Origin of the sequence: Pseudomonas sp. C9 (assembly GCF_002000165.1) — a bacterium.
GTDB lineage: Bacteria > Pseudomonadota > Gammaproteobacteria > Pseudomonadales > Pseudomonadaceae > Aquipseudomonas.
Window position 1 is genome coordinate 2,694,601 of sequence record NZ_MPAK01000001.1, and the last position, 112,104, is coordinate 2,806,704.

The window sequence follows — 112,104 nt, forward strand, 5'->3', positions numbered from 1 at the left end:
GTAGAAATACCTTTGTCTTGGAAGTTTAACTATGAAATACATTTTTGCTTTTCTGGTGTTTTCTCCTTTGGCTAGCGCCGCCACTGTAGATGTTTGTGATGCGTCTGGGGGGGCGAAGCACTTTATTTCACAATGGTCCGAAGACGGGGATTCGATCGACACGTTATCGAGGCTGAGTGGCGATAAATTTTCAGTTCAAGAAGGAGAAGTAGTTTACAACGGTGATCTCAACGGCGATGGCATAAAAGATTTTATCTTTACTTCCTATGGTAGTGAGGGCTCTAGCAAAGATAAAACATACGGCTTTCTAATTCAGTGTAAAGGTTATTTGAAGTTTGTGGGTGGCGACTATTTTGCTAAGGTAGAGGTGTTAGACAAATCTCCTGAAACTATTAGTGGTTTCAAAGATATACAAGTTTACTCCTATCAGAGAGATGGTGATGGGAATGTTCGTTATAAGGGAAAAGATGCTTTAACCACTCCCCATAAGTGGAGCTTTAATCCGGAATCGAAAAAGTATGAGGGTGAGTCCGAGTAAGATAGTTGAGAAGTGGGGTGGGTTTAATTATTAGGTGGTTTCGCCGTCGATAAATAAGTCTGTCCCATTTCAGCAAAAACATATTATACGGACAATACGCCTAAATAGTTGGAACTATAGAGAACGTGATGGATTTGTTTGTGGCTACAGCCAGCCTTGCTTATTTGTAAATGGTTCGTGAACTTTTCAGTTGATTAAATAGGGTGGATTTGGTCGTTTGATTTGTCCTGTTTTCTTCTATGTTTAAATGGAATTAGCTATCTATGATTAAAAATATAATTTTCTTGGCATGTTCAGCGTTTTTTGTATCCAGCGTCGCTACCGTTCAAGCAGAACCGTTTTATTCCGCGAAGATATTACAAGCCGACTATTCTGCGGTTCCTAACCTGAGACTTCTAATTAGAATTCAAGATGTAGAAACGGGAAGTAATGAGCCTAACGGCTCTACTCGATTGGACTGTATGCGTGCTAACAAGTCAGCTGCTCAGCCTGGGCCAAACCCTTGCTTTTCTTTCGAACTGGATGAGGGAAATGGAAATGTCAGTGTTCTAAAGCAGACTCTGCTAAACGATCCACAGCGGGGAAGCGACCCAATTTATATTGAGTTGCTTTACAAGACGGATCAGACAAAAAATCAATATGGGTGGTTTGATAATAAAACGGTCAAACTAAGAGTTGATGATAATAATGGATTGAATAACTGGGATGCAGATCTACCCCAAAGTTTACCTCAGGTCAAAATAGTGCAAGAGAGCGAAATTTATCAGTTGGTTTTGGCGGATGCGGATGCGCTGCTTAATTCGGCTTACCATGATAAGGCTAATCGTTTAAGTGACGAAAAAAGAACCGCGTTTCGTGAGGTTCAACGAGCCTGGATGAAACTCCGGGATCTCGAGTGCGTAAAGTCTATATATGGTGAGCAATCTGCTAGTTGCTTGATTCGTCTGACCCTAGATCGTGCCAGGCAAATCGCGGTTGCTCCGCCATCAAAGTAGCTGAAATAAACTTAAAAACAGTATGTTCCATAATCAAGGATTGAAGAAAGTGAAACGCATTGTTTTAGGATTAAACAGCGTGCTAATCGCGTTAGTGCTACTGCCGGTTTCAGCCGCATTAGCCCAAGACGACTGCAGTGAAATCAGATCTAGCTCGCAGGTTGCCCCCTGTTCCGAGGCTGCAAAGAATTCCGCCGATTCTCAGCTGAATACGAGTTATCACCAACTGATGGCAAGGCTTGAATCTCAATATTCAGTTAATCCGAAATTAGGGGCGGAGTATTCGACGCAGGTAAAGGAATCCCAGCGTGCGTGGATCAAATTACGGGATACGAATTGCACCGTAGAGGCGTTCCAGATTGATTCAGGCAAGCCTGCTCATGTGGCGGTTGTGAACAATTGCATTGCAAAAATGAGTCGGGAGCGTTCGGCTTATTTGGACGGGATTGCGCCTGAGACTGTGGGCCGTTCAGGCGGTGGGGGCGGGGGAAGTGCTTCGTGTCCATCCTCGGACTTCGCGCAGTTTCTGCCAGCATTTTCCGCCAATGCCGAGTCCCAGAAGCGCCTAACCGCACTGGCGGTGAAAATATTGGTGTTGAAACGTACCTCAGATCCAGGTCGATTTGAACCGCAAATCACTGCGGAAACAGGCTCCAGTTTGGCGTTTCCGTTGATGGCCGCGATGGAAGGCACAACTGAAGGGGTTGAGATCGAAACAGTCGATGACACTCACATGAACGTTGTGGATAAACGGGCCGGTAACAGCAACATCAAGATTTTTAACTTTGCTAAAAAGTCGTGCTGGTCGCTGGTGGGGATTGAGGATTGGTCGATCAGCGAGAAGGAGCTTGTCGCATCCGGTAGACCCGGAATGAGCCGTGTCGAGAACGTCTGTTATCAACGTGCTGAGGGCTTGGGTGGGTTAGGGTTTCTTGAGCAATACCGCCTCACTAAGGAGTTGATTGAAGCGTCCTTGGAAAACTATGTTTGTGCTGCCGAGTCGGGTGATCCACAGGCGAGTTTGTCGGCGGCAAGATTGAGTCTTTCGCAGATGGCTCCTCAGCTAGAAACCAGCAAGGTTGAGGCGTTGTTTAAAGCGGCAGCGACGACGCTGCCGGACGGGGCGCTGGGTTATGCCACGTATTACTGTAACGGTAACTCCACCGACTATGACGGCCCTTGCTTGCATCCCGAGCAGGCGGAAAGAGAAGTTTTTCGTGCGGTTTCCATGGGCTCCACAGATGCGATGAATTATCTGGGTTTTTCTTTTGAGAGTGGTCAGTTGGGAACGACAGATATGTCCCGGGCGTTGGCCTGTTATCAGCTGTCAGCCGACAAAGGTAGCCCGCAGGGTAGCGACGGTGTGAAGCGCTTGGTTTCGCAAGGCTCAGACATAAAGGCCAGCCACTGCCTGTGAATTTCGCTGTGCAGATATAAACGTTGAAGAAGGGGGGCGCGAAGCCCCCGTTCTCTATTCGCGAAGTTGCTACACCTTCGTCCGAGGCACCGCCGGATTCGGCGTATCAATATGATCCAGCGCTCGCTCCACCAACAACCGAACCCCATCCGACATTCTGCTGATCGCCAGTGCTACGGAGCGCAGCGTGCCTTCCACATCGTCGGCCAGGTTGGCGGCGATGGCGCTGATGGACAGCAGGTCTTCCGAGGCGTTGGCCAGGAGGGCTTCGGTGTCGATGTCGGGGGAGACGGTGAAGAGGTTGCCTTTGCGCGGCTTGGGCTTCTCGCTGGGCGGCGGGGCGAAATGGTGGTTGAGGGCGCGTTCGGCGGCTTCGTGGAGTTTCTTCGAATCGAGAGATTCGTAGGGGGATGTGTCTTCGTGTTCTGGTGGATTTGGTGTTGGCTTGATCATTGATGTAGCTCCTGGAATTAAGAGACTGACACCGTTTCGCTTTGCACTTCGAAAGTGGTGGCAGCTGTGCGTTGGTGTGCAAGACCGATCCAGGAACCGGCAGACCCGAAGGTCTCCGACGCACAGCTGCCATAACGATCCGCGAGCATAGGAAAACGCTCGACGAATAGCCATAAGCAATTGCGCACCTGGATTCGGACTTGCACGTCCGTATCACCGATTTTGCGGCGACCAACAAAGACTATCGGCCGAGCGCAACGCTGCCTAGTTCACGAACACCCCCGCGTGTTGAAGGAAACGTCCGATAGCGTCGAGCGTAGAAACACCAAATCTTCCACGCTTTTAAACACACACGTTTCGTCAATGACTTGGTAGTCATCAGCGTCAAAAAGCGCGTCATCTTCTTCTAACGTATCGCGATGCTGTCGTTATCGTCTGAAGCCGCTACACTGCGCCGGCCGTTCACTTTTCTCATGAGGCTGTGCGCATGAAATTTCGTTTTCTTCTGTGGATGCTGGGTTTGTTGATGGGTAAGGCCAGCCGGACTAATCCTGCGTTTCAGCAGCAGTTGGGTGACAAGGAACTGGTGTTTCAGCTACAGACCCAGGACGGGAAGGTGGCGCGGCATTTCTTTGTGAAGGACCAGCGGATTACCAGCAAATCGGGTGTGTATGCCGAGCCGGCGTTTGCGATTGCGTTTAAAGATGCGGCGTATGGCTTTGCCACGATGCAGGCGAAGAACAAGCAGTTGGCGTTTATGACGGGGATTCAGGACAAGTCGATTCAGATCAAGGGCAACCCGGCGTTGGTGATGTGGTTTCAGGGGCTGACCAAGTATTTGAAGCCTAGGAAGGCTAAAGCCAAGGCGAAGGCTTGAGTGTTGGGTTGGGGCTGTGACGCAGAGCGTCACGGGATGCGTTACCACGCAGAGCGTGGGAACGATCAAGAGTTGAGTGTTTGACCCTGTGGTGATTCAGTTGGATCGGCGGGGGATTCATCGCGGGCAAGCCCGCTCCCACAGGGATCACCTCAATCCTGTGGGAGCGGGCTTGCCCGCGATGCTTTTAGGCCTGGCTGAATTGCGAAGCCAGTTCGCGCAGCAGGACTTCGGCTTCAAGCACTTTGGTGACCACGTCATTAGCCTTGTCGCGGCTCAGGCCGACGCGTTCGAGCAGGGCGTCGGGGATGTCTTCATCCGGGCCGGAGCCGATGCCGCGACCGCGCAGCAGGCGCACGGCCAGGCAGACGAGGTTCGGGTATTCGGCGTAGTCGCCGTCGTAGTGCGGGTCGTGTTGGAAGCGCAGGGCGGTGGCGAGTTCTTCGGGCATGTCCCAGTAGCGCATCAGCCATGAGCCGATCTGTTCGCGGCTGATGCCCAGCAGGTGTTGCTCGACATAGCTGTGGCACAGGTGCTGGTTGACTTCCAAGTGGCGGCAGATCAGCGAGAAGTGCGGCGGGAAGACGTGGGCCAGCAGCAAGTAGCCGAAGTTATGCAGCAGGCCGGCGAGGTAGGTCAGGCCGGCTTCCGGGCGCTGGGCGCGCGGCATGGCGCGGGTCAGGCCTTCGATGACGGCGGCGGTGTAGATTGACTGCTGCCAGTACGGCGTGGCGTGTTGCGGGTGGTCTTTGGGCAGGCTCAGGGTTTTGCCCAGGGCCAGGCCCAGTGCGAGGTTGATCACCAGGTCGAAACCCAGGACCCGCACGATCGCATCTTCCACCGAACGAATCTTGCCCGGCGAGGCGTAGTACGGCGACGCGGCCCAGCTGACGACTTGTGCCGCCAGCGCCGGGTCGGTTTCGACGACGCCGGTGATGTCGTCGATGGTGGCGTTGGGGTCGACGCGCAGCTTGATGATTTTCTGCGCGGTCTCGGCCAGCGGCGGAATCTCGATGGTCTCTTCCAGGCGTTGCTGGATGCGTCGTGCGGTGAACACTTGAACGGCCTGGGTGATTTCCTTGCGGTCATCGTCGGGGCGGTCGAGGTTGGGGCGGATGCTGGTCAGGTTCTCGCCGAAGTTGGCGGCGCTGGCCTTGGTCAGCATGGTCTTGAAATCTTCGCTGGTGATTTCCAGCAGCAGGCCCGGCTCGCCCGAGTTGATCAGCAACTTCGGTTCGCGCAGCAGGCTTTCTTCGTACAGGCACGGCGAACTGGTCAGCGCCGGCAGACCGGGCAGCAGGCTGAGGCTGTGTTTGCCGAGCATCTTCACCAGGCGTTCGGTGGGCACGGCAGTGAGGCGGCGGCCGGTCAGTTCGGCGAGGCGATTGAGGTCCAGCAATTGGCTTTGCGGGAACAGCACCATCAGCGCGCCAACGGCGTCATCCAGCAACACGGCTTGTACTTTGCGCGAGGCGTTCAGGCCGTGGTGGTCCAGCACTTCTTCGTAGGCAATCCCCAATTTGCCCAGCAGCAACCGAATAACAGACGGAGCGTGCAGGGGTTCTGGGGCGAGGGCAGCTTCAGTCATGGTCTGTATCCGTATTCAAACAATCGCAGGAGTATAACCAGCTTGTTTAAAAGCATCGTCCACAAACTGCGACGGTGCTCACACTTGGCCGTATTGCTGCCCATGGCGCAACCAGCGGTCGAGCAGCGGGCTGACGTGGTCCGGCCAGCGCTCCAGCAATGCCTGGGCGGCGTCGCGCACGGCGGGCAATAGATCGGCGTCGCGCATCAGGTCGGCGACCTTGAATTGCAGCAGGCCGGTCTGGCGCGTGCCGAGCATTTCGCCGGGGCCGCGCAGTTCGAGGTCTTTTTCGGCGATGACAAAACCGTCGTTGGTTTCACGCATGATACCGAGGCGCTGACGACCGATTTGCGACAGCGGCGGATGGTAGAGCAGCACGCAATGGCTGGCGGCGCTGCCTCGACCGACACGGCCGCGCAATTGGTGCAATTGCGCGAGGCCGAGGCGCTCGGGGTTTTCGATGATCATCAGGCTGGCGTTCGGGACGTCGACGCCGACTTCGATCACGGTGGTGGCGACCAGCAGTTGCAGGTTGCCGGCCTTGAATTCGGCCATCACGGCGGCTTTTTCCACCGGCTTCATGCGGCCGTGGATCAGCCCGACCTTCAACTCGCCGAGGGCGGCGGTGAGGTCTTCGTAAGTGGTTTCGGCGGCCTGACAGGTCAGCTCTTCCGATTCTTCAATCAGCGTGCACACCCAATAGGCCTGGCGCCCTTCAGCGCAGGCACCGCGCACCCGTTCGATGACTTCAACGCGCCGGGTGTCGGTGATCAACACGGTGTTGACCGGCGTTCGACCGGGCGGCAGTTCGTCGAGGATCGAGGTGTCGAGGTCGGCGTAGGCACTCATGGCCAGCGTCCGAGGAATCGGCGTGGCGGTCATGATCAGCTGATGTGGACACATGCGCCCACCGACACCTTTCTGCCGCAACGCCAGACGCTGCTGCACGCCGAAGCGGTGCTGTTCGTCGATGATCACCAGCGCGAGGTTCTTGAACTGCACTTCGTCCTGGAACAGCGCGTGGGTACCGACCACCATCGGCGTGCCGCTGGCGATCTGTTCCAGCGCGGCGACGCGGTTCTTGCCCTTGAGCTTGCCGGCCAGCCACGCGACTTCAATGCCCAGCGGTTCGAGCCAGCGCTTGAAGGTGATGAAGTGCTGCTCGGCGAGGATTTCGGTGGGTGCCATCAATGCGACTTGATAACCGGCTTCCAACGCCTGAAGCGCGGCGAGGGCGGCGACCACGGTTTTGCCCGCGCCGACGTCGCCCTGAATCAGGCGCAGCATCGGTTCGTGCTGGCTCAGGTCGTAAGCGATTTCGTTGCCGACTCGTTGCTGTGCGCCGGTGGGTGCGAAACCCAGATTGGCCAGGTACTTGGCCGGCAGCGTCGTGGCTTTCGGCATGGCGGGTGCGCGCAGGGAGCGCATGCTCTCGCGCAACCGTTGCTGGGACAGTTGATGGGTCAGCAGTTCTTCGAAGGCCAGACGGTGCTGCGCCCAGTGATGACCGAGGGCGAGTTCGTCGACGTCGGCATCGGCGGGCGGGTGATGCAGGTAGCGGATTGCGTCGGCCAGCGGCGCGAGTTGATAGTCCCGCGCCAGTTCGGTTGGCAGCCAGTCGGGCAGGCTGGTCGGGCCGAGCATTGTCAGGGTTTGCATGCACAGTTGGCGCAAACGCTGTTGGGTCAGGCCTTCGGTGAGCGGATACACCGGGGTCAGGGTTTCATCCACCGGCGGCGGTTCGTCGCCGGTAATGGCGCGGTATTCCGGGTGGTAGATTTCCAGTCCCGAAGCGCCGGGCCGGGCTTCGCCGTAGCAGCGAATCCGCGTGCCGCGTTTGAGGCCTTCTTTCTGTGCGTTGCTGAAATGGTAGAAGCGCAGGCTGAGCCCGCCGGTGCCGTCCTGCAGGCGTACAACGAGACTGCGGCGACGGCCCATGACCACGTCGGCGCCGCTGACGGTGCCTTCGATCACGGCGTCTTGCCCCGGTCGCAAATGGCCGATCGGGACCACACGGGTGCGGTCCTGATAGCGCAGGGGCAGGTGAAACAGCACGTCCTGAAGATTCTCCAGGCCGACCTTGGCCAGCTTCTCGGCCATGGCCTCGCCGACACCCTTGAGTGCCGTCACCGACACTTGCGACAACTCGGTCATGACAGCAACTTACGCCGCCACCACCGGCACGGACGGCTTGGCCACCGAGCACAGGCGAATGGAGTCAGCGAGGATTTCAATCGCCTTCGGACGCGGGAAGCTGGCGCGCCAGGCGATGGCCACGGTGCGGAACGGCACCGGCGGCGTCAGTGGGCGCACTTCGATCACGCCGGGGGCGTAGTGATGGCTATCGACGGCCGACAGCGGCAGGATCGAGATGCCGAGGCCGGACGCGACCATGTGGCGGATGGTTTCCAGAGAGCTGGATTCCACCGTGGTGTGCTTGGCGCCGTCGTTGCCTTTGGTCAGGGTCGGGCAGGCTTCCAGTACCTGATCGCGGAAGCAGTGGCCTTCGCCGAGCAGCAGCAAGCTCTTGTCGTTGAGCAGGCTGGCGTCGATGGAGTCTTTTTGTGTCCACGGGTGCTGGGCCGGCATCAGGACGTAGAACGGTTCGTCGTAGAGCGGCAGGGTCAGCACGTCGGCTTCGTTGAACGGCAGGGCGATGATGATCGCGTCGAGCTCGCCGTTGCGCAGTTTGTCGCGCAGCACGTGGGTGAAGTTTTCTTCGATGTACAACGGCATCTGCGGGGCGACCCGGTGCAGTTGCGGAATCAGGTGCGGGAACAGGTACGGGCCGACGGTGTAGATGGCGCCGACTTTCAGCGGGGCGGTCAGCTGATTCTTGCCGGCCTGGGCCAGTTCGCGGATGCCTTGGGCCTGTTCCAGGACTTTTTGCGCCTGGGCCACGATGCCTTCGCCGACCGGGGTCAGGCGCACGGCGCTCTTGCTGCGCTCGAAAATCAGCACACCGAGTTCGTCTTCAAGCTTTTTCACGCCCACCGACAGGGTCGGCTGACTGACGTGGCAACGCTCGGCCGCGTGGCCGAAATGCTGCTCTTGGGCGAGGGTAACGATGTAGCGTAATTCTGTGAGAGTCATAGCAAGCGTCCATGAAGTTGCGCGCCAAGCATAACGGCTGCAATCGATAGACGCACGTTATCAGAGTGAGTGTGTTGAGTGACACCGGGTAATGCAGGTTTGCCGCTGGCAGATACGCAAAAGGCACCTTTCGGGTGCCTCTATGCTGAGATCGCGGATCTTTGAAGTAAGGATGACCCTGTGGGAGCGGGCTTGCCCGCGATGAGGCCATCACATCCAACATCGTTGTTGACTGTTACATCGCTATCGCGGGCAAGCCCGCTCCCACAGTGTTTTGTATTACATCTTAACGTCGGCGTTTTTCCAGCGAGTACAGGAACGGTGCCGTGATTTCGATGGTGCCGTTGGTGAGCATGTCGGCCGGTGGCTTGGGCAGCGGTTGGGCGCGGCGGATCATTTCCAGGGTCGCCCGGTCCAGATCGGCAGTACCGGAGCGACCCACCAGTTCGAACGACAACACGTTGCCTTCACCATCCACGACGAAGCGCAGACGGTTGGTGCCTTCCTTGCCCCGCTGCTGCGCACTGGCCGGGTACTTTTTGTACTTGCCCAGGTGAGCAAGCAAAGTGCCTTCCCAGCTGGCTTTGGCAGCCTGCTGTGCGGGCGATGGACCCGGTGCCGGTTGTGCGGATTTCTCGGTCGGTGCCTGGGTCGGCTGCGCGTCGCTCGGTTTTTCCTCGGACGGTTTTTCCTTCGGCGGCTCCGGCTTTTTCTCCACAGGCTTGGGCGGTTGCGGCTTGGGCTTGGGTTTGACCGGCTTGGGCACGGCAATCTCGGCCTTCGGCGCTTCAGCGAGCTTCGGGATCGGCAGCTCTTCCACCGGGGCCGGTGGCTGTGGCGGTGTGACGACCTTGGGCGGTGCAGGCGGTGGCGGTGCCGGGACCGGTGCCAACTCGACCAGCATTGCCTGCGGCGGCAATTGGATCGGCGGGCGCGACGTCCAGTTCAGCGCCAGCGCGATGGCCAGTGCGTGAACGCCCAGCACCACGGCCAGGCTACCGCTGTAACGCGTCAGCTTATGGCGCGTCGTGGTCATTTCTTGACTGCCGACTCAAGCCCGACCAGGCCTACCTTCAGGTAACCGGCTGAACGCAGGTTGTCCATCACGCTCATCAGGTCGCCGTAATCCACGCCTTTATCGGCCTGGAAGAAGATCGTCGTGTCTTTCTTGCCCTTGGTCTTGGCGTCGAGTGTGGCGCCGAGTGCCTCGGCCTTCACTTCGTTTTCGCCGAGGAACAGGCGCTGGTCAGCCTTGACGCTCAGGAATACCGGCTTCTCCGGCCGTGGCGCCGGCTTGGCGGTGGAGGCGGGCAGGTCAACCTTGATGTCCACGGTGGCCAGCGGTGCTGCCACCATGAAGATGATCAACAGCACCAGCATCACGTCGATAAACGGCGTGACGTTGATTTCGTGGTTCTCGGCCAGATCGTCGTCTGCGCCTTCTTTCAAATGCAAGCCCATGGCTGATTACCCTACTTTGACCATGTGCGGTTGCGTGGAACGCTCGGTGGTCGGCAGGTGATCGAGGTCGCGGCTGACCAGCAGCAGGACTTCAGCCGAGGCATCGGACACTTGGGCCTTGTAACCGGCGATGGAGCGGGCGAAGACGTTGTAGATGACAACGGCCGGGATCGCGGCAACCAGGCCCAGCGCGGTCGCCAGCAGGGCTTCGGCGATGCCGGGAGCCACAACAGCGAGGTTGGTGGTCTGGGTTTTGGCGATGCCGATGAAGCTGTTCATGATGCCCCACACGGTACCGAACAGACCCACGAACGGCGCGGTGGAACCGATGGTGGCGAGGACGCCGGTGCCGCTGCTCATGTTGCGACCGCAGGCGGCCACCAGGCGCTCGAGACGGAAGGCAACGCGTTCCTTGATGCCTTCTTTCTCGCGGCTGTTGACCGACAGGCGCATTTCTTCCAGGGCGTCGTGGACCAGCAGGTTGGCGAGGGTGCCTTCCTTGGTCGCCGAAGCGCTGGCTTCTCTGAGCGTGGTGGCTTTTTTCAGGTGGACGATTTCGGTGCGCAGACGACGCTTGGCGCCCATCAGCTCCAGGCCCTTGGCGATCCAGATCGTCCAGGTGATGATCGAGGCAATGGCCAGGCCGATCATCACGATTTTTACGATGATGTCGGCGTTCTGGTACATGCCCCATGGCGACAGGTCGTGGGCCATGCCCAGGGTGTTGTCGGCTTCGAGCACTTCAGGAACGTCTGCTGCATCGACAGCTTGAACCGGATCGGTCGCGGCAGGAGTGGCGGCCGGGGCTGCGTGATCGGCTGGCGCGGGGGCTACGGCGGCGGCCGGAGTGGCTGGCGCTTGTGCATCAGCGAAGGCGGCGGTCGGCGCCAGCATCACGCTCAGCAACAGAGCGGCCACTGCACTCCAGGCGCGAGGGCGTTTGGTTGGCGAAGCGGGGAATTGATTGCGTGTCATGCTGGCCGGACCTGAGAGAATAAAGACGGTGAGTGTTCTTCCAGGCCTCGAGGGGCCGAGAACAAAAGTGGCGTGCATTATTGCAAGTAATTCTTGTTAACAAAAGTAATAGAGTCTCTTTTTTTCCTGCATTGCTAGCCGCTCGTCCTGTACCGGCGGTAGTCTGTGGCTTTCCGATGGGAGTTTTCTGATGTCCGCACCCTCTGTTCTGATCGCCGGTTGCGGTGATGTCGGCAGCCGCTTGGCCACCCAACTGCTGGTTTCGGGGTGGGAGGTTCACGGCTTGCGGCGTGATGTCTCGCGCTTGCCCGAGGGTGTGATTGGCGTGGCCGGCGACTTGTTCAACAAGGATTGCCCCGCGACCTGGCCAATCGGTGCGGTGGATTACCTGGTGTATTGCGCGGCTGCGACCGATCACGATGAAGCCGGTTACCGCGCCGCTTATGTCCAGGGTTTGAAGCATGTGCTGGAGTGGCTGGACGACTATGGGCAGGCACCTAAACGCCTGTTGTTCGTATCCAGCAGCAGTGTGTACGGCCAGCAGCAAGGTGAATGGATCGATGAGACTTCGCCAGCTGCAGCGGTCGGCTATTCCGGGCAGGTGATGCTTGAAGCCGAGCAAGTGGCCCTGAACAGTGGCATCCCGGCCAGTATCGTGCGCTTGACCGGCATCTACGGCCCGGGCCGTGAATGGTTGCTGACTCAGGTTCGCCGCGGTTATCGCGTGGTGACCGAGCCGCCGTTGTACGCCAACCGCATCCATGCCGACGACGCAGCCGGGCTGCTGGCGTGTCTGCTTGAAGCGGACCACCGCGGCGTGGCGCTGGATGATGTGTACATCGGCGTCGACGATGCGCCGGCAGCGCTGGCGGATGTGGTGGGCTGGTTGCGCGAATATCTGGGTGTGACCGAATGGGCAGAAGACGCCAGCGTGCGCCGCACCGGCAGCAAGCGTTGCAGCAACGCCCGGGCGAAGACGTTGGGCTGGACGCCGAAGTATCCGAGTTATCGCGAGGGTTATGCCGCGATCCTTGAGGGCCAGGGCTAACGCCACATACAACTGTGGGAGCGGGCTTGCCCGCGATGGCGGCGTAACAGTCAACCTGGATGTTGAATGTTATGACCTCATCGCGGGCAAGCCCGCTCCCACAGGGTTATCTTTTGGCTTCAGATCCGGGTTACTGCTTTTCCAGCACCCACTTGCGATCACCCGGCGTGAACGAAGGCATCTCGTCCGCCTGTGCCGCGTTCATCGTCTGGAAAATCTCCAGTTCGTCACCCTTGCGAGCGAAGATCCAGGTATTGCCCTGACCGTTCAACTGCAACCAGATATTGTCGTTGCCGCCGCTCATCGACGCGCAATCACCGGCCAGGCACAGGGCATAGCGGTCTGCGCCGGGCAGGCCGGCAACCTGGCCGTCCGCCTGGAATTGCACGGTATTGCCTTCGCCGGGGCCGCTGACGATTTTCCAGCTGCCGCCCATGTAGGCCGAGTACAGCGAACGTTCGAAGCTCGCGCCAATCGGTGCGCCCTCCGGAACCTGAATCTGCGCGCGGTCGAAGACTTGCGCAGGCTCATTGTCACTGGCGATCTGGCTCAGTCGCTTGCCGTCACGCTTCAGCTCGCTGGCGGAGCTGCCATAAAAGTCGACTTTCCAGGCGCCGGACTGTTCGCCCAGCAGCTTGCCTTCGACATTTTCAAATCCGTTGGTGTAGCGGGCCTGTCCGGCCTTGGTGTTGATGTCCCATTCCAGGTTCGGGCCATAGGCCTGGAGCGCTTCACGCAGGGGGCCGCCTTTGGCTGCAGCGTCGATCGCCACCTGATTGATCCAGGTGCCGCTGACGTCACGGTCGGCAGGGTTGCTGGCACAACCGCCCAAGAGTAGGGCGACCAGCGAGAGAGCTAGCGCTTGGCGCATGGTGGAATCCTTTCAAAACAAGATCGGCGCAGCCTTTTGGGGCTGCGCCGTGCGTATTACTCGATGACCAGAATGGCGTCCATCTCAACCTGCGAACCCTTTGGCAGGGCAGCCACGCCGATGGCGGCGCGGGCAGGGTAAGGCTGGTCAAAGTACTTGCCCATGATCTCGTTGACCTTGGCGAAGTGGCTCAGGTCGGTGAGGAAGATGTTCAGTTTGACGATGTCCTTGAACGAACCGCCAGCCGCTTCGGCCACGGCCTTGAGGTTCTCGAACACCTGGACGGTCTGGGCTTCGAAGCCTTCAACCAGTTCCATGGTTTTTGGGTCCAGAGGAATTTGACCCGACATGTAAACAGTGTTGCCAGCCTTGATCGCCTGGGAGTAAGTACCGATGGCGGCCGGGGCCTTGTCGCTGGTGATAACAGTCTTGGTCATGAATGACTCCTTGTAATAGTGGGCTTTACGCACGCATGCGGGTGATGCGAATCACACCGGTCAAGGCACGCAGTTTCTTGATCACGCGAGCCAGGTGCACACGGTCGTGCACGCTGACCACCAGTTGGACCACGCTGATACGACCGTCGCGTTCGTCCATGCTGATTTTTTCTATGTTGCCGTCGGCCGCATTGACGCTGCTGGCCAGCAGCGCGATCAGGCCGCGCTGGTGTTCCAGTTCGACGCGCAACTCGACGTTGAATTCGCCGGTGACATCCTTGGCCCACGAGAGCTGGATGCATTTTTCCGGGTTGTGGCGGATTTCGCTGATGTTGCGGCAGTTGTCCAGGTGCACGACCATGCCTTTGCCCGCTGACAGGTGACCGACAATCGGGTCGCCCGGGATCGGTGTGCAGCACTTGGCGTAGCTGAGTACCAGACCTTCGGTGCCGCGAATCGCCAGCGGGCCTTCCGGGCTTGGCAGCTGCTCGCCTTCGCCAAGCAGGCGGCGGGCGACCACATAAGCCATGCGATTGCCCAGGCCGATGTCTTCGAGCAGGTCTTCGATCAGTTCCAGGCGGTACTCGGCAAGCATCGCCGTGACGCGCTCGGGATGGATTTTTTCCAGCGAACTGTCGAAGCCGTTCAGCACCTTGTTCAGCAGGCGTTCGCCGAGGCTGATGGATTCGGAGCGGCGTTGCAGTTTCAGCGCATGGCGGATGTGCGTACGCGCCTTGCCGGTGACCACAAAGTTGAGCCAGGCCGGGTTCGGACGTGCGCCGGGGGCGCTGACGATCTCGACCGTGGAGCCGCTTTGCAGCGGTTCGGACAGCGGTGCGAGACGACGATTGATCCGACAGGCGATGCAGCTGTTGCCCACGTCGGTATGCACCGCGTAAGCGAAGTCGACCGCCGTGGAGCCTTTGGGCAGCTCCATGATCCGGCCTTTGGGCGTGAACACGTAGACCTCGTCCGGGAACAGGTCGATCTTCACGCTTTCGATGAATTCCAGCGAGTTGCCGGCGCGTTGCTGCATTTCGAGCACGCCTTTGACCCACTGGCGGGCGCGGGCATGCGTGCCTTTTGGCTGTTCGTCGCCGCTGGATTTGTACAGCCAATGGGCGGCGATGCCGTTGTTGGCCATCTCTTCCATTTCACGGGTGCGGATCTGGATCTCGATCGGTACACCGTGCATGCCGAACAGCGTGGTGTGCAGCGACTGGTAGCCGTTGGCCTTGGGGATTGCGATGTAATCCTTGAAGCGCCCCGGCAACGGTTTGTACAAATTATGCACAGCACCCAACACGCGGTAGCAGGTGTCGACCTTGTCGACGATGATCCGGAACGCGTAGACGTCCATGATCTCGTTGAAGGCCCGACGCTTGCCGCGCATTTTCTTGTAGATGCCGTAGAGGTGTTTCTGGCGACCGCTGACCTCGCCCTGAATGCCGTCGATGGCCAGGCAGTGGCTGAGGGACTCTTCGATCTTGTTGACGATTTCCTTGCGGTTGCCCCGGGCGCGTTTGACGGCCTGGTTGATCCGCGCGGAACGCATCGGGTGCATGGCCTTGAAGCCGAGGTCTTCGAACTCTATGCGGATGGCGTGCATGCCCAGCCGGTTGGCGATGGGCGCATAGATTTCCAGGGTTTCCTTGGCGATCCGCCGGCGCTTTTCGCCGGACAGCACTTCCAGGGTCCGCATGTTGTGCAGGCGGTCGGCCAGTTTGACCAGGATCACGCGAATATCGCGCGCCATGGCCATCGCCATTTTCTGGAAGTTTTCGGCCTGGGCTTCGGCTTTGGTCTCGAAGTTCATCTGGGTCAGTTTGCTGACCCCGTCGACCAGTTCGGCCACGGTTTCGCCGAACTGCGCTTGCAGCGCTTCCTTGGCAATACCGGTGTCTTCGATCACGTCATGCAGCATTGCGGCCATCAAGCTCTGATGGTCCATGTGCATGTCGGCAAGAATATTCGCCACTGCAAGAGGATGCGTGACGTACGCCTCACCGCTACGGCGGCGTTGACCGTCGTGGGCTTGTTCGGCGTAGAAGTACGCTCGGCGGACCAGGTTGACCTGGTCCTTGCCGAGATAGGTCGATAAGCGATCGGCGAGGGCGTCTATGCTCGGCATGATAATTCCTGCCGTTCGCTGTGACCCCGCGCCGTGCTACGTCGACCAGGCATGGCTTAGACGGCCTCGTTGGACTCGTCCTCGAACGCTGCGAACAGCGGTTCGTCTTCGACGATTTCAGCGTTGGCGATGAACTCGTAGCTCATCAGGCCTTCCGCGATTTCGCGCAGGGCTACAACGGTAGGCTTGTCGTTTTCCCACTGAACCAGGGGCTCTTTGCCGCCGGTGGCCAGTTGACGGGCACGCTTGGTAGAGAGCATGACCAGCTCAAAGCGGTTTTCCACGTGTTCTAGGCAGTCTTCAACGGTTACGCGGGCCATGGTATTCCTCGGAGCGAATGCAATATGCGCGCTGCCCGGTTGGGCGAGCGGACTCAACAGTTTAAAAAATCACCAGCGATTAGGGAAGCGCTGATTTTTTGACCAGACCCTTCAACGCGCTGCAAGTACCAATGTAAAGCCCTTGCAGCAGTTTTGGGAAGAGCTGATTAGCCGAGCAATTCGGCCAAAAGTTTTCCGTTACGCTGCTGCTGACGCTTCTGATGCAGCTGATTGGCACGGAAAATCGCCTTCAGATCATGCAGTGCGTGAGCGAAATCGTCGTTGATGATCAGGTAGTCGTAGTCGACATAGTGGCTCATCTCGCTGACGGCTTCGCGCATCCGGCCGTCTATGATCTCGTCACTGTCTTGGCCACGGTTGGTCAGGCGCTGATGCAAGGCTTGAAGCGACGGCGGCAGAATGAAGATCGAACGCGCCTGAGGCATCAGCTTGCGCACCTGCTCGGCACCTTGCCAGTCGATTTCCAGAATCAGGTCGTGGCCTGCGTCCAGGGTCTGTTGCAGGTGGCTTTGCGAGGTGCCATAGAGGTTGCCGAACACTTCGGCGCGCTCCAGGAAGTCCCCGTGCTCGATCATCTTCACGAACTCTTCGCGCGTGACGAAGTTGTAGTTCACGCCATTCACTTCACCGGGACGCATGGCGCGGGTGGTGTGGGAGACCGAGACGCGGATCTCTTGATCATCGTCGGTCAGGGCCTTGACCAGACTGCTCTTGCCCGCGCCCGAAGGCGCGGAAATGATGTACAGGGTGCCGGTGCTGTGGGTCATGTCGGGGTTGCCTTACTCAATATTCTGCACTTGTTCACGCATCTGCTCGATCAACACTTTGAGGTTGACCGCAGCCTGGGTGCTGCGCGGGTCGAAGGCTTTGGAGCCCAGTGTGTTGGCTTCGCGGTTGAGTTCCTGCATCAGGAAGTCCAGGCGCCGTCCAGCAGCGCCACCGGATTTGAGGACCCGGCGAACTTCGATGATGTGAGTGCTCAGGCGATCCAGTTCTTCGGCCACATCGCTCTTTTGCGCGAGCAGGACCATTTCCTGCTCCAGTCGCTGCGGGTCCAGATCGGCCTTCATGTCGGCGAAGCGGTCGAGGACTTTCTGGCGCTGTGTGGCAAGCATCTGCGGGACCAGTTCGCGCAGGGTGACGACGTCTTCTTCAATGGCGGTCAGGCGATCGTTGATCAGCCGTGCCAACTCCGCGCCTTCGCGTTCGCGGCCGGCCTTGAGTTCTTTCAGGCCTTCGTTGAACAGCGCCAGCGCTTCGGCATTCAGGGCTTGCGGGTCGGTGGCGTCGCCTACCAGCACGCCTGGCCAGGCCAGCACTTCCAGCGGGTTGAGCGGCGCAGGATTTTTGATCAGGCTGGCAATCGTCTCGGCGGCGGCGACCAGTTGTGCGGCGCGCTCGCGGTCCACTTGCAGGGGTTTGTCGGTGTTTTCTTCGGTGAAGCGCAGGGTGCATTCAAGCTTGCCCCGGGAGATTCCCTGGCGCAGGGCTTCGCGGACCGCACCTTCGAGGTCGCGAAACGACTCCGGCAGGCGCAAGTGCGGCTCCAGGTAGCGGCTGTTGACCGAGCGCAGTTCCCAGCTCAGGGTGCCTTGGGTGCCGGCTTTTTCAACGCGGGCGAAGGCGGTCATGCTGTGCACCATGGAGGTACCTCGCAAGTCGGGTCAATGCGTTACCAAGGGTGTCGCAGACCCGATATCTGTGAATTAAAGCCGACAGGCAGCAAAGGCGCAGGATTGTAGCGCAGTGGGGCGGATGCGCCCAAACACACGCTGTGACAAAAGGCGGCAGGCCGTCGGTAAAGCGCTGTTCAGGGCCTTCGGTCGTCGGCCAAATTTTTTAGAAGTGCCCAGTCGTGGCCGACGGCTCTATAATGCTCCGCAGTTTTCCGTCCCCGTACAGGTATTCCCTATGAAACGTCCAAGTGGTCGCGTTGCCGATCAGCTCCGCTCGATCCGCATTACCCGCAACTACACCAAACACGCCGAGGGTTCTGTACTGGTCGAGTTCGGTGACACCAAAGTCATCTGCACCGTCAGCGTCGAAAACGGCGTGCCGCGTTTCCTCAAAGGTCAGGGCCAAGGCTGGTTGACCGCCGAGTACGGCATGCTGCCGCGCGCCACCGGCGAGCGTAACCAGCGTGAAGCGAGCCGTGGCAAGCAAGGCGGCCGTACCCTGGAAATCCAGCGTTTGATCGGTCGTTCCCTGCGCGCGGCGCTGGACATGTCCAAGCTGGGCGATGTGACCCTGTATGTCGACTGCGACGTGATCCAGGCTGACGGCGGCACCCGTACCGCGTCCATCACCGGTGCCATGGTTGCGCTGGTCGATGCCTTGAAAGTGATCAAGAAGCGCGGCGGCCTGAAAGGCGGCGACCCGCTCAAGCAAATGATCGCTGCCGTTTCGGTGGGTATGTATCAGGGCGAACCAGTGCTCGACCTCGACTACCTGGAAGACTCGGCTGCCGAGACCGACCTCAACGTGGTGATGACCAGTACTGGCGGTTTCATCGAAGTTCAGGGCACTGCCGAAGGCGCACCGTTCCAGCCTGAAGAGCTGAACGCTATGCTGGAACTGGCGAAGAAAGGCATGAACGAGATCTTCGAACTGCAGAAGGCTGCACTGGCCGACTGATTGGACCCGCACCAGACAAGGAGGACGGTATGAGTGACGAGCAACAGCTGCTTCCCACGCCGAGCAAAGAAGTTCGGCAGTGGGCAATGTTTTGTCACTTGTCCGCCTTGCTGGGGATCTGGATTCCGTTCGGCACGCTGATCGGCCCGCTGATTCTCTGGCAGATGAAACGTGAGATGGACCCCTTCGTCGATGCGCAGGGCAAGGAGGCGCTGAACTTTCAGATCACCGTCGCCATTGCCTCCACTATCTGCTTCCTGTTGATGGTGGTGATCGTGGGGTTCTTCCTGTTCGGTCTGGTGGCGATTGGCGCGTTGGTGCTGACGATTATTGCGGGCGTGAAGGCCAACGAAGGTTTTCCTTATCGCTATCCGTTCACCTGGCGGTTGATCAAGTAACGAGCTGGCATCCCCGTTGGAAGTTGCAGCAAACAACGCTTTAAAACAAATGCCCTGACTTGTCGGGGCATTTGTATTTTTGTAATTCAATTAACTTATCCAGTCTGTACCGTCGGTGATATCGGCGATCACCAGAGGCCACAAGTATTTACCCACTATCGCTCTTACATCTTTAGTCACAACTGCAGTGCCTCAACACTGGCTATGTCCTTGGCAATGGGACTTGGCGATTGATAAAGTTGCCCCAAGTAATATTCCTCCAGAAATATTTCGATATATTCAGGCCATCGAAGGTCCTTGAATTTAAATGCAATCAGTGTTGAGAACTTCAGCCGATTCAAGAGGCGTGCTCAGGTAAAAAGTTCGCCTCTGAATATATAGCCAAGAATAATCCCAATGATTCAGCTCGATTTTTATGGAACGCTTGTGGCTGCCTCCTTAGTGCTTTTGCTGGGGCGCGGTCTTGTTACACGTGTTGGTTTTCTGCGCAATTACAATATCCCCGAGCCAGTAGCCGGCGGTCTCGTGGTTGCCCTGGTTCTCCTGGTATTGCGAACTCTGGAGATTGAAGTCCGCTTCGATACTTCACTGCAAACTCCCTTGATGCTGGCGTTTTTCGCCACCATCGGCTTGAGTGCAGACTTCGCCAGCCTGAAGAAGGGAGGTCGCGTCGTGGGGATATTCCTACTGGCGGTCACCGGACTTCTGGTGGTGCAGAACGCCATGGGCATCGGCCTCGCCAAAATGCTGGGGCTCGATCCGTTGATGGGGCTGCTGACGGGCTCGATCACCTTGGCGGGCGGCCACGGTACGGGCGCAGCATGGGGGGCGGTATTCAGGGAGAGATACGGTTTGGCTTCCGCCTCTGAGCTGGCGATTGCTTCTGCGACGTTTGGTCTGGTGCTGGGTGGCTTGATTGGTGGCCCGGTTGCGCGCCTGCTGATCAAGCGTGTTCAGGTGCCCGGCTGCAACAACCAGGAAGCACCGCGGTTGCCAAAAGGTTTTGAACAGCCGAACAAAGAGCGTTCGATTACGCCATTTTCGTTTATCGAGACCCTCGCTCTGATCGCGGTCAGTCTATTGGCCGGCAATCTGCTGAATGGCGTACTGCAAGGGACTGCCTTTGAGTTGCCGACGTTTGTGTGCGTCTTGTTCGTGGGGGTGGTTTTACGCAACGGGCTTTCAGCGCTTGGCTTGTATCAGGTGTTTGAGCGTGAAGTCTCGGTGTTGGGGAATGTCAGCCTGTCGCTGTTTCTGGCGATCGCCCTGATGTCGCTCAAGCTGTGGGATCTGGCCTCTCTGGCCTTGCCGTTCTTCATCATCCTGGCGGTGCAAACGTTGGTCATGGCGCTGTTCGCGATTTTCGTGACATTCAGGGTTATGGGCAGTAACTACGATGCGGCAGTGCTGGCGGCGGGGCACTGTGGTTTTGGGCTGGGTGCCACGCCTACTGCCATCGCTAACATGCAAGCGGTGACACAACGCTACGGACCTTCGCAGATAGCGTTTCTGGTAGTGCCAATGGTGGGGGCTTTCTTCATCGACATCATTAATGTGATCGTGATCAAGTTGTACCTTGCGCTGCCGTTCTTTGTCGCTGTTTGAGGTGTGAGCCACATTCAGCGAGCGTTCCCCCCCTTTGACTGGCGCATAAAAAATGCCCGTATCTTGCGATACGGGCATTTTTTTTTCGGTCGACAGCGACACGGCGCTTAGATGGTTAGCGTCCAGTCGTAGTCCACGATCAGCGGTGCATGCTGCGAGAACCGTGGCTGACGTGGCAGACGTGCGCTGCGAACAAAGCGGCGCAGACCCGGGGTCAGCAACTGGTAGTCGAAACGCCAGCCCAGGTTGAGCATCTCAGCCTGTTCGTTATCTGGCCACCAGCTGTACTGGTCGCCTTCACGGCTGACTTCGCGCAGGGCATCAACATAACCCATATTGCCGACAATCTCGTCCATCCAGGCACGCTCAGGTGCCAGGAAGCCCGGGGATTGCTGGCTGTCGCGCCAGTTCTTGATATCCAGCTTTTGTTGCGCCACGTACAGCGAGCCACAGTAAATGTACTCGCGACGTTTGCGCCGCTGTTTATCCAGATAACGGGCGAAATCGTCCATTAGCTTGAACTTCTGGTTCAAGTCTTCATCGCCGTTCTGCCCCGAAGGGAGCAGCAAGGTCGCGATGCTGACCTTGTCGAAATCGGCTTGCAGGTAACGCCCGTAGCGGTCGGCCGTCTCGAAGCCGAGACCGCTGATGACTGCCTTCGGTTGCAACCGCGAATACAAAGCCACGCCACCTTGGGCGGGGACTTCGGCATCGCAGGCATAAAGGAAGTAGCCATCCAGTTGGAAGGCTGGATCGTCCAGTTCAAAGGCGGAGGCGCGGGTGTCCTGCAGGCAGATGACGTCGGCATTCTGTGCTTGCAGCCAACTGAGCAAACCACGCTCGACTGCAGCCTGAATACCATTGACGTTCACACTGATGATCCGCATAAATGGCCCCAAAAATCGCGTGCGTGTATGATACACGGCGTCAACCTAATTAGCTAAATCCGTGGTATTTGGGGTTTTTTGCATGCAAGCGTATCAGCGCGATTTCATTCGTTTTGCCATCGATCGCGGCGTTTTGCGCTTCGGTGAGTTCACCCTGAAGTCCGGGCGTACCAGTCCTTACTTCTTCAATGCCGGCCTGTTCAACTCGGGTTCGGCACTTGCACAGCTGGGTCGCTTCTACGCGGCAGCCATCGTCGAGAGCGGCATTTCGTTCGACGTGCTGTTTGGCCCGGCCTACAAAGGCATCCCGTTGGCGGCGACCACTGCGGTGGCACTGGCTGAACATCATGACCGTGATCTGCCATGGTGCTTCAATCGCAAAGAAGCCAAGGCCCACGGCGAAGGCGGTAGCCTGGTCGGTGCACCGCTGACCGGCGATGTGTTGATCATCGATGACGTGATCACTGCAGGGACCGCGATTCGTGAGGTGATGCAGATCATCGCTTCCCAGGACGGCGCCAAGGCCAAGGGCGTGCTGATCGCCCTGAACCGTCAGGAGCGTGGCAACGGCGAGTTGTCGGCAATCCAGGAAGTCGAGCGTGACTTCGGTATCCCTGTCATCAGCATTGTGTCGTTGAACCAGGTGCTGGAATTCCTGGCAGACGATCCGCAGCTCAAGCAGCATTTGCCTGCCGTAGAAGCCTACCGCGCCCAATTCGGCGTCTAGCACTGACCTGTAGGAGCAAGGCTTGCCCGCGATTGATACGCCGTGGTGTCTCTGATGCACCGCGTTATCGTTCATCGCGGGCAAGCCTTGCTCCTACAGGGATCGCAGGCAAAAAAAGACCCCGCTCAGCCAGGCTGAGCGGGGTCTTTTTGTATTCGCAATCGCTTAAGGGCGCTTGCGATTGCTGATCAAGGTGCCCACGCCGGTATCGGTGAAGATTTCCAGCAGGATCGCGTTAGGCACGCGACCATCGATGATCAGCGAGCTGCCCACGCCGCCTTGCACCGCTTCCAGCGCGCAACGGATTTTCGGCAGCATGCCGCCGTAGATGGTGCCGTCGGCGATCAGATCGTCGACCTGTTGGGTGGTCAGGCCGGTCAGGACCGTCCCCGATTTGTCCATCAGGCCAGCGATGTTGGTCAGCAGCATCAGCTTTTCAGCTTTCAGTGCTTCGGCAACTTTACCGGCCACCAGGTCAGCGTTGATGTTGTACGACTCACCGTTGGCGCCGACGCCAATCGGCGCGATCACCGGGATGAAGTCACCTTTGACCAGCAGGTTCAGCAGGTCAGTGTTGATGCCGACCACTTCGCCGACGTGGCCGATGTCGATGATTTCCGGCTGGGTCATCTCTGGGGTCTGGCGGGTGACGGTGAGCTTCTTCGCACGAATCAGCTCGGCGTCTTTACCGGTCAGGCCGATGGCGCTGCCGCCGTGACGGTTGATCAGGTTGACGATGTCCTTGTTGACCTGGCCGCCCAACACCATTTCCACCACGTCCATGGTCGCGGCGTCGGTGACGCGCATGCCATCGACAAAGTGGCTTTCGATCGACAGGCGCTTGAGCAGGTCGCCGATTTGCGGGCCGCCACCGTGAACCACCACCGGGTTGATACCCACGGCTTTCATCAACACGATGTCGCGGGCGAAGCCGGTTTTCAGCTCCTCGCTTTCCATCGCGTTACCGCCGTATTTGATCACCAGTGTCTTGCCGACATAGCGGCGAATATAAGGCAGCGCTTCGGACAGGACCTTGGCGGTGTTGGCGGCGGCTTCGCGTTCGAGGGTCATTCAGGGCTCCGGGTGAATCAGAACGGTAGTTGGAGATCAGGTGCAACACGCTTCAACTGGACATGGAAGACGTCCTTGATGCGCTGCAATTCAGCCTCGTCATCGGCCTCGAAGCGCAGCACCAGCACCGGTGTGGTGTTGGATGCGCGCACCAGGCCCCAGCCTTTGGCGTAGTCGACTCGCACGCCGTCGATGGTGGTCAGGTCAGCGCCTTCGCCCCACGTCGCATCGTGCAATGCATCAATGATGCTGAATTTGCTCTCTTCGGTCACATGGATATTGATTTCCGGCGTAGAAATATCGTTCGGGAAGGTCGCAAACAGCTCTTCGGCCGATGATTTTTCCTTGCTGAGGATCTCCAGCAACCGCGCGGCGCTGTAAATGCCGTCGTCGAAACCGAACCAGCGCTCCTTGAAGAAGATGTGCCCGCTCATTTCGCCGGCCAGCAGTGCGCCGGATTGTTTCATTTTCTTTTTGATCAACGAATGACCGGTCTTCCACATTAGCGGCCGACCACCGTATTCCTTGATCAGCGGAACCAGGCGGCGGGTGCATTTGACGTCGAAGATGATTTCCGCGTCCGGGTTGCGCGCTACAACGTCGCGGGCGAACAGCATCAGCAGGCGGTCCGGGTAGACGATGCTGCCGGTGTTGGTCACCACGCCAACGCGGTCGCCATCGCCGTCGAAGGCCAGGCCCAGGTCGGCGTTGGTTTCCTTGACCTTGGCGATCAGGTCCACGAGGTTTTCAGGCTTGCCCGGGTCCGGGTGGTGGTTGGGGAAGTTGCCGTCGACTTCGCAGAACAGCGGGATGACTTCGCAGTTCAGCGCTTCGATCAGTTGCGGGGCGATCACGCCGGCCGCGCCGTTGCCGCAGTCCACGACGACTTTCAGGCGGCGGGCCAGTTTGATGTCCTGGACGATTTCGGTGTTATAGCGGTCGAGGATGTCGACCTTGGTGACGCTGCCTTTGCCGCTGCTCAGGTTGTTGGTCTTGAGGCGGTCGTGCAGGGCCTGGATCTGTTCGTTGGCCAGTGTATCGCCGGCGATGACGATCTTGAAGCCGTTGTAGTTCGACGGGTTGTGGCTGCCGGTCAACATCACGCCGGACTTGCCCGCCAGCACGTTGGCGGCGTAATACAGCGCCGGCGTTGGTACCAGGCCAACGTCGCTGACCTGGCAGCCGGCGTCGACCAACCCCTTGATCAGTTGCTCGACCAGTTCCGGGCCAGACAGGCGGCCGTCACGGCCAACCGAAACATTGGGTTCGTCCTGAGCCAGGCTTTGGGCGCCGATGGCACGGCCGAGCCAGTAGGCCGTTTCAGCATTCAGAAATTCCGGGACGGTGCCGCGGATATCGTAGGCGCGGAAAATGCTGTCGGGGAACTTGGGGGCGATGTGGGCTGGGCTGTTCATCTGTGGAAATGCTCCATCTCGAAAGTGGCTGGACAGACCGGCGAATCATTCGTCGGCAGGCTCAAACTGAAGGGTATGACGGTGTTTTCCACAGAGAGTTCGTGGTGCGAAAAGGCCATGCCAGTGATGTCAGCGGTGATTTGGCCGGCCAATGCCTTGATTTTCAGCGGTAAACCTTCCAGATGAATGTTCAACTTTCAGAGCAAATGGGGCGAGGGAGCAAGTCCCTCACCATCCTGTTGCCTGTTTTTTGATCAGTGGCTACCGGAGTGACCGAAACCGCCCGTGCCGCGCTGGGTTTCGACGAATTCTTCGACCATCTCGAAATGCGCTTGCACCACAGGTACCAGAACCAGCTGGGCCAGACGCTCGCCAATGACCATGGTGAAATCGGTCTGGCCACGGTTCCAGCAGGACACCATCAATGGGCCTTGGTAATCGGAGTCGATCAAGCCGACCAGGTTGCCCAGCACGATGCCGTGCTTATGGCCCAGGCCAGAGCGCGGCAGGATCAGTGCCGCCAGGCCCGGGTCGCCGATGTAAACCGACAGGCCGGTCGGGATCAGCACGGTTTCACCCGGCTTGATCACGATGTCTTTTTCCAGCATGGCGCGCAGGTCGAGGCCGGCGGAGCCTGGGGTGGCGTATTGCGGCAGCGGGAATTCAGTACCGATGCGAGGGTCGAGGATCTTGGCTTGCAAAGCGTGCATGTAAATTAAACCTGGTTCAGACGTTCGGCGATAAAAGTGATCAGCTGGCGAGCAATCTTGCTCTTGCTGGTCTGGGCGAAAAGTGTGGCGTGAAGCTCACGGTCGATCACGCTGCAGGCGTTTTCTTCGCTGTTGAAGCCAATGCTCGGGTTGGCGACGTCGTTGGCGACGATCAAATCGAGGTTTTTGTCTTTCAACTTGCGGGCAGCGTAATCGAGCAGGTGTTCGGTCTCGGCGGCAAAACCGACACTGAACGGGCGGTCGGGGCGTGTGGCGATGGTGGCCAGGATGTCCGGGTTGCGCACCATTTGTAGCAACAAGCCGTCGCCGTTCGTAGGGTCTTTCTTGAGTTTCTGTGGGGCGACCACTTCCGGACGGTAGTCCGCGACCGCTGCCGAGGCGATGAACAGGTCGCAAGGGATCGCGGCTTCGCACGCGGCGAGCATGTCGCGGGCACTGACTACGTCAATGCGCGTAACGCGATCCGGCGTTGGCAGGTGCACCGGGCCGGTGATCAAGGTCACGCGGGCGCCGGCTTCCACCGCGGCTTCGGCCAGGGCGAAACCCATTTTTCCGGAGCTGTGGTTGGTGATGTAGCGCACCGGGTCGATGTTTTCCTGGGTCGGGCCGGCGGTGATCAGTACGTGCTTGCCAGTCAGCGCCTGGCGCTGGAAACAGTCCGCCGCGCACTGCGCGAGGTCGGTGGCTTCGAGCATACGGCCCAGGCCAACGTCGCCACAGGCCTGGCTGCCGGAGGCCGGACCGAAGGTTTTGATGTCGCGGCTTTCGAGGATTTGCAGGTTGGCCTGGGTCGCCGGATCGCGCCACATGGCCTGGTTCATCGCCGGGGCAACGGCGACCACGGCGTCGGTGGCCAGCACCAGCGTGGTCAACAGGTCGTTGGCGATGCCTTGGGCCAGGCGCGCGATCAGGTCGGCGGTCGCCGGGGCGATCAGCACCAGGTCTGCCCATTTGGCCAGCTCGATGTGGCCCATCGCCGCTTCGGCTGCCGGGTCCAGCAGGTCCAGGTGCACAGGGTGCCCGGACAGGGCCTGCATGGTCAGCGGGGTGATGAACTCGGCACCGCCACGGGTCATGACCACGCGCACTTCGGCGCCCTGGTCCATCAGGCGGCGAACCAGGTCGGCGCTCTTGTAGGCAGCGATGCCGCCGCCGACGCCCAGAACGATGCGTTTCCGATACAGCCGCTGCATAGGTCTGCCTTTCATTTCGTTGATGACAGCAGGGCGATACCCCCTCCCCAGGAGTGAAATCGCCCGCAAAAAAGATGGGCTACGATATCACAGCGACCGCAATGGAACAGCGGCGCCCACAGACAGGGAAGGTGCTATGAGTATTCGTGATTGGCCGGCGGCGGAGCGGCCGCGGGAGAGGTTGTTGGAGTTGGGCTCGGCAAGTCTTTCGGACGCAGAGTTGCTGGCGATTTTTTTACGCACTGGCGTTTCAGGTAAAAGCGCGGTGGATCTGGCGCGACACCTGCTGAATCAGTTTGGCAGCCTGCGCTCATTGCTTGAGGCCGATCAGGTCGCCTTCAGCAGGCAATTGGGGCTCGGGCCAGCGAAATTCGCTCAGTTGCAAGCAGCGCAGGAGATGGGCCGGAGGCATTTGGCCGAGCGCGCACGTCAAAAGTCAGCGTTGGAGAACCCGCAGGCCGTTCGGGATTACCTGAAATCGATGCTGCGCCACGAGCCTCACGAGGTATTTGGCTGTCTGTTTCTGGATTCCAAGCATCAAGTGCTGACCTTTGAGGTGCTGTTTCGCGGCTCCATCGACAGCACCAGCGTCTACCCGAGGCAAGTGGTTAAGCGCGCGTTGGCCCACAACGCCGCAGCGTTGATCCTGTGCCACAACCATCCGTCGGGCAATCCTGATCCGAGTCAGGCAGATCGGCTGCTGACCAAGCGCCTGCAAGAGGCATTGGATTTGATTGACGTGCGGGTGCTCGACCATTTCATCATCGGTGACGGCGAGCCGTTGTCGATGGCTGAGTACGGCTGGATGTAGCGGGGTCGACGAACACAAAACCCCTGTGGGAGCGAGCTTGCTCGCGATAGCGTCGTGTCAGTCAACCCATTCAGTCACTGAAAGGACGCCATCGCGAGCAAGCTCGCTCCCACAGGTTTTGTGTCGGGGTGGGCTACTTGAGGTTGACCTTCGAGTAATCCTGGCGGCCAAACGGACTAACGGAGTAACCCTCGACATCCTTGCGTGTCAGCGCGAAAGCCGTCGGGTGTGCCAGCGGCAACCACAGCGCCTGTTGCTGAATCTGCGCCTGCGCCTGTTCGTAGAGCTTGGTGCGCACGCCTTGCTCGCCGGTGGTCTTGCCGGCGCTGATCAGCTTGTCCAGATCCTGATTGCAGTAGCGCGCGAAGTTGGTACCCGACTTGACCGCCGCGCAGGAAAACTGCGGCGTGAGGAAGTTATCCGGGTCGCCGTTGTCGCCAGCCCAGCCCATGAACAGCAGGTCGTGCTCGCCGGCCTTGGCGCGGCGGATCAGTTCGCCCCATTCGATCACGCGGATTTCGGCCTGAATGCCGATTTCCGCCAGGTCGGATTGCAGCAATTGCGCGCCGAGGCTGGGATTGGGGTTCAGCAAGCTGCCGGAAGGACGGGTCCAGATGGTGGTCTGGAAGCCGTCCTTGAGCCCGGCCTTGGCCATCAACGCCTTGGCCTTTGCAACGTCGTGCGGGTAACCCGGCAGGGCTTTGGCGTAGCTCCAGGTGTTCGGCGGGTAGGGGCCGTTGGCGGGCTCGGCGGTGTCCTCGAACACGGCTTTGATGTAGTTGGCCTTATCGAAGGCGAGGTTGATTGCCTGGCGCACTTCCGGCTTGTCCAGCGGTGGATGCTGGCTGTTGATGCCAACGAACGCGGTCATGAAGGCGTCAGTCTTTTCGACTTTAAGCGTCGGCTCTTTCAGCGCGGCCTGTACGTCCAGAGGTTTGGGTGACAGGGCGATCTGGCATTCGTTGCGCCGCAATTTCTGCAGGCGTACGTTGGCGTCCGGGGTGATTGCGAAGACCAGAGGGTCCACCGAAGGCTTGCCGCGGAAGTAATCCGGGTTGGCCTTGTAGCGAATCGAGGCGTCTTTCTGGAAGCGCGTGAAAACGAATGGGCCGGTGCCGATGGGCTGGCTGTTGAGCTTCTCGGCAGCGCCGGCCTTCATCAGCTTGTCGGCATACTCGGCGGAATAGATCGAGGCGAACCCCATGCTCAATGTGGCGAGGAACGTCGAATCCGGGTGGTCGAGGGTGAATCGTACGGTCAGTGGGTCCAGCGCGTCGATTTTCTTGATCAGTGCCGGCAACTGCATCGATTGCGCGTGGGGGAAGCCACTCTGGGCGACTTTATGCCACGGATTGGCCGGGTCGAGCATGCGCTCGAAGCTGAAGATTACGTCTTCAGCGGTCAGTTCGCGCGTCGGGCTGAAGTATTCAGTAGTGTGGAATTTCACGTCCGGACGCAGTTTGAACACGTACGTCAGGCCGTCGGGCGTAACTTCCCAGCTGTCCGCCAGGCTGGCGACCACTTTGCCGCTGGCCGTGTCGAAGTCCACCAGGCGGTTCATCAGCACGTCGGCCGAGGCGTTGGTGGTGGTCAGTGAGTTGTATTGCACCACGTCGAACCCTTCGGGGCTGGCCTCGGTGCAGACGCTAAGCGCCGCGGCATGGGCCAGTGGGCTCAGCAGGAGAGGGGCGAGCAACAACGGTAGGGCAGCGAGGCGCATGGTCGGATTCCTTTACAGATCGAAGGCCCATCTGCAAGTGCAGTCTGGAAAAGGCTTACCCTAGTGGGCTCTTTTGCAAATGACTATCCCCTTTTTCATTTTAAGGGGAGTATGTGCGATTGTTTTCAGTGCGCACCGGCTGAGAAGAACCCTGGATTGGCCGGTTGGCCGATTCTCTGCGACGAGCGGTCTTTGGCGACGATAGCCTTTATCCAAGGCGCTCGTGGCCCGAAAAACCGGGTTTTTATTTAGTCTGTGCACACGGAATGTTGTTGCTCTTCAGTCTTTCTGGTATAAAGCAGCGCTCTTTTCTAGGGGCCCGGTTCCTTCACTGTAGGTGTAGCCGGTAAGACCTCTAAAGAAACGCGGCGCCTGGCGCCAAATGACTGAGAGATTAAGCGGCCAACCCATGCCGGGTTGGGCATGTGGTTTTAGAGGGCTGAGGCATGTCGAGAGTATGTCAAGTTACCGGTAAGGGTCCGGTGACTGGGAATAACATTTCCCACGCAAACAACAAAACCCGTCGTCGTTTCCTGCCGAACCTGCAGCATCACCGCTTCTGGGTTGAAGAAGAGAAACGTTTCGTGCGTCTGCGCGTATCTGCCAAAGGCATGCGTATTATCGACAAGCGTGGCATCACTGTCGTGCTGGCCGAAATCCGCAAAGCCGGCAAGATCTAAGGGAGCTAATCATGCGTGAATTGATTCGTTTGATTTCGAGCGCCGGTACTGGTCACTTCTACACTACCGACAAGAACAAGCGTACTACCCCGGACAAAATCGAGATCAAGAAATTTGATCCGGTTGTTCGCAAGCACGTGATCTACAAAGAAGGCAAAATCAAGTAATTGATTTTTCTCTCTTACGAAAAAGGCCCGTATCGCGAGATACGGGCCTTTTTTGTTGTCTTTGGAATGGCGGTCAGCCGCAGATGAGTTCCAGGATCTCGTCGCGGTCATTGACCAGGACCCTCACGCGATCTGGTTTAGGCAAGAGGTTGAACATATCCTCAGACCTTTCCAGTCGATGCTTTTGCACACCAGCAGCCAAGCGAATAGCGTCCAGCGTTTCAGAGGTGGCCACTTGGCCGATAGCGAATTGTGCGGAGTTGATGTTGCATTGATCAGGCATGACGCATCCTTGCTTGTTAAGCGTTGAGACGCTCGAGAGCCAAGAGCCGGCGACACACCCTGTGTCGCCACTGGCTTTGACGTTGAATGGCTCGGCGCTGTCCAGAAGCATCGCTCAGGAGGACTGACCGTGTCCTATCTGTATAGTGACCGTCTGTTTCAACTCAAGCCTTCTGTTCAAACGCCACGTAGATCTTGCGGCAAGGCTCCAGCACTTCCCAGGTGCCTTTGAATCCGGCAGGGATCACGAAGCGGTCACCTGCGCGCAGGGTTTTGCTGTTACCGTCGCTGTCACGCAGCACCGAGACACCCTGCACGATTTCGCAGTATTCGTGTTCGGTGAAGTTCACGGTCCACTGGCCGACGGCACCTTCCCAAACGCCAGCATTCAACTGTCCGCAAGGGCTGTTGTAATGGTTGTATACCACTTGTTCCGGGTCGCCCTTGAGGACTTTAACCGGGTCCGGCCGATAGCGCTCGGGCGCGGTCGTGGCCTGGCTGAAGTCGACGACATCCTGGATATTCATTGTTGTAATTTCCCGTGATTGCCTGAAAAGCCCAAAGTCTATGTTTATTAAAATGAACATCGCAAGGCCGTTTGACGGCCTTATGTCAAATATATTGAAACTTCACCTGCCGCTGGTTTAGGGTGGGGGTTGCCTTGGGCCGAAAAGCAGGCTGGCCGGGCAGAATTCCTGACAGCGCCCGCGAAGACCGCGCAGCGTTCGTATTCAATAAGAGGAGGACACTCGAATGACCACCCTGACTCGTGCCGATTGGGAACAACGGGCTCGCGATCTGAAGATCGAAGGCCGCGCTTACATCAATGGTGAATACACCGACGCCGTCTCCAGCGAGACCTTCGAGTGCATCAGCCCGGTCGATGGCCGTCTGCTGGGCAAGATTGCCAGCTGTGACGCCGCCGACGCCCAGCGCGCGGTTGAAAACGCCCGCGCCACTTTCAATTCCGGTGTCTGGTCGCGCCTGGCGCCGACCAAACGCAAAGCCACCATGATCCGTTTCGCCGGCCTGTTGAAGCAGAATGCTGAAGAGCTGGCGCTGCTTGAAACCCTGGACATGGGCAAGCCAATCAGCGATTCCCTGTACATCGACGTTCCCGGCGCGGCGCAAGCCCTGAGCTGGAGCGGCGAAGCCATCGACAAGATCTACGACGAAGTCGCCGCCACCCCGCACGATCAGCTCGGCCTGGTGACGCGCGAGCCGGTTGGCGTTGTTGGCGCCATCGTGCCGTGGAACTTCCCGCTGATGATGGCGTGCTGGAAACTCGGCCCGGCGCTGTCGACCGGTAACTCGGTCATCCTCAAGCCGTCGGAAAAATCGCCGCTGACCGCCATTCGTATCGCTGCGCTGGCCGTTGAAGCCGGTATCCCGAAAGGCGTACTGAACGTGCTGCCAGGTTACGGTCACACCGTCGGCAAGGCCCTGGCCCTGCATAACGATGTCGACACACTGGTGTTCACCGGTTCGACCAAAATCGCCAAGCAACTGCTGATCTACTCGGGCGAGTCGAATATGAAGCGCGTCTGGCTCGAAGCCGGCGGCAAGAGCCCGAACATCGTGTTCGCCGATGCACCGAACCTGCAGGAAGCGGCCGAAGCCGCTGCCGGCGCAATCGCCTTCAACCAGGGCGAAGTCTGCACCGCCGGTTCGCGCCTGCTGGTGGAGCGTTCGATCAAGGATAAATTCCTGCCACTGGTGATCGAGGCCCTGAAAACCTGGAAGCCAGGCAACCCGCTGGACCCGGCGACCAACGTCGGCGCGCTGGTTGATACCCAGCAGATGAACACTGTGTTGTCCTACATTGAGTCGGGTCATGCCGACGGCGCCAAACTGGTGGCCGGTGGCAAGCGCACGCTTCAGGAGACGGGCGGCACTTACGTTGAGCCGACCATTTTCGACGGTGTGAGCAACGCGATGAAAATCGCCCAGGAAGAAATCTTTGGCCCGGTGTTGTCGGTCATCGCTTTCGATACCGCCGAAGAAGCCATTGCGATCGCCAACGACACGCCATACGGCCTCGCCGCTGCGGTGTGGACCAAGGACATCTCCAAGGCTCACCTCACGGCCCGCGCACTGCGCGCCGGTAGTGTTTGGGTTAACCAGTACGACGGCGGCGACATGACCGCTCCGTTCGGTGGCTTCAAGCAGTCGGGTAACGGCCGCGACAAGTCGCTGCACGCGTTCGACAAGTACACCGAGCTGAAGGCGACCTGGATCAAGTTGTAATCAGTAGCGGGCCCCGAGACCGGGGCCCGGCACAACGAAGATCCCCTGTGGGAGCGAGCTTGCTCGCGATAGCGGTCTGACAGTCGACGTCATTGTTGAATGTGAAACCGCTATCGCGAGCAAGCTCGCTCCCACAGTGTTTTGTGGTGTACATAAAAGTATCCACAGGAGCGTGGAACATGCGTTGGGCGACTTATTTCGCCGTGTTGGCGTCTGTCTTGAGTGTCGGCCTGGCCTTGGGCGTCAGCATGCCGCTGGTGTCGTTTCGCCTGGAAAGCTGGGGCTACGACTCATTCGCCATCGGCGTGATGGCGGCGATGCCGGCCATTGGCGTGTTGCTGGGGGCGAAAGTCTCCAGCCACCTGGCCGCGCGTCTGGGCACGGCCAATCTGATGCGTCTGTGCCTGTGGGCCGGGGCGTTGTCCATCGGTTTGCTGGCGCTGTTGCCGAGCTATCCGATCTGGCTGGTGTTGCGGCTGATGATCGGAGTCATTCTGACGCTGGTCTTTATTCTCGGTGAAAGCTGGATCAACCAACTCGTGGTGGAAGAGTGGCGCGGGCGGCTGGTTGCGCTGTATGGCTGCAGCTATGCCCTGAGCCAGCTTGCCGGGCCTGTGCTGCTGGGTGTTCTGGGCACTGAACACGATTACGGATTCTGGGTCGGTGTTGGCTTGCTGACAGCGGCACCGTTCCTGTTGTTGGGTCGCGGCGGCGCGCCCAGCAGCGAAGCGAGTGGCGTGACGTTCGGCGATTTGTGGGTTTTCTGTCGTGGCCTGCCGGCGATTGCCTGGGCGGTGTCGTTGTTCGCCGCGTTCGAGGCGATGATCCTGACGTTGTTGCCGGTGTACTGCCTGCGTCAAGGTTTCACCACGGAGATTGCACTGGCGATGGTCAGTACCGTGGTGGTCGGTGATGCGTTGTTGCAGCTGCCGATTGGCGCGCTGGCGGATCGATTGTCCCGACGCACGCTGTTCACGGGCTGCGCCGTGGTCTTGCTGCTGTCGAGCCTGGCGATTCCGTTGTTGATCGACACGCTGCTGATCTGGCCGTTGTGGGTGTTGTTCGGCGCCAGTGCGGGCGGCTTGTTCACCTTGTCACTGATCCTGATCGGCGAGCGTTATCGCGACGATGCGCTGGTGCGCGCCAATGCCCATATCGCGCAGCTGTGGGGGATCGGTTGCCTGGTCGGGCCATTGGCGGCGGGTGCCGGCAGCCAGTGGATCAGTGGGCATGCGTTGCCGTTGCTGATGGCGGCCGGGGCATTCGGCTTGGTGATTCTGCTGATGCGCCAGGGTGCGTTTGGCACCGTGGCCGAACCTGCCTGACATCGCTCCTATAGAGATTTTTATCGCCTGTTAGAGCATCCGCTCCAGGCCGACGGTGGTGCTCATCCATGCGTTGAACCGCCGCCACCAGCTCCCCGGTTCTTTGGTCAGGGTGTGCAACTGGCCGTCATCTTCGGTGACCCAGACCACCCGGTCATCCTCCAGTTTCGCCTCATAGCTCAACGGTGGCGCCATGCCCTGCATTGCCAAATCGCGCACATGCGCGGCCAGCTCGGGACTGTCCACCAACACGCCGACTTCGGTGTTCCACAGCACCGAGCGCGGATCGAAATTGAACGAGCCGACGAAGGATTTCTGTTGGTCGAAGACGATGGCCTTGCTGTGCAGGCTGGAGTCGGAGCCCGAGTAAGTCGGGCGTCCGAAAAAGTGTGGCCCACTGCCGCTGCCTCCGCCCGCACCCGGCTGGCGGCGCAGCTCGAACAACTTCACGCCGTGTTCCAGTAATGCCTTGCGATAGGGCGCATACCCGCCATGCACGGCCGGCACGTCCGTGGCTTCCAGTGAGTTGGTCAGCAAGCTCACGGACACACCGGCATCGGCGCGACCGGTCAGGTACACCAGGCCTGGCTGGCCGGGCACGAAGTAAGCCGAGAGCATGATCAGCTCTTTGCTGACGCTCTTCATTTCAGGTGCCAGTTGCGTCGTCAGCAACAGTTGCGGATCTGGGTCGCCGTCGGCCAGCACCTTGCTCGGTGCGTCCCATAACGCCTGATTCCAGGCCCAGATCAGCTCTCGGCGCCAGATGTCCAGGCGCGGGTGCGTCTTGAAGGTCATCAATTGCTGATACAGCGCATGGTTCTGTTTGCGCGATTCATCCAGCGACTCCTCCAGGCGGGTCCGGGTGTTTTGCAGGTCCTTGGCCGTCGGTTTGCTGGACAGGAATTGCTCGATCGGCTTGCTCAGCGCGCTGTTCCAGTACTGATCGAAACTGTGTCCCAGCTGTTCGGCCACCGGGCCGACGCTGAGCATGTCGATGTCGGTGAAATTCATGTTGGGCTCGGCATCGAAGTACTCGTCGCCCAGATTGCGCCCACCCACGATCGCCATGCTGTTGTCCGCCAGCCACAGTTTGTTGTGCATGCGCCGATGTTGCAGCGACAGGTTGAACAGGCGGCCCACGGTTCGCGTCACGCCGGAGCTGCGCCCCAAATGCAACGGGTTGAACACGCGGATCTGGATTTTCGGGTGCGCCGCGAGGGTCGCGATGATTTGATCCTGGCCGTCGCTGGTGGTGTCGTCGAGCAGAATGCGCACCCGTACGCCACGGTCGGCAGCCTTGAGCAGTTCTTCTACCAGCATTCGCGTGCTGATGCCGTCATGCACGATGTAGTACTGCAAATCGAGGCTGCTTTGTGCGTTGCGGATCAGTTCGGCGCGGGCGGTGAAGGCCTCGGTGCTGTCGGACAGCAGGCGGAAGCCCGAGCGACCCTGATAAGGCGCGGCCTGCGCCTGGACCGAGCGGCCGAACGCCGAGTCGCTGGCGGGCAGCGCCTGACTGGCCTGACGCTGAACGTCAACGCTGGCGCAGCCGCTGAGGAACGAGGCGAAGAGCAGAACAGCGAGCAGGTTTTGTCTGACTCTCACGTAGGATCGTTCCGATTGGCGGCAGGTATCGGCATATGGACGCTGGTTTCCCGAGAAAAGTCAGTCAGTGATGCTGTCAGTTTCGGCTAACAGTTTGATCGCCAAGGCACCGACCTTGCGCACCGCTTCTTCGATCTGCGGTGTTGGCTTGGCAGCGTAGTTCATGCGCAGGCAGTTGCGGTACTTGCCCGAGGCAGAAAAGATGCTGCCCACGGCAATCTGTACGCCTTGATCGTGCAACGCACGATTCAGTTTCAGGGTGTCGAAGCTTTCCGGCAGCTCGACCCACAGCATGAAGCTGCCCTGCGGGCGACTGGCGCGGGTACCGGCCGGGAAGTAGCGCGTGACCCAGTCGATCATTACGTCGCGATTACGCTGGTATTGCGTGCGCATCCGCCGCAAATGCGGCTCGAAGTGCCCGGCCTTGAGAAACTCGGCAATCGCAATCTGCGGTTGTGGTGCGGTAGAGCCAGTGCTGATGTATTTCATGTGCAGCACCCGTTCCAGGTAACGGCCGGGCGCGACCCAGCCGATGCGCAATCCAGGCGCCAGGGTCTTGGAAAACGAACTGCACAGCAGGACGCGACCGTCCTCGTCGAAGGACTTGATCGTGCGTGGGCGCGGGTAGGTGTAGGCCAGTTCGCCATACACATCGTCCTCGATAATCGCCACGTCAAAACGCTGTGCCAGCGTCAACAACGCGCGTTTGCGCGACTCGGGCATGATGTAGCCCAGCGGGTTGTTGCAGTTGGGGGTCAACTGTATGACTTTGATCGGCCACTGTTCCAGGGCCAGTTCCAGCGCATCGAGGCTGATGCCGGTGAGTGGGTCGGTGGGAATCTCCAGGGCTTTCATGCCCAGCCCCTTCAGGGTCTGCATGGCGCCGTGAAAGCTCGGCGAGTCCACCGCCACAATGTCCCCCGGCTCGCAGATGGCCCGAATGCTGGTGGACAGCGCTTCATGGCAGCCGGTCGTGATCACCAGTTCGCTGGCGCTCAACTGGCAACCGGAGTCGAGCATCAGGCGTGCAATCTGTTCACGCAGTTCGAGGGTGCCGTGGATGTTGTCGTAATACAGACCGGGCATGTCTTGTCGGCGGCTGATACGCGCGAGGTTGCGCAGCAGCGGTTTCATGGTCGGGGTGGTGATGTCCGGCATGCCGCGACCCAGTTGCACCACGTCTTTGCGTGGCACCGCGCGGATCAGCTCCAGCACCTGGTCCCATTGCGAAATATCCACCGGTCGCTGGGCCGGGCGCCCGATGGCCGGCAGCTCCGGCAGTTCACGACCCACCGGCACGAAGTAGCCCGACTTGGGTTTCGGCGTCGCCAGGCCACTGTCTTCCAGGACGCGATAGGCCTGCTGCACGGTGCTCAGGCTGACGCCATGTTCGACACTCAACGCCCGCACCGAGGGCAGCCGGTCACCGGGGCGATAGAAACCCTGTTCGATACGCGTGCCGAGCAATTCGGCGAGGTTGACGTAAAGGGTCATGGTGCAGTCTCGGTGTGAGTGATTCGGTTAACCAATACAGATCGGGCAAAAAACTGGGATTCAGACGCTGAAACGTAAAATCTGTATGGAATTAATACTTGTGTGTTGAATCTGTAATGCTTTTCGTCGTCCACGCATCATGAAAGCTCTGGCTACCCAAGTAAACAGGAGCAATCAAAATGAACGGCTTGAGCGATGTGCGGCTGACGTTACACAGTCAGGAACTGGCGAGAGGGCAGGAACACGGTACGCGTGAAGCGCTGTTGCGCAACGCACCGTCCGGCCTGGGTCGCTGGGGTCTGTTCTGGCATCGTCTGCACACGCGCAAGGCGTTGCTGGCGCTGACGCCGGAGCAGCTCAGGGATGTGGGGCTGTCTCCGGAGCAGGCGCGGGAGGAGGGGCTCAAGCCTTTCTGGCGGATCTGATCTGTGGTGTTCTTTCGGGCCTCATCGCGGGCAAGCCCGGCTCCTACAGTTTTGTGTCGTGCGCAGATTAACTAGGAGCCGGGCTTGCCCGCGATGGCGTCTGTGCTGGCACCGAAGATCCCTCAGGCCAACTCTTTAAGCCGATGCCAAAGCATCCCCAACGCCAACAACGGTGAACGCAAATGTTTGCCGCCAGGGAAGGTGATGTGCGGCACCTTGGCAAACAGATCGAACCCGCCGCTGTGCTGGCCACAGATCGCCTCGGCCAGCAACTGGCCGGCCAGATGCGTGGCATTTACCCCATGACCGGAATAGGCCTGGGCGTAATACACGTTGGGCTGGTCTTTAAGTCGGCCGATCTGCGGCAGCCGGTTGGCGCCGATGCCGATCATCCCGCCCCATTGATAGTCGATTTTCACCGCGCCCAGTTGCGGGAAGACGTCCAGCATCTTCGGTCGCATGTACGCCGCGATGTCTTTCGGATCACGGCCTGAATAGTGACAGGCGCCCCCAAACAGCAAGCGTCGGTCTGCCGAGAGGCGATAGTAATCGAGCGCCACCCGCTGATCGCAGACCGCCATGTTCTGCGGCAGCAGGGCGTGCGCCTGTTCTTTGCTCAAGGGTTCGGTGGCAATGATGTAGCTGCCGGCCGGCAGGACCTTGCCGCTGAGTTCAGGGTTGAGTTGGTTGAGGTAGGCGTTGCAGCCCAGCACCAGAGTCTTGGCGCGGACCGAGCCCTGGGCCGTGTGGACTTTGATTTCGGGGCCGTAATCGATGCGAGAGACCGCCGATTGTTCAAACAACAGCGCCCCCAATTGCTGGGCGGCGGCCGCTTCGCCCAGTGCCAGGTTCAGTGGGTGCAAATGTCCTGAGCCCATGTCGATCAGGCCTCCAACGTAACGGTCGGAGCCCACCACCGTGTGCATTTCATTGGCTTGCAGCAGGCGGGTTTCATAACGGTAACCGAGGCCGCGCAGCTCTTCGGCGTCTTCGGCGAAGCCTTCGAGGTCGCGTGGCTTGTTGGCCAGGTCGCAGTAACCCCAGGTCAGGTCGCAAGGGATCTGAAAGCGTTCGACACGCTGGCGGACGATTTCCACCGCCTCAAGGCCCATGAGTTTCATCTGACGCACGCCGTCCGCACCGATCACGTTGGCGAACTGGTCCAGGCCATGGCCGACACCGCGAATCAACTGCCCGCCATTGCGTCCGCTGGCACCCCAGCCAATCTTGTGGGCTTCAAGCAGGATGACACTCAAGCCACGCTCCGCCAGTTCAAGCGCCGTGTTCAGCCCGGAAAACCCGCCGCCGACCACGCACACATCCGCTACCAGGTCACCGCTGAGCGCCGGATAGTCAGGCTGCGGCAGGCTGCTGGCGGCGTAATAAGAGGCGGTGTGCTGGTGGCCTGGGGCAGATTGCTGAGCACCGGCATTCATGGGCGTATTCCCGATTCTGGCGTTTGGAAAATTTGACGGAGCATAAGCCGGACCTTCGGATGCGGGCAACATTGGTCGGCTGCTGCTGTATGGATCGGCGCCTTTGCTTCAGAATCGCGCTCTATTTCGCTTTTGGTCACCGCTTCAATGAGCTGCAACAGTCAGAAAATACGCACGCTGCGCCAGCAGATTCCGTCGTTCGAGTGTGTGCCCGGCTGCCATGACTGCTGTGGGCCGGTGACGACCTCGCCGGAAGAAATGTCCCGCCTGCCGCGCAAGACCCGCGCCGAGCAGGATGCGGCGATGGATGAACTCAATTGCGTTCACTTGGGGCCCAGCGGCTGCACGGTCTATGACGAGCGACCGCTGATCTGCCGGTTGTTCGGCACCACCAAGACGCTGCCATGCCCGAATGGGCGGGCGCCGGTGGAACTGATTCATCCACGGGTGGAGAAGCAGATCCATGAGTACATGGCGTCTACCCGGCAGGTGTTGGTCTAGATTGATCGTTCCCACGCTCTGCGTGGGAATGCCTCTTCGGACGCTCTGCGTTCGGCTTTGGATGGGACGCAGAGCATCCCGGGCTGCATTCCCACGCGGAGCATGGGAACGATCAGTGGAGGCTCAATCCGGAATCGGCAGGCTCAAGCTCTCTTTCACCTCTTCCATCACGATGTAGCTCTTGGATTCGCGAACATGCGGCAGCTTGAGCAGGATATCGCCCAGCAGTTTGCGGTACGAGGCCATCTCGGAAATCCGCGCCTTCACCAGATAGTCGAAATCCCCTGACACCAGGTGGCATTCCAGTACATGGGGCAATTTCAGCACTGCACGTCGGAACTCTTCGAAAGTATCGCCGGATTTGTAGTCGAGACTGATCTCGACGAACACCAGGAGACTACCCTTCAGGTGTTGCGGATTGAGCCGGGCGTTGTAGCCCATGATGATCCCTTCGCGCTCCAGACGCCGGACCCGCTCCGTACAGGGCGTGGTCGAGAGCCCGACCTTTTCCCCCAGCTCCGTGAAGGAGATACGTCCGTCCGCTTGCAGGATCCGCAAGATGTTGCGATCGATCTTGTCCAGCTCCCGTTTGGTCTGGGTGTTGGTACGCATAGGGGATGCGCCTCCGTGAAAAGGGTTTTTGCCGAGAATTGTCGCCAAATATAGCTGCTTATATAGTGAAAAACACTGGCAAATCTTTTTTACACTGCGCTCATCACTGTTTGAATACAACACACGTCAGCGGTCAGCCGCGATGAGGGATATGAAAATGCGCGTTATGGTCTTGGGTAGCGGCGTCATCGGTACCGCCAGTGCTTACTATCTGGCTCGTGCCGGGTTTGAAGTGGTGGTGGTGGACCGTCAGCCGGCCGCTGCCATGGAGACCAGTTTCGCCAACGCCGGCCAGGTTTCGCCGGGTTATGCCTCGCCGTGGGCGGCGCCGGGTGTGCCGCTCAAAGCCATCAAATGGCTGTTGCAGCGCCACGCACCGCTGGCGATCAAGGCCACTGCCGACATCGATCAGTACCTGTGGATGGCGCAGATGCTGCGCAACTGCACCGCTAGCCGTTACGCGGTGAACAAGGAGCGCATGGTCCGCCTGTCCGAGTACAGCCGCGACTGCCTCGACGAATTGCGCGCCGAAACCGGTATCGCCTACGAAGGCCGTAGCCTGGGCACGACGCAACTGTTCCGCACCCAGGCTCAACTGGATGGCGCCGCCAAAGACATCGCGGTGCTGAAAGAGTCCGGCGTACCGTTCGAACTGCTCGACCGCGCCGGCATTGCCCGCGTTGAGCCGGCGCTGGCCAGCGTCACCGACATCCTCGCCGGTGCCCTGCGCCTGCCGAACGACCAGACGGGCGACTGCCAGATTTTCACCACCCGCCTGGCCGAAATGGCTGTGAAACTGGGTGTGGAATTCCGCTTCGGCCAGGACATCCAGAAACTCGACTACGCCGGTGATCGCATCAACGGCGTGTGGATCGACGGCAAGCTGGAAACCGCTGACCGCTACGTATTGGCACTCGGCAGCTACTCGCCGCAATTGCTCAAGCCGCTGGGGATCAAGGCGCCGGTGTACCCGCTCAAGGGTTACTCGCTGACCGTGCCGATCACCAACCCGGCGATGGCCCCGACCTCGACCATTCTCGACGAGACCTACAAGGTCGCGATCACCCGTTTCGACAACCGCATCCGCGTCGGCGGCATGGCGGAGATCGCCGGTTTTGACCTGTCGCTGAACCCGCGCCGCCGCGAAACCCTGGAGATGATCGTCAACGACCTTTATCCTCAGGGCGGCGATCTGGCCCAGGCGAGTTTCTGGACCGGCCTGCGTCCGACTACCCCGGATGGCACGCCGATCGTTGGCGCGACACCGTTCAAGAACCTGTTCCTGAACACCGGTCACGGCACACTCGGCTGGACCATGGCCTGTGGCTCCGGCCGCTTGCTGGCCGACCTGATGGCCAAGAAAACGCCGCAGATCAGCGCCGAAGGCCTCGATATTTCCCGTTATGGCAGCAAACCCCAGGAGTCCGCAAAACATGGCAATCCAGCGCCAGCTCACCAATGAGCGCATGAGTCAGATCGTCAGCCACAACGGCACCGTGTATCTGGCGGGGCAGGTCGGCGATGACTTCAACGCCGGGATAGAACAGCAGACCCGCGACGTCCTCGGCAATATCGAGCGTTTGCTGGATCTGGCCGGGACTGACAAGCAGCATCTGCTGTCGGCGACGATCTACCTGAACGACATCGAGGCGCACTTTGCCGGGATGAACTCGGTGTGGGACCAGTGGCTGCCCAAAGGCGCCGCACCGGCCCGGGCCACCGTCGAAGCGAAGATGGCCAAGCCGAGCATCCTGGTTGAGATCTCCATCGTCGCCGCGTTGCCGTAACCTTTTACAAGATCCCTCTGCCGGTGCTGTTGGCGGTTCACGCCGCCAGCCAGCGCCGGTTTTTTTATTCTACGACCGCCTAGAAGTCTGCCGCCATGCGCCCAGCCCGTGCCCTGATCGACCTTCAAGCCCTGCGTCACAACTTCCGTATCGCCCGTGAAATCACCGGGGCCAAAGCCCTCGCGGTGATCAAGGCCGATGCCTACGGTCATGGTGCGGTGCGTTGCGCCCAAGCGCTGGAAGCCGAAGCTGACGGTTTTGCCGTGGCCTGCATCGAAGAAGCGTTGGAGCTGCGCGCGGCGGGTATTCGGGCGCCGGTGTTGCTGCTGGAAGGATTCTTCGAAGCCGATGAGTTGGCGCTGATCGTCGAGCATGATTTCTGGTGCGTGGTGCATTCGCTATGGCAACTCGAAGCCATCGAAAAAGCCACACTGAGCAAGCCGATCACGGTCTGGCTCAAGCTCGATTCGGGCATGCACCGCGTCGGCCTGCATCCAAAGGATTATCAGGACGCCTATCAACGGCTGCTGGCCAGCGGCAAGGTCGCGAAAGTCGTGCTGATGAGTCACTTCGCCCGGGCCGATGAGCTGCACGAACAGGCCAGTGCCGAGCAGGTCGCGGTGTTTGAAGCCGCGCGTAAAGGCTTGTCGGCGGAAGTCAGCCTGCGCAATTCGCCGGCGGTGCTGGGCTGGCCGCAGATCCCGAGTGACTGGGTTCGCCCCGGCATCATGATGTACGGCGCGACGCCGTTCGAAGAAGCCAACACCGTGGCGGCGCGCCTGCAACCGGTGATGACCCTGGAATCCAAAGTGATTTGCGTGCGTGAACTGCCCGCCGGCGAGCCGATCGGTTACGGCGCCAAATTCATTACACCCAAGCCGATGCGCGTCGGCGTGGTCGCCATGGGTTATGCCGATGGTTATCCGCGTCATGCTCCGACCGGTACGCCGGTGCTGGTGGCCGGGCAGCGCAGCCAGTTGATCGGCCGCGTATCGATGGACATGCTCTGCATCGACCTGACCGATGTACCGCAAGCCGGCCTCGGTTCGACCGTCGAGTTGTGGGGCAAAAATATCCTCGCCAGCGACGTGGCGGCGGCCGCGGACACGATTCCTTATCAGATCTTCTGCAACCTGCGCCGGGTGCCACTGCTCTATTCCGAGGGCTGACACCCAGCGGTCCACACCGGAAGTCGCCTCGCCCCACAGGATTCAGGTCCAAGTGTTGTAAATACTGAACGCTGTCGCCATGATAACGCTCAATATTCCTACAACCTGAATCCCTGGAGGCGCAAGCATTGGACGTCGGTGAACGACTGCAATCCATCCGTAAGCTCAAAGGCCTTTCGCAGCGTGAGCTCGCCAAGCGCGCGGGTGTCACCAACAGCACGATTTCGATGATCGAGAAGAACAGCGTCAGCCCCTCGATCAGTTCGCTGCGCAAAGTACTGGGCGGGATTCCCATGTCCATGGTCGAGTTCTTTTCTGAAGAAATCCTGCAGGAAAAACCGACGCAGATCGTCTACAAAGCCAACGAACTGATCGATATTTCCGATGGCGCAGTGACCATGAAACTGGTCGGCCGTGCTCATCCGAGCCGGGCCATCGCCTTTCTGAATGAAATCTACCCGCCAGGCGCCGATACCGGTGACGAGATGCTCACCCATGAGGGCGAGGAGACCGGCATTTTGGTGGAGGGTCGGCTGGAACTGGTGGTCGGGCTTGAAACTTTTGTGCTCGAAGCCGGCGATAGCTACTACTTTGAGAGTACCAAGCCGCATCGTTTCCGAAATCCGTTCGATGCGCCGGCGCGACTAATCAGCGCAGCGACACCGGCGAATTTCTAAGTAAAGAAGGCGCCCTGCCAGTCAGGCCGAGGCACCCAGGCAGTTTTTCCGCTGCAGCATAAGACCCCTTCGACTTTGGGGTTGTTTCAGTGTGGCGGGCTTACCGCTATACTTGCGCCCGCCTGCGAACCGTGGCCGTAGGCGTGACTAGCCACCATTGAGGGTGAACGCGTGAATCTAATTATGAAAATGCTGGCTGTACCAGCAACCGTATTGGCCCTTTGGGCTGTCAGCGCTCAAGCTGCGACGAACGACGATATTGCCAAACGCCTTGAGCCAGTCGGCCAGGTTTGCGTTCAGGGCAAAGAGTGCAAGGGGATGGAAGTTGCTGCCTCTGCTGGCGGTGGTGGCGGTGCCAAAACCCCGGACGAAGTGATTGCTAAACATTGCAACGCTTGCCACGGCACTGGCCTGTTGGGCGCACCGAAAATCGGTGACGCCGCAGCGTGGGGCGAGCGTGCCAAGAAGGAAGGCGGTGTTGACGGCCTGCTCGCAAAGGCGATCTCCGGTCTCAATGCAATGCCGCCAAAAGGCACCTGCGCCGATTGCGCGGACGCCGAGCTCAAAGGCGCCATCCAGAAGATGTCCGGCCTGAAATAAGCCAGCGTTTTCAGCGAAAAAGCCGCTTTCGAGCGGTTTTTTTGTGCCTGCGATTTGTGCCTGAGACTGTTCAATGCAGCAAAGACCCGGCAAGCTCGGTCCAACCCGAATCACGGAATGTAAGGGAGGATCAGATGGTTCAGCTGTGTTCAATCGAACAGGCCGTGGATGACGTGTTGGCACGGTTGCCGGCGCACATTCACATGGGCTTGCCCCTTGGCCTGGGTAAACCCAACCACTTCGTCAACGCGCTGTACCAGCGCATTGCGCAACTGCCGCAGCGGCGGCTGACGATCTACACCGCGCTGTGCCTGGGCCGTCCGGCATTGGGCGATGGTTTGCAGAAGCGCTTCCTCGAACCCTTCATCGAACAGGTATTCGGCGACTATCCGGAGCTGGATTTTCTGCAGGGTCTGCACAAAGACAACCTGCCGCCGAACATCCACATCCAGCAGTTCTTCATGCAGCCCGGCAGCCTGCTGCACAGCGCGTCAGCCCAGCAGGACTACGTCAGCAGCAACTACAGCCACGCCGCACGGGACATCAACGCTGCCGGTTTGAACCTGGTCGCGCAATTGGTGGCGAGCCACAGCGATCATCCCGATCGCCTGAGCCTGAGTTGCAACCCGGACATCACCCTCGACCTGTTCCCGATGATCGCCAGACGCCGGGCGGCGGGGGAAACGATTCTGCTGGTGGGCCAGGTACACAACGACTTGCCCTATATGCCAGGCGACGCGGAGGTGGGCATCGACACCTTTGACCTGCTGATCGACAAGAAAGACAGCACCACGCTGTTTTCCACGCCGAACATGCCGGTGGGCTTTCAGGATCACTTCATCGGCCTGCACGCCAGCACCCTGGTGCGCGACGGTGGCACGCTGCAGATCGGTATCGGCGCCATGGGCGATGCTCTAACGGCGGCGTTGCTGGCGCGTCAGGCCGACAATGACGGTTACAAGGCTTTGCTGGCAGACGTGAATCTGAGCCAGTGGGCGCAGTTGATCGAGCGCGAAGGCGGCCTCGAACCTTTCGCCAAAGGCCTGTACGGTTGCAGCGAAATGTTCGTCAACGGCTTGCTGGTGCTCGCGGATGCCGGGATTGTGCGGCGCAAGGTCTATCCCGACGTCCTCACCCAGCAGCAGGCGAATGCCGGCACTCTGGACGAGGCCGCGCAAACCGACGGCATTTCGATTCACGGCGGGTTTTTCCTGGGACCACGCAGTTTCTATGAGCGCTTGCGGGAATTGCCGCAGAGCAAGCGCGTTGAATTCAACATGACCCGCATCAGCTACATCAATGAGCTTTACGGTCAGGAAGAACTCAAGCGCCTGCAGCGCCTGGATGCGCGCTTCATCAACACGGTGTTCACCATGACCCTGCTCGGTGCCGGCGTGGCCGATCAGCTCGAAGACGGACGAGTGCTGAGCGGTGTGGGTGGGCAATACAACTTCGTTGCCCAGGGCCATGCACTGGAAGGCGCACGTTCGGTGCTGTTGCTGCGCAGTTGGCGTGAGGCGGGCGGTGAGGTCAGTTCGAACATCGTCTGGCAGTACGGCCACTGCACGATCCCACGGCATCTGCGCGATATCGTGGTCACCGAATACGGCATCGCCGACTTGCGCGGCAAAAACGATGCGGCGGTGATCGAGGCGTTGCTCAATATCAGCGATTCGCGGTTTCAGTCGGGGCTGATCCAGCAGGCGCAGAGCGTTGGCAAGCTGCCCAAGGACTTCCGTATCGCCCCACGCTTCGCCGACAACAGCCCAGAGCGTTTACAGGCGATTCAGGCGCAGCATCCGAACCTGTTTCCGGAATATCCGCTGGGCTGCGATTTCACTGAGGTGGAGCGCGACGTGTTGCGGGCGCTGAACTGGCTGAAGAGCAAGTTCAAACTGACGGAGATTCTGGAACTGGGCAAAGCTGCACTGGATGCGCCTGAGGCTTCGGTGTTTCCAGAGCATCTGGAGCGGATGCAACTGACCAACCCTGATGGGTTGAAGGAAGACCTGTTCCAGCGCCTGCTACTCACCGGCCTGAAAGCCACCGCTATTTAAACGGCTAGTGGAGATCAAATGTGGGAGCGGGCTTGCTCGCGAATGCGGTGTAACAGTCAAAGTTGATGTCGACTGACACACCGCCTTCGCGAGCAAGCCCGCTCCCACACTAGTTTTGTGGTGTAGCTTTAGTCGATGAAGGTCACGACGCCGCCGGCCAGCGATTGCACGCGAGCCAGGGATTCCACGCGATAACCCTGTGCATCCAGTTCGGCACGACCACCCTGGAACGACTTCTCGATCACGATACCCAGGCCCGCCACGGTGGCGCCGGCCTGTTTGATGATCGAGATCAGTGCCTGCGATGCCTTACCGTTGGCCAAAAAGTCATCGATGATCAGCACGCGGTCGCTGCTGGTCAGGTGGCGCGGGGAAATCGCCACGGTGCTTTCGGTCTTCTTGGTGAACGAGTAAACGGTCGCCGACAGCAGGTTTTCAGTCAGGGTCAGGGACTGCTGCTTGCGGGCGAAGATCACCGGCACGCCGAGGTTCAGGCCGGTCATGATCGCCGGGGCGATGCCCGAGGCTTCGATGGTGACGATCTTGGTGATGCCCGAGTCCTTGAACAGAGCGGCGAATTCGTCGCCGATCAGCTTCATCAGGGCCGGGTCGATCTGGTGGTTCAAAAAGGCGTCTACCTTCAGGACCTGATCGGAAAGCACGATGCCTTGTTCGCGAATTTTCTGGTGCAGTGCTTCCATGAAGCGTTCCTCTACTGGCGCCATGTGCGCCGAGCTTGTCAAAAAGTGTTCGGTTAAAAATGCTTTGATTAAAAAGTGCTCAATTCTAGCGCTTTAACATCGCGCGTATATCCGCCAATGCGGTATTTCCGCGAACGGCTTTGACTTCAACCGGTGTGTCGTCGTTGCCTTCCCACGCCAGATCGTCCGGCGGCAGCTCATCAAGGAAGCGGCTCGGCGCGCAGTCGATGATTTCGCCGTACTGCTTGCGCTTGGCGGCGAAGGTGAAGGCCAGGGTCTGGCGCGCGCGGGTAATCCCGACGTAGGCCAGGCGGCGCTCTTCTTCGATGGTGTCGGCTTCGATGCTGGAGCGGTGCGGGAGGATTTCCTCTTCCATGCCCATGATGAACACGTAAGGGAATTCCAGGCCTTTGGACGCGTGCAAGGTCATCATTTGCACACCTTCGGCGCCGTCTTCCTCTTCCTGCTGGCGTTCGAGCATGTCGCGCAGGACGAGTTTGCCGATGGCGTCTTCGACGGTCATCTCGCCTTCTTCGTCTTTCTCCAAGGTGTTTTTCAACGCCTCGATCAGGAACCAGACGTTGCCCATGCGGTAATCGGCGGCCTTGTCACTGGAGCTGTTGGTGCGCAGCCAGTTCTCGTAGTCGATGTCCATGACCATGCTGCGCAATGCCGAAATCGGGTCTTCGCCGGCGCACTGCTCGCGCACCTTGTCCATGAAGCGCTTGAAGCGCGACAGGCGATCGGTGAAGCGCGTGTCCAGATGCTCACCCAGACCGATCTCATCGGTGGCGGCGTACATCGAGATTTTGCGTTCAGTAGCGTAGTTGCCGAGCTTTTCCAGGGTGGTCGAACCGATCTCCCGACGTGGGACGTTGATCACCCGCAGGAAGGCGTTGTCGTCGTCCGGGTTCACGATCAGGCGGAAGTAGGCCATCAGGTCTTTCACTTCCTGACGCCCGAAAAAGCTGTTGCCGCCGGAGAGGCGATACGGAATCTGGTGGTGTTGCAGCTTCAGCTCGATCAGCTTGGCCTGGTAGTTGCCGCGATACAGGATCGCGAAATCGCTGTACGGGCGGTCTGTGCGCAAATGCAGGGTCAGCAGTTCCACCGCCACGCGCTCGGCTTCGGCGTCTTCGTTGCGGCAGCGGATCACGCGGATTTCGTCGCCGTGGCCCATCTCGCTCCACAGCTGTTTTTCGAACTCGTGCGGGTTGTTCGAAATCAGCACGTTGGCGCAACGCAGGATGCGGCTGGTGGAGCGGTAGTTTTGCTCCAGCATCACCACTTTCAGGGACGGATAGTCGTCCTTGAGCAGCATCAGGTTTTCCGGGCGGGCGCCGCGCCAAGCGTAAATCGACTGGTCGTCGTCGCCGACCACGGTGAACTGGTTGCGCGTGCCGATCAGCAATTTCACCAGCAAATACTGGCTGGCGTTGGTGTCCTGGTATTCGTCGACCAGCAGGTAGCGGACTTTGTTCTGCCACTTTTCGAGGATGTCGGCGTGTTCCTGGAACAGCTTTACCGGCAGCAGGATCAGGTCGTCGAAGTCCACCGCGTTGAACGCCTTGAGCGTGCGCTGATAGTGGGTGTAGACGATGGCGGCGGTCTGCTCCTTGGGGTTGCGCGCGTTTTCCAGGGCTTCGGCGGGCAGGATCAGGTCGTTTTTCCACGAGCCGATCATGTTCTTGATCTCGTCGACGCCGTCGTCGCCCGCGTATTCCTTCTGCATGATGTCGGTCATCAAGGCTTTGACGTCAGTTTCGTCAAAGATCGAGAAGCCCGGTTTGTAACCCAGGCGCACGTGTTCCTTGCGGATGATGTTCAGGCCCAGATTGTGGAAGGTGCACACGGTCAGGCCACGGCCTTCGCCACCCTTGAGCAATGTGCCGACCCGTTCCTTCATCTCGCGCGCGGCCTTGTTGGTAAAGGTCATGGCGACGATGTACTGGGCACGGATGCCGCAGTTCTGGATCAGGTGCGCAATTTTGCGGGTGATCACGCTGGTCTTGCCGGAGCCTGCACCGGCGAGCACCAAAAGAGGGCCGCCGACGTAGCTCACGGCTTCTTGCTGCCGGGGATTGAGTCGGGACATACAGAATTCAGGGAGTCGTTTGTGAAATGGGCCGGCATTTTAACAGGCTCAGCGAATTGTGCTGCTCTGTCCGACTTGTGACGTAACACGCTTTCTCTAATTGCCGGTTTTGTTACTTTCAAGCAGGATGCGCGGTGAATGTGCGGCTAATGTTCTTATTCCGGGCGCAAAACGCGTTTGATAACCGATGTCATTTGGTCATTGGTTACCCGCGCGGCATAATGCCCGCCGCCTACATCTTTGCAGAGTCTAGGGAGCTAGCTTGTCTACGCCTGTCGAACCCTTGCGTTTGCTGTTACTGGCCGAAGAGCCAGCGTGGGCAGCGTTGTTGCGCGAGTGTCTGGCTCCGATGGGGAGCTCGGCCGTGCTCATCAGCGCGCCGAGCTGGGAGTCGGTCAGCAGTTTGTTCGATGACAACCGTAACGCGGTGTTGTTGACTGTTCCTGCACTTCAGCCGCTACCGGGTCGTTGCAGCTTGCCAACGGTGTTGTTGCTCGAGCACGAGCCAGTGACGACGCCCGACAGCGTGAGTGACTGGCTGGTGCGTGACCTGCTCGATGCCGGCATGCTGCGCCGTTGCCTGCGGCATGTGCGCGAGCGTGGCTTGCTGGAAAACACCTTGCAGCGTCTGGCCGAGCAAGACCCGTTGACCGGCATCGCCAATCGCCAGGGTTTTCAGACCCTGCTGGCAGCGCGCCTCGCAGAAAACGACGGCCGGGGCCTGGCCCTCGGTCACCTGGACCTCGACAACTTCCGTCACGCCAACGATGCCCTCGGCCACCAGGCCGGCGACCGATTGATTCTGCAAGTGGTCGCTCGGCTCAAAAGCCAACTTGAGGCCGGCGACCAACTGGCGCGCCTGGGCAGTGACGAATTCGCCCTGCTGATCGACACCCGCCGTGCGCCTCAGCGCGCCGAATGGATGGCCGAGCGCATCACCGAAGCACTGGCAGAACCTTACTGGGTCGACGGCGAAAGCCTGTTGATCGGGTCCAGCCTGGGCATTGCCCACGCCCGGGTCCAGGCCGGCGCCGACCCGCTGATGTGGCACGCGCACATCGCCATGCAGCAAGCCAAGAGCACGCAAGGCTGCACCTTTCACATCTTCAACGAACGCATCAACCGCAACGCCCGCAGCATGGCCGATCTCGAAAGCGAGTTGCGCCGGGCTTTGCGGCGTGACGAGCTCGAACTGCACTACCAACCCCGCCTGAACCTGGATGACGGCCAGATCGTCGGCCTTGAAGCCCTGGTGCGCTGGCGACACGCCGAGCGCGGTTTGTTGCCACCGAGCGAATTCGTACCGCTGGCCGAGCAAAGCGGTTTGATCGTGCCGCTTGGTTACTGGGTGATTTCCCGGGCCCTGCGCGACATGCAGGCCTTGCGCGAGCAGGGGCTGCCGGCGTTGCACATGGCGATCAACCTGTCGTTCCGGCAGTTTCAGGACAGCCAATTGCTGTCCACGTTGAGCCGGTTGATTGCCGAGCGTGGTGTCGAAGCGCAGTGGCTTGAATTCGAACTGACGGAAACCGCGGTGATGCGTCGCAGCGATCTGGTCAAGCAAACCATGGACGCCCTCGGGCGGCTGGGCGTGCGCTTCTCGCTGGATGACTTCGGCACCGGGTTCTCGTCCTTCGTGCACCTCAACAGCCTGCCGATCGCGTTGCTGAAGGTCGACAAGAGCTTTGTCGGCGGCATGGAAGAGCGTGAGGAGAATCGCAAACTGGTCCACGCGATGATCAACCTGGCGCACAACCTCAATCTCGAGGTGGTTGCCGAAGGGGTGGAAACACCGGAACAGCTGGATCTGTTGCGCGGTTTTGGCTGCGATCAGGTGCAGGGCTACCTGATCAGCAAGCCGCTGCCGTTGGCGGAGCTGGTTGAGTATTTGACGTCAGCCAGCGATCAGCAGCCAGTGCTGGAAGTCGTGAACTAGCGAGGATCCTGTAGGAGCAAGGCTTGCCCGCGATGCAGGCGACACGGTCTTGCAGGCACACCGCGTTATCGTTCCTCGCGGGCAAGCCATGCTCCTACAGGGATCTCAGTCTGGCTGAGGGATTTCGAAACGCTGGTGTGACGACGGCTCCTGCCGAATCATCCGCTTCATCTTCCACTCGAACGCCAGCGTCAGACTCACCGCCGCAAACGCCAGCCCCAGCGCCAGCCCCCACCAGACGCCCGTCGGCCCCCAGTGCACATGGAAGGCCATCCACCACGCGGCGGGTGCGCCAATCAGCCAGTAACAGCCCAACCCGACCAGGAATGTGGTCTTGGCGTCCTTGAGCCCGCGTATGCAGCCCATGGCGATGGTCTGTGTGCCGTCGAACAGCTCAAACCAGGCCGCCACCGCCAGCAGGCTCACAGCCAGGTTGATAACGTCGCGAAAGGCCGGGTCGTTCTGGTCCAGGAACAGGCCGACCAACTGGTTCGGCAGGAACCAGAAGACCATGGCGAAACCGAGCATCGCAGCCGCGCCGAAAGCAATCCCGACCCGGCCCGCCAGCCGCGCATCCAGTAACTGCCCGGCGCCGTAGTGTTGGCCGATGCGCATGGTGATCGCGTAGGAAATCCCGGCCGGAATCATGAACGCGACCGACACGATCTGCAGGGCGATCTGGTGCGCCGCCAACTGCGTGCTGCCCATGGTGCCCATGCACAGCGCGGCGAACGCAAACAGCCCGACCTCCACCGCATATGTGCCGCCAATCGGCAGGCCGAGGCGCCACAGCTCCTTCAAATACCGACGGTTAGGTCGCGACAGGCCCTGGCGCAAGGGGTAGGCGTCATACGCCGGGTGCCGGCGGATGTGCACCGCCAGCGCCACGGCCATCAGGTTGGCAACAATCGCTGTCACCAGCCCGATACCCATCAGCCCGAGTTTCGGCAGGCCGAACATGCCGGTGATCAAGGCGTAGTTGAGCAGGAAGTTCGCCACCGTACCGCCGAGGCTGATCACCATGACCGGCGTCGCCCGGCCAATGGCGCTGGTGAAACCGCGCAGGGCCATGAAGCTCAGGTAACCGGGCAGGGCGAACGGCAGGATCAGCAGAAACCGCCCGGCCGCGTGGACGTTGGACTCGGTCTGGCCAAACAGCAACAGCACAGGCTTGAGATTCCACAGCAGCAGCCCGGCCACCAGTGCCATCAACCACGCCAGCCACATTCCGGCCTGGGTCAGCCGCGCAGCGCCGATGATGTCGCCTGCGCCCTGACGAATCGCCACCAGGGTGCCGACGGCGGCAATCACGCCGATGCAGAAAATCGACACGAACGAATAGCTCGCTGCCCCCAGACTGCCACCGGCCAATGCCTCGGGACTCAGGCGCGCCATCATCAAGGTGTCGGTGAGGACCATCAGCATGTGCGCCAACTGCGAGGCAATCAGCGGCCCCGCCAGCCGCAGGATGGCCCCGAGTTCAATACGCGCTGGATGCTTCATGGTCATCACGCTCGATTATCAAAGTGAACTGGAAAGGGTCGATTCTCGGCGCTTCAAGGGGTTTGCACAAAGGGATAAAAAGGATGGGTAGCATGAGTCAAACTCATGCGATGGAGATTCTGCTAGGGTAAGCGGATTGCGCTATAGGAGCTTTCCGCATGTCTCGTCGTCTTCCTCCCTTATATGCCTTGCGCGCATTTGAAGCGGCGGCTCGGCATAGCTCGTTTACTCGCGCCGCCGAAGAATTGTCGATCACCCAGAGTGCCGTCAGCCGACACATTCGTACACTCGAAGAGCATTTTGCCTGTCGGCTGTTTCACCGTAGTGGACGCAACCTGCAGTTGACCGAGTCGGCACGGCTGATTTTGCCGGGCATTCGTGACGGTTTCTCCGCCCTGGAACGCGCTTGCAATACCTTGCGCGCCGAAGACGACATCCTGCGCATGAAAGCCCCTTCGACATTGACCATGCGCTGGCTGCTGGCGCGGCTCAGCCGCTTTCGGCACCTGCAGCCGGGCAATGAAGTGCAACTGACCAGTGCCTGGATGGACATCGACTCGGTGGACTTCAATCAGGAACCGTTCGACTGCGCCGTGATCCTCAGCAACGGGCATTTCCCGCCGGACTGGGAAGCGACGCTGCTGTTCCCGGAGGAGCTGATTCCCGTGGGCGCGCCGAATCTTCTGAACGATCAGCCGTGGGACGTTGCACGCCTGGCCAGCACCGAACTGCTGCACCCGACGCCGGATCGTCGCGACTGGCGCAGTTGGCTGGACCGCATGGGCCTGACCGATCAGGTCTCGCTCAAGGGCGGGCAGGTGTTCGACACATTGGAGCTGGGCATGATTGCCGCCGCCCGGGGCTACGGCGTGTCCATGGGGGATTTGTTGATGGTGGCGGAGGATGTCGCGCAGGGGCGTTTGAGTTTGCCGTGGCCGACCGCCGTTGCCAGCGGTGAGAATTATTACCTTGTCTGGCCGAAAACCCGCCCCGGAGGTGATCGTTTGCGCCGGCTCAGCGATTTTCTGTTGGGTGAAGTCCGGGCGATGGAATTACCGGATGTGCAGCGTTTGAGCTGAATCGATAGAGCTGGCGTGATAGAGGCCTTGCGCCATATCCCGGCTATTTACTCAAGTATTCAGAATCGCCGCCGAAAATCTGCAAATGGAACCTTCGTGCAGGTCCAGCGCTGTTCCCATTATTAGAAAAATTTTGCTGAGTGTGCAGCCCGATCAAACAGGGGGCAGGGCGCTCGGCCAGGAGTTGTCATGTCTCAACCCCGTGCCCGGATTGCCTCACAGCTTGGCCTTGCGCTTGCCGTGATACTGGCGATTGTCATCACTGGCAGTACCGTGTTCGCCCTGCGTTCGCTGGACACTGCCAACCTCGCGACCCGCGAAGAGCACCTGGCCAGTGAAGCCCGGTTACTGGCCGATCAGTTGAGTACCTTCCACGGTACTTTGCGCGAAAGCACCCAGCGTCTGAGCGGCCTGTTCGAGAAGCGCTTCAGCTCCGGCCTGAGCCTGCACCCGGATGAGCCGGTGACGGTGGCCGGTGTGCAGACCCCGGGGCTGCACCTGGGCAGCGAAGTGTTGAACAACAACTTCAAGGAAGTCGACGAGTTCAAGCAAATGACCGCCGGTGTGGCCACGTTGTTCGTGCGCAGTGGCGAAGACTTCATTCGGGTCAGCACCTCCCTGACCAAACAGGACGGCAACCGCGCCATCGGCACGCTGCTTGACCACGCCCATCCGGCGTATGCGCGTTTGATGTCGGGGCAGAGCTACGTGGGACGCGCCCTGCTTTTCGAACGTTCCTACATGACGCAATACACCCCCGTACGCGACAGCAGCGGCAAGGTGATTGCCGTGCTGTTCGTAGGGTTCGATTACACCGACGCGCAGAACGCCCAGTTCGCCAACCTCAAGCGCTTCCGTATCGGCCAGACCGGTTCGCTGGCGTTGCTGGATGAACAAAACAAATGGTTGGTGCCGCCGGCGGGCGTGCAGGCACTGGATCAAGCAGTTGCGGCCATCGTCGACCTGGCGAAAACACCGGGCAAGGGTGATTTCTGGGGCGACAAATCGGAAGACTTCTACAGCGTAGCCGTGCCGTTCGACGGCGGACCATGGTCGGTGGTGGCGAACATGCCCAAAGCCGAAATCAGTGCCGTGACCTGGAGTGTCGGCATTCAATTGGCCATCGGCAGTCTGCTGGCGATGCTGATCGCGGTCAGTTCAGCCGTCTGGCTGTTGCGCAGCAAGCTCGCGCCGCTGGGCGATCTGGTGCGCCAGGCCGAAGCCTTGGGCGCCGGTGATTTGAGCGTGCGCCTGAACGTGTCGAGCAACGATGAGATCGGTCAACTGGCCCGCGCGTTCAACCAGATGAGCCAGGCCCTGTCGACCATGGTCGAGCACATCCGCAAAGCCTCGCAGGAGGTCAACAGCCGCGCCCAGGCATTGTCCGGCCTGTCCGGTGGCGCCTATGAAGGGATGGAGCAACAGTCCGGCGAAATCACCAGCATGGCCGGCGCCGTGGAAGAGTTCAGCGCCACGTCCCTGAACATTGCCGACAACATGGGCAACACTCAGCGTCTGGCCCAGGAAAACGCACAACAAACCCAGATCGGTCGTACGTCGATGGGTGAAGCGTCCTCGTCGCTGGAGCAAATCGCCAGCGCACTGAACAGCACCGCGACGGTGATCAACACCCTCGGTCAGCGCTCACAAGAAATCGGCGGCATCGTCGGGGTGATCACCTCGATTGCCGAACAGACCAACCTGCTGGCACTGAACGCCGCCATCGAAGCGGCCCGTGCCGGTGAACAGGGCCGTGGTTTTGCGGTGGTTGCCGATGAGGTGCGCAACCTGGCTTCGCGTACTCGTCAGGCCACTGACGAAATTTCCGGGATGATCAGCAGCATCCAGCAGGAAACCGGCAACGCCATCAGCACCATGGAGCAGGGCAATGTGTTGATGCAGGAAGGTTTGTCGCGTAACGCCAACGTGGCTTCGGCCTTGGCGCGAATCGACGAGCAGAGCCGTTCGGCCGGTCAGCAGTTTGCGGCGATTACCACCGCGACCCAGGAGCAAAGCAGCACCGCAACGTTGCTGAGTAGCAACCTGCAAAGCATTGCGCTGGCCAACAGTGAGCAGCGCGAAGTGGTGTCCAACCTGGCGGTGACGGCCAAGGAGCTGGAGAAGCTCGCGGCGGACTTGCGCCAAGAGGTTGACCGGTTTCGTTGAGGCGTCTCTGAAATAGCTTTCGCGAGCAGGCTCACTCCTACAGGGTTATGTGTCGATCACATATCCAGTGTGGGAGCGAGCTTGCTCGCGATGGGGTCACCTCAATTCAGGATCTATTCCCGGCTAGTCGCACTTGGCATTGCTCGATACTTCCTTGCTTGCCTGTTTCAACTGATTGGCCAATTCAGACGCATTGGTGCTGTTGTAAACCCGGCCACCGGTGTTTTCGGCGATGCAGCGCGACGGGCCACCGGCGCCGATTTTCACTACGTTGACCCGTAGTCGCGGTTGTTCCTTGGCGATTCGGCGCGACACGGCGCAGGCGTCTTTCTGGCAGCCGTCTTCACCGTCGACGAACATCACGATCACGGCATCGTTATTGCGCCCGTCAACGGTGCTGGCCGCGTAGGCCAGGCTGTCAGCCAGCGGTGTACCGTCGTTGGGAACCAGGCCTCGAATCCCGTTGATCAGCCGCGGGCGATCGCCAAATCTGAACACGCCCTGGTCCGGTGTTCTTTCACAACCGGCGAAGGTGATCAGGCGCGTGTCGATCTTCGGGTCCAGCCCGTTGATCATGCCGGCCAACGAGTCCTTGGCGACGTCCATGCGGCTCGGCTTGGCGAAGATCTGTTGGGTGCGGTTCACGTCCAGGTACTTGTTCAGCTCATTGCCGAAGAACCAGTCTTCGTCGGCTTTCACGGACTTGATGTTCAAATCCATCGAGCCTGAGGTGTCGAGCACCACCACGAATTGCGGGATCTTGGCGTCAGGCGCTTTTTTGCGGCAGGCGAAGTTATCCAGCGTCGGGGCCGGAGGTGGCGGCGGTGGCGGTGGTGGTGGCGGCGGCGCGGGCACTACCGGTTTTGGTGGTGGGACCGGCTTGGGTGGTGGCACCGGTTCTGGCGCGGGTTCTGGTTCTGGAGCAGGCTCCGGTTCCACAACAGGCTCGGGAACAGGCTCGACCGGTTTTTCCACCGGCGTTACCACTGGCGCAACAGGCGCTACCGGCGGAGCCACGACGACCGGTTCACGGTGCAGGAACCACCAGAGCCACAGCGCCAGAAGCAGCAACAGCAGCGCGAGCAGGGCTGCCGCAATCCACCAGCCACGCCGTGACGGCGGTACGATCGGCGCCACCGGAACAACCGGCGGTACGATCGGTTTTGGCGGGCGCTGGTTCCAGCGCACCACCAACGGCTCACCGTTGAGGCTGTAGAGTTTGTCCAGCTCAGGCGTGCCGAGCAGGCTGCGCAGGTCATCTGCTACCGTGGGCTGACCGCGTTTTTGCAGTTCGTCCGCCAGCTGTCCCAAGGACGTCTGACGCACTTCATAGGTTTCCAGCAAACGTCGTTGCGCGTCCTCGTTGAGGTCGGCGTAGGGCGTGGGTTGCCCACCCAGTTCGGTCCACCATTCCAGCACGTCACCACTGCCCATTCGCGGGATGGCGAAGAGACTGGCGACGGTCGGCGGAAAGTGTTTCTGGATGAGGGCGACTTTGGCTTGCAGCGCACTCATCCCCTCCGGTGTGGCTTGCGCATCCCTGATGACCCGCTGCATGACGACGATTCCTGAAAAAGTGCAGGCATCCAGGAGATGCCTGCGGGGTGAACATTACTCTTCGTAACCGAGGCTGAATTGCAGCTGATTGACCTTCTTCTGCAACGCCTTCAGTTGTTCCTGCTTGGCCGCCAGCGATGCTGGAGTGGCTTTGGTCGTTGGCGCCGCTTGCGAGGCCTTGAGTTGCTGCTCGATGCTGGCAATCTGCTTCTGCACACTGCTTTCGTTGCCACGCCGAGCCTTGAGCGAGCTTAGCAACTGACTCAAAGACTGATTCAGCGCTGCCTGGGATTTCTGCTGGCTCGCCAGATCGGCTTTAGTGCTCAGTTGCTGGGCCTGAATGTCCGCGTACACCTGATGGAACATTGCGTTTTGCTGGCGGGACTCGCTCAGGGCCAGCTCCTTCTGCTTGACCTGATCGCTGTAACCACCGGAGTAGTCGCAGTTCATCTTGGTCAGCATGCTGCTGTCGCGATTGGTCGAATCGCATTCGCCGGGCTTCGTCGCGCAACCGCTCAGGGCCAGGACGGCGGTAAGGACCGCCAGCTGTCGTAGTGTCATGTGCTTAGCCCAGGGTGATCGCGGAGCGTTGGCTGTACAGACCGTCGACTTCCTTCTGCAGGGCCGTGACTTTCTGGTTCATTTTCGCAATGTTCATGTCCACTTGCTTGATCTCGGCACCTTGTGCGCCTTGTGCGCGTTCGGCATCGGCTACTTTGGTGTACTCGGTGACTTTGGTGCGCATGTTGCCGAGGTCTTTACGCAGGCGGGCGATGTTCGAATCGATTTCGGCGATTTGCGTCTGGGCCTTGGTCTTGTCGACTTTCTTGTTGGCGATGTCTTTTTTGATCTGGGCGATGCGCGCCTCGTCATCGTTGATCACTTGCTGAGCGGTCGCAGTACGGGCGATCACGTTCTGGGTGTCTTGTTCGACGTCGCTGTTCATCTTCGCCAAGCGGGTGGTGGTATCGGCGTATTCGCTGCGACGCTGATCCAGATAGTAGTTCGCGCCCATGGCCACGCCACACGCGGTAATGCCGGCAGCGATGGCGCACACGGCTTTGTTGCTGCTGTTGGACAGCGCGCAGGTGAGGATGCCGACACCGGCGCCGACCGCGCAGGCCTGGTAGCCGGATTTGCTGAAAAACTCTGCATCTTGGCCTTGGGTCAGGCGCGGGTCGGTGCCGCCGCCGCTTTCGCCGAGCATGGAGCTGCCGGTGTTGGCGCAACCGGTCAGCAGCAGGCTGCCGGTCAGTACGAAAGCAATCTGTAGCTTGAAGCGAGTCCAAAGGCTGCGCGACATGGTGAAACTCCTAGATGACGGTGTTGACATGTTGTTATTGAGTGACGGTTTTGCAGCTGGTCAGCCAGGCCTCAGTGTCGATCTTCTGCTTTTGCAGGAACGCCTTCTGATTGGCCCAGTGGGTGCGCAAGTACGGTTTGAGGTCTTGCAGCTGTTTGTTGCGGGTGATGATTTCTTCCATCACCGGAACCTGTTTTTCAAGCAGTGGCTGGCCGTACAAGGTCGCCGATTCCACCAGGCTGCTGGCGTAGTAACGGCTGAGTTTGTGCAGGCGATCCTTCTGCTCCTCGAGCTTGCCTTTGCGCATGTCGCAGCTCGCGTCCTTTTCCGCGGCTTCGCAATTGAGCTTGTAGTTCTTTTGCAGGAAGTCCACGTACTGGCCGTCGTCGAGCATCTTGGTGCACAGGAACGCGCCCAGGTTCAGGCTGGCGCGGATCGCCTGGTCGCGGGTTTCTTCCTGTTGCTGGTTGCTGGCGCGCAACTGGTTTTCCAGGGCCTGGAGCTTTTCCTTGAGGGCTTTGTCTTCGACGCCCGAGGCCAGGCTGTTCAAGGATTGAACGGTGCCTTTGTCGGCAGACTCGGTTTCTTTGCTGCCGGTGCCAAGTTTCTTCCAGCTGTTTTCAATGCTGGCGACGCGCTCGCGGGAGGTCAGGGTCGGCGAGACCAATACCAGTCGCAGGCCGGTGGTTTTGTTTTTCACCTGGCCTTCGGCATTGTAATACGGCTCTTCCTTGCGCAACGCAGTACGCAGGTCGGCTTGCGCTGTCAGGTAGTTGCCGCCACGGACCACGTAGCCGCCTGCCTGACCGTGCTGGCGGTCGAGTTTGTTCAGGCGAAACGGTTCGAACATCATTTCGTCGACGTTGCCGAGCATGTCATGCAGGCCCAGCGGATTGGGCTTTTGCAGGCCAGACAATTGCAGCTTGCCGTTGGACGATTGCGCCCCGGCGAACCACTCGTAGGCGTTGATCCCTTCGGGCATCGGGTAGTGCGTGTCGCGGAATTCAGCGGCGCCGACTTCCAGCCCGCCGCGTGCGGCGAACTCCCACTCGACTTCAGTCGGCAGGCGCAAGAAGCCCATCGCCCCGTCTTCCTTGGGCAACTTGTCGGCGGCGTTCTTGCGCAGCCACAGGTTGTATTTGTCGGCGGCTTCGATGGCTTGCACCCAGCTCACCGCCACTTGCGGCAAGCGCATCTTGGTCGCAGCCGTCGGGCAGGTTTCTTCGGTCAGTGCGGCGTATTGCAACTGACTCATCTCGTACTTGGCCATCAGGTAATAGCGGGACTTGTCGTTCTTGGCACCGGTAAAACTGCCGGCGATGAACGTCGGCCGCGTCTGTTCGACGTAGCCATATTCCGCGCCGTCCTGACCGATGTTGATCGGGTAGTCATCGAGCGGCCCTGCCACCGGAATGAACACCTTGCGAAAGACCATCGAGCCTTCGCAGGGCATCGGCAGCACCACGTCGGCGGCGTCCGGCATCGGGTTGTAATACTTCTCTTCCCAGCCCGCAGCCGAGGCGTCGAGCAAATAGCCAAGGCCCAGTGGCAATAGCAAGCCAAAACGTTTATAGCTCACGCAGACTCTCCGCAGGTTGGATGTTGATGGCTCGCAGGGCGCCAATCACGGCCACCAGCGCAGCGACCAGAAAGGTCAGGAGCAGGGCGCCAAGGCCATGCCAGACCGTAATGTGGCACACGAACGTGCCGGTGGCCTGGCTGCTGCCGAGCAAATAGTCGAACAGATGACTGCCAACGGCATAGAAGCCCAGCCCGCCCACGTAACCGGCCAGGCTCAGCAGCAACGCTTGCAGGACCACGAAACCACCGACGGCCCTGCGTTTGAAACCCAGCAGGCGCAGCACCGCGAGACTTTTGCGCTTGCGGTCGATGTTGGCCAGGAACGCGCCGACCATCGACGCTACGCAGCCGATCAGCGCCGCCATGGCGATAACCCCGAAAATCAGCCCCAGCACATGGTTGATGGCTTTGACGTTGTCGATGTCGGCCAGTCGGCTCGACGTTTCGATGTGTTGTTCGTTGAGCCAGCGCTCCAGTGGCGCCACTTGATCGATGTCGCGCGCATACACCCGGGCACGGGCATACAGCGGTTGCAGGTTGTCCAGAGGCTTGCCGGTGGCAACGCCGAACGCACTGACCTCATAGCCATCGCGAAAGCGCTCCAGGTTCAACAGCAACGGCGGGGCGACAAACCCGGCGGCGCGACCGAAACGTGCACCGTCGAGCACGGCGAGCACCGTCAGTGTTATCTCGCCGCGTTCATTGACACCTTCCAGGCGGCGCAGCGCCCGCAGTTGCACACTGTCGCCGACCTTGGCCTGCAAGCGTTGCGCGGCGCTGGCGCTGAGGATCACTTGATTGCCGACCGGGTTGAGCGACGCGAGGTTCAGTTGCGGGTCGCCCGGTTCGGTGGCAATGATTTCCGCACCTTCGACAAAGCGTTGCATGCCCATCAGCAAATCAGCCTGGGTATTGAGCGAGCGCGTCTGGCCGAGGGCAAAGCCGGTCTCGGGGAGCTGGCGCAAACGCTCGATCCAGGCGCTGTCGTAGTTGCCGTTGCTGAGCATCTTCACTTCAAGGTTGCGCGGGTCGCGCAGCAGTTCGTCCTGCAACTGGCTGACCACCCCGTGCTTGAGACCAAACAGCAGCAACAGCGGCGCGATCACCGCCACCAGGGAGGCGGCGATGCACAGCGAGACCTTGCGGTCGTGCCAGAGGTCTTGCAGCGCCAATGAGCCCAACAGGCGCACTTGATTAATCCATGGGTTCAAACAGTGTCTCTCCCTGACGGCTGACAGCACCCAGTCGCGGCAAGCCGAAAGACTTCAGCAAGGCCCAATCATGGGACACCACCAGTGCACTCAAGCCCATGTTCGACACCAGGCTCAGCAGCAACTCGAACAAACGCCGGGCGCTGTGGGGGTCGAGCGCGGCGGTCGGTTCGTCGGCCAGCAGCAGCACCGGTTCATGGGCAATGGCCCGAACGCAGGCAACGCGCTGGCGTTCGCCGATCGACAATGCCTGCGGTTGTTTATCCAGCAACCCGCTCAGGCGCAACACGTCAACAGCGTGGTCGATGTGCTCGCTCTTCGCCGACATCCCGAGCAAACGGCGCGGCAGGCTGATGTTGTCACGCACGCTGAGGAACGGCAGCAAGCCGCCGCTCTGCAAAATGAATCCCAAATGCCGTGAACGCACCGCCGCCAAGGCGGGCTGGTCGTCGCTGGCGAGCAGTTGAGCGATGTCTTGAGCCGGTGCCGCTGACGTCGGGCCCAGACGAAAGCGCTCGAGTTCGACAGGCGCGAGCAACAGGCCGATGGCTTCGAGCAATGTACTTTTGCCGCTGCCACTCTCGCCGGTGATGGCGAGGATTTCTCCGGCGCCAACCTGCAAGTGCGGCAGGCGCACGTGGTGGGCCAGCGCGCCGTCACCACGACGCACCAGCAGGTTCTTGATATCGAGCATGGGTGTCTCGTTAAGGCATCATTTCCAGTGGCACCGGGTACACGTTGTCCCGCGCGTCGCTGTCCTTGGCTAGAGCTACCCAGCGGTCAACATCCGCGTTGTAACGCTGGTAATGCCGCAGTTTGGTATTGAGCGTGCGGATGAATTTCTCCTGGGCCAGACCGTCCCAGCTCTTCCAGGTCTCTTCATCCAGGTTCAACACTTCACTCTGATAGGGCAGGTCTTCGAGGTACTCGCCGAGCACACCCATGTCCGCCAGTTTGGCTTTGCTGTTCTGCTTGAGCTGATTGGGATCGGCGCCCATGGTCGCCGCCACCGAGCGCAGGCGCTCGAACATTTCCGTCGGCGAAATCAGGCCTTCGTTGGCCGCATCGAGGATCTGCTTCATCACGTCGCTCAAGTCGCTGAGCTGAGACTTGGTCAGCAGCACCCGCACATCGGTGGTCGGGATGTTCTGCTTGATCAGGTCGCGGTCGGTGATCCACGCCTTGAACACCGGCGGAGCCTTGCTGTTGGTCTTCTCGCCGAGATAGGCCAGTTGCATGGCATGGCCGATCAGCGCCGCGTCTTCGAGCATTTTCTTCTCGGCCGGGTCCTGCTTGGCGTTCGCCGCGCTGCCGATGGCGTCTTCGCCCATGTAGGCGGCTTTCACCTGCGTCGTGATCGCGGCGGCCAGTGCGTCAACCTTGCGACCGAACTCCTGCACATCGCCGGCATTTACCGGGTAGTACAGCGAGGTGTTGGTGCCAGGGTAAGTCGACAGGTCCCGGTACTGCGCTTCGGCCTTGGCGTGGTCCTTGGCCCCGGCCGGGGTTTTCAAGTGCAGCGTATAGATAGCTACACCCGGATTGGCGGCCTCGATACGCACCTGCGCTGCGCTCAACCCGGTCTTCGACAGTTTGTCGTCGCCCTCGATGGCGCCCGCATCGGTGATCAACACCACGTAGCGCGCACCGAACTGGCTCCAGTCGACCTTGTCGATGCTCTCCATGACGCCGGCAAATGAGTCCTCATCGAAGCTGCTGCTCGATACGTTGGCCTGTTTGAGGTCGGCGATCTTGGCGAAAAAGTCGGCGCTGTCTTTCACCTTGGTAGGGTCGGCGTACATTTTGGTGGTGTATTCCAGCCCCGGCACCGCTTGGGTGTTGGAACGGAAAGCCACCATGCCGAACTTGACCTGCTTGCCGAGATTCTGCGCTTCGATTTTCTGATAAACCTTGCGGATCGCCTCGCGGGTGCGGTCGATGTACGGGTCCATCGAGATCGTCGAGTCGATGACAAACACCACCGCCGCACTGAATTCCTTCAACTGGCTGGCCGTTTTGTCTTCGGCTTCCTTGCCGCCGGCAGCGCTGTTTGCCGCACCGCCCTTGGCCGTCTTGTCATCCGGTTTGCTGACCGACGCGACGTTGAGCAGGCGCGTGCGGAAACCGCTTTCGGTCATGACTTCTTCGCCACTGAGCACCGGCAGCAGGTAAAACTGCTTTTGCAGGTCGACGAAGTATTCAGGTTCTTCGGCCAGCACGCCGGGTGCTTGCTGGCCTTTTTTCAGCGTGGCCCGCAGCGGCGCGACTTTGCTGACCGGGTCTGGCGCATCCAGGATGCCTTCGACAGTGGCGCGGTCCTTGAAAAACAGCAGCCGGTCGCGGTTAGCCGGGTTGGTGAACGCCAGCGTCAGCTGCATTTTCCAATCGGTGGTGCAGCCGGCAGGTAACCAGCCAATGGTTTTGCCGTAACTGTCGGGGCCGACTTTCAGCCATTCGGCGTTGTTCGCTTGCGCGCGCTCGTACACATAAAAGCGGCTGAAGACCGGTTGCTCGTCGTCTGCCGCGCCGCCCGCCGTCGGGCTGATCTTGCAGCCCGGCGTGGTCAGTACGCGTTGGAACAGGGTCTTTTTACCGGCCTGGATCAGCGGTTTGTCATCGGCCTGGGACAGCGGGCTGATGCACAGTGCCAACAAGGCGGCACTGCTCAGCAGGAATCGACTCACGGGCGAACGCATCACTTCTGCAACTCCTCGAAGCGCTGCTTGGCTTCGGCGTTGTTCGGGTCCTGCGTGAGGATGGTTTCGTACCAGTAGGCGGCGGTGGCGTTGTCCGCGACCGGGAAGCACTCGCTGGCCTTCAGGTATTTCGGGTCGTATTCGCGGGCATAGGCGTTGGCGATCAACGCGTCACCGGCCTGGGCACGGTTGGCGTACAGACGCTGGGCGATGCCACAGTGCTTGCCGGCCTTGGCTTGGTTGATGATCTCCAGCAACTTGGCACTGTCGGGCGCAGCCTTGATGCAGGTCTGGACGAAGGTCAATTCGGGCAGGCTGTTCATGCTCTCGAGGGTGCAGGCCTGTGCGTCGGCGCCGGCCGGCGCGGCAGCAGGGGCTGCGGCCACCGGAGCGGGTGCGGGAGTGCGTTTGTAGAACCAGAATCCAGCGCCTGCTGCCAACAGCAACACCACGACCATCAACAGGCCGATCAGGCCTTTGTTGCTTTTCTTCGCCGGTGGCGGCGGCGGTGTCTCGACGGGGTCGGCGAATACCGGCTCCGGTTCCGGTTCCACTTCTGCCTCGGCGGGCGGCAGGACCAGTTCCGGCAGGTCAGGGATCTCCGGTGCCGGTGCTACCGGTGTCGTCAGGTCGGCGCCGCCGTACGTCGAGCGCGTCTGGCCGCCAGCCGTGGAAGCCAGCAGGTTGTTGGCCGGAAGTATCACGCCTGCGTCGACATGGCCCAGGCTCTGTTCGCGAAGTTCGATGCGAAATTGCGAGTTGCCGCTGCCTTCCAGCAATGGGTCAACCACGTCCGGGCCAACCTGAGTTAACAGGAATTCGCCGTTGGCGGTGAAGCGCGAGACTTTGAACCAGAACGGATTGTTGCTCCAGGCCTTCTGGCCCTGAAGGTAAAAACCGTCCTGGTTACGCTGAATGGAAAACTCCAGCTGTTCCTCGCCACCCTGCCATTTCTTTACGGTGAGGCGGGCCTGGCCAGGCACATTGGGCTCTAAGGCGAGCAGGTCGACACGAATTGGCATTGCTTATCTCGCTGCGAAGGCTGTGAGCACTTTGCCCAGCCGTTCGTTCTGTTCAGGGGTGATTTCGCGCCCGGCGCCATGGCCGGCATTGTCCTGGGTGATGTAGGCAAGGCCCGAGAGCCAGTCACCCAGATACCGCTGCGCCTGGTTCGCCGGTTGCGGCGGCAGCACCGGCACTTGTCCCGGACTGATGTCGGTATAGAACGAGAACAAGGGCAACTTGGCACCGGCCCGGCTGTTCGGACGTTCGCTTACCGGCTTCTGGATGTAGCCGAACCAGGAGACGAAATCGCGCAATACACGTTGCACTTCCAGTACCTGACGCTCGACCAGTTGATCGCGGCGCGCGCCACTTTGCGCACGCTTGAGGACCGCACGGCTCAGTTGCCCCGGCAAGTCCTGGCGGTAAGCGGCGGTGATCAGTTCGTCGACCACCGCTTCGAGCAACGCCTTTTCCAGCCCGAGGAGGTTGAGCAGACTTTGCCGGGTGGTCAGTTCACGCAGGTGCGCGATCCAGGCCTTGAACGCGGCTTTGGCGAAGCGGTGCTCGTTGCTTTGCAGCTCTGGCACCGGAGTACTGGCTTTGCTGCTGACCGGTGTGCTGTCGTGACTCAGGTCGTCGCCGAAATCGAAATCAAAACCGGCGTCGTTGCCGTACAGGCTCTGGCTCGGTGTCGGCGCGACCGGTTCGTCGGTCACGGTAGGCTCGTCATCGGTTTCGTACACGCCGCTGAGGTACAGGTCGCGCACCTCTTCGCTCGGCATGTCGAGTTGATCGATGAGCTCGCCGAGCACCGCCGGACGACGGCCCAGGCCCGTGAGTATCATCTGCGCTTGCGCTTTTTTCGCCGCTGCGGCGCCGTCACCGTCGGCGTAATACCAGGTGCTCAGGCCATGCGTAGTCAGGCCTTCGAGGCATTCGCTCAATTGCTCGCGGATGCGCTGCAATTTGAATTCGAGGTTGGCAACGCCAGTGAAACTGCCGCTGAAGTGGCTGATGCCACCGTCATCGTTGCGCAGCATTTCGGCCCAGGCGTTGGCCGGGTTCTTGATGTGTTTGCACACCAGGTCGTTGCTGGCGAAGCTTTCGCCCAGCGCTTTGACGCGATCTTCATAGCCGCCATTGAGGCCGGTTTCGGCACCGTTCGCGTCTTGCCCGATGAACGCCGCGTCCATGCGCGGCTTGCGCACCAGGAAGGTGTTCTGGAACGGTGTCCCGGCCCAGTCGTTCATCCAGCTCAGGCTGCCGAAGCGCTCCAGCATGGTCAGCTTGACCATGCCGTTCCAGCTCTCGTCGTACTGATCAGGTGTCAGGCTCAGGGAGTTGCTGATGCGCAGGTCGAGCATAGTCAGCGCCCAGATCAGACCAGTATCGCGTTTCGCGCGAGCGGCCGAGTCGGCGCCCTGGGTCTTTTCGATCCAGCGTGTCAGCACCGGGCCAACGTCGTTGACGTCGCTTTGTTTAGTCGAACCGGTGCAAACCACCAGCGCGTTCATTTCCTGGTTGTCGGTGTAACGCTCGAACAGGTAGGCGACCTTGCCCCGCAGAATCAGTTGCGAGACGGAGTTGTCCTTGGTGGCGGACTCGGGATCGTTGGAATCGGCGATTTCGTGCAGCTTTTTGCGCCCGCGATAACCGGGGAAATCCAGCAGGTCGACCTGATTGACGATTTCGTCGACCGGCGCTTCGATCAGGCGGAAGGTCATTTCAGCGGTCAGTGCCGCCAGTTGCGCGACCGGGATGCCCTGACTGTTTTGCAGACGGCCACCCACCCATGGTCGAACATCGATCGGCAAATCCAGCGGGCTACCGAAGCGTTCGAGGATGTCGACGTTCATGATGCTGTCGCGCTGGCTGTAGGTGTCGTTTTCGAAACTCACCAAGGCCTTCAGGGGCGCGAACACGGTTTCGGGCAAGCCCAGCTTGTGCAGCGCGCCGGCCAGTTGCTGATACACGCGCGTCAGTTCGCTTTGCTCGCCCCAGAGGATCGAAAACAGCTCGGCCCGTTCCTGGAAATTCAGGCGCGGCGCCAGTTGCAACGCCTTGGGCCAGTACAGGTGCTCCAGCTTCTTCACTGAGTTGCGGAAGTTGTCGCGCAGGTAATCCCACAGCGACACCAGATCGTCGGCGTTGACGCCCGTTTGCATCGGCCCGGTTTCGCGACCTTCGAACGGTTTGAGCACGCGCTGGATACGTTCTTCGTCGATCTCGTAGGAAATGCGTTCAAGGTCGAAATCCTTGAACCAGGAGTTGGCGAGAATCTTCGCCAGCTCGATTTCCTTGAACAGCGTGAGTTCGACCGGGAAATCATTGTCCTGGCTCGGCGTGGCGCGGCGGCTGAAGCGCGTCACCAGGCCGGTGGCTTCCTTGCCGCCACCCACCGGGTTGATGTGCTTGATGAAGTCCAGGCGCTGGCCACCGAAGTCGGTCTCCAGTTTGCCGTTCTGACCAGCAGCGAGAGCCGAAATCAGGTAGGACTTGCCGGCCTGCGACAAGCCGAAAAAGCCGATGGTCATTGGCGTGCAGGCCACGCGGCCCAGGCTGTGAGCCAGGTTGCGGGCACGGTGCAGGCGGATGTTCAGGTTGTCGGCTTCGCTGTCCAGGCGTGGCGCATTGCCGCGCGTCTGGCCAATCCAATCCAGCGCCTGACCGGCACCTTCATAAACAGCGGCCCAACTGTTTGAGAGCTGATGTTGTTCGGGGGTCAGGTCGTTCATTTGCGTTTCACACTTCCACTGTCGAGCCAGTACTTGGAATCGTTCAGGCCGGCGTCGAGCATGGTGTTGAGCTCCAGCACGAGGTCGCTGCGCGGGTTGAAGTTGACATTATTGCAGTTGGATTCGATGTCGCGAACCGAGAGGAGATCGCTGACCAGATCCTGCTTGCGCGTGTATTTGTCCGCCGGCTTGACCTCGAATCGCACCTTGAGCAGCGGCGCGCTGCCGTTATCACCGATGGCACGGGAAAACTTCACCCGACCGACTTTGGTGAAGCGCAAGGTGTACAGCGGCGACGCGGCCCAGCGATCGGCAGCCAACTGGCGGAAACCGAGGCGCAGGTCGCCTCGCATTTCCAGTTGCGGCGTGTCGGCGGTATCGCCCACGCCGATCACCGGCAGCTTGATCTTGTAGTCTTCGGACTGGATGTCGCGGTACAGCACGTCGGCATCCTTGATCACGTTGTTCAGGTCGATGACGCCGATGTGCTTGACCGTCGAATACGGCTTGAGTGCCGAAGCACGGAAGTAGAAATTCGGCACACTGTGGTTGGCGCACAGCAGGCAAAGCATGGCGCCCACCGAGGCGGTGCTTTTCGGGTCGTCGATCCGACCATTTTTATGGAACGGATACCAGCCGCCCGTGCGGTAGTTTTGCAGCGCCAGAATGCGCCCCGGCGGCAGCGGCAACACCTTGCGAATGAACGCCTGGATGCCGGGCAGGCGCGACGGGCGGCCAGTCAGCAGCAGCACGTCGCACGGGTAATGCGCGACCACTTCACACAGCGCCCCAAGAATCTTGGTGATGTTGATCTGGTCGTTGAGAAATGCGGCATGAAGCTTTTGCAGGTCGAAACTGATGGGTGCCTCATACACGTCGAAGCCGCTCTGACTGCCGACATCGCGGCGTACGGCGGCATTGACGTAGTCGAGCACGGTCTTGCTGATCGCGTTGTCACCCAGCAATTGGCGGTAGCTTTGCGGGGTGACTTCCTGCGGGACCTGCGGATCGTAATGCTCGTAAGCCTTGAGCAGCGCCAGGCCCAGCGGTGCGAACACCTGCAGGTTCAACTGCTGGCGCAGGATCATGTCCTGGGCGCTGACCGACTCATCGCCGCACAGCCGTGACATCAACGAATCCGGCGCTTTTACGCCGGCGTTCTGCAAGGCTTTCTCAAAGCTCGGCAGGATGAAGTCCTGAATTACGTCCAGCAGGATGTCGTCGCCGGCCACTTTGAACCCGTCGCGGAAACGCTGCTCGGGCACGATGTGCACGTTACTGCCACTGCCGGTGTTGCCGGCGCGGTCGAGGCGATAGTCGGTGATGACCAGGTCCGTGGTGCCGCCGCCGATGTCGATGGTCGCCAGGGTAATACGCTCGCGGTCGGTCTTGTCGGGCCGGGCGATGGTGTCGAAAAACTCTTCCGGGTGACCGGCGAAGTTCTCGTTGACCTCGGTGTACAGGTACACCAATTGGCCGCAGGAAGCTTCGTCCCATTCCACACGGATGCTCGGGATCGGCGTGCGCGGGCTCAGGGCCTGGTCCTGATGCGGGTCTTCCTCGCCGGCGTGCCAGCCGAGGCTCTTCCAGACCAGGCCTATGGCTTGCAGCATGCGTTCGTTGAGGATGCTGCGCTCAGCTTGCGGCATGCCCGGCGGCACGGTCAGGGTGATGCTGTTGAGCTGGCGCGGTACGCGGGTGTGCCCCTGGCGCGAGCGCTGGGCCGGGCTGTTGATTTGCGACAGCGCCTGGGCCAGCACTTCGGCGAGCATGAAGGTCATCAGCGAGCTGCGCGAATAACGCGGCATGAACACCGGCAGGCGATCGTCTTCTTCGAGGCTGTAAAGCGCTTCGCCGGTTTCATTGATCAGGTGTGAGAACGGCGCGGCGGTAGCGTAGGGCTCGTTATCGGTCTTGATGTACGAGCAGTTGAACCGCCAGCCGTGGCCGTAGGCGTTTTCGTCCCACAGATAACGTTTCGGGCTGGACAGGCCCGTGGAGCCTTCGGTGCCGCGACGACGGCTGGCCAGACGGCTGGCCTCGTTGCCGACACGGGCAATCGTCGCCCACTGGAAGGCATCATGACGGCCGCTCTTGACCGAGCAGTGGTCCTTGCCGAAATACGCCTGGGCAAATTCCACGCGACTTTCGAACGGCAGGTTGTAGGTGTGCTCGGGGGTGATCAGGTCGCGCAGTTCCAGCACGTAGTTCTGCTTGAGCCCGGAGCCGGCCTGACCATGGTTCTCGATCAGGATGCCGCAGGTACGCGAGTTGCCGACGTCCAGCACCAGGTCCACCGGAATCGGTTTGACCAGGCCGTTGCTGTCGTTGGCGACCACTTTCAGCTCGGGGATCTCGACTTTCGGGCGAGCCGTCGACTGCTGTGCGGCAGACGGCTTGCTCAACAGGCTGAGCAAATTCAGGTAATGCGCCAGGTGATAGTTGGCGCGGATATCGATGTCCAGCTCTTCGCGCGAACGGTGGGTATTGCCTTCGTTGAACACTTCCAGCAGCCATTCATTGACCCACGGCTGGGCCAGGAACCAGCGGGTTTCGCTGGCCTTGGTCGCCAGTTTGAAAGACACGCCGGAGCTGATGTCTTCTTCGTTCGGCGCCAGGTAGGCGGTGCCGTCACGCTTGGGCATCACGCGGCTGTCGAAGGCCATCGTCAGGCGGTGGGTGTTGCCGTCAATGTCTGGCGTGGCCAGTTTCACCAGGCGCATGCGCGACCAGTTGGTCGGGCCTTCGTCGAAGCGATGCGGCGGCATGAAGCGGAAAAACGGGGTCGGCAGCCAGACACCGTCGAGCAATTCGAGGCTGCTTTTCATGTCGACGCTGAACACAGGCTTGGCCTTTTCGACCTTTTCCGGTTCAGGTTCGTAGAAAAAGAAGTCTTTCTCTTCGTTGTACGCCAGACGGCAGATCAGCCCGCTGATCATCGGTGCGAACTCGCCCGCCGGTTCCTTGCGGGGATCCAGGCGCAGGGCGAAATCCATGAACTGGATGCCGGTGTCGCTGACCAGCGTGACGGTGTCTTCGAATTGGGTGACTTCAGGCAACATGTCGGGTTATTCCGTTTTTATTCGGCCACGTGCCGCATGGACATGGGGAATTGTTCTTTGCCGTAACCGCCGGTGCAGTCTGCGACTGTAGTCGCCCCTTTGCGGCAGTTGACCTTGGGCATGTCGTAAGTGCTGCCATCGCCACATACGGCTTGGCCCTGACTGTCGATGGCCAGGCTGCCACCCTTCATGGTAGCGCTCACTGGCCCGCTGCACTTGGTGCCGTCGGCCTGGTGCACGGTGACTTCGCCCTTGCCGTCCTTGAGTTGGTACTCCAGGCGCAGCGGTTTGCCGGTGCGACGATCCTGAATGCCAGCACCGGCGCGGAACTGACCGTCGAGGAACTTGGCGGCACCGTCAGCGGCGTCTGGCGGAATGCTCAGGGGAGGGCCAGGTTTTGCGGCGGCGGATTTTTCTGCCTCGGATGGTGAGACAGCAGGCGGAGCGGTTTTGTTTTCAGGTGCCGTGGCCGGCGATTCGGCTGCCGGGTCTTTGGCCGGGTCTTTGCCCTGATCTTTGCCTGGATCTATGCCTGGATTTTTGCCCAAGTCGGCGCTCGCGGCATCAGCCTCGTTACCCTCGACGGCTGGCGCTTCGACACCATGAGTCCCCGTCACGGCGGTGCCGGTGGTGGTCCCTGTGACAGTGCCTGTCACGGGGACGCCATTCAATGTCGTGGCATTGCCGGTCAATGGTGGCTCTTCCAGTTGTCTTTCAACGGGCACGACGCCCTCTGGAAGCAGATCAACCGCCACCCGTGGAATCGGCACGCAACCGCGTAAACCCAAGAGTAGCCACAACAACAGCAGCAAGAAAGGCAGCAGCAACAGCCACCACCAGCGTCGCCACCACGGGCGAGCCACCACTGGCACGATCGGCGCGACAACGGGCGCTGCTTCGACCACGGGTGGCAGGGTGAACACGGGTGCAGCCTGAGTCAGGCAGTGCAGGGGATCGCGGTTACGGTCGGTGCCCGCGTGCTCGAAACCCCAAAAGGTCAGTACCGGTTTGCCTTGCACCAGGTAGACGAAGTTTTCGTCAGGGAAATGAATGACGCGCTTTAGCAACTTGCCGAACACGGCTTTGTCGCCTTGCTGCTGTTCGGCCGGATCAGTGCCCAGGTAGCGTTGGCTCAATTCGTCGAGCGCTATCTTCAAGGATTCAAGTTGGAGGCGGGCAGGGGCGCGTTCTTCTTCGGTCGCGCTGCTCCAGGGGATGACATCGCCGTCGAGGCCGCTGTACCAGTCGATCTGGTTGCCGAGCTCATCGCTCTGAGGGATGGCCAGATGATCGACCATTTCGGGATTCTTGCGACGAATGGCTTCGCGCAATTGCAGGGCCGCCCGGTAGACCGGTTGACCTGTTTCGCCCAGGGCAGTGAATGACCCGCTCTTACCGCTGCGTAATAGTGCCCCGCGCATTCAAACTCCATATGTATCGTTGCGCAAATAATGACAGACAAAGGTGTCTGTTCTTGCTCCTGCAATTAGCTGGCGACCTTAATGTCATAATGATGTCGCCGTCAATTAGCGGAGGTCCAAAACCGTATGAGACTAGCGTAAGTGTGCATAGGTTGCATGAGGTCATTTTGGACTTTATGAAATCCTTCAATTTGCACTCGGCCGGTACTGCAATGCCTCGGCCAGGTGCTCGCGCTTTATCTCATCGGTTTGCTCAAGATCAGCCAGCGTTCGGGCTACTTTAAGCAGCCGATGTGCGGCTCTCAGCGACAGCGTCAATCTTTCACAAGCGGATTCCAGCCAGTTTTCGTCGGCTGTGGATAACGTGCAATGCTTGCGCAGGCCCGGCAGATCGAGGAACGCATTGGCGCAGCCCTGGCGCTTGTGTTGCCGTTCTCGTGCGTCAGCCACTAGCACCGCTGCGGTGGCGGTGTCGTCGCCGGGTTTGAGCGCCGGATTCAATGCAGTGGCTTCCCTCGCAACGGTAAGGTGTAAGTCGATTCGGTCCAGCAGCGGACCTGACAGTTTGTTGCGGTAGCGCTGGACCATGTCCGGCGTACAACTGCATTTGCCACTCGGTTCGCCAAGATATCCACAGGGGCAGGGATTCATCGCCGCGACCAATTGAAAGCGGGCGGGGAATCTCACGCGGTCCTTGGCCCGGGAAATCACGATATGACCGGATTCCAGCGGCTCCCTTAACACCTCCAATACTTTGCGATCGAATTCCGGGAGTTCATCGAGAAACAGAACGCCGTGGTGGGCGAGGGTGATTTCGCCGGGTTGCGGTTTCGATCCGCCGCCGACCAATGCCGGCCCGGAAGCTGAGTGATGAGGTTGGCGGAACGGTCGTTGTGGCCAATGGCTTAAGGGCACGCAACTGGAAACTGACTGGATTGCCGCGACCTCCAGTGCCTCATTTTCAGCCAGTGGCGGTAACAATCCCGGAAGACGGCTGGCCAACAACGTTTTCCCAGTCCCCGGCGGCCCGCTGAACAACAGGTTATGTGCCCCTGCCGCGGCAATCAGCAAGGCGCGTTTGGCCGAGAGTTGCCCCTGCACTTCATTGAGGTCGGGATAGGGTTTGCTGGCGTAGAGCAAACCATTGGAAACGTAAGGCTCGACCGGTGTGTGCCCATTAAAGTGCGCGACCGCTTCCAGCAAATGATCCACCGCGATCACCTTAAGCCCTGAGGCAAGGCATGCCTCTTCGGCATTTGCCCGCGGTACCATTAGCGACCGCCCGGCCTTGCGCGCAGCCAATGCCGCCGGCAATACCCCACGCACGGCTCGTACCGCGCCCGACAGCGCCAGCTCTCCCAGACACTCCACATCATCCAGCGTCAACGTCGGCACCTGCACACTGGCAGACAGAATCCCCAAGGCAATCGCCAGATCAAACCGGCCACCGTCCTTGGGCAAATCCGCCGGGGCGAGATTCAACGTGATGCGCCGCGCCGGGAATTGCAGCCCGGAATTGATGATCGCTCTGCGTACGCGGTCCTTGCTTTCCTTCACCGCCGCCTCCGGCAAACCGACCATGGTCAGGGATGGCAAACCGTTGGCCAGGTGGACTTCAACGGTAACGGCAGGCGCATCCACGCCGATTTGGGCGCGGCTGTGGACGATGGAGAGGGACATGGTCGTTCCTTGAGTGGTACGGGGGCCGCTTCCTGCGGGTTTTAGAAGGGTAGTCGTGGAGTCTGGCTGGAGAGGTGGGAAATCTTCGCAAGATATTGCAGGTTCGCATGATCTGTAGCAGCTGGCGCAGCCTGCGTTCGGCTGCGCAGCAGTCGTAAATTCGACAGGCAAAGTTTACCTGACACACCGTGTACTTTGATTACGACTGCTGCGCAGCCGAACGCAGGCTGCGCCAGCTGCTACAAAGGTTGCGTCGGGGCTGGTACTGGGTGCAATCCGCTGCATGGACGTTGGTTTTGTAGGACTGTGCCGAGATACATGAGGGACGTCGGCCAAAGCGCACGGGCGCTCTTGTGCGCTCGAGGGAGCTGCTTATGATCACAGCAGATCAAACCCTCAGGAGGGAAATGAACACAAATGGAATGCGGCCGATTCATCCCGGCGAAATCCTTGAGAAGGAGTTTCTTGAGCCGTGGGGTATTTCGGTGGCTGATCTTCAGGGCCGGGTGCGGATGTCCCCGTTTGAATTGCGTGAGTTGATGGCGCAGAACATCCGTGTCGGCCCTGAACTAGCCAAGAAGCTTTCCATTCACCTGAACACCACAATCGAATTCTGGCTGAATCTGCAATCGACCCACGATGTGCGGATCGCCGAAATTGGCCGTGGTTGAGCTTCGGAAGCTCAAAACGATTGGAGTACTCGCGAAGCACGCTTCCACCATGGTTCGTTCACCGCACAGTGTGATCGTTCTTGGTCCGGTAGTACGTGTGGCACATCCTGCAGCCGAATCCACGGCTGGTTATTCCAGTGCAGCAAACTCAATGACATCTGCGGCCAGTTCAGCAGGCTCAGGATCGGGCGTTCGGTTGAGGTGGGTTGTTGGGCGTCTCGCAGGGCGGGGACGACTTCGTGTGTCAGCCATTCACGCAGGGCTCGGTATTCGGGGCAGTAGTGGTAGATCAGTAATGTGTAGACGCCGGATTCGCTGATCAGCAGGGTGTTTTCGATGACGCCGTGGATGAGCATTCGTGCGGTTTGACGCTGGTCGGGGGGCGAGCTTTCGGACGGTGCGTTCGTCGAGGAAGAGTCGGAGCAGTCGGCCAAGATCACGGGCACTGAACCAGGCCTGGTTTTCGAGGAGGAGGGCGTGGAGGCTGAGTTTGTGGCGGGTGAAGACGTGGGGGATTAGATAGTTTTCATTCATGGTGCAATTCTCGGGGTCGAGTGAAGAAAACTGCTTCTGATCGTCGCCAAACGAAAAGGGTGGCAGCTGTGCGCGGGTTGGCGAACCGGTGACGCCCGAGAACCGGCAGACCCGAAGGTCTCCCACGCATAGCCGCCATAATTCGAGATGGAATGAATTCCTCGGTCGAAAGTGGTCGTAGTGCGTCGGGGTCTTCCGGGTCGCCAAACCCAGAGCTGAATATTCAGCAGAAGGTGAGCTTAGGAACCGGAGATTTGCGGCGCAATCGGACAGCGGTGTGATCTTTGTAGGACGTTGCCGAGATGGTGGCGTGGCGCAAGATCAGAAGATCACAGCCTTCGGCAGCTCCTACAGGAATGGTCTGTCTAGCGTGGGATGCCAGGTAGACGGAGGCGACCCCATTCGCGGGCAAGCCCGCTCCCACAGGGGATCGCATTGCACAGGGGGGGCTTGGGGCGTTACTCAGCCGGTGGATTGAGCTTCGCTTCCAGCTCCGCCACTTTCGCCTCAAGACTTTCCAGCCGTGCACGGGTGCGAGCCAGCACAACCATCTGACTATCAAATTCTTCCCGGCTGACCAGGTCGAGCTTGCTGAAGCCGCTCTGCAACAACGCCTTGAACTGGCTTTCGATTTCGCTTTTCGGCAGCGGGGTTTCGCCGCTGAAGAGGCGGGAGGCGGTGCCCGTCAGGGCGTCGAGGAAGTCTTTGGGCGCGAGCATGATGAGTGTCCTGGAAACAATGGCGGGCAGTGTATCACGCAGTGTCTATAGTCAATTTCGGCTGGCAACCAGCGCACGCTTTTCGCGCATGCGGACGGACGGTGACGCACTGTTGTTGTGCGTTAATTCCGGAGTAATTAAGGGCGGTGGCTTGCAGTATTGGCCAAGGGATTGAATTCAGTAGGTTTTGGCGAGATGGCAAGGTTTCTGCTTAGTGACTGTTAACCCATGCACTGATGCAGTCGCTGTGACGAATGCAGTGCGCCAGGCGAAACGGGGGAAGTGTTTCGTACGGGGTGGTTAGCTGGGGTCGGACGGGCATTCAAGGCCGACGATGCGTTACAAAGCCAGGCACTGCGCTTAGACTTGAGTCGGGTTTGTTTTCCTGGGGCAAGTCCACCAATTCGGGAGAGAGTTTTCATGAAGCTAGTCACTGCCATCATCAAGCCGTTCAAACTGGACGACGTACGCGAGTCGCTGTCCGAGATCGGCGTGCAGGGCATTACCGTTACTGAAGTCAAAGGCTTCGGTCGGCAGAAGGGTCACACCGAGCTGTATCGCGGCGCGGAGTACGTGGTCGATTTTCTGCCCAAGGTGAAGATCGATGTCGCCATTGATGACAAGGATCTGGACCGGGTTATCGAGGCGATAACCAAGGCCGCCAACACCGGCAAGATCGGTGACGGCAAGATCTTTGTGGTGAATCTGGAACAGGCGATTCGCATCCGTACCGGCGAAACCGATACCGACGCGATTTAAGCCGCCACAAACCCAACGCCCCAGGAGAAAACAATATGACTCTGCGTAAATTCGCAGGGCTAGGAGCCCTGTTGTCCCTCGTAATGCCCGGCCTGGCCATGGCGGCAGACGAAGTGGCTGCCCCAGTCCTCAATTCCGGCGACACCGCCTGGATGATGACCTCTACAGCCCTCGTGCTGTTCATGACCATTCCCGGCCTCGCGCTGTTCTACGGCGGCATGGTTCGGTCCAAAAACATTCTTTCCGTGATGATGCAGTGCTTTGCCATTACCGGTCTGATCAGCGTCCTGTGGGTCATTTATGGCTACAGCGTCGCGTTCGACACCACCGGTATGGAACAGGGCGTCGTCAACTTCAACTCCTTCTTCGGCGGCATGGGTAAGGCGTTCCTCGCCGGTATTACCCCGGCCAGCCTGACCGGGCCTGCGGCATTGTTCCCTGAGGCGGTGTTCGTCACCTTCCAGATGACCTTCGCCATCATTACCCCTGCGCTGATCGTCGGTGCCTTCGCCGAGCGGATGAAGTTCTCCGCCATGCTGATCTTCATGGGCGTGTGGTTCACCCTGGTTTACGCACCGATTGCGCACATGGTCTGGTCCGGTAACGGCGGCCTGCTGTGGGACTGGGGCGTGCTCGACTTCGCTGGTGGCACCGTGGTGCACATCAACGCCGGTGTGGCCGGTCTGATTGCCTGCCTGGTACTGGGCAAGCGCAAAGGCTTCCCGACCACCCCGATGGCACCGCACAACCTCGGTTACACCCTGATGGGCGCCGCCATGTTGTGGGTTGGCTGGTTCGGCTTCAACGCCGGTTCTGCCGCCGCGGCCAACGGTACTGCCGGTATGGCGATGCTGGTGACCCAAATCGCAACCGCCGCCGCTGCGATGGGCTGGATGTTCGCCGAGTGGATCACCCACGGCAAACCAAGTGCACTGGGTATCGCATCTGGTGTGGTCGCCGGTCTGGTCGCTATTACGCCGGCCGCCGGCACCGTGGGCCCGATGGGCGCTCTGGTGATCGGCCTGGCAGCGGGCGTGGTGTGCTTCTTCTGCGCCACCACCCTGAAGCGCAAACTCGGCTATGACGATTCCCTGGACGCGTTCGGCGTACACGGTATCGGCGGTATCCTCGGCGCGATCCTGACCGGTGTCTTCGCTGCTCCATCCCTGGGTGGCTTCGGTACGGTCACTGACATCGCCGCACAAGTCTGGATTCAGTGCAAAGGCGTGGGCTTCACGGTGATCTACACCGCGGTCGTCACCTTCATCATTCTCAAGGTCCTGGACGCTGTCATGGGCCTGCGGATCACGGAAGAAGAAGAAGCTGTCGGCATCGATCTGGCACTCCATAACGAACGCGGCTACAACTTGTAAGACGCGCGTAAAAAATTTGCCCGGCTTGCCGGGCATTTTTTTGTCCGGAATTTGTCAGTGAAGGAGCTGCTGAAAGGTTTTTTCGTACACGTTCAGGTTTGTTTACGACGGGCGTTTTTCTGCGGCCAATGGCTTACATGATTGAAGGAATATTAGGGCCTTTGTTTTTTCCCAGAGCGCGCTAGAATGCGCCCCGAACGTGCGGAGAACTGTATGTGGCAACAGACTCTGATTACTCTGCGGGCAAGGCCCCGGGGCTTTCATCTGGTAACGGACGAGTTACTCGCCGGCCTGCCTGAACTCAAGGCGTGTCGGGTCGGTCTTTTGCATTTGTGGCTACAGCATACCTCGGCGTCGTTGACCATCAACGAGAACGCCGATCCGGCGGTACGTCGCGACTTCGAACGGTTTTTCAATCGTCTGATCCCACAAGGAACAGACGGCTATGAGCATAACGACGAAGGCCTGGACGACCTCCCGGCGCACTTCAAGGCCAGCGTGCTTGGCTGTCAGCTCAGTTTGCCGATCTCGGCAGGCCGACTGGCGTTGGGTACCTGGCAAGGCGTTTATCTGGGCGAGCACCGTGATTTTGGCGGTGCCCGTAAAGTCCTTGCCACCGTGCACGGTGAAGAGGCATGAACCGCTGGTCACCAGCGGTTATTGAATTTTTCCGGCGACTGTCGACAGACGGTAAAGCTGGGCTATAACTAATCTGCTTTTCGCAAGAGTCATGAGGTAGAACATGAGCGACGATGATCTGGAAAACGACGACCTCGAAGTAGGCGACGACGACGAAACCGAAGAAGGTCTGGAAGCAGCGGCCGAAGACGTCGCTGAAGACGATGGCGGTGATGCGCCCGTTCCGACTGCAAAAGGCAAAGCCAAGGCTGCGGTATCGGTCGATGAGCTGCCGAGCGTTGAAGCCAAAAACAAGGAGCGCGATGCTCTCGCGCGGGCCATGGAAGAGTTTTTGGCCAAGGGCGGCAAGGTGCAGGAAGTGGAGGCCAACGTGGTCGCCGATCCTCCCAAGAAGCCTGATAACAAGTACGGCAGCCGGCCTATCTAAGCGCCTGCCACTTGCTTGCTGAAAAAGCCCGCCGTCGCTGCGGGCTTTTTCATGGGTGGTGCAAAAGCCTCAAATGCAGCGAAGAACCCTGTGGGAGCGGGCTTGCTCGCGAAGGCGTCGTGTCAGTCAGAATTGATGGCGACTGATACACCGCTTTCGCGAGCAAGCCCGCTCCCACATTAGATCCGGGTGGTCTCAGGATGGGAGTTGGGAATTCCACAGCGCCAACAACGCCGGCAATTCGGTCAAACTGCGAATCTCGGCATCTGGAGCCTTCTCCGCTTCCCACGCTTTTCCTTGTGGGTTAAACCAGATCGCTCGCATCCCCGCCTGCTGGGCGCCAGCAATGTCATCACCCGGATGATCGCCGATATGCACCGCCGTATCGGGTGTGGCCCCTCCGCGTTGCAGTGCTTCATGAAACAGACGTGCATCGGGTTTGGCGATGCCGATGTCTTCGGCGCACAAGGCAAACTTGAAGTAATCCGCCAGCCCTAATCGGCGTACATCGGCGTTGCCGTTGGTGACCACGCCCAAGGCGTAGTGTTTGGCCAGCATCTGTAGCGTCGGCTCGACTTCGGGGAACACGTCGATCTGATGCCGAGCATGCAAAAACACTTCAAAGCTTTTATCGGCAAGATCGTTTGCCTGGTCATGGTCGTAACCGGCCTCTTCCAGTGCATGGAACAACACGCGGCGACGCAACGCGCTGATGCGATGCTTGAGGCCTGGCTCATTGCCCAGGATTCGCTCGCGGATCGCCCACAAATGCTCCACCGGCACCGCTCCAAGGCTCGGCGCATGCTCGGTCAGCCATTCACGCAATACGGCTTCGGCGCTGAGGATCACCGGGGCGGTGTCCCACAAGGTGTCGTCGAGGTCGAAGGTGATCAATTGCAGGGTCATGAGTCGTCGCCTTTCATGCGTTTGGCCCGTGGATGGGCGCTGTCGTAAACCGTGGCCAGGTGCTGGAAGTCCAGGTGGGTGTAGATCTGGGTGGTCTTGATGTCCGAGTGGCCAAGTAATTCCTGCACCGCGCGCAGGTCCTGCGAGGACTCGAGCAAGTGGCTGGCAAAGGAGTGTCGCAGCATGTGCGGGTGCAGGTTTTGCCCCAGCTCGCGCTCGCCAGCGGCTTTGACCCGAACCTGAATGGCCCGGGGGCCGAGGCGCCGGCCTTGTTGGCTGACAAACACCGCGTCGTCCGCAGGGTTGGTCATGGCCCGCAACGGCAGCCACTGTTCCAGCGCTTCGCGAGCCTTTTTACCCACAGGCAGCAAGCGGGTCTTGCTGCCCTTGCCGAGCACTTGAACCATGCCATCGGCCAGATCCAGCTGATCCAGATTGAGCCCGGTCAGTTCGGAAAGGCGCAATCCCGAGGAATAGAACAGCTCCAGAATGGCCTGGTCCCGTCGCGCCAGGAAATCATCCTCGACGGCGCCTTCCAGCAATTGCAGCGCGCGGTCGGTGTCGAGGGTTTTCGGCAGGCGACGCTCACCCTTGGGCGGCGCCAGACCGTTGGCCGGGTCGTGGTCGCAAAGGCCTTCGCGATTCAGATAGTGATACAGCCCGCGCACCGCCGATAACAGTCGCGCCAGGCTACGCGATGACTGGCCTTGTGCATGCAGGCGGGCGATCAGGCTACGCAGGCGCTGGATGTCCAGCGCGGCCCAGCTGTCGATGTTCTGTTTAGCGCACCAGCCCAGCACTTTGTCGAGGTCGCGGCGGTAGGCGTACAGCGTGTGAGGCGACACCTGTCGCTCACTGCGCAGGTGTTCGCAGTAAGCGTCCAGTTGCCTTTCCATGATCAGCGGACCGAGCGCAGGGAGCTGTTGACCCGTGGCAGCACTCGGCCCATGACTTCGGCGATGTAGCTCAGGAACAAGGTGCCCACCGAGCTTTTGTAGTGCTGCGGATCGCGGCTGGCGATGGCCAGGATGCCGTGGATGCCTTGATAGCTGATCGCGACGACGGCGGTCGAGCCGATCTGCTTGCGCTGTTCCTCGCCAAACAGGAAGTCCAGTTCGTGTTCACGCAGGCTGCCGCTGACGCTTTTGTCTTCCGAGAGCAAGCCGCCGATGGCCGTTTGCGCCTCGGCGTGAGTCACCCAGCGGCCCACCGGCATCGGATTGTCGCCCAGCAAAATCAGGCTGACAAAAGGCACCTGGAAGTCCTGGCGCAGGCTGTCTTCGACGCTGATCACCACGTCTTCCAGGCTGCTGGCGTCCATCAGCGCGAGAATCAGACGGCGGGTCTTGTCGAAGAGGCGGTCGTTGTCGCGGGCCACGTCCATCAAGTGCGAAAGGCGATGGCGCAACTCGATGTTGCGATCGCGCAGGATAGTCATCTGCCGTTCGACCAGCGAGATGGTGTCACCGCGACGGTGCGGGATGCGCATGGCCGGGAGCAGTTCTTCGTGCTCGATGAAGAAATCCGGATGAGCCTCCAGGTACGCGGCAATCGCCGCCGCCTCAAGGCTTTCGCTAGGGGCTTCGTCGGGCTGCAGGGCGGGAACCTGGGGCTTGTCGGTCATGGGTTTAGCTCACTCAAAGACGCACTTGTCCTTCGTATACGCGTACTGCCGGGCCGGTCATCATGACCGGTTGGCCAGGGCCTGCCCATTCAATGGACAAGCGCCCGCCAGGCAGATCGATCAATAGCGGCGAATCCATCCACCCCTGGCTGATCGCGGCCACTGCGGCTGCGCAGGCACCGGTTCCACAGGCCTGGGTTTCCCCGGCGCCGCGTTCCCAGACGCGCAACTGCGCGCGGCTGCGGTCGATGACCTGGAGAAAACCGACATTGACCCGCGCCGGAAAGCGCGGGTGATGTTCGATTTTCGGCCCCAGTTCATGCACCGGTGCATTGTTGACGTCGCTGACCCGCAGCACGGCATGGGGGTTGCCCATGGACACGGCGGCCAGTTCGACTGCACTGCCATCGACGTCGACCTGGTAGTTCAGCGCCTGTTCCGGGGCGACAAACGGGATGTCGGCCGGCACCAGGCGTGGTGCGCCCATGTTGACGCTGATCTGGCCGTCGCTGCGCACATCGAGCGCGATGATGCCGCTTTTGGTTTCGACGCGAATCAGCCGTTTTGCAGTCAGGCGTTTGTCGAGCACGAAGCGGGCGAAACAGCGCGCACCGTTGCCGCACTGTTCCACTTCAGAGCCATCGGAGTTGAAGATCCGATAACGGAAATCCACATCCGGGTTGCTCGGCGCTTCGACGATCAGCAACTGGTCAAAACCGATGCCGGTGTGCCGATCGCCCCAAAGCTTGGCGTGCTTGGGCAGAATATGCGCGTGCTGGCTGACCAGGTCGAGGACCATGAAGTCGTTGCCCAGGCCGTGCATCTTGGTAAAACGCAGCAGCATGGGGTTACTCCGGCAGCAGGCTTTCGCCAGCAAACAACTCGGCTACCGTCTCACGGCGACGCACTTCAACTGCCTGATCACCGTCCACCAACACTTCAGCGGCACGGCCGCGGGTGTTGTAGTTGGAACTCATGACAAACCCATAGGCGCCGGCCGAATGCACAGCCAGCAGGTCGCCTTCTTCCAGGGCCAACTGACGATCCTTGGCCAGGAAGTCGCCGGTTTCGCAAATCGGGCCGACGATGTCGTAGGCACGAGGCGCAGTATCGCGAGGGCGCACGGCGGTCACGTCCATCCAGGCCTGGTACAGCGCCGGGCGGATCAAGTCGTTCATGGCGGCATCGACGATAGCGAAGTCTTTGTGTTCGGTGTGCTTGAGGTACTCGACCTGTGTCAGCAGCACGCCGGCGTTGGCCACGATGAAGCGGCCAGGCTCGAACACCAGCGCCAGATCACGACCGTCGAGACGCTCGCGCACGGCTTTGATGTAGTCGCCGGCCAATGGCGGTTCTTCGTCGCGATAACGCACGCCCAAACCACCACCGAGATCGATGTGGCGCAGGTAGATGCCGCAATCGCCGAGGCGATCGACCAGGCCCAGCAGGCGGTCGAGGGCATCGATGAACGGTGGCAGGGTGGTCAGTTGCGAACCGATGTGGCAATCGACACCGACGATTTCCAGGTTCGGCAACTGAGCGGCGCGGATGTACACGTCTTCGGCGTCAGCAATGGCGATGCCGAACTTGTTCTCTTTGAGACCGGTGGAAATATACGGGTGGGTGCCCGCATCGACGTCCGGGTTCACCCGCAGCGAGATCGGTGCGCGAACGCCCAGTTCGGCGGCGACCACTTGCAGACGCTCCAGCTCATCGGTGGATTCGACGTTGAAGCAGTGCACGCCGACTTCCAGGGCGCGACGCATGTCGTCACGGGTCTTGCCGACACCGGAGAACACGATCTTGTCGGCACTGCCGCCAGCGGCCAGAACACGTTCCAGTTCACCACGGGAGACGATGTCGAAACCGGCGCCCAAACGCGCCAGGACATTCAGCACGCCCAGGTTGGAGTTGGCCTTGACCGCAAAGCAGACCAGGTGCGGCATGCCCGCCAGCGCATCGGCGTAAGCCAGATATTGAGCTTCGATGTGCGCGCGAGAGTAGACGTAGGTCGGTGTGCCGAAACGTTGGGCGATGGCAGACAGCGCCACACCTTCCGCGAACAGCTCTCCGCCACGGTAATTAAAAGCGTCCATGGCGTTCCCTTATTGGTAGACGTCGTGCTTGTGTGCTTTGGAGGCAGGCTGCTGTTGCGAGGACTTGGCCTGTTCGACAGGGTCCTGGTCTTCGTCTGGCAGATACAGCGGGCCTTTTTGACCACAGGCCGACACAAGGCAGGCAACCGCGACGAGCGCAGCAAGGGAAGAGATCAGGCGCTTCATGGCGAAATCCTTGAAAATGCGTTAATTGCGCCGGAGTATACCGGCCACCCGGCAGCTTGCCTATGCGATGGGGCTCCCGTCCGGCGGGGCTTGGCTGATGCCGGCGGGCCAGGTGCAATCCTTGTGGGAGCAGGCTTGCCCGCGAAAGCGGTGGTCTGGTCAACAAAGATTTTGAATGGGCCAGCCCCTTCGCGGGCAAGCCCGCTCCCACAGGTACAGCGTTTGATGTACCTATGTCGGCCCTTGATCGTTATCCTTTGCAATCACCGGGGCTCGCCCGTATCTTGCGGCGCTTGAGCGTGAACAGACACTTTTTGAGGTTGCCGCAATGAGTTTGACTGAAGCCCGTTTCCACGATCTGGTCGATGCCACCCAGCAGACGCTGGAAGATATTTTCGACGAGAGTGGCCTGGATATTGATCTGGAAAGCTCGGCCGGTGTGCTGACCGTGAAGTTCGAAAACGGCAGCCAGTTGATCTTCAGCCGTCAGGAGCCCCTGCGTCAGCTGTGGCTGGCGGCGGTCTCCGGTGGTTTCCACTTCGACTACGACGAAGAGAGCGAGCGCTGGATGTGCGACAAGAGCGAAGAACAGTTGGGCGAAATGCTCGAGCGCATCGTCAAGCAGCAAGCTGACGTCGAACTCGATTTCGAAGGCCTGTGAAATCGTGACCCAGCCTGCGCCCGTTCGTCCGCCCAAACCGCTCTACAGCAATGTCAGCCCGGCGGTGCCTTCGCCGTGCAGCGGTGTCTGTCGGCTGGATGAGCAGAAGGTCTGCCTTGGGTGTTTTCGCCATGTCGAAGACATCCGCGAGTGGCGCTCGGCGGATGATGAACGTCGACGGGTTATCTGCGCCCAAGCCTCACAGCGCAAGACCGCCACCTGAAGCCTTCAAGCGACCTGTAGCAGCTGGCGAAGCCTGCGTTCGGCTGCGTAGCCGTCGTAAAACCTGAATGCTCGTTACTCCTGATACACCCTATCGCCTGATTCCACGACTGCTACGCAGCCGAACGCAGGCTTCGCCAGCGGCTACAAAAGTGTGTCGTCGCCCCTGACTTGTATATTTATTGAGCTGTGATAGTGTCCAGAAACGCCTCAACCCATCGAGGCTCGTGAAAACCCCGCCTTTTTCTGGCGGGGTTTTGCTTTTTCTGTGCAGAAGAAAGGAGTCTGCCTTAATCATGACCGCACCTTCCATCACCCTTACCCGTCTGGACGTCCAACGTCTGGAGCGCCTGATCGACAGCCTGGATGACACGCTGCCAGGCGTCATCGCGCTGCAAACCGAACTGGATCGCGCCGATACCCTGGTTGGTCACGATGAAGTGCCCGCCGATGTCGTGACCATGAATTCCCGTGTGCACTGCCGTGAAGAAAGCAGTGGCAAGGACTATCACCTGACCTTGGTTTACCCCAAGGATGCCAATGCCGACGAAGGCCGGATTTCCATTCTGGCGCCGGTGGGCAGTGCTTTGCTCGGTCTGAAAGTCGGTCAGCACATCGACTGGCCAGCGCCGGGCGGCAAGACCCTCAAACTGACGTTGCTGGAAGTTGAATCCCAGCCTGCCAATGGCGGCGACTTCCCGGAATAACGCCCCTCAGACCTGTTCGAGTGCCTCGTTCAACGAGCGCTCCAGGTCAGCCTTGTAGCGCAGGTACAAATTGCTTGAATTCTGTTCGTCACCGGGCAGGCTCGAAAGGTCCAGGTCGGTGATGTAGCAGCGATAGCGTTCGGTTTCGCGACGCTGCTCGACGATTTCTTGTGCAACTACGCTGAACAGTTGGTCGCCATGTTCCAGTTCTGAAAACTCTCGTTGATTGCAATACAACGTCACCTGCACCTTTCCCGGTGCGGCTTTGCCGATGATCGCCTGGACGTCGTAGAACGGTTTGTTGACCGGCGTTTGCGGCGCGGGCCGCGCTTCGACCCGACGCGCTCGTCCGGGGCCGGAAGGCAGCAGTTGGTAATACAAGGTGTCGAGGCTCAGGGGCTGGGCCGCGTCCATCGGCAACAAGGCATCGCGTCGGTACTGAATCGATTGCAGGAAGCGTTGCAGTGGCACCAGCAGGCTTTGTTCATCGTGATAAGGCAAGCGTTGTTGCCACAGCGCATTGAATTCATCGAGGACATACAAGTCGGCCTGGTCTTCGTTGATTCGGTAGAACACCTGGATGCACTCGGGTTGCCCCATCGGCAGAAGCAGTGCCAGGTCGTGGTCTTCCAGTGCCATCGGGTCCAGGTGCAGCGGGCTGTACGCTATCAGTTCCTCGCCCAGGTAATCGATCAGTGCCGGCAAGGTGGCGAGGGCAACGTGATTGACCTGGCCGGGCACCAGCTCAAGCACGTGGTAGTGCTGCTGGACCTGAATCAGGTAACGGTGATTGAGATTGCTCAATAACAGGTTTTGCGCTGTATCGAGGACCTCTTCGACGCGTCGCGCAATGAACTGCGCGCGGTTGTGGCAGAAACAGCGAACCCGCAATCGAGGCTGCGCCAACCCGCTTGGAAGGTTGTTGAGGTAAGCGCGCAGGCAATCGAGCAGGGCGTGAGGGCCGTCGTAGCGGCTGACCAGCACTTCGTTCCAGCTGTTGAGCGTGACCTGGTCCAGCGTCAGCACCAGGTTTTCGCGCACCCCGGCGTAGCTCAACGAGTCGGTGCGCTCGGTGGTCATCAGAATGTTCAGATCGCGATGATGCTTGAGCGGGTCGACGCCAACGTTCACCAGAATCAACACCTCGCTCGGTACGCTGGCACGCAGCAACGGCTCCTCTGCAACGGTGGCCAAGGGGAGCGCAATGCTCTGTTGCAGGCTACCGAGCAGGTTGAACAGTTCGAACTCGCTCAAGTCGCTGGCGCCAGGGTGCAGGGCGAGCCGCGTGCTGCTGTCGATCACGCCATTGCGGTGGCACCAGGTGAGTAATTCAAGCAATTGCCGGCTGCGCTTTATCGGCGCGAAATGCTCCCACTCTTGAGCGGTCAGGCTGCCGTTGTACAAACCCCACTGGGTTTGCCCCGGCTCTTTCTTGTTGGGCGCCTGCACCAGTGTCAGGGTGTCTTCGGCCAGGTCCGGGGCGATGCCCGGGTTGATGAACTCGACCTTGTCGGCCTTGCGCTCGAAGGCCGCGTACAGTCGCCGACCCAGCACGTTGAGGTCGCGCTTGTTGATCAGGCTGACGGTTTGTTCGCTACGGGCGAACTGGGTCAGGAAGCGGTAGCTGTAGTTCAGTTCGTTGACCAGGGCACGGCGTTCAGCGCTGACCTGGCGGACTTTCCACTGGCTGCGGCTATCAAGCAGCGCCAGTTGCCGTTGATCCCAGCCCCATTCTTGAGCCAGACGCTCCAGCAGTGAACGCTGCCAGCTCTGAGCGCGGCTGCTGCCGGTGAGTTTGCGATTGACCTTCAGGTACAGGGCGCGCCGCACCAATTCCAGCCGTTCCGGTTCGCCCCGGGCCGTGAGGTATTCCTCGATGCGCCGGTAGACCACGATATAAGGGTCCAGCTCGTCGAGGTCCAGTTGATTGGCGAACACGGCTTGTTTGAAACGCAGGCTCAGGCAATGAACCTTGGGGTGTTCGCTGGCGTAGACCTCGGTCAGTAGCAGCTTGAGCACGGACTTGTAGGGGGACTCGATGCCCTTGAACAACTGCCAGAGGCCGGCGCCGATGAATTCGCCGGGCGGAATGTAGGCCAAATGCCCGAGGTCCAGGCTTTCGTCGGCGCGGATGAAGCGTTTGGACAAGAGGGTGTGGGTGTAGCGGTCGTAGGCGGACTCTTCGTAGACCGGCACCAGCCACCAGATTGGCGTACGGCCAGCCAGCCAGATCGCCGTGCGGTAGAACTCGTCCAGCAGCAAGTAGTGCTGGGTGGTGCCGCAGTCTTCGGAGCTCAACTGGGTATCGCGCTCGCCGAGCACGAAGCGCGTCGGGTCGATCAGGAAAAAATGCGCCTCGGCGCCCAGGCTCGTGGCCCAGACCTCCAGCAGTTGGCACTTTTTGCGCAGCTCCGCGAGTTCGCTTTCGCTGAGGTCCGGCGCATGGCACACCCAGACGTCCATGTCGCTCTGATCGGCTTGAGCCAGCGTGCCAAGGCTGCCCATCAGGAACAGACCGTGGATCGGTCGCGGCGGGTTGCTGCCATGGCGCGGCTTGTAAGAAAACGAGCGGGTCAGGCGTTGGGCTTCAGCGAGGGCATTGGCGTCGGGCTCGAAGTTCGACAGCCCGGCTGGCGTGCTGCCGGACACATACCCGGGCAACAACGGATGATTCACGTGGAAAAACAGCGGCAGCAGCGTCAGCACGGTTTGCTGGCGGGTCGACAACCCCTCCATGGCACGGGCCATGCGACCTTCATTGAGTTTTAGAAAGCGTGCGCGCAGTTGGCTCAGAACCTTGCGGTCGATTCCCTCGTCCAGATCGGGGCGTATTTCATGGTTGCGGGTCATGTCGGCTCAAACCGGCTCGCGAGGCTCGGACGTGGGGTCGGCGGATGAGGGGCAGTTTAGCGCCTCGGGCCTGGCACTTTTAAGCTGATTTTGGATTTTGACGTCAGATTTATATCGCGGGTTGATGGCGGCTCAGCAAGTTTGCCCGCGGAAATCCCGTCGCAGGGGTTTCCGTGGGCGATGCGGTGATCTTCAGGCTGTTTCTGCGACACTCAGAATGGTCAGTACTGTTTGCACATTTTGTGCGGCATCACGCCCCAGGCTGGTCAGGTAACCGCCGTCGGGCTGGTCGATCAGTTCCTTTTCATGCAGGCGTTTGGCGGCGGCGATGTGTTTCGGGGCAGCGGTCTGATGAATTTTCAAACCTTCCTGGGAACTGTCCAGGTTGAAGAGTGCGAGGACTTCCAGTTCGGCAACCAACTCAGGGGTAAGCGACATAAGGACTCCAGACTTTCTAGGAATTGGACGACAGCGCCCCTAAGGTGAGCCCACTTGTGCGGCATGTCCAGTGCTCGCGACAGGGATTTTTCGCCTCGGGAAGCATTCCCCGGCAGGAGGTGCGGCAGCGGGGTGCTGTAGGAGCAAGGCTTGCCCGCGATTGCCGCGCCGCGACCTGTCAGACGGATCGTGCCATCGTTCATCGCGGGCAAGCCTTGCTCCTACCGGTTTCTGACTTACTTCTTTTCCGGCGGCAGTTCTGGTAGCGCGCGCAGTGCCGTTTCGTACCATTCTGTGTTGAACGCGCGGTCTTCTTCGAGGATCGCGTCGATTTCTACCGCTAAAACGTGGGCCATCAGGTTGAGGATTTCTTCCCGCTCGTAACCCACCAGGGTCAACTTGTTGAACGTTGCCTTGGCTGCAGGCGGGTTATCGCTTTCGATCTGGTTTTCGATGGCTTCGATCAGGGTGTTTTCGGTGAACTCTTCTTCGTCGTTATCGATGTCTGTCGGCTCGCTCATGGCAGGCTCCTCAAGTTAAGGCGGCCAGTTTACCTGCATTCAGCGCTGTGATGCTGCTGGCAAGAATCGCTGCGACGTTCTATAAAACAGGACTGCCAACCCCGCACGGCCTGGAGGCTTTGTGATGCTCAAGCTTTATGGATTTTCCGTCAGCAACTACTACAACATGGTCAAACTGGCGCTGCTCGAGAAGGGACTGCCGTTCGAAGAAGTGGCGTTTTATGGCGGTACTACCCCGCAAGCACTGGCCATCAGCCCGCGCGGTAAAGTGCCGGTGCTGCACACCGAGCACGGTTTTATCAATGAAACCGCGGTGATTCTCGAATACATCGAGCAGAGCCAGCAAGGCACGCCGCTGCTGCCAAGCGATCCTTTCGAGCGTGCGCAAACCCTGGCGCTGGCCAAGGAAATCGAGCTGTACATCGAGTTGCCGGCGCGCATGTGCTACGGCGAGGCGTTTTTTGGCGTGCAGATACCAGAGGCGATCAAGGAGCGGACCAAAGCCGAGCTGTTGCTGGGTTTTGCCTCGTTGGCCCGGCACGGCAAATTCGCCCCGTATGTGGCGGGCGACAGCTTGAGCGTGGCGGATTTGTATTTCCTTTATAGCGTGCCGCTGGCCAGTGCCGTGGGGCAGAAGCTGTTTGGTATCGATCTGTTGGCAGAAATGCCGGAGGCAAAAGCGCTGTTGCAGCGGCTTGAGCAGAATCCGCATGTGCAGAAGATTGCAGCGGACAAGGAAGCGGCAATGCCGGCGTTTTTGGCGATGGTCGCGGCCAAGAAGTGAGTTTTTAGTGCTCTGAAGTCAGTCATCGCGAGCAGGCTTACTCCTACAATGGAATGCGTTCCCCTGTAGGAGTGAGCCTGCTCCGGGCGGCGCTCCGACGATGCTTTTAGCGGCTAGCCAGAAGTGCCTGACCGCGCGCAACAGCGGCCTTTACCTGCGCCGGTGCAGTGCCGCCGATATGGTTGCGAGCGTTCACCGAACCTTCCAGCGTCAACACCGCAAATACGTCCTGATCGATCTGGTCGCTGAATTTACGCAGCTCTTCCAGGCTCATTTCCGCCAGATCCTTACCGCTTTCCACGCCATACTTCACGGCGTGGCCAACGATTTCGTGGCAGTCGCGGAACGGCAGGCCACGGCGTACCAGGTAGTCAGCCAGGTCGGTGGCAGTGGAGAAACCGCGCAACGCTGCTTCGCGCATCATTGCGTGCTTGGGTTTGATGGCCGGGATCATGTCGGCAAAGGCGCGCAACGAATCGCGCAGGGTATCGGCGGCATCGAACAGCGGCTCTTTGTCTTCCTGGTTGTCCTTGTTGTAGGCCAGCGGCTGGCCCTTCATCAAGGTCAGCAGGCCCATCAGAGCGCCGAAGACGCGGCCGGACTTGCCACGAACCAGTTCCGGTACGTCAGGGTTTTTCTTTTGCGGCATGATCGAACTGCCAGTGCAGAAGCGGTCCGGCAGATCAATGAACTGGAACTGCGCGCTGGTCCACAGCACCAGCTCTTCGGAGAAACGCGACAAGTGCATCATCGCGATGCTTGCCGCCGAGCAGAACTCGATGGCGAAGTCACGATCGGACACGTTGTCCAGCGAGTTGCCGCCGACGGCGTCGAAGCCCAGCAGCTGCGCGGTGTATTCGCGGTCGATCGGGTAGGTGGTGCCAGCCAGCGCGGCGCTGCCCAATGGCATGCGGTTGGTGCGCTTGCGGCAGTCGACCAGGCGCTCGTAGTCGCGGCTGAGCATTTCGAACCAGGCCAGCATGTGGTGCCCGAAGGTCACTGGCTGCGCGGTTTGCAGGTGAGTGAAGCCCGGCATGATGCTGCCTGCCTCGCGCTCGGCCTGTTCCAGCAAGCCTTTTTGCAGGCGGGTGATTTCGGCGAGGATCAGATCGATCTCGTCACGCAGCCACAGGCGGATGTCGGTGGCGACCTGGTCGTTACGACTACGGCCGGTGTGCAGTTTCTTGCCGGTGACGCCGATGCGGTCGGTCAGGCGTGCCTCGATGTTCATGTGCACGTCTTCGAGGTCGATGCGCCAGTCGAACTGGCCGGCCTCGATTTCGCCCTGAATGGTGTTCAGGCCATCGATGATGCTGTCGCGCTCGGCATCGGTCAGCACGCCGACCTTGGCCAGCATGGTGGCGTGGGCGATCGAGCCCATGATGTCGTGGCGATACAGGCGCTGGTCGAAAGTGACGGAGGCGGTGAAGCGGGCGACGAAGGCGTCGACGGGTTCACTGAAGCGGCCGCCCCAGGACTGATTGGTCTTGTCAGTGCTCATGAATTCGCTCGTATCGGCTGGAGAAAAGTGACGTTGAAAGCTGTCGCGGATAATAACAGGGTTGCCAATCCTGTCGCTGACACTGGTCGATACGTTTTTTCTTATACCTCGGTCCATACTCAAGGTGAAAGTTTGGAAAATTGCGCAACGATATTTTTCAATTGAGCAATAACGTCCCGGCAACCGTCTACAGTTGGACAGTAGGAACTGCGCACTTCTCGGTGCGGCCACTGACTATAAGAAGAGGGGGTGTTCATATTGTGTATCGGAAAACCCACGGCGATATCTCGCCAACGCGGGCCAGAGCCTCCAGTCACGCGGCAGTTGAAAATTTAGCCGCCGATCTCGCGGCACTTTTTGGCCCTCGCGCTAGTCTTAGCGTGGATCGCGGTGACGGACGTCACTTCACCTGTCTACGCTATCCTTGTGCGAGACTCACGCAGGAATCCAGCGCAATATGAATGTCCTGATCGTTGATGACGAACCCCTGGCCCGCGAGCGCCTGAGCCGAATGGTCGGTGAACTCGAGGGATACAGTGTCCTGGAGCCTAGCGCCACGAACGGCGAAGAGGCGTTGGCACTGATCGACAGCCACAAACCGGATATCGTGTTGCTCGATATCCGCATGCCAGGCCTTGATGGCCTGCAAGTGGCTGCGCGGTTGTGCGAACGCGAAACTCCGCCCGCTGTGGTGTTTTGTGCAGGACCCGATGAATTTGCCGTGGAAGCCTTACAGGCCAGCGCCGTAGGCTATGTGGTGAAACCCGTGCGTACTGAACATCTTCACGAAGCATTAAAGAAAGCCGAGCGCCCCAATCGCCTCCAGCTCGCCGCCCTGACTCGCCCCGCCGCCGAAAGTGGCAGCGGTCCCCGCAGTCATATCAGCGCGCGAACCCGCAAAGGCATCGAGCTGATCCCGTTGGATCAGGTGGTCTACTTCATTGCCGATCACAAATACGTGACCCTGCGCCACGAAGGTGGCGAGGTGTTGCTGGATGAACCGCTCAAGGCCCTTGAGGATGAGTTCGGCGACCGATTCGTGCGTATTCACCGCAACGCTCTGGTCGCCCGCGAACGTATCGAGCGCTTGCAACGCACGCCTCTGGGGCATTTCCAGCTGTTTCTCAAAGGCCTGAACGGTGATGCATTGATCGTCAGTCGGCGCCATGTGGCCGGCGTGCGCAAAATGATGCAGCAGCTTTAACTCGCCGTTCGCAGGCGGGTTGCATCGCTGATTGCGGACAATCCCGGGCCAGGGAGGCCACGCAGTATCTGATACAAGTCAAAGTGGATTTGGCTGAGCTGTTATTATCCGCCGTATCTATTTCAGTACGGATTGATCCATGTCCTCTCGCGAAATCCGCATCGCCACCCGCAAAAGCGCCCTGGCCCTATGGCAGGCCGAATACGTCAAAGCCCGTCTGGAAGAGGCCCATCCTGGCCTGCTCGTGACGTTGGTGCCCATGGTCAGTCGCGGCGACAAGTTGCTGGACTCTCCGCTGTCGAAAATCGGCGGCAAGGGTTTGTTCGTCAAAGAACTGGAAACCGCGCTGCTGGAAAATGAAGCCGACATCGCTGTGCACTCCATGAAAGACGTGCCGATGGACTTCCCCGAAGGGCTCGGCCTGTTTTGCATCTGTGAGCGCGAAGACCCTCGCGATGCTTTCGTCTCAAACACGTACGCCAGCCTGGATGAATTGCCCCCGGGCAGTATCGTCGGCACGTCCAGCCTGCGCCGTCAGGCCCAGTTGCTCACCCGTCGTCCGGACCTGGAAATCCGTTTCCTGCGTGGCAACGTCAATACGCGCCTGGCCAAGCTCGATGCCGGTGAATACGACGCCATCATCCTTGCCGCGGCGGGCTTGATTCGCCTGGGCTTCGAAGACCGTATTACGTCGGCGATCAGCGTCGACGACAGCTTGCCTGCTGGTGGACAAGGCGCAGTCGGTATCGAATGCCGCACAGCCGACAGCGAAATTCACACCTTGCTGGCACCGTTGCACCATCAGGACACCGCCACTCGCGTGACGGCCGAACGTGCCCTCAACAAACACTTGAACGGCGGCTGCCAGGTCCCCATCGCCTGCTATGCCGTGCTTGAAGGTGAGCAGGTCTGGTTGCGTGGCCTGGTCGGAGATCCGAACGGTGGCCTGTTGCTCAGCGCCGAGGGCCGTGCGCCACGTGCAGATGCCGAAACCCTGGGTGTGAAAGTCGCCGAGGATCTTCTGAGTCAGGGCGCCAACGACATTCTGAAAGCGGTCTACGGCGAGGCAGGTCACGAGTGACAGGTTGGCGCCTGCTGCTGACGCGCCCTGCGGATGAGTCAGCGGCGCTGGGCCGTGCGTTGGCCGAAGCGGGGATTTTCAGCAGCTGCTTGCCGCTTTTGGAAATCGGTCCGATTGCTGTCTCTGACACCATGCGCGAGGTGATCCGGAAACTGGATCGCTTCAGCGCGGTAATTGTCGTCAGCAAACCGGCTGCCAGAATCGGCGTCGACCTGCTCGGCCAATTCTGGCCTCGGCCACCGTCACTGAAGTGGTTCAGCGTAGGCGCAGCCACCGCACAGATCCTCGATGAAAGTGGTCTGGATGTGAGCTTCCCGGCCGAGGGTGACGACAGTGAAGCCTTGCTTGAACTTGCTACTTTGCGCGAGGCTATTGCCGGGCCTGAACCGCGGGTGCTGATCATGCGCGGGGAGGGTGGTCGCGAGCTACTGGCTGAGCGTTTGCGCGAGCTTGGTGCTAGTGTCGAGTATCTGGAGTTGTACCGTCGCAGATTGCCTGAATACCCGGCTGCGGAGCTGGTCGAGCGGGTCCGGGCGGAACGCTTGAACGGGCTGGTGGTCAGCAGTGGGCAAGGTTTTGAGCACCTGCATCAACTGGCCGGCGATGCCTGGCCACAGTTGGCGCGGTTGCCGTTGTTTGTTCCAAGCCCCAGGGTCGCCGAGCTGGCACGCGCTACCGGGGCCCAAACAGTTGTGGATTGTCGCGGCGCCAGTGCCGCGGCTTTGCTGGCGGCGTTGCGGGAGCATCCCGAACCCGTTCTCTAATGCAAAGGATGGATACGTGAGCGAAACTGCCTTGCCTAAAGATGACGACCAGCCAGTGCGTGATGCACAGGTTGAAACTCCGGTTGAAACGGCGCCACCTGCTGACGTGCAGCGCCGAGGCAATGGGCTGGCAATCGTCGCACTGCTGCTGGGTGCTGCCGGGGTCGCCGTGGGCGGTTGGGGTGTCTGGCAGGTGCGTCACCTGCAAGCCAATAACCAGCAACAACTGGCTCAGGTGCAGGCGCTGAACGATCAGGCGCAAAGCCTCAAGCTCAACGAGCAGCGCATTACTGCACGGCTGGAGCAGTTGCCTGCCGTCGATGAGCTGGAAGCGCGCAGCCGCCTGGTGACGCAGTTGCAGGGCGATCAACAACGCCTGAACCAGCGACTTGAAACCATCCTCGGTGCCAGCCGCAAAGATTGGCGCCTGGCCGAGGCCGAGCATTTGCTGCGTCTGGCCAGCCTGCGACTCTCGGCATTGCAAGACATCAGCAGCGCCCAGGCGTTGGTGCAGGGTGCCGACGATATTCTTCGTGAACAGAACGATCCGGGCTCTTTTGCCGCTCGCGAGCAAGTGGCCAAAACCCTGGTGGCGTTGCGCAGCACCGAGCAACCGGATCGCACCGGGTTGTTCCTGAGACTGGGCGCTTTGCGTGATCAGGTGATTGACCTCACCGAACTGGCGCCCGAGTACAAGGACCGGGGTGAATCACTGCTGGGCCTGACCGCCGATGGTGACGGTGCCAGTCGCTGGGCGCAGTGGTGGGATCAGATCTCCCGCTACATCCGCATCGACTTCAATGCTGACAAAAATGTGCGTCCATTGTTGGCCGGGCAGAGCCTGAGCCAGGTGCGCCTGGCCCTGAGCCTGGCGCTGGAGCAGGCGCAATGGGCCGCGCTCAATGGTCAGGCTGCGGTTTACACCCAGGCGCTGGCGGAAGCGCGGGATGTGTTGACCGGCAACTTCAATCCGGACAACCCCCAGAGCAAAGTGATGCTTGAGCAGGTTGGCGAGTTGAGCACACAACGGGTCACCGTGGTGACGCCGGACCTGACCGGCACGCTGAGCGCGGTTCAGGGGTATCTGGAGCGGCGTAACGTCAACGCCGAGGACTCGATCAAGCCGATGGCTAAGCCTGCCGCAGGTACCGCTCAGGAAGCAACGCCATGAAACGTCTCTATGTGATCGTGTTCCTGGTGATCGCCGCGGCTGCCGCGCTAGGGTTGGCGATTGCCGAACATGCCGGTTACGTGCTGATTGCCTACAAAAGTTTTCGTTATGAATCGAGCCTGTGGGCGACGCTGGCGTTGGTCGCGGTCCTGTGGCTGCTGTTTTGGGGCATCAAGGTGCTGGTTGAGCTGGTGATGACGTCCAGTGGCGTGGTCAATCCCTGGTCGAACCGAAATCGCAGTCGCCGCGTGCAAGTGGCGATAGAACACGGTCAGCTGGATTTGGCGGAAGGTCGCTGGGCAAGTGCGCAGCGTCATTTGCAACGGGCTGCGGAGGCCGAACGCCAACCGCTGCTTTACTACCTCGGCGCGGCTCGCGCCGCGAACGAACAAGGTCACTACGAAGAAAGCGACAATCTGCTGGAGCGTGCACTAGAGCGCCAGCCGCAGGCCGAACTGGCGATCGCCTTGAACCATGCACAATTGCAGACTGACCGGGGCGATACCGACGGTGCGCTTGCGGCCCTTCAAGCCATGCATGAGCGTCATCCGCACAACGCGCAGATGCTGCGACAGCTACAGCGTCTGCTTCAGCAGCGTGGCGACTGGTCGGCGGTGATTCGCCTGTTGCCCGAGCTGCGCAAGGATAAAGTCCTGCCGCCCGCTGAACTGGCTGAACTGGAGCGTCGTGCGTGGGGTGAAAACCTGTCCCTGGCGGCGCATCGGGAAGACGATGGCAAGGTTGGTCTGCAATCGCTCAACCGCGCCTGGCAGCAGCTCACTTCGGCTCAGCGTCAGGAACCTCAGCTGGTGCTGGCGTATGCCGAGCAATTGCGGCAGCTGGGCGCGCAGGTCGAAGCGGAAGAGGTTTTGCGCACGACCCTCAAACGTAAATACGACAGTCATCTGGCGCGTCTTTACGGACTGGTTCGCGGCAGCGATCCGGCTCGGCAGTTGCAAACGGCTGAGGGCTGGCTCAAGGATCATCCGGCCGACCCAAGCCTGTTGCTGACACTGGGTCGCTTGTGTCTGCAAAACAGCCTGTGGGGCAAGGCGCGTGATTACCTGGAAAGCAGCCTGCGGGTTCAGCGTAACCCGGAAGCCTGCGCGGAACTGGCGCGGCTACTGGCACAGCTCGGTGACACGCAACGCAGTAATCAGCTGTTTCAGGAAGGCCTGGGCATGCTCGATGAGCGCCTGCTGGCAGCACCGCTGCCGACGTTGGCTCACGCTTGAAGTCTTGGGCAAGGGTCGCTCGAAAGGGCGATCCGCATGCTCAAAATTCTTCTGGTGTTTGGCTTTGTAGTCTTTGATCGGCCTTGTCCTACATGGGACTACACCAATTCCTCTCGACGCCGTCGGGAATTCCCTACGCTTCTGGTGAAGTGTCCGTGCAGACCTGCCTTGAAAGGCCGGCGCGCTTTCCTCTACCGTAACCACCTGTCTCTATTGGTACGGAAATGCCATGTCTTTGGCCTGCTCACGCTCCTTGTTTTTCATGGTTTTCATTACAGGCTCCCTGGCCTTGGGCGTTTCCTATTACCTGGAATATGCGGTCGGACTCAAACCCTGCGGCTTGTGCCTTTTGCAACGGCTTTGCCTGGCGTTGCTAACGGGTATCAGCCTGGCAGCCTCGGTGCTGGGGCCTGGGCGCTTTGGATCGTTCCTGTATTGGTTGTCCGGATTTTTCTGCAGCCTCGTGGGCACAGCTACGGCGTGGCGGCAGATTTTGCGGCAAAGTGATCCGGCGCATCAGCTAACGACGTGCTCGTCCAGCCTGGAGACGATGTACCAAAGCCTGCCCTGGGTATGCCGGGTCACGCAGATGTTTAAAGGGGAGGGCGATTGTGACGAGATTTCCTGGACGTTGTTCGATCTGAGCATTCCGGAATGGAGCCTGCTGCTCTTTGTCGCGATGACGATTCTGGGGAGCTATCAGTTGCTTCGCATCGTCTGGCTTGCGTGTGAACGACCGCTCAGCGGCAAGTCGTCGCACCGGGTGCGGATGGGCGATTAAACACTTGTATGAACTTTATCGCCTGCGTACCTTGAAGCCACAGTCGCGCGGGCATAATCTGGCCCGCACGTGTCATTGGAATTATGTTGCTCGATGACGCTCTGCCTGACCGCCCACTGACGTAACAAGAGGCGAGCAGGCATAGAGCAGCTGACCCACAAGGGAAGAGAGATCACCATGCTCGAAAGTTGTCAGAATGCTCAGGAACGCTGGGGCGGAGTGCACCTGCTGATCGATCGTTGGTTGCAGGAGCGTCACGAACTGGTTCGGGCCTATGATGCTCTCGGCGCCAAGCCTGAGGCTCTGGGCGAGAATCGCAAGCCGTTGCAGGAATTCTGCGGCGTGCTGGTCGATTATGTGTCGGCGGGGCATTTCGAGATCTACGAACAGCTCACAGGTGAAGCCAAGGCATTTGGCGACACGCGTGGTCTGGAGCTGGCCGAGACTATTTACCCGCGCATCGACGTCATCACCGAGAAGCTGCTGGCGTTCAACGACCTGTGCGATGAAGGCAAATGCGTCGCGGAGAAATTCAAGGAGTTGGGTGGCCTGTTGCACGAACGCTTCGAGCTGGAAGATTGCTTGATCGAAGTGCTGCATACCGCTCACAAGGAAGAGGATTCGGTTCAGGCCTGAACCTATTCCCGCAGGCTAAAAACGGTGCGCTATGCGCGCCGTTTTTTGTGCCTGCGATTCAGCTGGTGGCGCCGCGCAATTCGACTTCAAATACCAGCGGCGTGAACGGTGCGATCAGGTCGCCGGCACCGTCCGCGCCGTAAGCCTGGGACGATGGAATCACCAGGCGCCATTTCGCACCGACGGGCATGTTTTGCAGTGCACTGCGCCAACCGCTGATGACGCTGTCGAGACTGAACCACTGTGGCGAACTGTTCTGATCGAACACGGTGCCATCGGGCAGGCGTCCGATATACAAAACCTGCACCTTGCCGTTAGGGCCAGCCTTGGCTCCCGTGCCGGGAGTCAGCTCCGTCAGCAACACGCCATCAGCCAATTCCCGAACACCCGGCTTGGCTTTTTCTTCGGTGAGAAAGCGCTGCTCTTTTTCGAGTGCGGCCTCGCTTTGCGGGAGGGCGGGTTGCTCGGCGAGTTGGGCTTCATGCTCGGCCAGGATCTGGTCGATCTGTTCGCCTTTCAATGCCAGCGGCTTGCCTTGATACGCTTGTTGCAGACCTTCCAGCAGTGCCTGAAGTTGCAAATCCGGAACCTCCTGGCGAAGGCGTTCGCCCAGGCTCGCGCCGAGGCTGTAAGCAAGATCGTGAGCGTTTTTTGCGGCGGTTTTTTCGTCGGCTTGAGCCACCGAAAAAATCACGCACAGCGATAAAAAAAGGTAGCGCGACATGGGCACTCTCCGACCTGGGATGCGGTGGATTATGCCAGTGTGATTGCGCAGAAAGGTGAACTGGTTTTGCGCAAGCGCAGAAGATTTTCGATTCGTTGCAACGCAGCGCTTTGGATACTGTCAACATGCCCTAGCGGCGGTAGCAGCAGAGGTCTAGTATGAGCCGCACCCACGTCAGCCAGGAGGTAAACCATGTCGGCCACCAAGAAGCCTGTAAATACCCCGTTGCACTTACTCCAACAACTCTCGGGCAGCCTGCTCGAGCATCTGGAAAACGCTTGTTCCCAAGCCTTGGCTGATGCTGAAAAACTGCTCGCCAAACTGGAAAAGCAGCGCGGAAAAGCGCAAGAGAAACTGCACAAATCCCGTACCAAATTGCAGGACGCTGCGTCGGCCGGCAAGGCCAAGGCACAAGCCAAAGCCAAGGACGCAGTGAAAGAGCTTGAGGAGTTGCTCGATGCCCTCAAGGATCGTCAGTCGGAAACTCGCGGCTACATTCTGCAACTCAAGCGTGATGCTCAGGAAAGCCTGAAATTGGCCCAGGGCGTCGGTCGCGTTCAAGAGGCTGTCAGCAAGGCGTTGTCCCTGCGTGCAGCCAAGCCTGCTGCGGCACCTGCCAAGAAAGCCGCTGCCAAACCCGCTGCTGCAAAAGCACCGGCCAAGCCTGCTGCCAAACCCGCCGCCAAAGCGCCGGTGAAAGCCGCAGCCAAACCTGCCGCCAAACCGGCGGTGAAAAAACCAGTCGCTGCCAGCGCTGCGAAGCCTGCCGCAAAACCAGCGGCGAGAACTGCAGCCGCCAAACCAGCCGCCGCGAGAACCGCCGCTGCCAAACCGGCTGCCAAAGCGCCTGCCGCCAAACCTGCTGTGGCAAGAACTGCAGTAGCCAAGCCAGCAGCCAAGCCAGCCGCTAAACCGGCTGTTAAAACTGCTGCTGCGAAACCGGCCGCTAAACCTGCCGTGGCCAAAACCGCTGCCGCGAAACCAGCCGCAAAACCGGCAGTAAAAACCGCAGCAAAACCTGCCGCTAAAATTGCGGCCAAACCTGCTGCCGCCAAGCCAGCCGCTGCCGCGAAACCAGCAGCCAAGCCAGCCGCCGCCAAACCAGCTGTTGCCAAGCCTGTTGCAAAACCAGCGGCCAAGCCTGCTGCAGTCAAGCCAGCCGCAAAACCCGTCGCTGCCAAACCAGTCGCCGCTGCCAAACCGACCCCTGCGCCCGCTGCCAAGCCAGTGACGCCAGCGCCAGTTGCATCGACTGCACCCGCCGCAACCACCTCGACAACCACGCCTGCGCCAACGCCAGCCGCACTGTCGAACTCCAGCACCAACCCAACCAGCGCTTCCTAAGTGCCGGTTACCGCGACGCGCAGCTCAAGCAGCGCGTCGCGGTCCAGGTTGGCGGCGCCTGCCGCCATACCTTCCAGCCAGGCCGTTAGATCGGTCGCCTCATTCTGCGGCCAGCTCTGCGCCGATCGCTCCAGTCGCAACAACAGATGTCGCTCGGCTTCCAGTTCCAGTGCCTGCACTTGCTCGCGCAATTTTTTCAGCTCGGAGTCCTTCGTTGCGACGGCTTTCCAGCGCATGCGCAATGCGCGCAACGGTTGCACGACATCCCCATCCCAAGGTTCCGCCACCGCGCGCAGCCTCTTGATTCGATGCTCGTTGCAGGCGACGCCACGCTCCCCCAGCCACAATCCACAGAGCAGCAAACACACATTCACGCCGGCCGACTGCAGTTGCAGGCACGCGTGTTCAACGCCGGGACGGGCGTAAGTCGTCAGGGAAAAGCTCCACAGGTCAGAGGACATAGTGCTACTCGCGCCAGTTGCGAGCGAAGCTGGTAGACTCCGCCGCCATTATGATTCGACTTCAGAACCTGACTTTACAGCGTGGCCCTCAACGTCTGCTAGAAGACGCCGAGCTGACCCTGCACGCCGGCCACAAAGCCGGCCTCATCGGTGCCAACGGCGCCGGCAAATCGAGCCTGTTCGCCTTGCTTCGGGGCGAACTGCACCCGGACTCGGGTGATTGCTTCCTGCCGGCCGACTGGCGCATCGCCCACATGCGCCAGGAAGTCGATACGCTCGAACGCCTGGCGGTCGACTACGTGCTCGATGGCGACCTGCGCCTGCGCCAGGTGCAACGCGACCTCGCCGCAGCCGAAGCGGCGCATGACGGTGCCGCTCAGGCCCGCCTGCACGCGGAACTCGACAGCGCCGACGGTTACACCGCCGATGCCCGGGCCCGCAAGTTGCTGGCCGGCCTTGGATTCACCAACGAGCAGATGGATCGCCAGGTAGGAGATTTCTCTGGTGGTTGGAGGATGCGTCTGAACCTGGCGCAAGCTTTGATGTGCCCCTCGGACTTGTTGCTACTCGACGAACCGACCAACCACTTGGACCTCGACGCCATCATCTGGCTCGAAGAGTGGCTCAAAAGCTACCCCGGCACTTTGATGCTGATTTCCCACGACCGGGACTTCCTCGATGCCGTGGTCGATCACGTGGCTCACGTCGATCAACGCAAGATCACCCTGTACCGCGGTGGTTATAGCGCCTTCGAACGCGCCCGCGCCGAACGTCTGGCCCAGCAGCAGCAGGCCTACGAGAAGCAGCAGGCGCAACGTGCGCACATGGAAAGCTACATCGCCCGCTTCAAGGCCCAGGCCACCAAGGCCCGTCAGGCCCAGAGCCGGATCAAGGCGCTGGAACGGATGGAAGAACTGTCCGCCGCCCATGTCGATTCACCGTTCGATTTCGTTTTCCGCGAATCACAGAAAATCTCCAGCCCGCTGATCGATCTGTCCGATGCCCGGCTGGGTTATGGCGACAAAGCCGTGCTGGAGAAGGTCAAGCTGCAACTGACCCCCGGTGCGCGGATCGGTTTGCTTGGCCCGAACGGTGCCGGTAAATCGACCCTGATCAAAAACCTGGCCGGTGAACTCGAGCCGTTGTCCGGCCGACTGACCCGTGGCGAGAACACCGTCGTCGGCTACTTCGCCCAGCATCAGCTGGACTCACTCGACTCCAAGGCCAGCCCGTTGCTGCACTTGCAGCGCCTGGCTCCGACCGAGCGCGAGCAGACCCTGCGCGACTTCCTTGGCGGTTTCGACTTCCGTGGTGCACGCATCGATGAGCCGGTGCTGAACTTCTCCGGGGGCGAGAAGGCCCGGCTGGCACTGGCGTTGATCGCCTGGGGCCGACCGAACCTGTTGCTGCTCGATGAGCCAACCAACCACCTGGACCTGGAAATGCGCCTGGCGCTGACCATGGCTCTGCAGGAGTTCAGTGGCGCGGTACTGGTGGTCTCCCATGATCGCCATTTGCTCAAAAGCACCACAGACAATTTCTATCTGGTGGCGGACGGCAAGGTCGAGGAGTTCGACGGCGACCTGGAAGACTACACCCGTTGGCTGGTCGACTATCGCCAGCGCAATGCGCCGGTCAGCAACACGCCGGTCAACCCGGACAAAACCGACAAGAAGGCCCAGCGTCAGGCCGCTGCTGCGTTGCGTCAGCAACTGGCGCCGCACAAGCGTGAGGCCGACAAGCTGGAAGCCGAGCTTGGCAAACTGCACGAGAAACTGGCGAAGATTGATGCCAGCCTGGGTGACAGCGACATCTACGAGCCGGCGCGCAAGAACGACTTGCGCGATCTGCTGGCCGAACAGGCCAGGTTGAAGGTGCGCGAAGCCGAACTGGAAGAAGCCTGGATGGAAGCGCTTGAACTGCTGGAAAGCATGCAGGCCGAGCTGGAGGCGCTGTCTTGATGGAGGCGTTCAAGCTGCCGTTGCCGGCAGTCTGGATCGAGCCCCTCTGGCTGGTCGTGCAAATCCTGCTGATTCTGCTGGCTGGCTATTTCACCCAGCGCTTCGTTGCCAAAGGCCTGACCCGACTGGGCGAGCGCTATCCGTTTCCGCCGCAGTTGCTGATGCCGCTACGCGGTGGATTGCGCTGGCTGATCATGGGCAGTGCGCTGATTTTCGTGCTGGAGCGCCTCGGGGTGTCGGCCACGGTTCTGTGGACCGCGCTGTCGGGCTTCGTTGCGGTGGCGGCAGTGGCGTTTTTCGCCATGTGGAGTGTGCTCTCCAACCTGCTGTGCGCGATCCTGATTTTCACCGTCGGCCCGTTTCGCCTCGGCGACGTGGTCGAGTTGGTGGACACCACCGACAAGCCCGGCGTCAAAGGCCGGGTAGTGGCGATCAATCTGCTTTACACCACGCTGATCGAAGCGGAAGAACTTGGCACCGGCAGTGCCATGGTTCAAGTGCCCAACAGCCTGTTCTTCCAGCGCTCGGTTCGACGCTGGCGCGGTACGGATGTATTCCCCTCGAGCGGTTTCGAAAAATAGCCGGGATGCCGACCACGCTGGTCGGCAGCCGCAATATCCTGCAAAAAATTGATGGTCATCAGCCCAAAGCCGCATTAGCTTAGACGTCTGTCACGAGTCTGAGTCGAGGTGTGCAATGGAGCTTCAAACATGGCTGGCGTTTTTTGCAGCCTGCTGGGTGATCAGTCTGTCACCCGGTGCCGGCGCCATTGCGTCGATGTCCAGCGGTCTGCAATACGGTTTCTGGCGCGGTTACTGGAACGCACTGGGCCTGCAATTGGGCCTGGCGGCGCAGATCGCGATTGTCGGCGCCGGTGTGGGCGCGATCCTCACCGCTTCAGCCTCGGCCTTCTATGCGATCAAATGGTTCGGCGTGGCGTACCTGGTTTACCTCGCCATCAAGCAATGGCGCGCGCTACCCAGCGACATGAGCGACGATGCCGCAGTGCGTCAGATTGGCAAGCCGATGGCGCTGGTGTTCCGCGGTTTCCTGGTCAACATCAGCAACCCCAAGGCGCTGGTGTTCATGCTGGCGGTGTTGCCGCAGTTCATTGATCCGCATGCACCGCTGCTGATCCAGTATCTGATCATTGGCGTGACCATGATCTGTGTTGATCTGATCGTCATGGCCGGTTACACCGGGTTGGCGTCCAAGGTGCTGCGCCTGTTGCGCACCCCCAAGCAGCAAAAACGCATGAACCGTACCTTTGCCGGGCTGTTCATCGGCGCGGCGGCGTTCATGGCGACGTTGCGTAAAGCCGCGGTGTAAAACCCGCGGACATAAAAAAGGCAACCTCTTCAGGTCGCCTTTTTCATTTCCGTTATCGTTCCCGCGCAGAGCGTGGGAGCGTGGGAGCGTGGGAGCGATCAGGCGGGCGCTCAACGCAGAATCACCGGCGCGGTATCCGGTGGCAGGTCGTTGTGTGGCTCCGCCTGCCCCGATGGCTGATCGCTGCCGTCCCCGAGCTGTTCGCTCAATTGCCGCGCCACTTCCTCGCCCAAAGACCTCGATACTTCGCGCACCACCCGAGGCCGGTTCAGTGAAACGTGGATGTCCCGATCATTCACCAGCTTGGTGTCCTGAGCCTCACCCATGGCGGTGAAGGCCGAGGTGATCTCGTAGGTCCTGGTATTGATCAGGCTGAAGTCCGCCACCAGAGTCAGCGCCAACACCGCCGAATAGCTGTCGGTATTGGCCAGTTCGTTCATGTCCTGGGTGAAGTCGATGTCTGACAGCGTGCCAAACAATACGTAGTCGGCCCCCTTGAAATGGCCGGCCTTGATGCGTTCGATCACGTCATACACATCGGTTTTGGTGCTGACGGTGTAGGGCGTCCCCTGAATCAGCTGGAACATCCCGGTCTTGAGCATCTGACCTTTGATGTCCCCGCTGAATCGGCGGATTTCGGTCTGTTCCAGGTAGCTGTTCTGCGTCGTGTACTCGTCATGACGGGACGAGCCGCTGGCGCCGTAATAGTCCTGCTGATGATCGTCCCGGGCCGAAATCACGTGGACGTATTGATCCACGCTGGCCTCATAGGCAATGTCAGTGACCGCGATTTTCGGGGCCGCCTGAACGCCCAGGGCGCCGGTCAGGGCCATGATGCCAATCCATGCACGCATTGCTCAGCGCTCCGTGGTCTTGCGGATTTCTTTTTCGTCCATCCAGTCGGCCAGCCCGCTTTCGACGTCGATCAATTGCAGGCTGAACGTGTAGAAGACGTCCTTGTAATCGTTGCTGCGCTTGACGATTGAGCTGATCGACCCTTCCAGGCGATAGCGAGCGGCGATCATGTTGCCGGTTTTGGCCACGGTACTTTTCTTGTACAGGCCGCTCTGGTTTTGCAGTTTGAGGTGATCGACCTGGCTCTGCATGTCGGTGTTATCGCTGGCAAAGCGTGCAGTGCCGGAGCGCATCAGTTGGGTCTTGATTGACGTGGTGATGTCGCGAGTGTCGATGTACTCGCTGGTCTTGTTCCGCACGTCGTACACCTGAACCACTGGGCGACCCTTCAGGACCCCGGACTGGGCGAGCGAGCGGGTCATGCTTTCAGCGATCATCTGCAGGTCGGTGGAACCGAATTCGTTGGTCACCAGTTCCACGGCTTTCGGATCACCGTAACTGATGTTGCCGCTGCCCAGCACCGGCGAGTGATTGGCCGCGCAGCCGCCGATCAGCAGGAGGCTGAGGGCGAGGGACGAAACACGTACAAGCATGGGCGTGGTCTCAAGTGGACGGTTCATGGCGTGTTGATTTCCAGGCGAAAGTCCACGGCTTGTGGTACCGGGGCGATGGCCGGCAGGAAGCTCGTCTGCTCGGCGTACAGGGTCAGGCTTTTCCAGGACTCGGCTTCGACCACTGGAAAACCTTCGGGGCCGAGCCATAGATAGCGGTAGTAGAGCGTCCGGTTATCGGTATCGGTGTTGCTCAGCTGCGTATTGACCGTCAGGAACCCGTTTTCCCGAGCCATGCGCATGGGACCGATAGCCAGGCTCTCAATCGGGCCGGTGGCCATGACTTTACTGGCTGCAGTGGGCGGCGCGGTGGCGCAGCCGGCCAACAGGGCCAGCGCGATAACGACGAAGCATTTCAATCCCATGGGGCGCTCCATTCAGGGTTGAGCACGGCTGGTGACAGCCTGCGGTGTTGGAGGGGGGGCGAGATCCAGGGCGACATCGGCGGCGAAAACCCGGTTATTCACCGCGCGCAGGCTGAAGGCTTGATGGGTCTGACCGATCTTGAACCTGACCGGTGGGCGCTCCGGCGCATTGGGCAGGGTCAGTTGATGCTCGCCTTTCTTGAGGCGCAGGCGAGCGACGTATGTTTTGTCCGGCAGCGTGCGCCAGCCTCGTGTGTCGGCATCCTCTCGCTGGGTTTGCTGCAAGAGGGTTTCTTCAAGTTTCTCGGGCCTGTGCTTTTTCAAATAGGCCAGGTACTCGACGTTGGACCGGGCGCGATGAAGCGTGCGCTCAATGATGCCCGGCATGTCGTCACGCAAGGTGCGCCGCGACATGTCGCCATAACTGTTGAGCAACGTCAGTTTCTGTTTTTTTCCATCCACCGTGATGAAGTCCACGGGCGGTGTGGACGTGTCAGGGACGAGGATCGGGAACGACATGTTGGTGATGTAGGTTTCGCCCTCGACGTCCACCGAAATCGGCACACGCACGGAGTTGCGTGCAGGGGCGAGGCCTGTTTGCACGATCAGCAGGACATCACTTTCACCGGCCTTGAGCGGCGATTTGTCCAGGTTACGCAGCGCCTGTTCAAGCAGCGGCGTGTTGGGGCGCAACTCCACGGCTTTGCGATAACCCGGTGCGGCGAGGTCTTTTTCACCCAGCGTTTCATAGACGAAACCTGCCAGGTAATGACTGAACGCACTTTGGTAGCTGTTTTTCAGCGCAATGACTTCAGGTGCATCTAGGGTCGCCACCGGGTAGCCCTGGAGGTTCTGGTATTTCAGGGGCACGCCTTGCTCCTGGGCCTGGCTTTCCAGTGCCAGGTATTGCTTGTCGCGCTTATCGGCGATGGTTGCTTCACGCTCGTGGGTTTTCTTGATCATCACCCGAGCGAGGTCGGGTTGGGCGCTGGACAGGCACGTCAGAGCCATTTGCGTGGTCAGGGCGACCTTCTCGAAGTCGTAGCCATCGTACAAACGCACTTTGTCATTGGCGCCGTAACTATTGAACTCGGTGAATGCTTTGAAGGCGCCGAATCGTGGCGAGTTTTCCCACCCCTCAATCAGCCGGTCGGCGTAATCCCAACTGGCGTAACTACCGGTCATATCGCCAGTGAGCCGCAGCAGTTCGCCCTTCTCAAAGTTATAGAGCAGGTCGCCCGGGGCAATGGGGTTGTTTCGATCCAGTACAGCAACGGCGGCGTCGATCTGGCCGGCTTTGAAATAGTCGAGGGTCTCGCTCAGCTCCGCGTTGTAGTCCCGCATGGTAGGGCAACCGCTCAGTAGCAAGCATGCACCGAGCACAAACATGAAGCGCAGGCGAGTAGCCATTTGCAGTGTGTCTTCCTTGAAGAAAAGCCGCCAAGAGGCGGCACACTGTAGAGCGCAATGATGGCACTTTGTTCCGCGGCTGCTGGCCTCAGTTGCAGACAAAGCTTGAGTGAAAGTGATTGGGAGGGAACAATGTGTTACTTCGTATTACCAATTGAGATTCATTCATGACTGCCCCGTCCCGTTTTCTGGCCTGGCTGGTGTTTCCACTGTTTGCCTTGTGCAGTTTCAATCTGCTGGCCGACACCGTGGAAGGTGCGCCGCAAGCGTTGCACCTGCTCGATTACATCAGCGCGGACTACCCGCAAACCGTGCAAGCGGGCAAGGTGATTGATGAGTCCGAGTACCGCGGGCAGCTGGAATCCATCAAGACGTTGCAGGGCCTGATTGCGGCGATGCCGGCCAAGCAGGAGAAGGCGGGGTTGGAGCAGGGCGTGAGCTCGCTGCGCAGTGCCGTCACTGCCCGTCAGGAAGGTGCGGACGTGGCCCGTCAGGCGCGGCAACTCGGTGCGAAACTGGCCGTGACTTATGAAGTCAGTCAGGCACCGATCATTACGCCGGACCCGACCCGTGGTGCGCCGCTGTATGCCCAGCATTGCTCGGTTTGCCACGGTGATGCGGGCGCTGGCGACGGCCCGGCGGGTGTCGGGCTGATGCCACCACCGTCCAATCTGCGAGATACGACGCGCCTGGATCATCTGAGCCTCTACGCGCTCTACAGCACCGTGGGCCTGGGTATTGAAGGCACCGACATGCCGGCTTTTGCCGATCAACTTGATGATCGTCAGCGCTGGGACCTGGCCACCTACATCGCCAGTTTCAGCGCCGACCCGGCGGCTGCAAAATCCGAAAAGACCTACAACATCGCCGACCTGGGGCGTCAGACGCCGGCAGAAGTGCAGGCCGCCGACGGTCCACAAGCCGCTGCGACATTCCGTGCGCAGCGGGCGCAACCGCCGCAGGTCAAGCGTGGCCCGGCGCAGTTGCTCGACTACACCGCTGCCACCCTCGACAAAAGCATCGCGGCCTACCGCGCCGGCGATCACGATCAGGCCTATGACCTGTCTGTCGCCGCGTATCTGGAAGGTTTCGAACTGGTCGAAAGCTCCCTGGACAACGTCAATGCCGTCGTGCGCAAAGACACTGAAAAATCGCTGATGGCCTACCGTCAGTCGTTGCAGGACGGGTTGCCGGTGGCAGAAGCCGAGCAGCGCCTGAACACGGCCAAGGCCAAGTTGAAGGAATCCGCTGACCTGTTGGGCAGCGATGGTTTGAGTTGGTCGCTGAGCTTCATTTCCGGTTTGCTGATTTTGTTGCGCGAAGGTCTGGAAGCGATTCTGGTGTTGGCTGCGATCCTGGCGTTCCTGCGCAACACTGGCCAGCAATCGGCCGTGCGCAGTGTCAATGTCGGCTGGGGACTGGCGCTGTTGGCCGGTCTGGGGACGTGGGCGCTGGCTGCATATGTGATCGATGTCAGCGGTTCGCAGCGCGAATTGCTGGAAGGCGCGACGGCGCTGTTTGCCTCGGTCATGGTGCTCTGGCTTGGCGTGTGGATGCACGACCGTCGTCACGCTGCGGCGTGGCAGGATTACATCAAGAGCAGCCTGGTGGGCGGCGGCGGCCGTTTCGGCTTTGCGATCCTGGCGTTCTTCTCGGTGTATCGCGAGTTGTTTGAAGTGATTCTGTTCTACGAAACCCTGTGGTTGCAGGCCGGACCTGCAGGGCACAACGCGGTGCTGGCCGGCGGCGGGACGGCGCTGGTGTTGCTGGTGGTTTTGGCGTGGGTCATCTTGCGTGGTTCGGCGAAGCTGCCGCTGGCGTTGTTCTTCAGCATCAACGCCGGCCTGTTGTGCGCGTTGTCGGTAGTGTTCGCCGGGCATGGCGTGAAGGCGTTGCAGGAAGCGGGGATCTTCGGTACCCGGCCGGTGCCGTTCTTTGATTTTGACTGGCTGGGGATTCACGCGGATGCCTATTCGCTGGGCGCTCAGGCGGTGGCGATCATTGCGATCATCGTGTTGTACGGTCGCAGTTGGGTGGCCGAGAAGCGTCGGGTGCAGGTTTCCTAAACAACATTCGCTGCGCTCACAATCGCGGGCAAGCCATGCTCCCACGGGTTTAGGGTTAACCTTGTGGGGGCGAGGTGGCTCGCGATTTTTTTTGAAAGAGGAAAACACAATGCGTGTCTGGATCGACGCCGACGCCTGCCCACGGGCGGCCAAGGATCTGGTGGTGAAGTTCGCCCTCAAGCGCCAATACGAAGTGGTGCTGGTGGCGGGGCAGCCGCAGATCAAGCCGGGGCTGGCACTGGTGAAGTTGATCGTGGTGCCGAGTGGCCCGGACGCCGCCGATGATTACCTGGTGGAGCACGCGGTACCGGGTGAGCTGGTGATTTGCAGCGACGTGCCGCTGGCGGATCGTCTGGTCAAGAAGGGGGTGGCGGCACTGGACCCGCGTGGCAAGGAGTTCGATGCGCAGAACATGGGCGACCGGCTCGCGGTGCGCAACCTGTTCACCGACTTGCGTGAACAGGGGCAGATGGGCGGCGGGCCGGCACCGTTTGGCGAACGCGAGAAGCAGGCGTTCGCCAATGCACTGGACCGGATACTGACGCGGCTTACCCGCAAGCCCTGAGCCGTACCGAGAACCTGTGGGCGTGTGTCAGGCGTCGTTTTCGTGGGTCAGTTCGAGCACGCGGTCGACCATTTTGTTGATGCCGGACGCCGCTTCGCTGATGCTTTGCGCCAGCATGTAGGCCGGTGTACACACCAGCTTGCGCGCCTTGTCTTCGACGATTTCAGTCACGGCGCAATCGGTGTGGGTGGCGCCCATTTTGTTCATGACCGCAGCGGTCTCGGCATCATTGCCGATGGTGCAGTTCACCCCTGGCCCATAGATCTTCGCCGCCAGCGCTGGCGAAATACACATCAAGCCCACTGGTTTTCCAGCCTCGGCAAAGGCTTCGGTCAGCGCCAGGACATCCGGTTGCACGGTGCAACCGGCGCCTTCGATGGCGAAGTTCGACAGGTTCTTCGCCGAGCCGAATCCCCCAGGAACGATCAACGCATCGAAGTCGTCGACGTCGGCCTCGCGAATGTCCTTGATGTGGCCGCGAGCAATCCGTGCCGACTCCACCAACACGTTGCGTGACTCGGGCATCTCTTCGCCGGTCAGGTGATTGATCACATGCAATTGCGCGATGTTCGGGGCAAAGCACTGCACCTGAGCACCACGCTGGTCCAGTCTCAGCAGGGTAATCACGCTTTCGTGGATTTCGGCGCCGTCGTACACGCCACAGCCGGAAAGGATCACTGCAATTTTTTTGCTCATGGGCTTTTCTCCAGATTCATGGCGTTAAATGTCCACTAATTTGTCGCTCGTTGCCATAGGGTTAATTCGCGGCTACACCTAGCATCTGTCCTCGGATTCCGATCAGGGCGCGTCATGGACTTCATTCTGTATGCAGTGCCGTTTTTCTTTGCGCTGATCGCTGTCGAACTGCTGGCCGACCGTTGGCGCGGGGTCAGCCATTATCGCGTGGCGGATGCGATCAACAGCTTGAGCACTGGCGTGCTGTCGACCACTACGGGCCTGTTGACCAAGGGTGTCGGGCTGGTCACTTATGCCTTTGCCCTTGAGCATGTGGCGCTGTTCCAGTTGTCGGCCGAGAGTATCTGGGTCTGGGTGTTTGCCTTCGTCCTCTACGACTTCTGCTACTACTGGCTGCATCGTATGGGGCACGAGCGCAATATCCTCTGGGCGGCGCACTCGGTGCATCACCAGAGCGAGGAGTACAACCTGTCCACGGCGTTGCGCCAGACCAGCACCGGTTTCTTGCTGAGCTGGATTTTCTACCTGCCGATGGCCGTGCTCGGCGTGCCGCTGCTGGTGTTCGTCAGCGTGGCGGCGCTGAATCTGCTGTATCAGTTCTGGGTGCACACCCGGCACATTCCCAAGCTCGGCTGGTTCGAATGGTTCTTCGTGTCGCCGTCCAATCATCGGGCTCACCATGCACAGAACGCTCTCTACATGGATCGCAACTACGGTGGGGTGTTCATTATTTGGGACCGCCTGTTTGGCTCGTTCCAAGAAGAAGACGACAACGAACCGGTGATTTTTGGCGTGACGACGCCGTTGGCGAGCTGGAACCCGCTGTGGGCAAACCTGCAGTTCTATGTGCAGTTGTGGGATGACGCGCGGCGCGCCGAGAGCACGTGGGACAAGCTGCGGATCTGGTTTATGCGCACCGGTTGGCGGCCGGCGGATGTGGCGGCCAGCTACCCGATGAACAAGCCTGAGTTGAGCCAGTTCCGCAAGTTCGAGGTGCCGCTGGACGGTCGTCAGC

The 112,104-nt window shown here is 60.0% G+C and carries 106 protein-coding genes and 3 pseudogenes (2 of these 109 cut by a window edge); 50 read left to right on the plus strand and 59 right to left on the minus strand.

The window, feature by feature from the left end:
• From BMS17_RS29785 to BMS17_RS12565, 4 genes are all read left to right on the plus strand, one after another.
• Positions 1-29 carry the 3' end of a peptidoglycan-binding protein gene (locus BMS17_RS29785; RefSeq protein ID WP_139348085.1) on the plus strand. Its footprint begins 1,729 nt before the window's first position, so the window shows 29 of its 1,758 coding nt (coding positions 1,730-1,758); its start codon lies beyond the left edge, outside the window; its stop codon occupies positions 27-29.
• Positions 30-31: 2 nt separating this feature from the next.
• Complete coding sequence (locus BMS17_RS12555; RefSeq protein ID WP_046030703.1) at positions 32-538, plus strand: hypothetical protein; 507 nt, start codon at positions 32-34, stop codon at positions 536-538.
• Positions 539-801: 263 nt separating this feature from the next.
• A complete protein-coding gene (locus BMS17_RS12560) occupies positions 802-1,533 on the plus strand; it encodes a lysozyme inhibitor LprI family protein (RefSeq protein WP_046030701.1) in 732 nt (243 codons plus the stop codon).
• A 49-nt stretch (positions 1,534-1,582) separates the two neighbouring features.
• Positions 1,583-2,950, plus strand: coding sequence for a lysozyme inhibitor LprI family protein (locus BMS17_RS12565; RefSeq protein ID WP_371916725.1), 1,368 nt, complete (start codon positions 1,583-1,585; stop codon positions 2,948-2,950).
• 69 nt (positions 2,951-3,019) lie between these two features.
• Here the strand turns inward: BMS17_RS12565 and BMS17_RS12570 are convergent, their stop codons facing one another.
• On the minus strand, positions 3,020-3,403 hold the full coding sequence (locus BMS17_RS12570) for a DUF6124 family protein (RefSeq protein WP_077431026.1): 384 nt from the start codon (positions 3,401-3,403) through the stop codon (positions 3,020-3,022).
• A 487-nt stretch (positions 3,404-3,890) separates the two neighbouring features.
• On the opposite strand from BMS17_RS12570, the gene BMS17_RS12575 reads away from it, so the two are divergent.
• Positions 3,891-4,280, plus strand: coding sequence for a helicase (locus tag BMS17_RS12575; RefSeq protein WP_077431027.1), 390 nt, complete (start codon positions 3,891-3,893; stop codon positions 4,278-4,280).
• 187 nt (positions 4,281-4,467) lie between these two features.
• Here the strand turns inward: BMS17_RS12575 and BMS17_RS12580 are convergent, their stop codons facing one another.
• The 6 genes from BMS17_RS12580 to exbB all read right to left on the minus strand — a co-directional run bounded on the left by BMS17_RS12580 (position 4,468) and on the right by exbB (position 11,397).
• A complete protein-coding gene (locus BMS17_RS12580; RefSeq protein WP_077431028.1) occupies positions 4,468-5,868 on the minus strand; it encodes an aminoacyl-tRNA deacylase and HDOD domain-containing protein in 1,401 nt (466 codons plus the stop codon).
• A 78-nt stretch (positions 5,869-5,946) separates the two neighbouring features.
• The gene (gene recG, locus BMS17_RS12585) at positions 5,947-8,022 is read right to left on the minus strand and encodes an ATP-dependent DNA helicase RecG (RefSeq protein WP_046030697.1); all 2,076 of its coding nucleotides are present in this window, start codon (positions 8,020-8,022) and stop codon (positions 5,947-5,949) included.
• Positions 8,023-8,031: 9 nt separating this feature from the next.
• On the minus strand, positions 8,032-8,961 hold the full coding sequence (locus tag BMS17_RS12590) for a hydrogen peroxide-inducible genes activator (RefSeq protein WP_077431029.1): 930 nt from the start codon (positions 8,959-8,961) through the stop codon (positions 8,032-8,034).
• Between the two features lie 286 nt (positions 8,962-9,247).
• A complete protein-coding gene (locus BMS17_RS12595; RefSeq protein WP_077431030.1) occupies positions 9,248-9,997 on the minus strand; it encodes an energy transducer TonB in 750 nt (249 codons plus the stop codon).
• The gene (gene exbD / locus BMS17_RS12600) at positions 9,994-10,422 is read right to left on the minus strand and encodes a TonB system transport protein ExbD (RefSeq protein ID WP_077431031.1); all 429 of its coding nucleotides are present in this window, start codon (positions 10,420-10,422) and stop codon (positions 9,994-9,996) included. Before exbD ends, BMS17_RS12595 begins: the two co-directional genes overlap by 4 nt.
• Before the next feature lie 6 nt (positions 10,423-10,428).
• Complete coding sequence (exbB, locus tag BMS17_RS12605) at positions 10,429-11,397, minus strand: tonB-system energizer ExbB (protein WP_046030694.1); 969 nt, start codon at positions 11,395-11,397, stop codon at positions 10,429-10,431.
• A 190-nt stretch (positions 11,398-11,587) separates the two neighbouring features.
• Here exbB and BMS17_RS12610 point away from each other — a divergent pair, with 190 nt between their 5' ends.
• Positions 11,588-12,445, plus strand: a complete 858-nt coding sequence (locus BMS17_RS12610; protein WP_077431032.1) for an SDR family oxidoreductase — start codon at positions 11,588-11,590, stop codon at positions 12,443-12,445.
• 130 nt (positions 12,446-12,575) lie between these two features.
• On the opposite strand, the gene BMS17_RS12615 is transcribed toward BMS17_RS12610, so the two are convergent.
• The 6 genes from BMS17_RS12615 to BMS17_RS12640 all read right to left on the minus strand — a co-directional run bounded on the left by BMS17_RS12615 (position 12,576) and on the right by BMS17_RS12640 (position 17,868).
• Positions 12,576-13,316: a hypothetical protein gene (locus BMS17_RS12615; RefSeq protein WP_046030692.1), complete on the minus strand. Its 741-nt coding sequence runs from the start codon at positions 13,314-13,316 to the stop codon at positions 12,576-12,578.
• A gap of 56 nt (positions 13,317-13,372) precedes the next feature.
• On the minus strand, positions 13,373-13,753 hold the full coding sequence (locus BMS17_RS12620) for a RidA family protein (RefSeq protein WP_003229509.1): 381 nt from the start codon (positions 13,751-13,753) through the stop codon (positions 13,373-13,375).
• Positions 13,754-13,778: 25 nt separating this feature from the next.
• Positions 13,779-15,884, minus strand: coding sequence for a bifunctional GTP diphosphokinase/guanosine-3',5'-bis pyrophosphate 3'-pyrophosphohydrolase (gene spoT, locus BMS17_RS12625; RefSeq protein WP_046030690.1), 2,106 nt, complete (start codon positions 15,882-15,884; stop codon positions 13,779-13,781).
• Positions 15,885-15,940: 56 nt separating this feature from the next.
• Positions 15,941-16,204: a DNA-directed RNA polymerase subunit omega gene (rpoZ, locus tag BMS17_RS12630; RefSeq protein WP_003177259.1), complete on the minus strand. Its 264-nt coding sequence runs from the start codon at positions 16,202-16,204 to the stop codon at positions 15,941-15,943.
• A 167-nt stretch (positions 16,205-16,371) separates the two neighbouring features.
• On the minus strand, positions 16,372-16,992 hold the full coding sequence (gene gmk, locus BMS17_RS12635) for a guanylate kinase (RefSeq protein ID WP_046030688.1): 621 nt from the start codon (positions 16,990-16,992) through the stop codon (positions 16,372-16,374).
• A 12-nt stretch (positions 16,993-17,004) separates the two neighbouring features.
• Positions 17,005-17,868, minus strand: coding sequence for a YicC/YloC family endoribonuclease (locus BMS17_RS12640; protein WP_046030687.1), 864 nt, complete (start codon positions 17,866-17,868; stop codon positions 17,005-17,007).
• Positions 17,869-18,136: 268 nt separating this feature from the next.
• Here BMS17_RS12640 and rph point away from each other — a divergent pair, with 268 nt between their 5' ends.
• The 3 genes from rph to gltS all read left to right on the plus strand — a co-directional run bounded on the left by rph (position 18,137) and on the right by gltS (position 20,862).
• A complete protein-coding gene (rph, locus tag BMS17_RS12645; RefSeq protein WP_046030686.1) occupies positions 18,137-18,859 on the plus strand; it encodes a ribonuclease PH in 723 nt (240 codons plus the stop codon).
• 29 nt (positions 18,860-18,888) lie between these two features.
• Positions 18,889-19,257, plus strand: a complete 369-nt coding sequence (locus BMS17_RS12650; RefSeq protein ID WP_046030685.1) for a DUF4870 domain-containing protein — start codon at positions 18,889-18,891, stop codon at positions 19,255-19,257.
• Positions 19,258-19,653: 396 nt separating this feature from the next.
• On the plus strand, positions 19,654-20,862 hold the full coding sequence (gltS, locus tag BMS17_RS12655) for a sodium/glutamate symporter (RefSeq protein WP_046030684.1): 1,209 nt from the start codon (positions 19,654-19,656) through the stop codon (positions 20,860-20,862).
• 107 nt (positions 20,863-20,969) lie between these two features.
• Here gltS and BMS17_RS12660 read toward each other — a convergent pair whose 3' ends face one another.
• Positions 20,970-21,749, minus strand: coding sequence for an exodeoxyribonuclease III (locus tag BMS17_RS12660; RefSeq protein ID WP_003176915.1), 780 nt, complete (start codon positions 21,747-21,749; stop codon positions 20,970-20,972).
• Between the two features lie 82 nt (positions 21,750-21,831).
• Here BMS17_RS12660 and pyrE point away from each other — a divergent pair, with 82 nt between their 5' ends.
• The gene (gene pyrE, locus BMS17_RS12665; RefSeq protein ID WP_046030683.1) at positions 21,832-22,476 is read left to right on the plus strand and encodes an orotate phosphoribosyltransferase; all 645 of its coding nucleotides are present in this window, start codon (positions 21,832-21,834) and stop codon (positions 22,474-22,476) included.
• 165 nt (positions 22,477-22,641) lie between these two features.
• On the opposite strand, the gene argB is transcribed toward pyrE, so the two are convergent.
• From argB to coaBC, 4 genes and pseudogenes are all read right to left on the minus strand, one after another.
• Positions 22,642-23,547, minus strand: coding sequence for an acetylglutamate kinase (argB, locus tag BMS17_RS12670; RefSeq protein WP_046030681.1), 906 nt, complete (start codon positions 23,545-23,547; stop codon positions 22,642-22,644).
• A 17-nt stretch (positions 23,548-23,564) separates the two neighbouring features.
• A pseudogene (locus BMS17_RS12675) lies at positions 23,565-24,941 on the minus strand (phosphomannomutase/phosphoglucomutase); the annotation flags it as partial.
• 275 nt (positions 24,942-25,216) lie between these two features.
• A complete protein-coding gene (gene dut, locus BMS17_RS12685) occupies positions 25,217-25,672 on the minus strand; it encodes a dUTP diphosphatase (RefSeq protein ID WP_046030675.1) in 456 nt (151 codons plus the stop codon).
• Positions 25,673-25,677: 5 nt separating this feature from the next.
• On the minus strand, positions 25,678-26,886 hold the full coding sequence (coaBC, locus tag BMS17_RS12690) for a bifunctional phosphopantothenoylcysteine decarboxylase/phosphopantothenate--cysteine ligase CoaBC (protein WP_077431033.1): 1,209 nt from the start codon (positions 26,884-26,886) through the stop codon (positions 25,678-25,680).
• A gap of 136 nt (positions 26,887-27,022) precedes the next feature.
• Here coaBC and radC point away from each other — a divergent pair, with 136 nt between their 5' ends.
• Positions 27,023-27,697 carry a DNA repair protein RadC gene (gene radC, locus BMS17_RS12695; protein ID WP_046030672.1) on the plus strand — a complete coding sequence of 225 codons (675 nt, stop codon included), beginning with the start codon at positions 27,023-27,025 and terminating at the stop codon, positions 27,695-27,697.
• Positions 27,698-27,830: 133 nt separating this feature from the next.
• Here radC and BMS17_RS12700 read toward each other — a convergent pair whose 3' ends face one another.
• On the minus strand, positions 27,831-29,417 hold the full coding sequence (locus tag BMS17_RS12700; RefSeq protein WP_046030671.1) for an ABC transporter substrate-binding protein: 1,587 nt from the start codon (positions 29,415-29,417) through the stop codon (positions 27,831-27,833).
• 446 nt (positions 29,418-29,863) lie between these two features.
• Here BMS17_RS12700 and rpmB point away from each other — a divergent pair, with 446 nt between their 5' ends.
• Together rpmB and rpmG are read left to right on the plus strand one after the other, a co-directional pair.
• Positions 29,864-30,097 carry a 50S ribosomal protein L28 gene (rpmB, locus tag BMS17_RS12705; protein WP_007894701.1) on the plus strand — a complete coding sequence of 78 codons (234 nt, stop codon included), beginning with the start codon at positions 29,864-29,866 and terminating at the stop codon, positions 30,095-30,097.
• 11 nt (positions 30,098-30,108) lie between these two features.
• Positions 30,109-30,264 (plus strand): 50S ribosomal protein L33, encoded by a 156-nt coding sequence (rpmG, locus tag BMS17_RS12710; RefSeq protein WP_007894709.1) that lies wholly within the window; start codon positions 30,109-30,111, stop codon positions 30,262-30,264.
• A 73-nt stretch (positions 30,265-30,337) separates the two neighbouring features.
• Here the strand turns inward: rpmG and BMS17_RS12715 are convergent, their stop codons facing one another.
• Positions 30,338-30,547: a hypothetical protein gene (locus BMS17_RS12715; RefSeq protein WP_046030666.1), complete on the minus strand. Its 210-nt coding sequence runs from the start codon at positions 30,545-30,547 to the stop codon at positions 30,338-30,340.
• 163 nt (positions 30,548-30,710) lie between these two features.
• Positions 30,711-31,073 (minus strand): cupin domain-containing protein, encoded by a 363-nt coding sequence (locus tag BMS17_RS12720; RefSeq protein WP_046030664.1) that lies wholly within the window; start codon positions 31,071-31,073, stop codon positions 30,711-30,713.
• Between the two features lie 226 nt (positions 31,074-31,299).
• On the opposite strand from BMS17_RS12720, the gene BMS17_RS12725 reads away from it, so the two are divergent.
• On the plus strand, positions 31,300-32,793 hold the full coding sequence (locus BMS17_RS12725) for an aldehyde dehydrogenase (RefSeq protein ID WP_046030662.1): 1,494 nt from the start codon (positions 31,300-31,302) through the stop codon (positions 32,791-32,793).
• A 179-nt stretch (positions 32,794-32,972) separates the two neighbouring features.
• A complete protein-coding gene (locus BMS17_RS12730; RefSeq protein ID WP_077431034.1) occupies positions 32,973-34,118 on the plus strand; it encodes an MFS transporter in 1,146 nt (381 codons plus the stop codon).
• A 30-nt stretch (positions 34,119-34,148) separates the two neighbouring features.
• Here the strand turns inward: BMS17_RS12730 and BMS17_RS12735 are convergent, their stop codons facing one another.
• Both BMS17_RS12735 and BMS17_RS12740 read right to left on the minus strand, forming a co-directional pair.
• Positions 34,149-35,723 carry a phospholipase D family protein gene (locus BMS17_RS12735; protein WP_077431035.1) on the minus strand — a complete coding sequence of 525 codons (1,575 nt, stop codon included), beginning with the start codon at positions 35,721-35,723 and terminating at the stop codon, positions 34,149-34,151.
• 60 nt (positions 35,724-35,783) lie between these two features.
• Complete coding sequence (locus BMS17_RS12740; protein ID WP_046030658.1) at positions 35,784-37,217, minus strand: PLP-dependent aminotransferase family protein; 1,434 nt, start codon at positions 37,215-37,217, stop codon at positions 35,784-35,786.
• 179 nt (positions 37,218-37,396) lie between these two features.
• Between BMS17_RS12740 and BMS17_RS12745 the strand changes: the two genes are divergently transcribed.
• Positions 37,397-37,642 (plus strand): DUF1127 domain-containing protein, encoded by a 246-nt coding sequence (locus BMS17_RS12745; protein WP_046030656.1) that lies wholly within the window; start codon positions 37,397-37,399, stop codon positions 37,640-37,642.
• Between the two features lie 122 nt (positions 37,643-37,764).
• Here BMS17_RS12745 and BMS17_RS12750 read toward each other — a convergent pair whose 3' ends face one another.
• A complete protein-coding gene (locus BMS17_RS12750) occupies positions 37,765-39,078 on the minus strand; it encodes an FAD-binding oxidoreductase (protein ID WP_077431036.1) in 1,314 nt (437 codons plus the stop codon).
• A 147-nt stretch (positions 39,079-39,225) separates the two neighbouring features.
• On the opposite strand from BMS17_RS12750, the gene BMS17_RS12755 reads away from it, so the two are divergent.
• Positions 39,226-39,579, plus strand: a complete 354-nt coding sequence (locus BMS17_RS12755; protein ID WP_046030654.1) for a YkgJ family cysteine cluster protein — start codon at positions 39,226-39,228, stop codon at positions 39,577-39,579.
• A gap of 123 nt (positions 39,580-39,702) precedes the next feature.
• On the opposite strand, the gene BMS17_RS12760 is transcribed toward BMS17_RS12755, so the two are convergent.
• Positions 39,703-40,191, minus strand: coding sequence for an Lrp/AsnC ligand binding domain-containing protein (locus BMS17_RS12760; protein ID WP_003177284.1), 489 nt, complete (start codon positions 40,189-40,191; stop codon positions 39,703-39,705).
• 157 nt (positions 40,192-40,348) lie between these two features.
• On the opposite strand from BMS17_RS12760, the gene dadA reads away from it, so the two are divergent.
• The 6 genes from dadA to BMS17_RS12790 all read left to right on the plus strand — a co-directional run bounded on the left by dadA (position 40,349) and on the right by BMS17_RS12790 (position 46,481).
• Positions 40,349-41,653, plus strand: coding sequence for a D-amino acid dehydrogenase (dadA, locus tag BMS17_RS12765; RefSeq protein ID WP_046031107.1), 1,305 nt, complete (start codon positions 40,349-40,351; stop codon positions 41,651-41,653).
• Positions 41,625-41,978, plus strand: a complete 354-nt coding sequence (locus tag BMS17_RS12770) for a RidA family protein (protein WP_027926366.1) — start codon at positions 41,625-41,627, stop codon at positions 41,976-41,978. The genes dadA and BMS17_RS12770 overlap by 29 nt, the downstream gene beginning before the upstream one ends.
• Before the next feature lie 95 nt (positions 41,979-42,073).
• On the plus strand, positions 42,074-43,147 hold the full coding sequence (gene alr / locus BMS17_RS12775) for an alanine racemase (protein ID WP_077431037.1): 1,074 nt from the start codon (positions 42,074-42,076) through the stop codon (positions 43,145-43,147).
• Positions 43,148-43,275: 128 nt separating this feature from the next.
• Positions 43,276-43,824, plus strand: a complete 549-nt coding sequence (locus tag BMS17_RS12780; RefSeq protein ID WP_007947433.1) for a cupin domain-containing protein — start codon at positions 43,276-43,278, stop codon at positions 43,822-43,824.
• A gap of 183 nt (positions 43,825-44,007) precedes the next feature.
• Positions 44,008-44,424, plus strand: a complete 417-nt coding sequence (locus BMS17_RS12785) for a cytochrome c5 family protein (RefSeq protein WP_033053381.1) — start codon at positions 44,008-44,010, stop codon at positions 44,422-44,424.
• Positions 44,425-44,558: 134 nt separating this feature from the next.
• Entirely contained in the window at positions 44,559-46,481 is a 1,923-nt protein-coding gene (locus tag BMS17_RS12790; RefSeq protein WP_077431038.1) for an acetyl-CoA hydrolase/transferase C-terminal domain-containing protein, read from the plus strand.
• 128 nt (positions 46,482-46,609) lie between these two features.
• Here the strand turns inward: BMS17_RS12790 and BMS17_RS12795 are convergent, their stop codons facing one another.
• Both BMS17_RS12795 and rep read right to left on the minus strand, forming a co-directional pair.
• Complete coding sequence (locus BMS17_RS12795; protein ID WP_046030651.1) at positions 46,610-47,182, minus strand: xanthine phosphoribosyltransferase; 573 nt, start codon at positions 47,180-47,182, stop codon at positions 46,610-46,612.
• Positions 47,183-47,267: 85 nt separating this feature from the next.
• The gene (gene rep, locus BMS17_RS12800; protein ID WP_046030650.1) at positions 47,268-49,277 is read right to left on the minus strand and encodes a DNA helicase Rep; all 2,010 of its coding nucleotides are present in this window, start codon (positions 49,275-49,277) and stop codon (positions 47,268-47,270) included.
• 262 nt (positions 49,278-49,539) lie between these two features.
• On the opposite strand from rep, the gene BMS17_RS12805 reads away from it, so the two are divergent.
• Positions 49,540-51,213 carry a bifunctional diguanylate cyclase/phosphodiesterase gene (locus BMS17_RS12805; RefSeq protein ID WP_046030649.1) on the plus strand — a complete coding sequence of 558 codons (1,674 nt, stop codon included), beginning with the start codon at positions 49,540-49,542 and terminating at the stop codon, positions 51,211-51,213.
• Positions 51,214-51,318: 105 nt separating this feature from the next.
• Here BMS17_RS12805 and BMS17_RS12810 read toward each other — a convergent pair whose 3' ends face one another.
• A complete protein-coding gene (locus BMS17_RS12810; RefSeq protein ID WP_077431039.1) occupies positions 51,319-52,716 on the minus strand; it encodes a NorM family multidrug efflux MATE transporter in 1,398 nt (465 codons plus the stop codon).
• Positions 52,717-52,874: 158 nt separating this feature from the next.
• Here BMS17_RS12810 and BMS17_RS12815 point away from each other — a divergent pair, with 158 nt between their 5' ends.
• Together BMS17_RS12815 and BMS17_RS12825 are read left to right on the plus strand one after the other, a co-directional pair.
• Positions 52,875-53,795: a LysR substrate-binding domain-containing protein gene (locus BMS17_RS12815; RefSeq protein WP_046030648.1), complete on the plus strand. Its 921-nt coding sequence runs from the start codon at positions 52,875-52,877 to the stop codon at positions 53,793-53,795.
• A 189-nt stretch (positions 53,796-53,984) separates the two neighbouring features.
• Positions 53,985-55,961, plus strand: coding sequence for a methyl-accepting chemotaxis protein (locus BMS17_RS12825; protein ID WP_077431040.1), 1,977 nt, complete (start codon positions 53,985-53,987; stop codon positions 55,959-55,961).
• 123 nt (positions 55,962-56,084) lie between these two features.
• On the opposite strand, the gene BMS17_RS12830 is transcribed toward BMS17_RS12825, so the two are convergent.
• From BMS17_RS12830 to BMS17_RS12885, 12 genes are all read right to left on the minus strand, one after another.
• Positions 56,085-57,518, minus strand: coding sequence for a VWA domain-containing protein (locus BMS17_RS12830; RefSeq protein WP_077431041.1), 1,434 nt, complete (start codon positions 57,516-57,518; stop codon positions 56,085-56,087).
• Between the two features lie 54 nt (positions 57,519-57,572).
• Entirely contained in the window at positions 57,573-58,079 is a 507-nt protein-coding gene (locus BMS17_RS12835) for a hypothetical protein (RefSeq protein ID WP_046030645.1), read from the minus strand.
• A 4-nt stretch (positions 58,080-58,083) separates the two neighbouring features.
• Positions 58,084-58,821, minus strand: coding sequence for a hypothetical protein (locus BMS17_RS12840; protein WP_077431042.1), 738 nt, complete (start codon positions 58,819-58,821; stop codon positions 58,084-58,086).
• A gap of 34 nt (positions 58,822-58,855) precedes the next feature.
• Positions 58,856-60,400, minus strand: a complete 1,545-nt coding sequence (locus tag BMS17_RS12845) for an SUMF1/EgtB/PvdO family nonheme iron enzyme (RefSeq protein WP_046030643.1) — start codon at positions 60,398-60,400, stop codon at positions 58,856-58,858.
• Complete coding sequence (locus BMS17_RS12850; protein ID WP_077431043.1) at positions 60,390-61,613, minus strand: ABC transporter permease; 1,224 nt, start codon at positions 61,611-61,613, stop codon at positions 60,390-60,392. The genes BMS17_RS12845 and BMS17_RS12850 overlap by 11 nt, the downstream gene beginning before the upstream one ends.
• On the minus strand, positions 61,597-62,307 hold the full coding sequence (locus BMS17_RS12855; RefSeq protein WP_046030639.1) for an ABC transporter ATP-binding protein: 711 nt from the start codon (positions 62,305-62,307) through the stop codon (positions 61,597-61,599). The genes BMS17_RS12850 and BMS17_RS12855 overlap by 17 nt, the downstream gene beginning before the upstream one ends.
• A 10-nt stretch (positions 62,308-62,317) precedes the next feature.
• A complete protein-coding gene (locus tag BMS17_RS12860) occupies positions 62,318-64,309 on the minus strand; it encodes a vWA domain-containing protein (protein WP_077431044.1) in 1,992 nt (663 codons plus the stop codon).
• The gene (locus BMS17_RS12865) at positions 64,309-65,331 is read right to left on the minus strand and encodes a hypothetical protein (RefSeq protein WP_046030637.1); all 1,023 of its coding nucleotides are present in this window, start codon (positions 65,329-65,331) and stop codon (positions 64,309-64,311) included. The genes BMS17_RS12860 and BMS17_RS12865 overlap by 1 nt, the downstream gene beginning before the upstream one ends.
• A gap of 3 nt (positions 65,332-65,334) precedes the next feature.
• The gene (locus BMS17_RS12870) at positions 65,335-68,049 is read right to left on the minus strand and encodes a putative virulence factor (protein ID WP_046030635.1); all 2,715 of its coding nucleotides are present in this window, start codon (positions 68,047-68,049) and stop codon (positions 65,335-65,337) included.
• Complete coding sequence (locus BMS17_RS12875; RefSeq protein WP_077431045.1) at positions 68,046-71,111, minus strand: virulence factor SrfB; 3,066 nt, start codon at positions 71,109-71,111, stop codon at positions 68,046-68,048. The genes BMS17_RS12870 and BMS17_RS12875 overlap by 4 nt, the downstream gene beginning before the upstream one ends.
• Before the next feature lie 17 nt (positions 71,112-71,128).
• Complete coding sequence (locus BMS17_RS12880; protein WP_046030630.1) at positions 71,129-72,532, minus strand: SrfA family protein; 1,404 nt, start codon at positions 72,530-72,532, stop codon at positions 71,129-71,131.
• 186 nt (positions 72,533-72,718) lie between these two features.
• The gene (locus BMS17_RS12885) at positions 72,719-74,212 is read right to left on the minus strand and encodes a YifB family Mg chelatase-like AAA ATPase (RefSeq protein ID WP_077431046.1); all 1,494 of its coding nucleotides are present in this window, start codon (positions 74,210-74,212) and stop codon (positions 72,719-72,721) included.
• 374 nt (positions 74,213-74,586) lie between these two features.
• Here BMS17_RS12885 and BMS17_RS12890 point away from each other — a divergent pair, with 374 nt between their 5' ends.
• Positions 74,587-74,883, plus strand: coding sequence for a HigA family addiction module antitoxin (locus BMS17_RS12890; protein ID WP_371916697.1), 297 nt, complete (start codon positions 74,587-74,589; stop codon positions 74,881-74,883).
• A gap of 11 nt (positions 74,884-74,894) precedes the next feature.
• On the opposite strand, the pseudogene BMS17_RS12895 reads toward BMS17_RS12890, so the two are convergent.
• Together BMS17_RS12895 and BMS17_RS12900 are read right to left on the minus strand one after the other, a co-directional pair.
• Positions 74,895-75,417: pseudogene (locus tag BMS17_RS12895) on the minus strand (Bro-N domain-containing protein).
• A gap of 458 nt (positions 75,418-75,875) precedes the next feature.
• Positions 75,876-76,136 carry an accessory factor UbiK family protein gene (locus BMS17_RS12900; RefSeq protein ID WP_046032213.1) on the minus strand — a complete coding sequence of 87 codons (261 nt, stop codon included), beginning with the start codon at positions 76,134-76,136 and terminating at the stop codon, positions 75,876-75,878.
• 420 nt (positions 76,137-76,556) lie between these two features.
• On the opposite strand from BMS17_RS12900, the gene glnK reads away from it, so the two are divergent.
• The 4 genes from glnK to sutA all read left to right on the plus strand — a co-directional run bounded on the left by glnK (position 76,557) and on the right by sutA (position 79,334).
• Positions 76,557-76,895: a P-II family nitrogen regulator gene (gene glnK, locus BMS17_RS12905; protein WP_002555808.1), complete on the plus strand. Its 339-nt coding sequence runs from the start codon at positions 76,557-76,559 to the stop codon at positions 76,893-76,895.
• 35 nt (positions 76,896-76,930) lie between these two features.
• A complete protein-coding gene (locus tag BMS17_RS12910; protein ID WP_046032214.1) occupies positions 76,931-78,268 on the plus strand; it encodes an ammonium transporter in 1,338 nt (445 codons plus the stop codon).
• 213 nt (positions 78,269-78,481) lie between these two features.
• On the plus strand, positions 78,482-78,907 hold the full coding sequence (locus BMS17_RS12915; RefSeq protein WP_008030499.1) for a secondary thiamine-phosphate synthase enzyme YjbQ: 426 nt from the start codon (positions 78,482-78,484) through the stop codon (positions 78,905-78,907).
• 103 nt (positions 78,908-79,010) lie between these two features.
• Positions 79,011-79,334, plus strand: coding sequence for a transcriptional regulator SutA (gene sutA, locus BMS17_RS12920; RefSeq protein ID WP_008050867.1), 324 nt, complete (start codon positions 79,011-79,013; stop codon positions 79,332-79,334).
• Between the two features lie 195 nt (positions 79,335-79,529).
• On the opposite strand, the gene BMS17_RS12925 is transcribed toward sutA, so the two are convergent.
• Genes BMS17_RS12925 through BMS17_RS12950 form a run of 6 tightly spaced genes read right to left on the minus strand, consistent with a single transcriptional unit; the run spans position 79,530 to position 84,146 of the window.
• Positions 79,530-80,240: an HAD family hydrolase gene (locus tag BMS17_RS12925; protein ID WP_046032215.1), complete on the minus strand. Its 711-nt coding sequence runs from the start codon at positions 80,238-80,240 to the stop codon at positions 79,530-79,532.
• Positions 80,237-81,136 carry a tyrosine recombinase XerC gene (gene xerC, locus BMS17_RS12930; RefSeq protein ID WP_046032216.1) on the minus strand — a complete coding sequence of 300 codons (900 nt, stop codon included), beginning with the start codon at positions 81,134-81,136 and terminating at the stop codon, positions 80,237-80,239. The genes BMS17_RS12925 and xerC overlap by 4 nt, the downstream gene beginning before the upstream one ends.
• 2 nt (positions 81,137-81,138) lie before the next feature.
• Complete coding sequence (locus BMS17_RS12935; protein ID WP_046032217.1) at positions 81,139-81,864, minus strand: DUF484 family protein; 726 nt, start codon at positions 81,862-81,864, stop codon at positions 81,139-81,141.
• 13 nt (positions 81,865-81,877) lie between these two features.
• The gene (dapF, locus tag BMS17_RS12940) at positions 81,878-82,708 is read right to left on the minus strand and encodes a diaminopimelate epimerase (protein ID WP_077431047.1); all 831 of its coding nucleotides are present in this window, start codon (positions 82,706-82,708) and stop codon (positions 81,878-81,880) included.
• A 4-nt stretch (positions 82,709-82,712) separates the two neighbouring features.
• Positions 82,713-83,960, minus strand: coding sequence for a diaminopimelate decarboxylase (gene lysA / locus BMS17_RS12945; protein ID WP_077431048.1), 1,248 nt, complete (start codon positions 83,958-83,960; stop codon positions 82,713-82,715).
• Positions 83,961-83,969: 9 nt separating this feature from the next.
• Positions 83,970-84,146: a lipoprotein gene (locus tag BMS17_RS12950; RefSeq protein ID WP_046032220.1), complete on the minus strand. Its 177-nt coding sequence runs from the start codon at positions 84,144-84,146 to the stop codon at positions 83,970-83,972.
• A gap of 328 nt (positions 84,147-84,474) precedes the next feature.
• On the opposite strand from BMS17_RS12950, the gene cyaY reads away from it, so the two are divergent.
• The 3 genes from cyaY to rnk all read left to right on the plus strand — a co-directional run bounded on the left by cyaY (position 84,475) and on the right by rnk (position 85,736).
• Entirely contained in the window at positions 84,475-84,807 is a 333-nt protein-coding gene (gene cyaY / locus BMS17_RS12955) for an iron donor protein CyaY (RefSeq protein ID WP_046032221.1), read from the plus strand.
• Positions 84,808-84,811: 4 nt separating this feature from the next.
• The gene (locus BMS17_RS12960) at positions 84,812-85,030 is read left to right on the plus strand and encodes a DUF1289 domain-containing protein (RefSeq protein WP_077431049.1); all 219 of its coding nucleotides are present in this window, start codon (positions 84,812-84,814) and stop codon (positions 85,028-85,030) included.
• Positions 85,031-85,325: 295 nt separating this feature from the next.
• Positions 85,326-85,736, plus strand: coding sequence for a nucleoside diphosphate kinase regulator (gene rnk, locus BMS17_RS12970; protein WP_046032222.1), 411 nt, complete (start codon positions 85,326-85,328; stop codon positions 85,734-85,736).
• A gap of 6 nt (positions 85,737-85,742) precedes the next feature.
• Here rnk and BMS17_RS12975 read toward each other — a convergent pair whose 3' ends face one another.
• The 3 genes from BMS17_RS12975 to BMS17_RS12985 form a co-directional block, all read right to left on the minus strand.
• On the minus strand, positions 85,743-88,586 hold the full coding sequence (locus tag BMS17_RS12975; RefSeq protein ID WP_077431051.1) for a class I adenylate cyclase: 2,844 nt from the start codon (positions 88,584-88,586) through the stop codon (positions 85,743-85,745).
• 192 nt (positions 88,587-88,778) lie between these two features.
• Positions 88,779-89,024: a TIGR02647 family protein gene (locus BMS17_RS12980; RefSeq protein ID WP_077431052.1), complete on the minus strand. Its 246-nt coding sequence runs from the start codon at positions 89,022-89,024 to the stop codon at positions 88,779-88,781.
• Between the two features lie 236 nt (positions 89,025-89,260).
• Positions 89,261-89,545 carry a hypothetical protein gene (locus BMS17_RS12985; RefSeq protein ID WP_046032224.1) on the minus strand — a complete coding sequence of 95 codons (285 nt, stop codon included), beginning with the start codon at positions 89,543-89,545 and terminating at the stop codon, positions 89,261-89,263.
• Between the two features lie 124 nt (positions 89,546-89,669).
• On the opposite strand from BMS17_RS12985, the gene BMS17_RS12990 reads away from it, so the two are divergent.
• Positions 89,670-90,329, plus strand: coding sequence for a glutathione S-transferase (locus BMS17_RS12990; RefSeq protein WP_046032225.1), 660 nt, complete (start codon positions 89,670-89,672; stop codon positions 90,327-90,329).
• Positions 90,330-90,435: 106 nt separating this feature from the next.
• On the opposite strand, the gene argH is transcribed toward BMS17_RS12990, so the two are convergent.
• Complete coding sequence (gene argH, locus BMS17_RS12995; protein ID WP_046032226.1) at positions 90,436-91,830, minus strand: argininosuccinate lyase; 1,395 nt, start codon at positions 91,828-91,830, stop codon at positions 90,436-90,438.
• A 335-nt stretch (positions 91,831-92,165) separates the two neighbouring features.
• Between argH and BMS17_RS30930 the strand changes: the two are divergent.
• From BMS17_RS30930 to BMS17_RS13030, 8 genes and pseudogenes are all read left to right on the plus strand, one after another.
• Positions 92,166-92,291 (plus strand): annotated as a pseudogene (locus BMS17_RS30930) (sensor histidine kinase); the annotation flags it as partial.
• Positions 92,288-93,034: a LytTR family DNA-binding domain-containing protein gene (locus BMS17_RS13000; protein ID WP_046032227.1), complete on the plus strand. Its 747-nt coding sequence runs from the start codon at positions 92,288-92,290 to the stop codon at positions 93,032-93,034. The pseudogene BMS17_RS30930 and the gene BMS17_RS13000, both read left to right, overlap by 4 nt.
• Positions 93,035-93,173: 139 nt before the next feature.
• Positions 93,174-94,115 (plus strand): hydroxymethylbilane synthase, encoded by a 942-nt coding sequence (gene hemC, locus BMS17_RS13005; RefSeq protein WP_046032228.1) that lies wholly within the window; start codon positions 93,174-93,176, stop codon positions 94,113-94,115.
• Positions 94,112-94,879 carry a uroporphyrinogen-III synthase gene (locus tag BMS17_RS13010; protein ID WP_077431053.1) on the plus strand — a complete coding sequence of 256 codons (768 nt, stop codon included), beginning with the start codon at positions 94,112-94,114 and terminating at the stop codon, positions 94,877-94,879. Before hemC ends, BMS17_RS13010 begins: the two co-directional genes overlap by 4 nt.
• A gap of 16 nt (positions 94,880-94,895) precedes the next feature.
• On the plus strand, positions 94,896-96,050 hold the full coding sequence (locus tag BMS17_RS13015) for a uroporphyrinogen-III C-methyltransferase (RefSeq protein WP_046032230.1): 1,155 nt from the start codon (positions 94,896-94,898) through the stop codon (positions 96,048-96,050).
• Positions 96,047-97,285, plus strand: coding sequence for a heme biosynthesis protein HemY (locus tag BMS17_RS13020; RefSeq protein WP_046032231.1), 1,239 nt, complete (start codon positions 96,047-96,049; stop codon positions 97,283-97,285). The genes BMS17_RS13015 and BMS17_RS13020 overlap by 4 nt, the downstream gene beginning before the upstream one ends.
• Before the next feature lie 229 nt (positions 97,286-97,514).
• On the plus strand, positions 97,515-98,066 hold the full coding sequence (locus BMS17_RS13025) for a disulfide bond formation protein B (RefSeq protein WP_046032232.1): 552 nt from the start codon (positions 97,515-97,517) through the stop codon (positions 98,064-98,066).
• 177 nt (positions 98,067-98,243) lie between these two features.
• On the plus strand, positions 98,244-98,702 hold the full coding sequence (locus BMS17_RS13030; RefSeq protein WP_046032233.1) for an Rsd/AlgQ family anti-sigma factor: 459 nt from the start codon (positions 98,244-98,246) through the stop codon (positions 98,700-98,702).
• Between the two features lie 58 nt (positions 98,703-98,760).
• Here the strand turns inward: BMS17_RS13030 and BMS17_RS13035 are convergent, their stop codons facing one another.
• Positions 98,761-99,426, minus strand: a complete 666-nt coding sequence (locus BMS17_RS13035) for an FKBP-type peptidyl-prolyl cis-trans isomerase (protein WP_077431054.1) — start codon at positions 99,424-99,426, stop codon at positions 98,761-98,763.
• 192 nt (positions 99,427-99,618) lie between these two features.
• Here BMS17_RS13035 and BMS17_RS13040 point away from each other — a divergent pair, with 192 nt between their 5' ends.
• On the plus strand, positions 99,619-100,770 hold the full coding sequence (locus tag BMS17_RS13040) for an AlgP family protein (RefSeq protein WP_077431055.1): 1,152 nt from the start codon (positions 99,619-99,621) through the stop codon (positions 100,768-100,770).
• Here BMS17_RS13040 and BMS17_RS13045 read toward each other — a convergent pair.
• The gene (locus BMS17_RS13045; RefSeq protein ID WP_046032236.1) at positions 100,767-101,231 is read right to left on the minus strand and encodes a TIGR02444 family protein; all 465 of its coding nucleotides are present in this window, start codon (positions 101,229-101,231) and stop codon (positions 100,767-100,769) included. The two genes, BMS17_RS13040 and BMS17_RS13045, sit on opposite strands and share 4 nt — an antisense overlap.
• 50 nt (positions 101,232-101,281) lie before the next feature.
• On the opposite strand from BMS17_RS13045, the gene BMS17_RS13050 reads away from it, so the two are divergent.
• From BMS17_RS13050 to BMS17_RS13060, 3 genes are all read left to right on the plus strand, one after another.
• Positions 101,282-103,192 carry an ATP-binding cassette domain-containing protein gene (locus BMS17_RS13050; protein ID WP_077431056.1) on the plus strand — a complete coding sequence of 637 codons (1,911 nt, stop codon included), beginning with the start codon at positions 101,282-101,284 and terminating at the stop codon, positions 103,190-103,192.
• Positions 103,192-103,773, plus strand: coding sequence for a mechanosensitive ion channel family protein (locus tag BMS17_RS13055; protein ID WP_077431057.1), 582 nt, complete (start codon positions 103,192-103,194; stop codon positions 103,771-103,773). The genes BMS17_RS13050 and BMS17_RS13055 overlap by 1 nt, the downstream gene beginning before the upstream one ends.
• Positions 103,774-103,888: 115 nt before the next feature.
• Positions 103,889-104,521, plus strand: a complete 633-nt coding sequence (locus tag BMS17_RS13060; RefSeq protein ID WP_077431058.1) for a LysE family transporter — start codon at positions 103,889-103,891, stop codon at positions 104,519-104,521.
• A gap of 110 nt (positions 104,522-104,631) precedes the next feature.
• On the opposite strand, the gene BMS17_RS13065 is transcribed toward BMS17_RS13060, so the two are convergent.
• Genes BMS17_RS13065 through BMS17_RS13080 form a run of 4 tightly spaced genes read right to left on the minus strand, consistent with a single transcriptional unit; the run spans position 104,632 to position 107,762 of the window.
• Positions 104,632-105,375 carry a penicillin-binding protein activator LpoB gene (locus tag BMS17_RS13065; RefSeq protein WP_077431059.1) on the minus strand — a complete coding sequence of 248 codons (744 nt, stop codon included), beginning with the start codon at positions 105,373-105,375 and terminating at the stop codon, positions 104,632-104,634.
• Between the two features lie 3 nt (positions 105,376-105,378).
• Positions 105,379-105,969 (minus strand): penicillin-binding protein activator LpoB, encoded by a 591-nt coding sequence (lpoB, locus tag BMS17_RS13070; RefSeq protein WP_046032340.1) that lies wholly within the window; start codon positions 105,967-105,969, stop codon positions 105,379-105,381.
• Positions 105,970-105,992: 23 nt separating this feature from the next.
• Positions 105,993-106,352 carry a YcfL family protein gene (locus BMS17_RS13075; protein ID WP_077431060.1) on the minus strand — a complete coding sequence of 120 codons (360 nt, stop codon included), beginning with the start codon at positions 106,350-106,352 and terminating at the stop codon, positions 105,993-105,995.
• Between the two features lie 12 nt (positions 106,353-106,364).
• Positions 106,365-107,762, minus strand: coding sequence for a COG3014 family protein (locus tag BMS17_RS13080; protein ID WP_077431061.1), 1,398 nt, complete (start codon positions 107,760-107,762; stop codon positions 106,365-106,367).
• Between the two features lie 167 nt (positions 107,763-107,929).
• On the opposite strand from BMS17_RS13080, the gene BMS17_RS13085 reads away from it, so the two are divergent.
• Complete coding sequence (locus tag BMS17_RS13085; protein ID WP_077431062.1) at positions 107,930-109,828, plus strand: cytochrome c/FTR1 family iron permease; 1,899 nt, start codon at positions 107,930-107,932, stop codon at positions 109,826-109,828.
• A gap of 109 nt (positions 109,829-109,937) precedes the next feature.
• Positions 109,938-110,393, plus strand: coding sequence for a YaiI/YqxD family protein (locus BMS17_RS13090; RefSeq protein ID WP_027926433.1), 456 nt, complete (start codon positions 109,938-109,940; stop codon positions 110,391-110,393).
• A gap of 27 nt (positions 110,394-110,420) precedes the next feature.
• On the opposite strand, the gene elbB is transcribed toward BMS17_RS13090, so the two are convergent.
• Entirely contained in the window at positions 110,421-111,089 is a 669-nt protein-coding gene (gene elbB, locus BMS17_RS13095) for an isoprenoid biosynthesis glyoxalase ElbB (protein ID WP_046032244.1), read from the minus strand.
• A gap of 114 nt (positions 111,090-111,203) precedes the next feature.
• Here elbB and BMS17_RS13100 point away from each other — a divergent pair, with 114 nt between their 5' ends.
• Positions 111,204-112,104: the 5' portion of a sterol desaturase family protein gene (locus tag BMS17_RS13100; RefSeq protein WP_046032245.1), read on the plus strand. Its footprint extends 335 nt past the window's final position; only the first 901 of its 1,236 coding nucleotides appear in the window; the start codon lies at positions 111,204-111,206; the stop codon falls past the right edge of the window.

What these genes read in the sequence shown, in the direction of transcription:
- BMS17_RS12555 (WP_046030703.1), top strand. Translation starts at nt 32, where the DNA reads ATGAAATACATTTTTGCTTTTCTGGTGTTTTCTCCTTTGGCTAGCGCC.
- BMS17_RS12560 (WP_046030701.1), top strand. Translation starts at nt 802, where the DNA reads ATGATTAAAAATATAATTTTCTTGGCATGTTCAGCGTTTTTTGTATCC.
- BMS17_RS12570 (WP_077431026.1), bottom strand. Translation starts at nt 3,403, where the DNA reads ATGATCAAGCCAACACCAAATCCACCAGAACACGAAGACACATCCCCC.
- BMS17_RS12575 (WP_077431027.1), top strand. Translation starts at nt 3,891, where the DNA reads ATGAAATTTCGTTTTCTTCTGTGGATGCTGGGTTTGTTGATGGGTAAG.
- BMS17_RS12580 (WP_077431028.1), bottom strand. Translation starts at nt 5,868, where the DNA reads ATGACTGAAGCTGCCCTCGCCCCAGAACCCCTGCACGCTCCGTCTGTT.
- recG (WP_046030697.1), bottom strand. Translation starts at nt 8,022, where the DNA reads ATGACCGAGTTGTCGCAAGTGTCGGTGACGGCACTCAAGGGTGTCGGC.
- BMS17_RS12590 (WP_077431029.1), bottom strand. Translation starts at nt 8,961, where the DNA reads ATGACTCTCACAGAATTACGCTACATCGTTACCCTCGCCCAAGAGCAG.
- BMS17_RS12595 (WP_077431030.1), bottom strand. Translation starts at nt 9,997, where the DNA reads ATGACCACGACGCGCCATAAGCTGACGCGTTACAGCGGTAGCCTGGCC.
- exbD (WP_077431031.1), bottom strand. Translation starts at nt 10,422, where the DNA reads ATGGGCTTGCATTTGAAAGAAGGCGCAGACGACGATCTGGCCGAGAAC.
- exbB (WP_046030694.1), bottom strand. Translation starts at nt 11,397, where the DNA reads ATGACACGCAATCAATTCCCCGCTTCGCCAACCAAACGCCCTCGCGCC.
- BMS17_RS12610 (WP_077431032.1), top strand. Translation starts at nt 11,588, where the DNA reads ATGTCCGCACCCTCTGTTCTGATCGCCGGTTGCGGTGATGTCGGCAGC.
- BMS17_RS12615 (WP_046030692.1), bottom strand. Translation starts at nt 13,316, where the DNA reads ATGCGCCAAGCGCTAGCTCTCTCGCTGGTCGCCCTACTCTTGGGCGGT.
- BMS17_RS12620 (WP_003229509.1), bottom strand. Translation starts at nt 13,753, where the DNA reads ATGACCAAGACTGTTATCACCAGCGACAAGGCCCCGGCCGCCATCGGT.
- spoT (WP_046030690.1), bottom strand. Translation starts at nt 15,884, where the DNA reads ATGCCGAGCATAGACGCCCTCGCCGATCGCTTATCGACCTATCTCGGC.
- rpoZ (WP_003177259.1), bottom strand. Translation starts at nt 16,204, where the DNA reads ATGGCCCGCGTAACCGTTGAAGACTGCCTAGAACACGTGGAAAACCGC.
- gmk (WP_046030688.1), bottom strand. Translation starts at nt 16,992, where the DNA reads ATGACCCACAGCACCGGCACCCTGTACATCATTTCCGCGCCTTCGGGC.
- BMS17_RS12640 (WP_046030687.1), bottom strand. Translation starts at nt 17,868, where the DNA reads ATGGTGCACAGCATGACCGCCTTCGCCCGCGTTGAAAAAGCCGGCACC.
- rph (WP_046030686.1), top strand. Translation starts at nt 18,137, where the DNA reads ATGAAACGTCCAAGTGGTCGCGTTGCCGATCAGCTCCGCTCGATCCGC.
- BMS17_RS12650 (WP_046030685.1), top strand. Translation starts at nt 18,889, where the DNA reads ATGAGTGACGAGCAACAGCTGCTTCCCACGCCGAGCAAAGAAGTTCGG.
- gltS (WP_046030684.1), top strand. Translation starts at nt 19,654, where the DNA reads ATGATTCAGCTCGATTTTTATGGAACGCTTGTGGCTGCCTCCTTAGTG.
- BMS17_RS12660 (WP_003176915.1), bottom strand. Translation starts at nt 21,749, where the DNA reads ATGCGGATCATCAGTGTGAACGTCAATGGTATTCAGGCTGCAGTCGAG.
- pyrE (WP_046030683.1), top strand. Translation starts at nt 21,832, where the DNA reads ATGCAAGCGTATCAGCGCGATTTCATTCGTTTTGCCATCGATCGCGGC.
- argB (WP_046030681.1), bottom strand. Translation starts at nt 23,547, where the DNA reads ATGACCCTCGAACGCGAAGCCGCCGCCAACACCGCCAAGGTCCTGTCC.
- dut (WP_046030675.1), bottom strand. Translation starts at nt 25,672, where the DNA reads ATGCACGCTTTGCAAGCCAAGATCCTCGACCCTCGCATCGGTACTGAA.
- coaBC (WP_077431033.1), bottom strand. Translation starts at nt 26,886, where the DNA reads ATGCAGCGGCTGTATCGGAAACGCATCGTTCTGGGCGTCGGCGGCGGC.
- radC (WP_046030672.1), top strand. Translation starts at nt 27,023, where the DNA reads ATGAGTATTCGTGATTGGCCGGCGGCGGAGCGGCCGCGGGAGAGGTTG.
- BMS17_RS12700 (WP_046030671.1), bottom strand. Translation starts at nt 29,417, where the DNA reads ATGCGCCTCGCTGCCCTACCGTTGTTGCTCGCCCCTCTCCTGCTGAGC.
- rpmB (WP_007894701.1), top strand. Translation starts at nt 29,864, where the DNA reads ATGTCGAGAGTATGTCAAGTTACCGGTAAGGGTCCGGTGACTGGGAAT.
- rpmG (WP_007894709.1), top strand. Translation starts at nt 30,109, where the DNA reads ATGCGTGAATTGATTCGTTTGATTTCGAGCGCCGGTACTGGTCACTTC.
- BMS17_RS12715 (WP_046030666.1), bottom strand. Translation starts at nt 30,547, where the DNA reads ATGCCTGATCAATGCAACATCAACTCCGCACAATTCGCTATCGGCCAA.
- BMS17_RS12720 (WP_046030664.1), bottom strand. Translation starts at nt 31,073, where the DNA reads ATGAATATCCAGGATGTCGTCGACTTCAGCCAGGCCACGACCGCGCCC.
- BMS17_RS12725 (WP_046030662.1), top strand. Translation starts at nt 31,300, where the DNA reads ATGACCACCCTGACTCGTGCCGATTGGGAACAACGGGCTCGCGATCTG.
- BMS17_RS12730 (WP_077431034.1), top strand. Translation starts at nt 32,973, where the DNA reads ATGCGTTGGGCGACTTATTTCGCCGTGTTGGCGTCTGTCTTGAGTGTC.
- BMS17_RS12740 (WP_046030658.1), bottom strand. Translation starts at nt 37,217, where the DNA reads ATGACCCTTTACGTCAACCTCGCCGAATTGCTCGGCACGCGTATCGAA.
- BMS17_RS12745 (WP_046030656.1), top strand. Translation starts at nt 37,397, where the DNA reads ATGAACGGCTTGAGCGATGTGCGGCTGACGTTACACAGTCAGGAACTG.
- BMS17_RS12750 (WP_077431036.1), bottom strand. Translation starts at nt 39,078, where the DNA reads ATGAATGCCGGTGCTCAGCAATCTGCCCCAGGCCACCAGCACACCGCC.
- BMS17_RS12755 (WP_046030654.1), top strand. Translation starts at nt 39,226, where the DNA reads ATGAGCTGCAACAGTCAGAAAATACGCACGCTGCGCCAGCAGATTCCG.
- BMS17_RS12760 (WP_003177284.1), bottom strand. Translation starts at nt 40,191, where the DNA reads ATGCGTACCAACACCCAGACCAAACGGGAGCTGGACAAGATCGATCGC.
- dadA (WP_046031107.1), top strand. Translation starts at nt 40,349, where the DNA reads ATGCGCGTTATGGTCTTGGGTAGCGGCGTCATCGGTACCGCCAGTGCT.
- BMS17_RS12770 (WP_027926366.1), top strand. Translation starts at nt 41,625, where the DNA reads ATGGCAATCCAGCGCCAGCTCACCAATGAGCGCATGAGTCAGATCGTC.
- alr (WP_077431037.1), top strand. Translation starts at nt 42,074, where the DNA reads ATGCGCCCAGCCCGTGCCCTGATCGACCTTCAAGCCCTGCGTCACAAC.
- BMS17_RS12785 (WP_033053381.1), top strand. Translation starts at nt 44,008, where the DNA reads ATGAAAATGCTGGCTGTACCAGCAACCGTATTGGCCCTTTGGGCTGTC.
- BMS17_RS12790 (WP_077431038.1), top strand. Translation starts at nt 44,559, where the DNA reads ATGGTTCAGCTGTGTTCAATCGAACAGGCCGTGGATGACGTGTTGGCA.
- BMS17_RS12795 (WP_046030651.1), bottom strand. Translation starts at nt 47,182, where the DNA reads ATGGAAGCACTGCACCAGAAAATTCGCGAACAAGGCATCGTGCTTTCC.
- rep (WP_046030650.1), bottom strand. Translation starts at nt 49,277, where the DNA reads ATGTCCCGACTCAATCCCCGGCAGCAAGAAGCCGTGAGCTACGTCGGC.
- BMS17_RS12810 (WP_077431039.1), bottom strand. Translation starts at nt 52,716, where the DNA reads ATGAAGCATCCAGCGCGTATTGAACTCGGGGCCATCCTGCGGCTGGCG.
- BMS17_RS12815 (WP_046030648.1), top strand. Translation starts at nt 52,875, where the DNA reads ATGTCTCGTCGTCTTCCTCCCTTATATGCCTTGCGCGCATTTGAAGCG.
- BMS17_RS12825 (WP_077431040.1), top strand. Translation starts at nt 53,985, where the DNA reads ATGTCTCAACCCCGTGCCCGGATTGCCTCACAGCTTGGCCTTGCGCTT.
- BMS17_RS12830 (WP_077431041.1), bottom strand. Translation starts at nt 57,518, where the DNA reads ATGCAGCGGGTCATCAGGGATGCGCAAGCCACACCGGAGGGGATGAGT.
- BMS17_RS12835 (WP_046030645.1), bottom strand. Translation starts at nt 58,079, where the DNA reads ATGACACTACGACAGCTGGCGGTCCTTACCGCCGTCCTGGCCCTGAGC.
- BMS17_RS12840 (WP_077431042.1), bottom strand. Translation starts at nt 58,821, where the DNA reads ATGTCGCGCAGCCTTTGGACTCGCTTCAAGCTACAGATTGCTTTCGTA.
- BMS17_RS12855 (WP_046030639.1), bottom strand. Translation starts at nt 62,307, where the DNA reads ATGCTCGATATCAAGAACCTGCTGGTGCGTCGTGGTGACGGCGCGCTG.
- BMS17_RS12860 (WP_077431044.1), bottom strand. Translation starts at nt 64,309, where the DNA reads ATGCGTTCGCCCGTGAGTCGATTCCTGCTGAGCAGTGCCGCCTTGTTG.
- BMS17_RS12865 (WP_046030637.1), bottom strand. Translation starts at nt 65,331, where the DNA reads ATGCCAATTCGTGTCGACCTGCTCGCCTTAGAGCCCAATGTGCCTGGC.
- BMS17_RS12870 (WP_046030635.1), bottom strand. Translation starts at nt 68,049, where the DNA reads ATGAACGACCTGACCCCCGAACAACATCAGCTCTCAAACAGTTGGGCC.
- BMS17_RS12875 (WP_077431045.1), bottom strand. Translation starts at nt 71,111, where the DNA reads ATGTTGCCTGAAGTCACCCAATTCGAAGACACCGTCACGCTGGTCAGC.
- BMS17_RS12880 (WP_046030630.1), bottom strand. Translation starts at nt 72,532, where the DNA reads ATGCGCGGGGCACTATTACGCAGCGGTAAGAGCGGGTCATTCACTGCC.
- BMS17_RS12885 (WP_077431046.1), bottom strand. Translation starts at nt 74,212, where the DNA reads ATGTCCCTCTCCATCGTCCACAGCCGCGCCCAAATCGGCGTGGATGCG.
- BMS17_RS12890 (WP_371916697.1), top strand. Translation starts at nt 74,587, where the DNA reads ATGATCACAGCAGATCAAACCCTCAGGAGGGAAATGAACACAAATGGA.
- BMS17_RS12900 (WP_046032213.1), bottom strand. Translation starts at nt 76,136, where the DNA reads ATGCTCGCGCCCAAAGACTTCCTCGACGCCCTGACGGGCACCGCCTCC.
- glnK (WP_002555808.1), top strand. Translation starts at nt 76,557, where the DNA reads ATGAAGCTAGTCACTGCCATCATCAAGCCGTTCAAACTGGACGACGTA.
- BMS17_RS12910 (WP_046032214.1), top strand. Translation starts at nt 76,931, where the DNA reads ATGACTCTGCGTAAATTCGCAGGGCTAGGAGCCCTGTTGTCCCTCGTA.
- BMS17_RS12915 (WP_008030499.1), top strand. Translation starts at nt 78,482, where the DNA reads ATGTGGCAACAGACTCTGATTACTCTGCGGGCAAGGCCCCGGGGCTTT.
- sutA (WP_008050867.1), top strand. Translation starts at nt 79,011, where the DNA reads ATGAGCGACGATGATCTGGAAAACGACGACCTCGAAGTAGGCGACGAC.
- BMS17_RS12925 (WP_046032215.1), bottom strand. Translation starts at nt 80,240, where the DNA reads ATGACCCTGCAATTGATCACCTTCGACCTCGACGACACCTTGTGGGAC.
- xerC (WP_046032216.1), bottom strand. Translation starts at nt 81,136, where the DNA reads ATGGAAAGGCAACTGGACGCTTACTGCGAACACCTGCGCAGTGAGCGA.
- BMS17_RS12935 (WP_046032217.1), bottom strand. Translation starts at nt 81,864, where the DNA reads ATGACCGACAAGCCCCAGGTTCCCGCCCTGCAGCCCGACGAAGCCCCT.
- dapF (WP_077431047.1), bottom strand. Translation starts at nt 82,708, where the DNA reads ATGCTGCTGCGTTTTACCAAGATGCACGGCCTGGGCAACGACTTCATG.
- lysA (WP_077431048.1), bottom strand. Translation starts at nt 83,960, where the DNA reads ATGGACGCTTTTAATTACCGTGGCGGAGAGCTGTTCGCGGAAGGTGTG.
- BMS17_RS12950 (WP_046032220.1), bottom strand. Translation starts at nt 84,146, where the DNA reads ATGAAGCGCCTGATCTCTTCCCTTGCTGCGCTCGTCGCGGTTGCCTGC.
- cyaY (WP_046032221.1), top strand. Translation starts at nt 84,475, where the DNA reads ATGAGTTTGACTGAAGCCCGTTTCCACGATCTGGTCGATGCCACCCAG.
- rnk (WP_046032222.1), top strand. Translation starts at nt 85,326, where the DNA reads ATGACCGCACCTTCCATCACCCTTACCCGTCTGGACGTCCAACGTCTG.
- BMS17_RS12975 (WP_077431051.1), bottom strand. Translation starts at nt 88,586, where the DNA reads ATGACCCGCAACCATGAAATACGCCCCGATCTGGACGAGGGAATCGAC.
- BMS17_RS12980 (WP_077431052.1), bottom strand. Translation starts at nt 89,024, where the DNA reads ATGTCGCTTACCCCTGAGTTGGTTGCCGAACTGGAAGTCCTCGCACTC.
- BMS17_RS12985 (WP_046032224.1), bottom strand. Translation starts at nt 89,545, where the DNA reads ATGAGCGAGCCGACAGACATCGATAACGACGAAGAAGAGTTCACCGAA.
- BMS17_RS12990 (WP_046032225.1), top strand. Translation starts at nt 89,670, where the DNA reads ATGCTCAAGCTTTATGGATTTTCCGTCAGCAACTACTACAACATGGTC.
- argH (WP_046032226.1), bottom strand. Translation starts at nt 91,830, where the DNA reads ATGAGCACTGACAAGACCAATCAGTCCTGGGGCGGCCGCTTCAGTGAA.
- BMS17_RS13000 (WP_046032227.1), top strand. Translation starts at nt 92,288, where the DNA reads ATGAATGTCCTGATCGTTGATGACGAACCCCTGGCCCGCGAGCGCCTG.
- hemC (WP_046032228.1), top strand. Translation starts at nt 93,174, where the DNA reads ATGTCCTCTCGCGAAATCCGCATCGCCACCCGCAAAAGCGCCCTGGCC.
- BMS17_RS13020 (WP_046032231.1), top strand. Translation starts at nt 96,047, where the DNA reads ATGAAACGTCTCTATGTGATCGTGTTCCTGGTGATCGCCGCGGCTGCC.
- BMS17_RS13025 (WP_046032232.1), top strand. Translation starts at nt 97,515, where the DNA reads ATGTCTTTGGCCTGCTCACGCTCCTTGTTTTTCATGGTTTTCATTACA.
- BMS17_RS13030 (WP_046032233.1), top strand. Translation starts at nt 98,244, where the DNA reads ATGCTCGAAAGTTGTCAGAATGCTCAGGAACGCTGGGGCGGAGTGCAC.
- BMS17_RS13035 (WP_077431054.1), bottom strand. Translation starts at nt 99,426, where the DNA reads ATGTCGCGCTACCTTTTTTTATCGCTGTGCGTGATTTTTTCGGTGGCT.
- BMS17_RS13040 (WP_077431055.1), top strand. Translation starts at nt 99,619, where the DNA reads ATGTCGGCCACCAAGAAGCCTGTAAATACCCCGTTGCACTTACTCCAA.
- BMS17_RS13045 (WP_046032236.1), bottom strand. Translation starts at nt 101,231, where the DNA reads ATGTCCTCTGACCTGTGGAGCTTTTCCCTGACGACTTACGCCCGTCCC.
- BMS17_RS13050 (WP_077431056.1), top strand. Translation starts at nt 101,282, where the DNA reads ATGATTCGACTTCAGAACCTGACTTTACAGCGTGGCCCTCAACGTCTG.
- BMS17_RS13055 (WP_077431057.1), top strand. Translation starts at nt 103,192, where the DNA reads ATGGAGGCGTTCAAGCTGCCGTTGCCGGCAGTCTGGATCGAGCCCCTC.
- BMS17_RS13060 (WP_077431058.1), top strand. Translation starts at nt 103,889, where the DNA reads ATGGAGCTTCAAACATGGCTGGCGTTTTTTGCAGCCTGCTGGGTGATC.
- BMS17_RS13065 (WP_077431059.1), bottom strand. Translation starts at nt 105,375, where the DNA reads ATGCGTGCATGGATTGGCATCATGGCCCTGACCGGCGCCCTGGGCGTT.
- lpoB (WP_046032340.1), bottom strand. Translation starts at nt 105,969, where the DNA reads ATGCTTGTACGTGTTTCGTCCCTCGCCCTCAGCCTCCTGCTGATCGGC.
- BMS17_RS13075 (WP_077431060.1), bottom strand. Translation starts at nt 106,352, where the DNA reads ATGGGATTGAAATGCTTCGTCGTTATCGCGCTGGCCCTGTTGGCCGGC.
- BMS17_RS13080 (WP_077431061.1), bottom strand. Translation starts at nt 107,762, where the DNA reads ATGGCTACTCGCCTGCGCTTCATGTTTGTGCTCGGTGCATGCTTGCTA.
- BMS17_RS13085 (WP_077431062.1), top strand. Translation starts at nt 107,930, where the DNA reads ATGACTGCCCCGTCCCGTTTTCTGGCCTGGCTGGTGTTTCCACTGTTT.
- BMS17_RS13090 (WP_027926433.1), top strand. Translation starts at nt 109,938, where the DNA reads ATGCGTGTCTGGATCGACGCCGACGCCTGCCCACGGGCGGCCAAGGAT.
- elbB (WP_046032244.1), bottom strand. Translation starts at nt 111,089, where the DNA reads ATGAGCAAAAAAATTGCAGTGATCCTTTCCGGCTGTGGCGTGTACGAC.